The organism is Nitrospinota bacterium, assembly GCA_029881495.1.
Classification (GTDB): domain Bacteria; phylum Nitrospinota_A; class UBA7883; order JACRGQ01; family JACRGQ01; genus JAOUMJ01.
Genome location: JAOUMJ010000008.1, coordinates 1 through 114,360 on the forward strand (window position 1 = coordinate 1; position 114,360 = coordinate 114,360).

Consider the following 114,360-nt stretch of genomic DNA (forward strand, 5'->3'; position numbering starts at 1 on the left):
TATATCGGTTTGTCCTGTAGGCGCGCTGAGCAGCGGGATCTACTTCTCCGGCAGGTCGTGGGAGATGAAGAAAACTGAAACCGTCTGTTCCCACTGCGGTGTCGGCTGTTCGTTCTTCGCGAACACGAAGGGGGAAAATCTTGTCCGCATAACGTCAAACGATTTCATCGGCATCAATAACGGGAACCTCTGCGTAAGGGGGAGGTTCGGCTTCGAGTACGCTCAGGGTGAGGAGAGGATAACCGCTCCTCAAACAAAGTCGGGTGACGGCTTTTTGGAGACAGGCTGGGACGAAGCTCTGGCGGAGGTATCCTCAAGGCTTAAAGATTATGCCGAAAAATTCGGGAGCAAGTCCATTGTCGGCATCGGCTCAGAGCGATCGACCAATGAAGACAACTATGCGTTCCAGAAATTTTTCCGCGACTGTCTCGCCAGCGGTAATATCGACAACGTCTCCAACATGGAGAACGCCTCGGTCTGTTCTGGACTGTTCGAGACATACGGCGGGTTCCCGATGGCGGCAAATTTCGGCGACATAAATGAATCGAACCTCTTTGTCTACATCGGCGCAGACGGAAGCAACGAATCGCCTGTAATGGGGAACATGATCCGCAAAGCGTTGATCAATAACAGCGCGGAAGTCGCGATCGCCTATTCGAAGGCTGGGGCTTTTCTGCCGGAACCGAAGATACAGCTCCCTTACAGCTATGCGGGGATGAACGGTTTCCTCCTTGCTCTCCTTGATGCGACAATCAAGTCGGGAAATCCTTCTGCAAAGGCCGACGCGTCGTTCGCATCGTCCGTGGCCGATTCAGCGTCTAAAGTTAAGCTGGAGAGCGCTCTTTCCCAAAAAGTTGGCGAACTTGTTCAGCTGATCGGGCAGAAAGGGAAACCTGTTTACATCGTCGGCAAGGAGGCGCAGACCCATCCAGACGCGAAAGCTATCATCGGAAATATTTTGAACCTCGCGAAGCTGACAGCGGGCAAGGTTTTCATCCTGAGGGAATACAGCAATACGCAGGGTGCGAACGACATGGGGGTTGCTCCCAAGCTCCTGCCCGGATACGGAAAAGAGAGCCGCACAGGTCTTAACTCCGATGGCGGCATCATCAGCCTCCTTGAGAGCGGAGATGTGAAGGCGCTCGTGATAATGAATGAAGATGTTATAGGGAGGTATCACAACTCCGCGCGACTCAGGAACGCCGTCTCAAAAGCGAAATACGTTGTAGTGATAGATCAGTTGACCAGCGAAACTTCCGCGATGGCGGATATCATCCTGCCGTCCGCGACGACTTTTGAAAGCGGCGGTACCATGACAAGCCTTGAGGGGCGCTGTCAGAAAGTGAACGCTTCGGTAAAACCTGCAGGCAGCAGCCGCCCGGCATGGCGGATACTTTCCGATCTCTCGAACATGATAGGGAAGTCTATCGGGTGCGGAAGCGCAGAGGAGATAGGCAAGGAAATTTCAGAGAAAACATCCATATATAAAAATCGCGGCAAGGATGGGCTATTGGATTACTCATCCCTCGCAGGAGCCGACTGGAAGCCACAGCTGATCCAGCATGAAAATGTAAAAGTAGAGAAGGGAAGTTATGTACTTCTCCCAGACCTCTCGCTCTACTCGCTTGGGATATATTCCGATAAATGCCCATCGCTCAAACAGGTGCAGGGTGGGCACCATGAAAATTCTGATATAAAGGGCGCTCCTTTGGTAGACTTTAATCCAGCCGACGGCGCGGAGCTCGGTTTGAGCGAAGGGGATTCGCTCAATCTGAAGTTCGCAAAAGGCGTGTGGAAATGCAAGGCGAGGTTTAATAAAGGTGTAAAGGCGGGTTCCATCAGGGTTCCGTATGGTATGGATAATTCGCGCATCGAAGAGGTAAAGATCACCGCGTCCGGCAAGGCGATCCCTTGCGTAAATCTCGCGGTGTTGAAGGAGTAGGCATGATCAACCAGTATATACCTGTACTAATCATGGTAATTGCGGCGACAGGCACCGCCGTTGCCATGCTGATCCTTACTACCGTGATAGGTCCGAAAAAACATTTCGACGAAAAGATGGAACCTTTTGAGTGCGGCGTGTCCCCAGTATCCGACCCGAACTCCAGGTTTTCAGTCCGTTTCTATGTCGTGGCGATGCTCTTCATAGTGTTCGATATCGAGGCGGTATTCCTGTTTCCGTGGGCCGCCATTTTCCGCCAGCTCGGCATATTCGGTTTTATCGAGATGATGGTTTTCCTGGCGATACTTACCGTGGGACTCGTATATATATGGAAGAAAGGGGCTCTGGAATGGGAATAGAGATAGAAGAGAAGACGCTCCCTTCTGGCCTTGCGGACAATATCATCCTCACGCAGGTGGACAAGTTCATTGGCTGGAGCAGGAAGTATTCCCTTTTCAGCTATCCGTTCATCACTGCGTGCTGCGGAATGGAATTCATGTCGGTCGCCGGTCCACGATACGATATCGACAGGTTCGGCGCGGCGCTTCCAAGATTCTCACCCCGTCAGGCGGATCTTCTCATGGTAGTTGGAACGATAAGCCACAAGCAGGCTCCGATACTGAACAAGATTTACAACCAGATGGCTGAGCCGAAATGGGTATTCTCATACGGCGCGTGCGTCTGTTCTGGCGGTATGTATAACAACTATTCAACAGTGCAGGGGATAGACACTATCATCCCGGTCGATATCTACGTACCCGGCTGTCCGCCGAGGCCGGAGATGGTATTCGACGGGCTGATGAAACTGCAGAAGATGATACAGGAAGAGCGATGGGCAAAGTGGCCTCGCGGAAGATCGCAGTATGAACCGCACGCAAAGGGAAAAGGGAAATAGATGGGCGCCATTACGCAGATCATCAAGGAAAAATTCCCCGACGTGGTGGTCGGCGCGCATGAACAGCATGGCGATGAGACCGTTACCATCAAAAAGGAGAGGGTGCTGGAAGTGATGCATTTCCTCCGCGATGACGAAAGGACCGCTTTCAATTTCCTTATGGACCTGACCGCCGTAGATTATTTCGGCAAAACGCCGAGGTTTGAGGTTGTTTACCATTTATACTCACTCGGCAAGAACCACCGCGTAAGGATAAAGGCGCAGGTTGCCGAGGACGACTGTTCGATAAACTCACTGGTGCCTATCTGGATAGGCGCTGACTGGTATGAGCGCGAGGTTTGGGATCTCTACGGGATCGCATTCAAGGGGCATCCGAACATGAAAAGGCTCCTTCTCTATGAAGAGTTCGTAGGACACCCGCTTAGAAAAGATTATCCGATCGATAAACGTCAACCATTAATAGGACCGGAGAACTGATGTCTGTAGAAAACGACGCCAGGATGGATCTGCACGCCAAGGAGATGATACTCAACATGGGTCCATCTCACCCGGCTACGCATGGAACAGTCCGGTTCCTCCTTAAGCTCGACGGCGAAAAGATAGTCCACATGGAAACGGAGATAGGGTACCTCCATCGCGGATTTGAAAAGCATTGCGAGAACGGAACATGGACCCAGGCCTTCCCGTATACCGACAGGCTCAACTACAACTCGGCGATGCAGAATAACGTCGCCTACGCGCTTGCGGTGGAAAAGCTTATGGGAGTAAGCGATAAACTTCCGGAACGTGCCCAGTACATAAGGGTAATGGTCTGCGAGCTGGCAAGGCTTGCCGACCACTACACGAATCTCGGCGCGGCGGCCCTGGAGCTTGGCGCGCTGACGGCGTTCATTTATCTTGTCGAATCGCGGGAGCTTGTCTGGGATCTGATCGAGTCTGTTTGCGGAGCGAGGCTCACCTCGAACTACATCCGCATCGGCGGTCTTTCCGCGGATCTTCCCGAAGGTTTCAAGGAGCATGTGAAGGAGGTCTTCGACAAGACCAAGGTTCTCTGCGATGAATTCGACAGACTCCTTACGCACAACAGGATATTCGTGGACAGAATGAGGGACGTGGCCCCTATTTCAAAAGAGGATGCCATTGCCTTCGGATTCACGGGGCCGTGTCTCAGGGCGGCAGGCGTCGAATACGACGTCCGCAAGGCTAATCCGTATCTCGTTTATGACAAACTCGATTTCGACGTCCCGGTAGGTACGACCGGCGACAATTTTGATATATACCTTGTAAGGCTTGAAGAGATCAATCAGTCGATCAGGATAGTGGAGCAGGTGCTGGAAAAAATGCCGGAAGGGCCGATAAATATCGATGATCCCGCTGTCCGACAGCCGTCGAAGGAAGATGTCTCAAGCAAGATGGAATCGATGATATTCCATTTTAAGAATCAGATCGAAGGGATAAAGGTCCCCAAGGGTGAAGCATACTTCGCTACGGAGGGGAGCAACGGCGAGGTAGGATTTTACGTTGTAAGCGATGGAAGCGGCAAGCCGTTCAAGTGCAGGGTACGCCCTCCGTGCATACCGCTTACACAGGCGATGGGCTTCCGCGTTCAGGGGGCGTTTCTCGCTGATATTATTCCGACATTCGATATGATCAACCTCATCGGCGGGGAGTGTGACAGGTAATGGACGGCTTGGCGATTTTTCAGACCCCCGGGATGTTTGGCAACATCATAGAAATGATGTTGAAGATCATTTTCATTTTTACGATGAATATGGGTTTCTTTGCGCCGGTTCTGACTTACGTTGAACGGAAGCAGTCGGCGTTCATGCAGGACAGGATCGGAGCGAACAGGGCCGACGTTTTCGGATTTACTTTTTTCGGCCTTCTCCATATCGTTACCGACGCGGTGAAGCTCATTGTCAAGGAAGATTTCATTCCGCGCGGCGCGGACAAGGTGCTCCACACCGTAGCTCCGCTCATTGCGGTTATTCCCGCGCTGATAGCCTTTTCAGTAATACCGTTCGGTGGTAAGTACAATCTCTGGGGGCACGAGGCAAACCTCGTCATCGCCGATCTCGACATTGGAATACTTTTTATTTTCGCTGTCGCCAGCATCGGCACCTACGGCGCGATAATCGCCGGATGGGCGTCCAACAACAACTGGTCGCTCCTTGGCGGTATCCGCGTCGGCGCGCAGATGCTTTCATATGAAGTCGCCATGGGGCTCACCATCGTCGGCATCTTCATGGTTTACGGCTCGCTTAAGATGACAGATATTGGCGCGGCGCAGGAAGACTTTTTCCATTGGGGGATATTCCTTCAGCCTTTGGGTTTCTTCCTTTTCTTCACATGCGCGCTGGCGGAGAACAAGAGGGTGCCGTTCGACGTTCCGGAAGCGGAGTCGGAACTTGTAGCCGGCTACTTCACCGAATATTCGGGCCTGAAGTTCGCCATGTTCTGGATGGCGGAGTTTCTCGAGATAGTCACCATATCGGCGGTGCTTACGGCGCTCTTCTTCGGAGGGTGGCATATACCGTTCGTATCTCACGCGATGCTTTCAGGTTTCCTTTCGGGGATAGTAGGGCCGGACTTCGCGGAGCTTATAACGATGTTTGTACATGTGGGGGTTTTCTGGCTGAAGGTAGCCATACTCATCTTCCTCCAGATGGTTATCAGGTGGACGCTTCCAAGGTTCAGATACGACCAGGTGATGATGCTTGGATGGAAAATAATACTCCCCCTTTCGCTTGCGAACATAGCGGTGACGGGGCTGATTTTACTTTTGGTGGGATGATGGCTGGGAATTATAAAAAGGTAAATCGCGATTTGACCATGTCCTTCTGGGACAGGCTCTATATCCCGGAGATAATCCGCGGACTCTGGATCACAAGCGCGCACTTTTTTCCGAACCTCTTCTCCACCATGTTCGCCTATGTAACAGGGGATCCGACAAAACGGAAGATAATGACCATCTACTATCCAGAAGAACTGCCGAATATCCCCGACGCGTACCGCGGAAGGCCTGTGCTGGTGCAGGGTAAGGATGGCAGGGAAAAATGCGTGGCGTGCGGACTATGCGAAGTCGCATGCCCGCCGAAGTGCATAAGTATTGTCGGCGAGTTGAGGGAGGATGGCACGCGCCATCCGAAGAGCTACATCCTCGACGGCTCGCGCTGTATCTTCTGCGGTCTATGCGAGGAGGCATGTCCAGTAGAGGCTATCGTGATGAGCCACGAGTATCAGAATCTCAGCGAGTACCACAGGGGTTTAATGATCTACGACAAGGAAGAGCTTCTGGTGCCGGAAGAAAAACTTGAGCGACGGTTGAAGTTCATAAGAGGAAGGGCTTTCGGCAAATGCAACTACTGATATTCTATATATTCGGTTTCATAGCGGTTTTCGCTGCGGTATCGGTTGTTCTTGCGCGCAAACCGGTCATGTCGGCCCTTTACCTGATCCTAAACATGCTCGCGCTCGCCGCGATATACGTTCAGTTAAACGCGCATCTCATCGCGGCGCTTCAGGTCATCGTTTACGCCGGCGCGATCGTCGTTCTCGCACTTTTTGTCATCATGCTACTTAATCTCCGCGAAAAACAGGGGATCGTCTCGTATCACAGGACGGCGGTCCAGGCTATCGGCATTATCATTGTTGCTTTCGTAATGACATCTCTGGCGTCAGCGGTAAACTCCGGAGGACTGCCTGCGGCAGGGCCGGAGTCGGCTGAGTTTGGAACGGTCGTCGGTGTTGCGAAAGTTTTATTTACAAATTATCTCCTCCCCTTCGAGATAGCATCGGTGCTGTTGCTGGCGGCTATCGTAGGGGCGGTTATTTTAAGCAAGTCGAAGGTGTAATGATGGAAGCTGTAGCAAGTTTAAACCATTACCTGATACTGAGCGCCGTGCTCTTTTCCATCGGCGTTATCGGGGTTGTCACGAGGCGAAACGCCATCGTCATATACATGAGCATTGAAGTGATGCTGAACGCGGTGAACCTCACGTTCATCGCCTTTTCAAATCACCTGAACGATATGGGTGGGCAGGTCTTCACGTTCATGGTTATGGCGGTTGCCGCGGCGGAAGCCGCTGTCGGCCTGGCGATCATCATCGCGCTGTTCAGAAATAAAAATACCGTCGATGTCGACGAAGTGAACCTTTTAAAAGGATAGGGCAGAGGTATGGGGAATTACTTGTGGGTTATCGTTCTGCTTCCTCTTTTGGGAGCGACGGTTAACGGCATACTTGGTCCGGTAGTAAAGAAGAACACCGTTACAGCGTTCGCGCTCGGCACCACCGGGCTGTCCTTTATCCTTGCCGTTGTAGCCTTCTTTCAGCTTGTCGGGCTTCCGGCGGATGAAAGGGCAATAACTAACACCGTCTACTCGTGGATAGAGGTCGGCGATATGAACGTAAACGTATCGTTCCTCCTCGATCCGCTTTCGGGATTGTGGCTTCTTGTCGTTACCGGCGTAGGGTTCCTCATTCATGTCTACTCGGTCGGTTACATGGATCACGACCATTCGTATTGGAGATTTTTCACATACCTAAATCTCTTCATGTTCTCCATGCTGATGCTCGTGATGGGTGACAACTACCTCCTGATGTTCATCGGGTGGGAAGGGGTGGGGCTCTGCTCATACCTCCTTATAGGATACGACTATCACCGTGATGCCGCCGCCGTTGCCGGAAAGAAGGCGTTCGTGATGAACAGGATCGGTGATTTCGGATTCATACTCGGCATATTCCTCATCTTCGTGACGTTCGGCTCAATCAACTATCACGACGTTTTCGGCTCGGCCCACAACGTGTTGACAGAAGGGGGCGTTATAGTCACGGCGATTGCGTTGCTTCTGTTTGTCGGCGCGGTCGGTAAATCGGCGCAGATACCGCTTTACACATGGCTTCCCGACGCGATGGAAGGCCCTACTCCCGTTTCTGCTCTCATTCACGCGGCGACGATGGTTACCGCTGGTGTATATATGGTCTGCCGCTCCGCCGTTCTCTTTAATATGGCGCCGACAGCGATGATGGTTGTCGCCGTTATCGGATGCGCGACCGCAGTGTTCGCGGCGACCATCGGTCTTTTTCAGAAAGATATTAAACGCGTCCTCGCATATTCGACAGTTTCACAGCTCGGCTACATGTTCATGGCGGCTGGAATAGGGGCATATGTTGCCGCGGCGTTCCACGTTATGACCCACGCGTTTTTCAAGGCGTGCCTCTTTCTTGGCTCCGGCTCGGTTATTCACGGACTTTCCGGCGAGCAGAATATGGACAAGATGGGGGATCTTAAAAAGCATATGCCGAGAACTTACTGGACGTTCCTTATCTCAACGCTCGCTATCTCCGGCATATTCCCTTTTGCCGGGTTCTTCAGCAAGGACGAAATTCTCTACTCTACATACAATTCAGGGAGCCTGGTGCTTTGGGGTATCGCATCGGTAGCCGCCGGAGTGACGGCGTTCTACATGTTCAGGGCGGTATTTATGACCTTCCACGGCGAGAGCAGGGTGGAGCCGGAGGCGATGAAGCATCTTCACGAATCTCCAAACGTGATGACAATGCCGCTGATAATCCTCGCCGGTCTCGCGACAGTCGGAGGTTTCCTCGGTATACCGATGATTGAGGGGGCGAACGTGCTTCATAATTTCCTCGGGCCGCTCTTTGAAGCGGGGCGCCACGAAGCGGCGCATGACACCGCGCATCACTCCGCCGCTCTTGAGCTCGGCCTGATGGGGCTTTCACTCGGCATCGCGATCATCGGCATTTCGCTGGCGTACTACTTCTATATAAAGAATACGGCTCTGAGGGACAGCCTGTACGGCACGTTCAAGGGAATACATAAAGTTATCTTTAACAAATACTATGTGGATGAGATCTACGACGCGATATTCACGAATCCGATAGTAAGCGTCTCAAGGGAATTCCTGCACAAGGTTATTGACGTAGTAATCATCGACGGCCTTGTGAACGGAGTCGGCTCTTTCTTCACGACGCTCAGCGAAATGGCTAAAAGGATGCAACCCGGCATGGTCCGCCACTACGCGCTTACGATGCTTGTCGTTTCGATCATGATGGTCAGCTACTTTCTCTGGGGAGCAAAATGAATTTACCGATACTTTCAATTCTGACCTTCGTGCCGCTGGTTGGCGCGCTCATCATACTCTTCCTCAAGAGCGAGAATAAAAAGCTGATAAACGGAGTGACATTCGCGACCGGCGTTATCGATTTCATTCTCTCCATTCCGCTCTTCTTCATGTTCAAGGACGGGACTTCGGAGATGCAGTTCGTTGAGAGGCACGAGTGGATAAAGAGCTTCGGCATTGAATACTACATGGGGGTAGACGGAATTTCTCTCTTCATGGTGCTTCTCACCACGTTCACCTGCATGATCTGCTACCTCTCCACATGGACGGCAATAGAAAAGAACGTGAAAGAGTTCAATATCATGATGCTGGTGCTTCAAACGTCGATGATAGGCGTTTTCTGCGCGCTTGATTTTGTGCTCTTCTACTTCTTCTGGGAGCTGATGCTCATACCGATGTATATCATCATCGGCGTGTGGGGCGGTCAGCGAAGGATCTACGCCACTGTAAAGTTCTTCATTTTTACTATGGCAGGCTCGGTGCTGATGCTTTTGGCCATTCTAGTTCTTTATGTTGAAAAGCACGCGCAGACGGGGGTCTACACTTTCGATATTCTTTCATATCACGGAATCTCGCTTAACCCTGTTGCGCAGATGTGGCTCTTTCTTTTCTTCTTCATCGCGTTTGCCATAAAGGTTCCGCTCTGGCCGGTGCATACATGGTTGCCGGACGCGCACGTGGAAGCGCCTACCGCCGGGTCGGTGATTCTTGCCGGCATTCTCCTGAAGATGGGGACGTACGGATACCTGAGATTCGCGGTACCGATCTTCCCCGAAGCGGCCTACTCATCGATCTGGTGGGTGTCGTGGATAGCGATAATCGGAATCATTTACGGCGCGCTCGTCGCGATGGTACAGGATGACATCAAGAAACTTGTCGCTTACTCATCCGTGAGCCATCTCGGTTTTGTGGTGCTTGGAACATTCGCATTCAACGTGAGGGGGATCGAAGGGGCGCTGATGCAGATGATAAATCATGGTATATCCACAGGCGGGCTCTTCCTCCTTGTAGGCGTTCTATATGAAAGACGGCACACAAGGCTCATCAAGGAATACGGCGGGATCACGAAAGTGATGCCGAAGTTCGCCGTGGTATTCATGATAGTCACGCTGTCGTCCATCGCGCTTCCCGGCACGAACGGCTTTATCGGCGAGTTCCTTATACTGCTCGGCGTGTTCGAGGCGAACAAACTTTACGCCGTCTTCGCATCAACGGGTGTGATCTTCGGAGCGGTATACATGCTCTGGATGTATCAGCGCGTGATGTTCGGCGAAGTGACGAACGAAAAGAATAAAAATCTGCCCGACCTTACAAAGAGGGAGATGGCCTATTTCGCTCCGCTCATATTCGTGATCTTCTGGCTCGGCGTCTATCCGAATCCGATATTGAAAAAGATGGAACCGTCGGTAAAGGCGCTTATCTCAGATGTGGACAAGGCGCGCAATGCCTCCGCGGAAAAGCGCGAATTTCTTCTCGCGAAGGCCGACAATATCAGCACGGATGAGGTGAAATAGAGATGCCTATACAGATACCATCGGTAAATCTTCTGGCGATCGCGCCGGAGCTTCTCCTCACGGCTGTTGCGTGTTGCGTGCTGATAATGGACGTCTTCTCCACAAAGAAGGGTGGAGCATATCTTGCCTATTTCACCTTTGCCGGTCTCGCGACCGCAATGGCGATAGCGCTTGCGCCGCAGGCGGAGACGTTCTCCACGTTTTCGGGGATGTACTCGGTTGACAGGTTCAGTCAGTTTTTCAAAGTGATCTTTCTGATGGGGACGATGCTCACGGTTCTGATATCGGTGAGATACGCTCATGACAACCGGATAAATCACGGAGAGTATTACGCGCTCCTTCTTTTCGCTACGACCGGCATGATGTTCATGGGCGCCGGCAAAGATATGATGACCATCTTCCTCGGGCTGGAGCTTCTCTCCATTTCGCTTTACGTCCTTGTAGGATATACAAGGACAAGGCTGGAATCGAACGAGGCGTCGCTGAAATACTTCCTGCTTGGCGCGTTCGCTACCGGTTTCCTTCTGTACGGCATGGCGCTGATCTACGGGATAACGGGTGAGACCAATCTTCCGAAGATCGCCGCAAAGCTCGCGGAGAATACTGAGAACAGGGTCATCCTCACCATCGCGATGGGTATGCTTCTGGTTGGTTTCGGCTTCAAGATAGGCGCGGTGCCTTTCCATCAGTGGACGCCAGATGTCTATCAGGGCGCGCCGATCCCGATCACCGCATTTATGTCGGCAGGGCCGAAGGCGGCTGGGCTCGCCGCGCTCCTCAGGGTTTTCGTTGAGGCTTTCAATTACTCCCAGGTGAGCTGGACCATCTGGATAGCCCTCCTCGCGGTCCTTACCATGACGGTCGGAAACGTGGCGGCGCTGGTTCAGAAGGATCTAAAGAGAATGCTCGCATTTTCATCGATCGCCCACGCGGGGTACGCTCTTGTCGGTGTTTCCGCGGCGAACAGCGACGGCCTGTCGTCGGTCATGTACTACCTCCTTGTATACACCTTCATGAATATCGGCGCGTTCGGGATCTTCACCCTTGTGGCAAGACAGAACGAGCAGGATACGAGCGTGGAGTCGTTCAGGGGATTCGCATATACAAATCCGCTCCTTGCGGCGGCAATGACGATATTCATTTTTTCACTTGCGGGAATACCGCCAATGGCCGGGTTCCTGGCGAAGTTCTATGTATTCATGTCGGCGGTCGCCGCAGGTAAGGTAGGTCTCGTTCTTGTTGCCGTGCTGAATTCGGCGATAGGGGTGTACTACTATTTGAGGGTCGTTGTCGTCATGTACATGAAGGATGCCGAATCGGGGGTCGAGATTCCCAAAGCGTCACCTTCTCTCGTGGCCGCGACTATCCTTGCGGTCTTCGCCATAATGAAGCTAGGCATTTCACCGGGGTATTATCTCGAGATGGCCAGCAAGGCGTTCTTGACCTTCTAGCCCCCTCTCTTTTCGCATCCGCCGGGCAGTGCGGGCAAAATACCATTTGCGCCGTCTGCTGTTTTGAAAAGAGAAAAAACCGTGTAGAATCTTGGCTAACAAACTCCAATGTGCCGGAGTGGTGAAATTGGTAGACGCAGGGGACTCAAAATCCCCCGGGGGCAACCTCGTGTCGGTTCGATTCCGACCTCCGGCACCATTTCCATAATCAATCTCAATCAGTTCAGCCGCTTCCTCATATAAGGGTATCAAATTCAAACGAGGTTGCTGCTTTGGCCATTCTTTTTGTCTATAGAAGATTCTGGGAGTTTCCAGCTTACAGTACCCGGAGTAACCCCCGTAGCCGCAAGGATATATAGATAGATTCAGGTTCATCAAGATGAAATTCTAGTATGTGATGTTTTGATGAGAAAAAGGAGGTTGCCGGGTCGGTGGTTATAGTACCGACCCGGCAGAGAACAGGGCGATTAGGGCATTAAAGGGAGCCGGGCGAGTGTTTTATTTACTCACCCCGGTCTTCCCTGATGGTCACTAACGTTTCAGGTTAACTGCTTCTGTAAGCATATCGTCTGTCGTCGTGATGATTCGCGACGCGGCCTGGTAGGCGCGCTGGTGCTGTATCATCTTTACGAACTCAGACGCCAGATCGACGTTTGAAAGTTCAAGCGCGGAACCGAGGATGGTGCCAAGACCGCCGATACCCGCGGAGCCGAATATCGGCTGACCCGAATCGGCTGTTTCCGCGTAGAGCGATCCGCCCATCCTTTCTAGTCCCCACGGACTTGTGAATTTCGTCACGACAAGCTGGTAGAGAGGATCGGTCTGTCCGTTTGAGAATAGCCCGGTCACGACCCCGTCGGTACCTACCGAAAGGCCTTTCAATACTCCGTTCGAGTATCCGTCCTGTTCGATAAATGTTGTTGTCGAAGGGGCGACATAGCTTGTTATGTCGGCATACGATGTTCCGTTCGGCTGAAGCGTCAGCCAGTTCATGCTGATCGCACCCGCGCCGGTAGTCGTAAAGTTGTTTATGGCGACCGGAGGGGGAGTAACGCCGCCTGAAGCGGACGAGAGGAGGTTGCCAGTTGTGTTGAATACAAGGGTTCCGGTCGCGCCCGAAGTAATAGTGCCTGACGATGATGTGATCGCGTAATCCCAGTTAAGCGCCGACGCTTTTGTGAGAGCGAAGTTCAGAGTGATCCTTTCACCAAGATTATTGTATGTATCGAAGCTTGTATTGAATGTGGTGCCAGCGCTTGCCGATGCGTTCAGGTTCAGCCCGATTTTGAAATTCGACGTCGCGCGCGGCATCGACTGCACGCCCGCCAGATCGATATTGGACTGGAGGCCGGAAACAGTGGAGCTACCGGCTATGGTTGTAGTGATCTTGCGCCCCTGAACAACGAAATTGTTCGGATTCACAAGTCTTCCTCTGTCATCTATCGTAAACTGTCCCGCTCTTGTGTAATAGAAGGACTGGTTGGGCTCATCGTATACACGGAAAAACCCGTCACCCTGAATGGCGACGTCCGTGGCGTTTCCGGTTGTTTCAAACGAGCCTTGTGCCCAGCTCGGTGAGATATCGTGGGTATAGACGCCGCGTCCCATCTGCATGATGGTGCTTCCATTCGCCAGCGAGTTGGCAAGTATGTCGGAAAATATAGACCGGTTGGCCTTGTATCCGATCGTGTTCACGTTGGCGATGTTATCGCCTATTACGTTCATAGAGTTTCCCATTGTCAGTATGCCACTGACTCCGGTTCCCATTGCGCTTTGTAGACTCATTGTATCCTCCTTTTATAACCTTTGTTCCCTGTTCTGTTTATATTTTTGGCTTGGCCTGGGTTGCGCCAGGCTCAGTTATTTGATTTACATCACCCATCATTACCCTGTTGCCTCCAACGTGGAGCTGGGTGATACCGTTCACCATGCTGATACCGGTCACTAATCCACGGGTGTATGTGCTTGCATCGATGGATGTGCCGTTGCCGTCAACGGCATTCACGCTGTAAGCGTATATTCCGGCCGGTACCGGATTTCCTTTGTGATCTTTCGCATCCCACTTGATGGTCTGTTTGCCGGCGCGGGTGTGGCCCTGATCCAGGCTTCTTATCACGTTGCCGTCCTTGTCCAAAATGTTGACTGTAACTGCGGACGCTTCAAATGGAAGTTCATATGAGATATCAGAAGCGATGCCGCTTCCGACGTGTATCGAATTTCCGTTTGCTTCAATCTCTTTGCCGATGATGTTCAATGCCTGTGTGTTGTTAAGCGAGCTTGAAAGCGTCTGCAGTCCTACAAGGTTGTCGTTCACGCTGAACAGCTGTTCAAGCGAGCTGAACTGCGCCATCTGTGCGGTGAATTCAGTATTGTCCATCGGGGAAAGAGGGTCCTGATTTTTCAACTGCGCGAGAAGAAGAGTCAGAAACTGATCCTTCCCCATCATCGCCTCTTTTCTAGCTTTGCTTGCCGCCGTTGTTGCGCTTGCGCCAGCTGTTTGAGTACCTGTTGTTGCCGCCGTATTCATCTAAATAACCTCCTTGATTACGCGGTGACGTACACCGTGGAATTCCTTACCGCTCTTCGCGCTTCCGCTTTTTCGGAAACGATAGTCTCTTCGCTCTTTACAGCTTCAGAATCTTTAAATCCATCCAGATATGCTGCTTTTTCCCTGTAATCATCATTCGCGTTCCCGGACTGTGAAAATTTGGTCTGCTTGTCATTTATATCGACAGTTATCTCTTCCACGTTCACGCCCTGGTCTGCAAGGATCGCCTTAAGCGAGTTGATGTTTTCCTCTACGATCTTCTTTACCTGGCTGTTTTCAACTACTATCGAGCCCTTCACTATCGCGTCCTGAACAACTATTTTGATATCAACAGAGCCGAGATTCGCGGGGGTAAGGGATATTCTCGCTTCAGTTTTGTTCGGAAGAGAAAGGATCTTCGCCTTTTCAACTATCTGGTTGAATACCTTGTCGGCTGTTGTCTGCCTTGGAACGTCCCTAAGCTCTTTGGTTTGGCCCGCGGATTCAACGGTGTTTGTTAAGCCTGTCTGCGCGGCTGAACCGAGCGCGTTGCCTTTATTATCAGTGACTGTTCCCTTTGCCGCGGAGTTTTGCACCGCTCCATGGAGAGCGGTCTTGACATCTTCGACCATATTTCCGGTAGAAGAAGTATTTTGCTTGCTGTTTTCATTTACGCTGTTTTTAAATTCATCCTGCGTAACCTTGCTCTCAGCCGCCTTTCCGGAAAGGAATGGACTGTTGTTGCGTTCTTTTGTGTCGTTGCCGCTTGCCGATTTGTTTTCGATTTGGATCGACTCTATTTTCAGTTCGCTTGCAAGCGCGTCAGCCTGTTCGGTCGATAGATCGAGGAGCTTTGCAAGCTTTTCCGTTGCGTCGGCGCCTGCGACCAACTCTGCGTCAGTTTGTATGTCCATCTGTGAGGCGATCAATTCATTGAGATCTATCGTCTCGCCGTTTTGAAGGACGGCCATGAGTGAATTATTCGAATTTTTATCTATCTGAATTTCAACTTCGGCAAGTTCCTGAACGGAAATCCCCAGGAGTGCTGAGAGTTTTGATAGCTGTTCGTCGCTCAGATTGAGCTTTTCTGCAAGTTCTGCCATTGTGATCGTTTTTTTGTCAACACTCTTTACCGCTTCGGTGGCGGTATTTTCTGTATTGGATGTTTCCGACACAGTCTTTACATCCTCTCCCTGCGGGTTCACGGTTTCGGTTTGAGCATTATTTTCAGTTGCTGGGCTGTTTTCGGATTTTTCGATTACGCTTTTTGCTCTCTCCATGACCGATCTTTTAGGATCAATGTTTCTGCTCTTGTGTGTGTTTTCAGAAGAGGTCTTGGGTTTTACCGATTCCCTGGCTTCTAACCTGTGGTTTGCGGAGCTTTCCAGCGAGTTTTCGAAAACTGCCTGGAAGCTTTCGTTTGCATTGCTCTTCCCCATGCTGTTGCTGAATAAACCGGCCTGCTGGGCAACACCCATGAACATGTTTAAATCAACTTTCATATCCTGTTTCATAAATTCCTCTTTAGTTTTTCGTTTCGTTAGCCGAATATATAAACAACGTCTGTGCCAATTCCATAACAGGCAAAAAAACAATAAGATATCTGCTCACGTCTCTTAATACAGGCAGATGAAATGAGGAAAAAGTTGCCTCCGGGGGCAAAAAATACCGTTTCTGGCCTCCTTTCCCACTATGCCAGGGAGTTTTTGCCTACCCCACCACCTGGTCGATATTCATGCTTCTTTGGCATGAGAATTTCACTTGCTGATGTATACAGTTGTAAAGCTGGCTTTTTGACGAATTTGGCATTTTTTCGGGTGAAGGACAAGTGTGATTAGAACATGGTATCTAACGCATTGAAATATAAAGATATATATAAAAACACAAATTAGGCACGTTGATTGCTTATTAATAAGGAAGAAATGGTTTTTTATAGGAATTTTGACGGTAATGAATATATTTGGACTTGAATCAAGGGCGCTTAAGGTTGCGGAGCGGTCGCTAGACCTGGTCTCGAAGTCGACCATGGCGGTAACCTCCAATATTGCCAATAGCGAAACGCCCGGATATACGGCGATGAAAGTGGAATTTGAAAAGAATTTCGACCGGGCTTTGAGTTCAGGGAGCAACCCGGATATTGGAAGGGGCGGGATGTTATTAACGGATCCAAAACATATCCCGCTTTCAGGAATTGAAGATGTTCAGGGAATGGTAGATTCGGTAAAGACGGGCGAAAGGATAGACGGAAACACGGTAAACCTCGACGAAGAGATCACCGCGCTAAAGGAGCTCAACCTGAAGTACTCGCTTTACAGCAATATTTCGGGCATGGAGCTAGGCAGGCTGAAAGAAGCCATTAAATAACGAAATTGATTTATTAAGAATAAGGAGAAACCGCAATGGATCTATTAACCGCAATGAAAATAAGTTCTTCAGGTTTAAGCGCACAGCGGACGAGGATGAATGTGGTTTCAAGCAACCTCGCAAACGTGAACACCACACGGACGCCTGAAGGGGGTCCATACCGCAGGAAACAGGTGATGATGGGCGCCGTCCCGGTGGAGCAGAACGGTTTTCAAAAGGTCTTGTCGAGCGAGATAAGCGAGCCGAAGGTTCTTGGGATCGAAGAGGACCAGAGTGAATTCCAAAGGGTATACGACCCTTCGCATCCCGACGCGGATGACAAGGGCTACGTCTATCTTCCAAATGTAAATGTAATGAAAGAGATGGTGGATATGCTTTCTGCCACCAGGGCGTATGAGGCAAACGCGGCCGTTATTGGAAGCGTGAAGGATATGGCACAAAAGGCCATTGATATTGGAAACAGGTAAACGGGTAGAGCAGGGCGAATTAAGGAGGGAAAATGATTGACCAGTTGAGAGAAGCGCTTTTGGCTTTCATCAGAGTATTCAATGGTTTGCCTATCGGCAAACGGATAGCGCTTTCGGCCGTCGGCGTATTTATGATAGTAGGCATTCTGCTGACGGCTTATCTTTCGGGGGGGGATAATTACACTCTCCTTTACAGCAATCTTTCCCAGGAAGACACGCTTGCCGTTACCGAAAAATTGAAGGAGAGACTGGTTCCATTCAGGCTTGATAATGGCGGTAAGGTCATAATGGTATCCACAAAGAATATTTACCAGCTAAGGCTGGAGCTTGCTGGCGAAGGCATCCCTTCCGGTGGCGGCATCGGGTTTGAGCTTTTCGATCAGTCCACTTTCGGAATGACGGAGTTCATACAAAACCTGAATTTCAGAAGGGCGTTGCAAGGGGAACTTCAACGCACAATAAATTCAATCGGCATTGTAAAGTCGTCAAGGGTGCATATAGTAATTCCAAAGGATTCCTTCTTTGAAGAAGACAGGAAAAAAACTACCGCTTCTGTAGTCCTTGAACTCCGCGGAAACAGAAGACCGTCGGATGAACAGATACAGAGCATACTGAATCTGGTGGCCTCTTCTGTCGAAGGTCTTGATCCGAACAGCATCACGGTGGTCGACCACAAGGGTAACCTTTTGAGCTTCCCCGAAGAGGACAACGATGTTCACCGGCTTACCGTAAAACAGATGGAGTACAAAAGCGCGATAGAGAACAACCTCGAAAGCCGAATCCGCACAATGATAGAGCGGATATCGGGCAAAGGAAAAGTTGTGGTGCGCGTAAGCGCTAAAGTGAATTTTAGGCAGACACAGCAGACCGAAGAGATATACGATCCAAACAGCCAGGTGGCGCGGAGCGAACAGAGGCTGGAAGAGAAATCGACCGGCGCGTCGATGCCGTCTGGTATTGCGGGCGTGCAGAGCAATCTTCCTGCAGAGGCGCAGGCAGAGGCGGCTTTATCAAGGCCTGCAACAGCCAGCAAGGTAAATGAAACCGTAAATTACGAGATCAACAAGACGGTGAAGACCATAATGGAGCCGACATCGGAACTCGAAAAACTCTCCGTTGCGGTTTTGGTTGACGGAAAATATACAGAGACGCAAAATAGTGATGGAGCGATGGTGCGCACTTTCCAGCCACTTGGCGACGAGGAGAGGGCGCGAATAGACAGTTTGGTACGGTCAGCTATCGGCTTTGATCCTGCAAGGCAGGACAAGGTGACGATTGAGAGCATGCAGTTTGATACATCCGATATCATGGGTGAAATAGGAACGATGGGAACTATGGCTGAAGGCGACTTTATAATTTCGATGGTTAAATATGCCGGCGTGGGCATATTGGGAATTGTCATATTCCTCATGGTTGTCCGCCCGATAATGGGGTGGGTATCCGGTTCTACCGCGGAAGTTGAAGAGCTTAAGACCTTCCCGAAGACATTGGCAAAGATGGAAGAGGAGCTTGAAAACCTCATCATCAAGGAGGAGTCGGCTGTTCCGTTCAAGGAGAGGGTTTCCCAGCTTGTTGCTGAGAATCCCGAAGCCGCGGCAAATCTTGTAAGGGCATGGCTGAAAACCAGAGGGTGATAAAGGAATAAAAGATGGCGAAAAAACAGGACAGGATAGCGCAGCTCTCCGGCCCGGCAAAAGTGGCCGTATTGATGGTCGCTCTCGGTGACGAGCTGGCAGCGAAGGTTCTAAACGGTTTGGATGAAAAAGAGGTCAGTCAGGTCGGTAATCAGATGTCCTTCATGGAAAGCGTTACCCCTCCGATGATAGAAGGAGTTTCAAAGGAGTTTTTCGAATCTCTTGAAGGTGGGGAAGGGGGCGTTCTTCGCGGAGGCTCCGATTTCCTTCGGAAGATGCTTTTGCGGAACATGGATCCTGACAAGGTGAACGAGCTTCTCGGAAGAATTACCGCCAGCGGCGGAACGGAAGAGTTGTCGGGCGGCCTTGAAGCGGTGCGCCATCTTGAGCCGAAGATACTTGCCGGCTTTTTGAAGAGCGAACATCCGCAGACAATAGCGATAATTCTCGCCCATCTTGATGGGAGCATGGCGGCAGAAACGCTAAAACTGCTTCCTGAACGTTTCCAACCGGAGGTAATTTTACGGCTTGCCACTCTCGACAGGGTAGGGCCGGGCGTTCTAAAGGATCTTGATACTGCGCTTGCGGTGGAGTTTCAAACTACTGGTGCCGCTGAAGGGAGCCAGCTTGGCGGTGTTGAGAAGTGCGCTGAAGTAGTCAACGCTCTCGACCATAATCTTGAAGTCACCATCCTTTCGGAGATTGAATCGACGCACCCCGAGCTTGCGGAAAATATCAGACAGCTCATGTTCGTCTTCGAAGATCTTAGTTCGGTGGATGATCGGGGCATGCAGACCATTCTCAAGGAAGTTAATAACGAGGATCTTATTCTTGCTTTGAAAACTGCATCCGATTCGTTAAAGGAGAAGATATTCAACAACATGTCCAAGCGCGCAGCAATGATGATGCAGGAAGACCTTTCAGCTATGGGGCCTGTGAAACTGGCCGATGTTGAAAAGGCTCAGCAGTCGATTATAAGAACCGTAAAGGGCCTTGAAGAGGAAGGAAAGATAGTCCTCGCGGCGGGAGGAGAAGAGCTTGTCTAGCAGAAACAAAAGGGTATCTTCGGATTCCACATATTACGCAAGGGTTTATCCCACTCCCGAAGAGGGTATATTCAAACCGTTCGGTCTTGGCCGTTTCGAGGAAGTCGAAGTTGAACGCCTGGAAAAGAAGGTCATTGCCCAAAGGGAGTTCAAGCCGGAGTTTGAAGGGAGAAAGGAAAAGGAGTTCATTCTCGGTGGATTCGAGTTTGAATACCACGGCGGTTATCAGATAGACCAGCTCCTTAAAAAGGTTGAAGACGAGGCAGAGGCGATGATGAATGAGGCCAAGGCGAGGGTCGAAAGCATCGAATCGGAAGCAAGGGAAAGGGGCTATAACGAAGGTTTTGAAAAAGGGAGAGCGGACGGCTACAAGGAGGTCGAGTCTCTCATGGAATCGATAAGCAACTCGATAAAACTCCTTGAAGGCGAAAGGGAGGCTTTTTTCAATAAATCGGAAAAGGAAATGGTGGATCTGGTCGCCCTCACCGCTTCGGAGGTTATCGCTGGAGAGATAAAGACCGGCCCCGAAGTCATAAAGAACATAATCCGTGATACGGTGAAAGACGTCCATTCAAGACAGCAAATCACAATAAAGATGAATCCCGCCGATCTCGGTTTGGCAAAGGACCTTTCCGGAGAGCTGATACAAAGTTTTGAGGCTATAGAAGGGGTGAGCCTTGTAGGCGATCCTTCCATAACAGCGGGCGGCTGTGTTGTGGAAACAAACATTGGAGTGCTTGATTCAACACTCGAAAACAGGCTGATGTCCATTTACAAGGACCTTCGCCAGAAAGTATATCTGTGAGCAAGGAAATAGATTTTTCAAAATTCAAAGAGGCTGTTCGCGGCGCAAAAGAAGCCACGCATGTCGGCAAAGTTACAAGAATAGTAGGTCTTGTTATAGAAGGTGAAGGCCCGGATGTACCCCTGGGGTCGGTTTGCAGGATATTTCCGCGTGACGGTAGCAAACCGATCGAGGCGGAAGTTGTAGGTTTCCGTGAGGACAGGGTTTTGATGATGCCTCTTTCGGCACCGGGCGGGCTAAGTCCAAATTGCAGAATTGAGGCAAAGCAGTCCAGGGCCTCGATAAAAGTTGACGATTCAATTCTTGGAAGAGTTCTTGACGGGCTTGGAAATCCTATCGACAACAAGGGGCGCCTCACATGCGAGAATGAAATGCCTCTCTATGCAGAGCCTATAAATCCGCTGCAAAGAAAAAGAATTAAAGAGCCTATTGATCTTGGAGTTAAGGCCGTCAACGGGCTTTTAACGGCAGGCCGCGGACAGAGGATCGGTATTATCGCCGGCACAGGCGTAGGCAAGTCGGTACTTCTGGGGCAGATGGCGCATTTTACCGACGCGGATGTAACCGTGATAGGTTTCGTCGGAGAGCGTGGAAGAGAAGTAAGGGAATTCATTGAGAAAAATCTCGGTGAAGAGGGGATGAAGAAGACTGTAATAGTTACAGCAACGTCTGACAATACGCCGCTCGTAAGACTTCGCGCGGCGTACACTGCCACTGCGATAGCGGAATATTTTCGCGAAGAGGGGAAGGATGTCCTTCTCATGCTTGATTCACTTACGCGATTTTCAATGGCGCAAAGGGAGATAGGGCTTTCGATCGGCGAGCCCCCTGCAACAAAGGGTTATCCGCCGTCTGTGTTCGCTTTGTTGCCGAGACTTCTCGAACGAGCGGGCACAAAAGGTGATGAACAAGGTAGCATCACCGGGATCTACACGGTTCTAGTGGAGGGAGATGACCTTGCGGAGCCGATAAGCGACGCCTCTCGCGCCATTCTGGACGGGCACATTGTTTTATCAAGAAGCCTTGCTTCTCGCGGGCATTTCCCGGCGGTGGACGTTCTCGGTTCCATCAGCAGGGTCATGGTTGACGTCGTTCAGCCGGAGCATATGGGAGCGGCCATGAAACTTAGAAAACTTGTCGCGGTTTACAAGGACGCGGAGGAACTTATTAATATCGGAGCCTATGTTAAAGGTTCCAATCCTGAAATAGACAACGCCATAAACAAAATGGGAAAGATAAACTTGTTTTTACAGCAGGGGATGCACGAAAAATCTACTTTACAGGAATCGATCACCGGCCTGATGGGGATAGTGTAAATGTATAAATTCAAACTGGCTCCACTACTCAGGCACAGGAAAAGGCAGGAAGACGAGAAGATGCGCGAGATGTCGGTGATAAACAGGAAAATGGTGATCAACACCGAGCTGTTGCATAAACTCACCGAGGGAAGGGAGAGCGAGCTGGACAAGTTCACGCAAGCGAGCGGAACGGCTCACAACGTGGCGCTACTTAGGGTTTACCAGGATTTTCTAGCGGGGAGGGACTCCGATATCCTGCACAAAAAGATGGAGTTACGCCAAGTTGGCGAACTGCTTGAAAAGAAGCGGAGCGAGCTGGCTGAATATGTAAAAAGACGACGAGTGTTGGAGATCCTGCGCGACAGGCAGGAGGAAGAGTACAACCTTGAAGCGGAGAGGCGCGAGCAGAAGGAGCTCGACGATATTTCAAACCAGCTATTTCTGCGGGAGGCATGGTGATAAAAAGATTTTTTCTGATCATACTTCTGGTGAAGGCATCTCTTGTGCTGTTTCTTCTTTTTGGAGGGGAAGATCTGCTTCCGGAAGCATCCGCACAGAATGAAGGAGCCTCTGCCCAAACTCCCCAGGAGAAACTCAAGCTGGAACTTTTCGAGGAGATGAAAAAGAAACAGGAAGAACTCGACAAGAGAGAAGAGATGTTAAACCGCAGAGAGGACAGGACCCGCGCCCTCGAGCTTGATATGAGCAAAAAAATAGACGAATTGAAAAGATTGCAGGTAAGGATAGACGACCTGATAAGGATGAGGGACGATTTGGAGAAAACCAATGTTGCGAATCTTTCAAAAACATACTCAATGATGGCCCCAGATGAGGCCGCGGCGAGATTGAAAACTATGGATAGAGCAATTGCCCTTCAGATAGTCGGACAGATGAAGAGTAAAAATTCAGCGAGAATACTAAGCAGCCTTGACCAGGCGACCGCGACCGAATTTTCCGAACAGCTTGCGAAAAGAAGATTTGAATAGACGCCTGAAGAAAAATCTTTTCAGCGCTGGTAGAAATTTGATATTCGCGTGAAAAGTTGATAAAACATATCCCATGGCAACAAGCGAGGATAGTTTGGAAAAAAAGGTTGAGAGAGTGTTTTCCGACGAGGAAAACAGGAGAGTTGACGGGATTCTTTACCGGGAGCTGGATTTTGGCGGAATGACCACCCAGTTTCTGTTGCATATCGTCTCATCAGGGGTGATTATCAGCGACAAGAATATTGAGCCCCTCATGGAGTACATGGAAAAGCACGGCCCGAAAGGAAACGCCTGACATAGTTCGGCGGCTCCTTTGGCCCTGTAATCCCTGTTCCCCCTTTCTTTATCGCAATCTCGGCAGGAGAATAATGTGCGTAGCGCAGGGGTAACCTGTTGTATATATAGGTGATATCCTGATCTATGAGTGCTGATGGTTAAACATATTCAGAACTTTTCCGGATATTCACTAATATTGGTCTCCGCTCTTCAACCTTTGCCCCTAAGTAGGATATCCCATTCTTTTTGGATGAAAAAAAAGTATAATACCCACTTTAATTTTCGGGAGAGTGATGACATATAAAAAACGGACGCACAGTTGCGGAGTTCTTGGAGCGGGCAACGTAGGCGACAAGGTTACTTTAAAGGGTTGGGTTGCCACCAGGCGCGATCACGGGGGGCTTATCTTTATTGACCTTCGCGACAGGGAGGGTATCACCCAGGTGGTGCTGAATCCCGAGATCGATCAGATAGCACACCAGAAAGCGCATGAGATACGCTCGGAATATGTTCTGGAGATAACCGGAAATGTTTCAAAGCGACCCGAAGGGACGATAAATAAAAATCTGAAGACCGGAGAGATAGAGATCTACGCTGAAGAGCTGGTTATCCTGAACAGCTCGAAGACCCCTCCGTTTCCGCTTGAAGAGGCTGAAGAGATTGGCGAGATGATGCGCCTTAAATACAGGTATCTCGATCTCAGGCGAAAGAAGATGCAGGAAAACATCGAGTCCCGATCAAGGCTCGTGCGAATAATAAGGAATTTTCTCGATTCAATGGGATTTCTCGACATCGAAACGCCGATGCTTACGAAAAGCACTCCAGAAGGTGCGAGGGACTATCTTGTCCCGAGCAGACTCTACGCCGGGAAGTTTTTCGCGCTTCCGCAGTCCCCTCAGCTTTTCAAACAGCTTTTGATGGTTTCCGGTTTCGAGCGTTACTACCAGGTCGCGAAATGTTTTCGCGACGAGGATTTGCGCGCCGACCGCCAGCCAGAGTTTACCCAGATAGACATGGAGGTTTCATTCCTTTCGAGCGGAGAGATCCTCGATCTGATCGAAGAGATGTTTGTTTTGATATTCAAGGAGATGAAGAACGTAGAGATAAAGAGGCCGTTCCCCAGGATATCCTGGCACGATGCGATGCTGAAATACGGCAAGGACGCGCCCGATACAAGGTTTGAAATGTTTATCAGCGATATCTCCGGGCTTGCCGATGAATCGGAGTTCAATGTTTTTAAAGGGGCGCTGAAAAGCGGCGGAGTGGTTCGCGGTCTTGCCGCACCCGGCATCACGGAATACAGCCGGAAGGATATGGACGACCTCACCGAAGAGGCAAAGACGTATGGCGCGAAGGGTCTGGCGTGGGTGAAGATAATGCCGGACGGCGCATATAATTCCCCGATAACGAAATTCTTTCCCGGTGACCTGCTCGATCGTATTAAGGAAAAGCTCGGCGCGAAAAATGGCGATACAATGCTCTTCCTTGCCGATAGCGAGGAGGTTGTCTGCGCGGGGCTTGCCCATATACGCCTGCTGATGGGGAAGCGCAACGGCCTGATGGATGATTCCGTTTTCGCCATGACATGGGTTGTAGATTTTCCGATGTTCCAATGGGACGAGACCGAAAAGAGGTTCAACGCCATTCATCATCCTTTCACCACGGTCAAGCCGGAGCATAGGGAACTGCTGAAAACAGATCCGAAAAAGGCGCTTACAGACGCATATGACATAGTTCTCAACGGGAGCGAGGTCGGTGGAGGCTCGATACGTATACATGATATGGAATTACAGAAAGAGGTCTTTTCGATACTCGGCATTGGTGATGAAGAGGCAAAAGAGAAGTTCGGCTTCCTGCTCGACGCTCTTGAATACGGCGCCCCGCCGCACGGAGGTTTGGCTCTCGGTCTCGACAGGCTCGCCATGATCATCACAGGTTCCCAGTCCATTCGCGACGTGATCGCCTTCCCGAAAACGCAACGCGCTCTTGATCTGATGGTAGACGCACCTTCGCCTGTCTCGGACAGGCAGTTAAAGGAGCTCTCGTTAAAGACCACTATCAAACAGGCATAGCGGTATCGACATGGATCACCTGAATCCGGCAGGAGAGGTAAAGACAAGGTTCGCGCCAAGCCCTACAGGGACGCTACATCTCGGCGGAGCGCGCACCGCCCTTTTCAACTGGCTCTATGCCCGAAACAGAAAAGGGAAGTTCGTCCTCAGAATAGAGGATACCGACACCGAGCGTTCCACCCGTGAATCTGTGGATGAGATACTCGAATCGATGAAGTGGCTCGGCCTTGACCACGATGAAGGCCCCTATTTTCAGAGCGAGCGCACCGGCCTATATTCTGAAAAGGTTGATACGCTCTTGAAAGAAGGTAAAGCGTATCGCTGTTATTGCACAAAGGAGGAGCTGGACGCCAAGCGCGAAGCGATCCAGAAGGCGGGGGGCAAACCGCTGTATGACAGGAAATGCAGGGAGCTGGGCGAAGGGGATGTCTCAAAGCCTCATGTGATACGTTTCAAAATGCCGCTTAAAGGGAGCACCGTTTTTATCGATTCCCTGCGGGGCGCGGTTGAAGTCGAGAATTCGGAGATGGACGATTTCGTAATAAGACGCACGGACGGCGGTGTGATCTACAATCTTGTTGTCGTTATCGACGACGCCGAAATGGGAATAACAAACGTCATACGGGGGGACGACCATATTGCGAATACGCCAAAGCAGGTGAATCTGTATAAGGCGTTCGGATATCCGGTGCCGGAGTTCACTCACGTTTCGATGATCCTCGGTAAGGACAAGAAGAGGCTGAGCAAGAGGCATGGAGCCGATTCGGTTCTGGCCTTGCGCGACTCCGGGTACGTGAGCGACGCGCTTGTAAACATGCTAGCAAGGCTTGGCTGGAGCAGTGGCGATCAGGAGGTATTCTCCCGCGAAGAGATAGTGGATAAATTTTCTCTGGCGAACATCACCATGTCGTCCGCGGTTTTCGATATGGAAAAGCTTCTGTGGCTGAACGGTCAGCACATCATGCGCATGGATGATGGCCGGCTGGCGGACGAGGCGTTGCCGTTTGTGAAAAAAAATCATCCGAACGCCGACCGGGAATCGCTGATAAAGATCCTCCCGCTCCTAAAGGAGCGCGCGAAAACGCTTGTCGATCTTGCGGATGGAGCGGAATTTTATTTTGCCAACGAAGTCGTTGTAGACAAGGGCGCAAGGGAAAAGTTCCTGACAGCCGCGCACCTCCAGTATCTGAAGGATGTTGCGGAGCTGATTGAGAAGCATGGCGTTTCGGACGCCGAGGTGTTGAATGGCGAGTTCAAGAATCTTGCCGAACGAAATTCCACAAAGATGAAGGATATCGCGCAGCCGGTACGCGTCGCCCTCACGGGGAAGACGGTCTCTCCGGGGATATTCGAAATGATGTCGATCATCGGCAAGGATGAATCGTTGAAGCGAATACGTGCTTTGCTGTAATATCTGATTGCGATAGTTCATTTCGCATATGGTTTTTTCGGAGCGATTTGTATGCCGGATTGGCGCGGAAAAGAATCCGTACGAGCTCTCCAGAGCGAGGGGTGGAGATGGTAGTATCAGAGATCGAATATCAAATTGTTCTTCTCTTCTGCATCGAGGAATATTTCGAACCTGAAATGGAAGATGAGCTTTCCATCATTGTGCCGGATGTAATCTCTGAATATAACGGGAGTGTTCTGGAGATGAAAGTTAACCGGGATTACCTGTATGTACACTTCAGGTCATCCCCGGATCACTCCCCTTCGGAGGTAGCGCGGGGTCTTGCCTTGCTCACTTCAGCCAGGCTTATAAACCTGCATAATGGATTGAAAGGGTACGAGACCGTTTTTAGGCCGGATTTTTGCGTTAAAACCGGGGAAAAAATGGGAGAGTATGAAATAGAAGATTTTATGGCAATTGCGAAATCGAGACTTTGATTAAACCCGAAAATAGGTATATAATGTTACGAAAGAATAAACTATTGTTACGTTAACTTTAACCTGCAAACATGGGGCAACTAAATGGCAAGTAAAAAATTCGCCGACTTGGGAAACATAAAGGCGTTTCTCGGTCACGGCACAGAATTCGAGGGTCTTCTCAGTTTTGAAGGTACGGTTCGTCTTGACGGAGTTTTTAAAGGTGAGATCCAGTCAGCCGACTGTCTGATTATCGGCGATACCGCGAGGGTTGAGGCTGAGGTTAACATAGGCCGTCTTGTTGTAATGGGGAGACTGCAGGGCAACGTGAGGGCCAGCGACAAGGTGGAGATTTCTTCCACGGGCAATATCGAAGGTGATATCGTCACACCGATAATCATGATTGAGGAAGGGGCAAATCTTGAGGGTAGCATCCACATGCACAGTCAACAGCCTGCCACATCGAAACCTCAAAAGGAGACGCTTATAAAAACTCAGTCTTCTCAGGCGGAAGAGAGTATCAACTGACCCGGATAGATATCCTGGCGGAGTAAAGATTCCCGCCCTGTCCGCTACTTTGTATTCTGTTTGCCGTGCGGCAGTTTCTTTTTATCCCAGCTGAAAAACCACTTTGTAAGAGGTGGTAAAGCCATTAGTATGGTCATGAATTTGATTTTGCGCCCGTAGCTCAGCTGGATAGAGCATCTGACTTCGGATCAGAGGGTCGGGAGTTCGAATCTCTCCGGGCGCGCCATTTTTCAATTTGCGTATTTTCCCCGCCATAGATATGCCGGATAGGGAATTCGAACTTTTCATAACTTGAAATTTGGCGCGGTCGGTTCCGCATCGCCAAATTTTTCATGGTTTTAAATCCGGTTAAATAGTTATAAACTCACTCCTAAGGGTCTCTTTCGTGGATTGTAGGAGTGGAAATGATTAAAAAGATTCCGGTGGAACAGTTGAAGCCTGGGATGTTCGTCCATGATTTCAACTGCGGGTGGCTTGACCATCCGTTCCTTAAAAATGCGGTTCTCATCAAAAACGACTCCATGATCAAAAAAGTCATTGAGGTAGGCATAAGGGAAGTCTATATCGACGCATCAAAAGGCCTTGATTCGGGAGAAGCGCCTCTCAAGGAGGAAGAAGACAAAAAAACAGCGGCGTCCGTAAAAAGAATAGTCGATGAATATCCGCAGGTGGAGAACCTCGTTCCTATGATGCAGGAGATAGAAAAGGCGGCGGAGATAAAGGAAGAGGCCAAAAAGGCGATCACCGGCGTGATGGAAGACTTGCAGGCGGGCAAGGAGCTTGAAAAAGAGAAGATAGACCTTGTAGTCGAGGAGATGGTCGAATCCGTCATAAGGAACAAGCATGCGCTGACCAGCCTCAGCCGGGTGAAAAAGAAAGACGAATATACATATATGCACTCTGTGAACGTATCGATACTGATGATATCGTTTTGCAGAACCATGAAGATGAGCAAGTCTGATATCGCGGTTTTCGGAACCGGAGCCTTGCTGCATGACATAGGGAAGATGAAGGTCTCTCAGGCACTCCTTAACAAGCCTTCCAAGCTGACGGATGATGAGTTTGCGCAGATGAAAATGCATGCGGTATACAGCGGGGAGATACTGACGGAGACGGGCGATTTTTCTCAGAAGGCTATTGACGTCGCTTCACAGCATCACGAAAGGTTCGATGGTACCGGATACCCAAAAGGGTTGAAGGGGGACAAGATAAGTCAGGGGGGGCAGATGTCCTCGATAGTAGATGTTTACGATGCCATCACCTCGGACCGATGCTACCATACCGGAATGGACCCTTCGGAGGCATTAAAGAAGATATTTGAGTGGAGCAAATACCACTTTGATCCGAAACTTGTGCAGTACTACATACGGAGCGTGGGGATATATCCTGTTGGTACGCTTGTCAGGCTCGAAAGTGATTACCTGGCAGTTGTTATGCAACCGGGAGAAGAGGATTTAACGAAGCCAAAAGTGAAGATCATTTATGATGTTGACCGGGATTGGCCGGTAGAGCCGAGGGTCCTTGACCTGGCAAAACCTGCCGTTGGCGTTTCGACCCAGGACAGGATCGTTTCAACTGAATCACCGCTGAAATGGAAAATCAATCCGCTGAAATATATCGATTTTCTGAATCAATAGCCTAATCAGTTCATGCAGGTCGCATGGTAATGACTGTTTTATTACAAACTAAACTGCACTGCCGGCAAGATACCGCTCAAAAGCTCTTTTGCCACGCCTTGCTCTTGCGGGATTTCCAGGGTGCTGAAACGCATAGACAACGCTGTAAATATACTTCAGCACAAAGTTCAGTATTTTGTAATACGGTATTTCCCGTAATGTTTGTCGTATATCAAGCACTATCTTCAGCGCTGGTGAGATAAAGCTAGACAAAGTCATAAGCAACACATAGTTGATAACACCCAAACTATGGGTTATTTCCATCTCATTTGATCCCTTATCAGTTCTAACGCTCTCTTTTCCCTGAGGCCCGATTTTACTACAAATTTCTTCTGTGACAACCGGCAAATTGTCATCATGGTAGCGAGGCCCCTTTTTTGCCTCAATTCCAGAAAGATCTATTATTTCAACTTTTAACATTTCGGTTGTTTTCATAAACACCCCTATTGGTTTTAAGTATTTATATCTTCTTTGTTCCTATGATCTCTTTTCGGTATTTTCGATAATAACTAAAGGGTTGCAAAGTACGTGCCACAGTTGAAGACATTGTATGTCATTGATAATATAGGGCAATTATTTTCAGATTCAAAAGAATGACGGTATATTCTATTTTTTCTGACTATTTTCAAATGTTTACGAAATCATTAATTAAAGGATCATGTTTATATATTGATGCCAGTAGCCAAATATGTTGCTAGTGGTTTGAATATTAAATAAAAACCACTTTTTTCAGCTCGGGAGCGCTAGTTTGCTGCGAGGTCGAACCTGTCTACTTCATGCGAAAAAGGATTGTTGATTCTGTGAATATGGTTTGCCAAAGCCGGATATTTTGCCGCTACATGCGCGATTACAACCTGTTGGCGCATGGCTTTTGCCTCCAATTCGATCTTCCTTTTGATCTCCTTTGAAGTTCCGTTCCCGCTAAGTTCGACTAGCTGAGTCAGTTTTACAAGTTCGAGAAATTCATTTTCGTTTAGCATTTTATCACCTCATCCTTTTTATCGGTTATTGGCAACCGACGCATAAATTATTCTAGTTACTTCTTCTCATGCCCGTTGTAATTGCATACACCGTACCAAATTTACCCAGGTAAATGCCTATAAAAAACAATATCTTACGATAGTGATTCTGAGTATCTGTTTATTTTCTTGCGGGGTATCTACAAATGTTGATGGTTTGATGCGGTCATACAAATAATCTCGTCCGCATGGCAGATTATGATTGTCCGGCTTTATTTTTAGCGGATACCGGTATTTACCCGATCTGGGTTACGCATCCTTCCCACCATCGGCAACCGATTTTTTGGCATCCTCTGTTCTGTTTGTAGCAGTCGTTATGGCCATTTAAGAGTTGGAGTTTTCTGATTTTGTCAGGATTTTTCTGGGCCCATTCAATTGTATGTCTCCAGCTATCTTGACCTTTTTCGGTAGTATTTAGCATAGCCACCTCTTTCCTATTGTGTATATCGGTTAATTTTGCTTCCACCTTTATTTTGCAGACTTTATGCCAAAGATAAGCGGTTTATCATATTGATATATAAAGAGATAAATCGGCATATTTCCGGTTTAAAGGTGATTTTGCACAAAATCATAACAAATGCAAAAGTAGGATAAAAAACCAATTTTCATTGGCAATACAGGCGGGAACTGCGCGTTATCCGCCGATCGAGGCCATCCCTTTTCCGGTAGTAGTCATGGAGTCCGTTTCCAGTCCATGTCCGCGCGGTTTGCAGAGTATTGCTTCGCTGAATTTTTCAAGGAACCAGCTGTCCTCCATTTGTTCCCTCAGACCGTATGCCAGGTCAATCTCGCTATCTGAAAAGAGGCATGATCGAAGGCTCCCTTCCGCTGTCAGCCGCAAGCGGTTACAGCCATCACAGAATTTCTCGGTCATCGGGGAGACGAAGCCGATCTTCCCGGTTCCACCCCCTAACTTGAAAACTTTTGCAGGGCCATTATGCTTGCCATAATTCCCATCCGGCATAAGCTCGTATTTCTCACGGATCAATCTTTCAATATCACGATTCGGCAGCTTCTCCTTCCCGTTCCAGAGGCGGTTGTGAGCTGTCGGCATCATTTCAATAAACCTTATTTCCACCGGCAGTCTCCTTGCCAGTTCAGCGAATGCGGGGATCTCGTCATCGTTGAATCCTTTTATGCCGACGACATTGATCTTTACCGGAAAGATATCTTCTTCGCAGATCTTTTCTATTGAGTCGAGCACCTTTCCTAGAACATCCGAGCCCGAAAGCTCCTTCATCCGGTCTGTTTTCAGGGTATCAAGTGAAATATTAATCCTGTCGAGACCGGCTCTTTTAAGTTCGCCGGCCATTTTCCCCAGGAGTACGCCGTTCGTAGTAAGCGTTACCTCCTCAATACCGCTTATATTTTTGATATCCCTTACCAAAGTGACGATCCCCTTGCGGATAAGGGGTTCACCGCCGGTAAGGCGGATTTTCCTTACACCGGCGCCACTGAAAATTCTTATAAGCCGGGTGATTTCCCTTATCGTAAGGATGTCCCCCTGAGGGTAGATGTTCTGCCCGGACGGCATGCAATAGGCACATTTCAGGTTGCACCGGGGGGTCACCGATACGCGCAGATATGACACGCTTCTCCCGTATTGATCCTTCTGCTCATTCATGAAATATATCCATTGCCTTCTTTAATCTGTAAAATGTTTCGCATGAAGATATTGTACTTTGCATCGCTCCGCGAGCATCTTGGCCGCTCAGAAGAGTATTTCACCATAGATACAAAAACAACCGTTAAGGTTTTTTTCATGGAGAATATTTCGGGCAGGGTAAAGGGGCTAAACCCGGAAAAATTTCTCTACGCGATCAATGAGGAGATGGCAGATGCCGACGCGGAGCTTTCAGACGACGATACGCTCGCTATCATGCCCCCTCTGTCGGGCGGTTCCCGCGAATGACAAGGATTCAGCAGGACGATTTTTCTATGGACAGGGAGATCGCCCTCTGTCTCGGCGACAGGAGGGACGCCGGTGGTGTGGCAACCTTTGTCGGAATAGTTCGCGACATATCGAAGGACAAAAAGATCTTGAAAATTGAATTTTCTCATTATGGCGCGATGGCCGACAAGGAGCTTGCAGGGGTGCGCCGAACCGCGATGGAAAGATTCGACATAATCAATCTGTCGATAGTTCACCGCGTTGGCACTCTTTTCCCAGGCGACAGAATTGTCGGCATCGCCGCCGTCGCGCGCCACAGGGGACCTGCCTTTGAGGCTTGCGAGTTTGCCATTACGGAGCTGAAAAAAAAAGTTCCTATCTGGAAAAAGGAATTTACAGAAGAGGGCGAAGAGTGGGTCGAAGAGACGCCGTAAAGCAAGTTCAAATTTAATAGGATTGGATAAATGAAAAAGGAAAGATTGATGGCCCATGCCCGCGCAGTCTCGCTGATGCTCGGTAGAGTTCCTCTTATCGCAACGGAAAATATCTCATTGAACTGCGCGGAGGGGAGAGTTCTTCGCGAAGATATCAGGTCCGACAGGCCGCTCCCCCCCTTCAACCGCTCCGCCATGGACGGCTACGCTGTCAAGTATTCGGATCTTTCCGCAGGAAGAAAGATATTCAAACCGGTGGGGATGATCGAAGCAGGTTCAAACTTTTTAGGGAAACTGCAAAAGGGTGAGGCAATAAAAATAATGACAGGCGCGCCGGTACCCGATGGGGCCGATATGGTGGTCAAGGTAGAACATTCAAAACTCTCGGGCAAGCATGTCGAGCTGATCGAGACAAAGCCGGAAAGATGGCTGAATGTACACCGCCACGGCTCGGATACGAAAAAAGGGGCCGTTGTCATGAAGTCGGGGACGGAGTTGTCGCCGTTGAACCTAAGCGTCGCCGCATCCGTAGGCGCGGTGAAGCTAAAGGTGTCGAAAAAAATAAAAATCCTGGTTGTCACTACCGGTAATGAGATAATCTCCCCGTCGGCATCGCCAAAACCATCACAGGTGCGGGATAGCAATGCGAGTTTTCTCCACGCCCGATTTTCATCTCTCAATCTTGTCGAGGCCGATTTCAAGGGGCCTATCAGAGATGAACCCGGTTTGCTGGAGAAAACTTTCAGAAATGGAATTGAGAAATACGACATGCTCATCGTCACCGGCGGAGTTTCGATGGGGGATTCGGATTTTACTCACGGCCTGATGGAGAGAATAGGTGTAAGCAAGGTTTTTCATCGCCTTGCGATAAGACCGGGGAAGCCTGTCTGGTTTGGCGCCAGGGGGAAGAAGGTTGTATTCGGCCTTCCGGGAAACCCCGTTTCCGTTTCGGCGACATTCCATGAGTTCGTACTGCCGGCGATCCGCAGGATGTCGGGGATGGAAAGAATTCTCCCCTTCTCGGTGCGCCTCCCACTGGCTGTGGATGTAAATAAGAAAAACGGTCTAAAGGAGTTCCGCGTGGGGAATATTTCTGCGGACAGTACGTCCGTTGCGCCCGTGAAAAGCTACAAGGGGTCGGGTGATTTTTATTCGGCTTCTTTCAGCGACGGCCTTATAGTTTTTCCAGAAGAATCCCGCCTGTTCAAGAGCGGGGAAGTGTTGGAATTTCATCCATGGCGATTTTGAAAGATCGCTTTCCCCCCAGACTGGGATTCTGCGGATACAGCGATTCTGGCAAAACCACTCTTATTGAAAAGCTGATCCCCGCGCTTGCGTCGGCAGGGTTGACTGCGGGCTATCTGAAGCACGACGCGCACAGGCTCGATGTCGACAGGGAGGGGAAGGATACATGGAGAATATATAAGGCCGGAGCCTCGGTCGTCGCCGCCAATTCTGAAGAGGAGACATTTGCGCGCACGTCATCAGTTATGGATGGTTCGATCTTCGCTGGTTGCGACCTGGTGATAGTTGAAGGCTTCAAGAATGCGGAGTGGGACAAGTTCTGGGTTCACCCGTATGACGGCGATTCGGGAAATATGCCGAACCTTGTTAATGTGATAGGGGAGATAGGGGGAGGCGGATTTCGTCACGACGATGTTACGGCGATTGCCGGTAGAGTTGAAGAGTGGTTGCGTGGCAAGGTGTCGGACAGGGAGATCTACGGCGGACTCCTTATCGGGGGGAAGAGCGAGCGGATGGGGAGCCCCAAGTCGCTGATGGTTGCGGATGGAGTGACACTGGCGGAAAGGAATTTTGCCCTGCTGAAGGGGCATTGCGATGCTGCCTATCTACTGGGTACCGGGCCGGTTCCTGAAAATATGAAAGATGAAAAAAGGATTGCGGATCTGCCGGGTGTGGAAGGACCGCTTGGCGGGATACTCTCGGCTTCGCGTCTCGCGTCATCCGTCGACTGGCTCATCCTCGCGGTCGATATGCCGAATGTAACGGCAGAATATTTAAAAGTGATCATTGATAGCAGGGGGCCTGGCTACCGTTTCATCGGCGCAGGCAAGCGCGGCGGCGGTTTACTGGAGCCGCTCTGCTCGCTCTACTCCCCCCAGATACTGCATTGGATGGATTCCAACCGGGGTGAAGAGCTCTCTCTCAACCGGCTTTTGAAAAGCTATGGTGTGGAGGGGGATGAATCGCTCTTCGATGGCGAGATCCTTAAAAACCTAAATTCACCGGCAGACCTCTAGTATAATTTTTACATGAGCAAGGAATTCACACACCTGAGCGAAAAGGGGGAGGCAAGGATGGTAGACATCTCCGGCAAGACTGAAACCTCACGCCGGGCAGTTGCTTCGTCCTTCGTAAAGATGAGCGCCGATACTCTGAACGCCATAAGGGATGAGAAGTTGCCGAAAGGGGATGTATTTGCCGCCGCACGGATAGCCGGGATAATGGGGGCGAAGCGCGTGGCGGAGCTAATTCCCCTTTGCCATCCGCTGAACATCGATCATTGCGAAATAGTGTTTGAGATGAAGGAGGGCGGAATAGCTGTGCGCTCGGAGGTGAAGGTGAGGGGGACCACCGGCGCGGAGATGGAAGCAATAACGGCTGTATCAATCGCCGCCCTTACAATTTACGATATGTGCAAGTCGATGGAGAAGGGGATAGTGATAACCGATACGATGCTCCTTGAAAAGGATGGCGGGAAGTCCGGCAGTTTCAGGCGCAAATAGCGGATGATAAGGACAGCCATCCTTGTGGTCTCTGATACGAGAGGCGATAAGGCTTCCAATAAACCTGATCTCTGCATCCCGGCGATTGCCGGGTTTCTGAATGGGAAAGATTTCGAGGTAGTCGCCTCGAAGATCGTGAAGGACGAGATAGGCGAGATCCAGCAGGCGATAAGGGATTGGGTCGATGATAGATCGATCGACCTTGTTCTCACCTCCGGCGGTACCGGTGTTTCGCCGCGCGATGTTACCCCCGAAGCGACCAGGCCGCTCCTCACAAAGGAACTCCCTGGAGTTGCGGAGGCGATGCGCGCATATTCATTGAAGAAGACCGTCAGGGCGGTGCTCTCAAGGGCCGTTGCGGGACTTGCAGGGGATACGCTTGTAGTGAACCTCCCCGGCTCTCCGAAAGGGGCGGTGGAAAATCTCGAAGCGGTCTTTGAATCATTCGCGCACATCATTGAGAAAGGGCGGGGGGACAACAGCGACTGCGCATGAAACTCCGTCATCCCACGGGAGGAGATGAAAAAATCTTGGTCTTACGGCCGATTTCATGGTAATTTATCGCTCTTTAGAGGGGGATTAGAGGGTTGTCTTTTGTAAACAGGTTCAGACTGCGGATGAAGGAACGCCGCGCCGTAATGCCGGGTGCGAGTGAATTCAAGCAGGCGGCCATTGTTTACGTCGCCCTTAAGAGCGTCATCATCTTTCTCACCGCGAATTACATCCACTGCGCGACATGCGGGGATACCACTTTTCTAAGACAGGCTATCCACCTTATACTCTTCAGCCATTTTCTCTGGGCGGGGATGCGGTTGACGTCGCTCACCATCGGCCTTGCGTGCGTTGCCAGGGGGATAGCCTATATGGTGAACTATTTTTTCAAAACGACTTTCCTGCTATATCTTCCGATTACCGGTACGAAGCTTTCCGTGCTGAATGAAGGGGCCGCCGGGAATTCCATCTTTCTTGTAAATTCCCTTCTCCTTTTCGCGATAGCGGGGATGATATTCCGCGCAGTGAAGGCAAGGAGTTCAACTAGCGTTGAAGAGGAGCCGGAGTCGGCCCCCGTTGAGCTTCCCGCCAGATCCTTCTGACGCCTCGGCGATCAGGTTTCGTGCTCCGTAAGTTTCAGGAAGATAGCCTCCAGCTGATTTGAATCTGAATCTGCTTTCTTTTGCAGTTCGTCGACCGTACCGCTGGCGATTACCTCACCCTTTTCGATTATCGAAATCCTGTGGCAAAGCTCCTGCGCCACCGCAAGGGTGTGAGTCGACATGAAGATGGTTTTCCCTTCCTCGCAAAAGCTTCTGAAGAGGTCCTTTACAATCTTATGTCCGTGCGGATCGAGGCCGACCATCGGCTCGTCGATAATCAGATATTTCGGATGGTGTATCAGTGCGCCGGTGATAACCAGTTTCTGTTTCATCCCGTGTGAGTAGTTTTCAATAAGCTCATCGATCCGGTCGGCAAGGGAGAATATCTTCAGCAGTTCGCTCCTTTTCTGTTTCACGCTCTCCCTCGGTATTTCGTAGATGTCTAGCATGAAGTCGAGAAATTCCCTCCCAGTCAGTTTTTCATATACGAAAGGCTTGTCGGGGATAAAGCCTATCAGCTTCTTGGCTCTCTTCGGTTCTTCCTGAATGTCGAATCCGCCGATTGTGATCCTCCCCGAAGTGGGGATGAGGAGCCCAACCATCATGTTTATGGTCGTAGTCTTTCCTGCGCCGTTCGGGCCGAGGAATCCAAAACAGACCCCTTCTTCGATCGCGAAGGAGAGGTTCTTTACAGCCTTTACGCTGCCGTAATCCTTGCTGACGTTCTCGAAACGAATCATATCTAGATTATATATGACGACAGCCGCCTCTGCCGGTGCCGGTGAATCTCCCCTGCGGGCCGACAGATAGCGACGTTAGTCCAGAAGCTATCTCTCTTACGGGGAGGCGATCTCGCTGTATAATGCGGAGATGATCCGCGATCTGATATTGAAAAGCCGTTCCTATCGCCGGTTCCATCAGGAGGTGGCGGTTGGAGAGTCGACGCTTAGAGAGCTTGTCGATCTTGCGCGTCTGTCGCCTTCCGCCGCGAATAAACAGCCGCTCAAGTATGTTCTATCGCATGAGGGGGAGAAGAACGCGAAAATATTTCCGCATCTCGCATGGGCGGGGTATTTGAAGGATTGGCCCGGCCCTGAGGAGGGGGAGAGGCCGTCCGCGTATATCATTATCCTGCTCGATACGAGGATAAGTAAAAAGGTCGATTGCGATCATGGTATTGCGGCGCAGTCGATCATGCTGGGGGCCGTTGAAAAAGGATTTGGCGGGACGATAATTTCGTCCGTGAAGAGAGAGGAACTTTCCAAATTGTTGGGGCTGCCGGATTATCTGGAGATCCTTCTTGTCCTCGCGATCGGCAAGCCGAAGGAGGAGGTAGTTATAGAGGAGAGCGGCGAGCTTGGCCCCGACGGCGACATAAAATATTGGCGCGACGAAAACCAAACCCACCATATCCCCAAACGCCCTCTGGATGAGGTTTTATTTAACGATCAACTAAAAAGTTCGAGTTATTAAATTAATCCTCTGCTGTCCATAGATGAATAGTTTGCTCCATCCTTGCCATTGCTTTCGGTTTACAAAAATCAGGTACCCGTTGCGGGTGGTTCAATGCTTTCGGTTTTCTTGTGCAATTTTTCGTTTAAAGTAAATTCGGCAATTTGTTTTTTTAGATTCTCAATTGTCTCTTGTTTAAGTTTTAATTCATCCTCCGCTTTCTCCGCTTTCTTTTCAATATCATAAAGCTGGTCTTTTACTTTTTTAAGCTCGGTGTTGGCTTCTGAAAGTTGGTTTTTAAATATTTCCGCGGCATCAGTAGCTTCTTTGATTTTTAAGTCTTTTTCCGATAATGCCGCTTTCAAGTCGTTGGCTAGATTCTTGCTATTAGAAATGTTTTTGGCAAGTTCATCAATGTCTTTTTGTTTTGCTTTGTTCTTTTCAAATAACTCTTCAACCTGTTTGTTTTTAGCTTCGATTAGTTTATTGTTTTCTCTTTTATCTTTTTCGAGTTCGGCCACCTGTTGTGCGTATTGGTCTTTTGTTTGTTCAGCTATTCTAATTTTCTCTTCAATCAGCTTTCTGGCATTAGCATCTTTTTTTGAATTGGTATCCAGTTGTTCAAGTTCTCTTTTTAGGGCATGAATATTCTCATCGGACTTTTGTTTGTTTTTTTCTAGCTCAGAGATTGTTTTGGTTTTTTGGGCGTTTTCTTCCTCAAGGTTGATAATGCCCAAATGTTTATAATTTTTCTCGATTTCATCGAATTTCAAAGAAGCTTCCCTGAAATTCAGATGAAAAAGCGGCTCATTTTCATTTACCATTTTTGCGAATAGGCCGGCCTTTAAAACGCCGCTGGTAGTTTTGAAATCCGAACTGTTTGTTAGTGTCAAAACGTCAGTCATGACTTTTGCTTGCAACTTTTTTAGTTCAATGTCGTTAATAGCATTTTGGACCGTGCATGGGCCGAAAAGCGCAGTTATGGCAACAGCCATGAATGAAGGTTTTAATATTGAATCAATTATTCTGTCTCTTAGCCGAATATCTTGAGCATCGTATGTCTTGTTCAGAATTTCATCATGTTCTGATGTTTCACCAATATTTTTATTCTTGTTTTTCATCTTACCTCCCTTGTGAAAACGAATAAAAGGTTATTAGGCATAAATTTATAACATTTCAGAAGCAAGAGATATTAGTTATATTTATACAGTTGTGCATAGAATAATTACATAAAGGTATTAGCATGATAATTTCCGCTTTCAAAAACAAAGAAGTAGAATGGAGTTGGTGGTCAATCCAGCGTAATAAATATTCTTGCAATACATAAGGGAATATTCAGATGCATTACAAGCCGGTTCGCGACAAAAAAGGGAGATACGTAATAAAAACCCGAAGGGGTGGGCAGGTTCTTATACATAATCCGCTGTTGAACAAGGGGACGGCGTTCTCCGAGGAGGAGCGGAGGGTTTTCGGGCTTGAGGGATTGCTTCCTCCGTATATAACATCCATCGAGGAGCAGTCCGAACGGCTGAGGGAGAGTTTTAATCACAAGCCCGACAACATCGAGAAATACATATTCCTTCGCGCATTGCAGGACAGGAATGAAACGCTTTTTTACCACTTCCTCAGGAGCGACATCAAGGTGATGCTCCCTATAATCTACACGCCGACCGTCGGAGACGCAGTCGAAAAATACGGCCACATATACAGAAATGCTCGAGGACTTTTTATTACGCCGGAAAATGTCGACCGTATGGGTGAGATGGCCGACTCGTTGCCATCGAATGAAATTGAAGTAATTGTCGTCACCGACAGCCAGGGGATACTCGGAATAGGGGATCAGGGGGTCGGCGGGATGGCGATATCCATCGGCAAGCTTTCCATCTACACCGCGGCGGCGGGGATACATCCGTCTGCGTGCCTTCCGATCTGTCTCGACGTCGGGACGGACAACAAGAAACTTCTCGAAGACAAATACTATCTCGGATACAGGAGAAAGCGCCTTGCCGGGGATGAGTACCACCAGTTCATTGAAAAATTCGTAAAAGGGGTCAAGAAGAATTTTCCCGACGCGATATTGCAGTGGGAAGATTTTTCGAAACAGAACGCGTTTACGAATATGGATAGATACGCATCGAAGGTTCGTTCCTTTAACGACGACGTGCAGGGAACCGGCGCGGTAACGCTCGGCGGTATCATCTGCGCGCTGAAGATAAAGAACGAAAAACTCCGCGAGCAGAAATTCGCTATATACGGCGCTGGAGCGGCAGGGATAGGGATCGCGAGGCAGATAAAGGATTCGCTCCTCCATGAAGGGCTTTCTGCGAATGAAGCATCAAGGCGGATCTACGTCGTGGATTCCCAAGGCCTCCTTTGCGACAGCAGGGAGGAGGTTGACGATTACAAAAAAGAGTTCGCCTATCCCGAAAAGGAGCTCACGGCTTGGAAGAGGGATAATCTCTATTCGTTCACCCTTGCCGATGTGGTGAGAAACGGCAAGGTGACCGCGCTGATAGGCGTTTCGGCGCAGAAAGGATCTTTCGACGCGGGGCTAGTCGACCTTATGCTGGAGAATACGCCGGAGCCGATCATTTTCCCGCTCTCCAATCCGACGTCCAAGGCGGAAGCAGATCCGCGGTGGATACTTGAATATACCAACGGAAAGGCGATAGTCGCCTCCGGCTCCCCTTTCCCGCCGGTTAAGGTAGGGGGAACCGAGTATCAGATAGGGCAGGGGAACAACGCATTTATTTTCCCCGGCATAGGCTTGGGCGTTCTGGCATCCAGATCGAAGGTAGTGCTCCCTTCGTTTTTCACCGCGGCAGCGCACGCACTGGCGGATACTGTCTCGGCTGAAAGGCTGAACAGCAGGACTATATACCCCCCGATCGAGAATATTTTTGAGGTATCGCTGAAAGTAGCGGTTGCGGTGTACCAAAAAGCCATGGACGAAGGTGTTGGGAAGAAGATCAAGGGCGACCCGGAACATGCCATAAGGGAGCGGATGTGGCTTCCTGAGTATCCAGTGATTATAAGGTAATATCCGTTTCACAATTTGCTAATGCCGAAAGTTGACTTGACACAAATACAGGATTAATATCAGACGCTTAGGGAGAGGTTTTCGATTTTTTCGGCAGTGCGATCCGAGGTTCTTTACTTTAGGCGGGGAATCAATAATGACCATTTTCGGGGGAACCGGTAAAGAGCGGTCAGGCAGTTCAATTCCTTCGGTTTATTCCGGCGGCCTGTTGTCCGATTTTTCAATTGCGCTGCATACTAGATTTGGGAAATTCATCATGGTGCTCCTGTTCCTTGGTCTTGCTGGGGTCTGGAGCGGATACAAGTATTATGAATCCGACCTGAAGATAATCAATGATACTGATATAAGCCGAAAGGATAAAAGCGACGAATTTATAATGCTCGCCGAGTATCTTGAGAAAATACTCCTTTTCGTCATGCCTGCCAACGACGCATTGAGCCACGCGGCAGGGATTTCAACCGGGAAATACACCAGTGAGCTGTCAATAAAGCTTATAGCAAATGAAGTATTGGAAAATCAGAAGAGGAAAAACGAGCTCAAGCAATTCTACGCGCTGTACTCGGCCTACTTTGAGATAGATTTTTACGCCAATGTCAGACGCTCCGTCGATAGTCAGACTCAAAAGGCGGATGAAATATTCCTGATAGTCGAAAAGATTCTCGATCAAAAAATGGAGGTTAGGAGGGATGCGGAGAGTCTCAAGCTTTATCACAAAGGGCTTGAGCTTATGGAGGAGATGGATAACGGCATCGATGATGTTGTGGATCTGCTGGGGGAGCGTCTCAGTTCCCTTAAGGGGATGTACGATATCGAGCATATTTCAGACAATGTTATGCAGGAGAAGATGCTTTCAAAGGTACAGGCCTCAATGCTGTTGGCCACCATTTTTGTAATTGTTATCGGACTAATGACCCTTTATGCGCATGGACTTATAGAGTGGGAAAACCGTCTGGTGCGCCAGAACGAGGAGAAATATAAAAAACTTGTAGAATCCGCCGAGGACGCCATCTTTGTCGCGAACGCCGATACGGGGATAATCATCGACGTAAACAGAAAGGCGGAAGAGCTGATGGCGATGCCGCGTGAAAAGCTGATAGGGATGCATCAAAGTGCGTTGCATCCCCTCAATGAGGCACAGGAATATTCCGAACGTTTTAAAAGGAACACGGATGGCGAGTATGGACAGTTGCTGGACATGAAGGTATGCCGGAGTGATGGAAAGACTATTCCTGTGGATATCCGGTCAAGCGTTACCGAAATCGGCGGCGTAAAAATTATCCAGGGGATATTTCGCGATATGACCTTCCAGCGGGAGGCGGAAAAGAAAATGGAAGAGCACACCCGCTTTCTGCAAACAATGATAGACACGATCCCAAATCCGGTTTACTACAAGGATGCGCAGGGGAAATACCTTGGGAGCAATGCCGCTTTTATGGAGTGGCACGGCATAAAGCAATCGGAGCTGAAAGGGAAAACAGCATTTGATCTCAACGAATCCGGGGTCGCCAAAAGAAATTCTGAAAAGGACAAGGAGTTGTTTTCCAACCCTGATGAAGTGCAGGTTTTTGAAGGGGAAATGTATCATAAAGGTTTGAAAAAATACAGAAGCGTTGTTTTTTACAAATCGGTCTTTTATGACGAGAACAAAAAGGTGGCCGGGCTGGTCGGAATAATGCTTGATATCACCGCGAGGAAAGAGGCCGAAGAGCAGACGATGATATTCAGGAAATTTGCCGAGGCGTCCGGCCAGGGATTCGGCATGTGCGGTCTTGACGGGAATATCACCTATCTCAACCCGACCTTATGCAGGATGATCGGCATAAAAAGCATGGAGGATATCCACGCGAAACCATTGGTTACTCTCTATCCCGAGATGTACAGGGAGAGGATAGAGAACATCATCAACACAGGGATCAACAGAAAGGAGCAGTTCATTGATGAAATGAATCTGATCACGGAGGATGGGAAGAAGATTCCGGTAATTGTGAATTTCTTCCTTGTCCGGGATGATAAGAATAATCCGATGTATATCGCCAATGTGATTACGGATATAACGGAACGCAAACTGTCAGAGGAGGAACAGAAGAGGCTTGTGACGCAGAGCATTGAAGCGATGCTGGATTCGCAGACAGCCATGGAAAAGGCGGAGAAGGCGAATAGATTGAAATCCGAATTCCTCGCGAATATGTCCCATGAATTGAGGACGCCTCTCTCCTCAGTGCTGGGTTATTCAAAACTGATGCAAGATGATCTGGCCAAGGCTCGCGACGGTCTTGAAAAGGCAGCTACGTTTGTCGACATCCTTGGCAAGCTGGAGGAGAAAAGTGAAAGCGGAAAAGCGACGGCCAAATCAATAATTTCTGAAGTCAGGGAGATTTCAGGAAAAACGCACGGCTCCTTTGCGCCAATTTTTTCACAGGCGGCGCAGGTCTCCAAGTTTAACGATATTGTTATCCAGCAAGGGGAGAAGCTTCTAGCCCTTATAAATGATCTCCTCGACCTGAGCCAGATAGAGGCCGGCGTTATGAAGTTGCACAAGGAGGTTGTCTCCACCCGACTGTTGATCTTTTCTGTAATAACAACGCTCACGGCCATGGCTAATGAAAAGGGATTAAGCATTGAAACCAATATCAATTCCTATAAAGAGAATGATCTATTTTTCGTTTCCGACAAGAAGAGACTGGAGCAGGTTATTCAGAACATCGTGGAAAATTCCATCAAGTACAGCGAGAAAGGTACTGTGCGCTTGAATATAATCCAGGAGGATAACATTATCTCGATCATTGTGAGTGACGAAGGAATAGGGATCCCAGAAGAGGAGAGAGAGGTTATTTTCGAGCCGTTCATGCAGATTGACGGCTCTGCGACGCGAAAGGCAGGGGGAGTGGGGCTCGGCCTGGCGCTGGTGAAGAAAATTGTCGATTTTCTCGGAGGCGAAGTCTCCGTTGAAAGCAAGGTAGATGTAGGGACCTCATTTGTCATCAGGCTCCCCTATGAAAAGCCGGGGTTTATCATGAAAAAATCCGACCAGGATGATGTCGGATGGACTTTGGCTAAGGGGAAAAACATCCTTGTAGTCGAGGATGATAAAAATATGCAATTTCTAATCAAGGAAATTCTGAAGGGGAACAAAATATCCCAGGCTTTGAACGGCCGTGAGGGGCTTGAATACCTACTCTCAGATCAGGCCTTTGATGTCGTCTTTCTGGATCTCCATATGCCGGAGATGGGTGGCGAGGAGCTGGTGAAAAATTTGCCTGACGGTTTTACCGTTCCCATAATAGTTCTTTCAGCAGATGCCATCAGAGAGCAGGAGCGGAATGTAAGGGGGCTCGCGGCAAGGAAAAGGCTTACGCTTGAATATCTTTTCAAGCCTGTTTCGATAAAGGAACTCTCCGCGACATTTGAGAAGGTCGGTGTGGTCTGAAACCCGCATCTTGATTTCCGTTCTTTCAAACTCCTGGAAAAATGTTATAAATGGCGGTGCAACCATGTGTGCTGCTCATAGTAATGATTATGGAGAGTTTTATACGTGTTGATACAGGAGCTATCCCGCAAGAAGCGGCAGATGCCGATGGCTGAGATTTAAGAAATGGCTGGCAAGGAGAGCCGCGTTTTCGGCGCCCACATGTCGATCAGCGGAGGTGTGCAAAAATCGGTAGAGAGGGGAGTTTCCATAGATCTCTCCGCAATGCAGATATTCACAAAGAACTCGAACCAGTGGAATGCCAAACCGCTTTCGGAAGAGGATGTAAAAACCTACCGGGAAAATATCTCAAGATCAGGAATAAAGTACGTCGCTTCTCATGACTCGTATTTGATCAATCTTGCCTCGCCGGACAAAGTCATGTACGAAAAATCGTTGAACGCCTTTCTGGACGAGATAGAGCGTGCGGGAAAGCTTGGAATAAGGAACCTGGTATTTCATCCCGGCTCGCATATGGGTTCGGGTGAAGATGCCGGCTTGGGTAAGGTCGCCGACGCGATGAATGAAGCGATTGAAAGGACCGCAGAGTTCGGCGATGTGGTTCTCACGATTGAAACTACCGCTGGGCAGGGGACCAATCTGGGCTACGATTTCGAGCATATAGCCACGCTCATAAAAAAGGTGAAAAACAAAAAAAGAATCGGAGTATGCGTCGATACATGCCATATCTTTGCCGCGGGGTATGAACTGAGGAATGCCGAGGGATATAAAAAAACTTTCGGGGAGTTCGACAGGATCATAGGTGTTGACAAGATCGCGCTTTTCCATGTGAATGATTCCAAAAAGGATTTCGGGACGCGCGTGGACCGGCATGAGCATATCGGGAAAGGGTATATTGGCATTGAGGCGTTTCGTCTACTCCTGGGGGATAAAAGGTTTTTCAAAACGCCGATGATAATAGAGACGCCGAAAGGGAAGGAGATGGAGGAAGACGTCGAAAATCTGAAAGTGCTGAAAAGCCTTTTATAGCTTCTCTCTATTTCAAAACGCGGAACAGCGCTTCGTAGATAAGTTCGTATTCCTTCCTGCTCAGATCGCGCTCCATATCTTTGGTAAATTCATCCGTTTGGGTCATGCGGTTCACGAACCATGTCGGAAGGGCTTTTGTGTCGTCGATCTCCTCATTCTCGTTCATATCGTCAATCGTCTTCTTCGCCTGGGTAAGTATTCCCCTTAATATCTCGAGCACTACGTTGTTTCCGAAAAACCGGTCCCAGTTTACCAGTCCGTTTTCCACCGGGAACTTGCGGACGATGCCTTCAAGTTTCTTTTGAGTGGTTTCAATATATTCGTCACCGAACATCGCCTTGACTGCGTCTATGAAGCCGGGGATGATCTGTCTTGGTACCTTATTATCAACGTAGCCTACCGCTATTTTTTTTGCGGTTTCAGTATCGTCGTACTCGGGGAAAAGATGGCTTATCTGGTGCACCAGCAACCGCCCGAAATGGTCCTTCCTCTGTTCATTGATCTTCGCTTCTATAACCTCGGTCTTCACCTTATCTTTTAATTTATCGGCGATCTCTCCGCCGCATTCCCGGTTTATTTTTTCATTTATCTTTTCTATACTCCCCCAGACATTCGATAGCGCACTGTTCAGAACGGATTCGGAAACCCCCTTCTTTAAAAGCTCAGCGATGTATATTTTGATGATTTCCCGGCTTATCTGCCGGCAAAACTGGAGTGTTGTAGCGGAGTTTCCGGTCGGTCTCCCATGTTTTTCCTGCAAATTATCAGCCATAGATATCTGTCTCGAATAGTTTAAAAATCAGAACCCTCTTCACGATTATATTATTTATCGGCAGTTTTTTAAAATCATGAATATAAAAGGGTTATTTTTACGAAAACGGTTCGAAAGGTTTGCCGGCAGATATTTGATGATAAATCCGGGGCGGCGGATACCGCAGTTTTCAGATGGTTCGCCGCCCCGATGGTTGAATGACTCTTGGCTATATTTTGATAGTGCAGGAACAGCTGTCGGCCCCTTTCACGATGGCGCTTGTTCTTTCAAGCGATACGCCGCTGTTCAGCACGCTTGCGCTCCCAGAGACCCATTCGTCCAGAAGTTCGCACATCACGTCAACAGGCGCGCCTACACTTTCCCATTTGGCCAGATGGAGGCACTCGCTGTGGTTTACCTGCATGGAGTTTTCGCCGTTCCTGTTGTAGGAACTCACCTGATCGCAAGGCATCCCTTCGAGGTAGGTCTGTCCGATGAAGTTCCCGATGCCGTTGAGGTCGAGGTTCGCGTCGGTGTTGCCGCCAATTTTTTCCCTTGCGGTCTTCTGTCCGTGTGAACGGAACGCTTCCTTTAGAACTTCTCTCCCCTCATCCGGGAAGCGGTAGAGGAGCGCGGTTACCAGGTTGGCTTCGGCGGTTTCAAGCTCGTTTATCAGCCCCTGCAGGAATTGGTGAATCGGATTGTTTCCTATCAGCTCGTCCAGCGGAGTATCGCCGAAGTCCATCGGCCCTTCCGGCAAAACGGCTTTTATAGTCTCTTCGGCATCGTTACCGAACTTGTTTTTAAATACATCGATAACTTCCCGCGACCTTTCAGCCGCGATCCTTATCTTGTTGAACATCATGTAGTGTATTGGTCCCAGAAATGCGCTCATTTTCCTACTCCTTAATTATTTCGCGGCCGAAAGTGCCGCTTCGATTTTTCCGTTAATTTCACTAAGTATATCCTCGACCTTCATGTTGTGCATCATCGCCGTCTGTCCTACGGTTTCGCTTGCCTGGCCGGGACATGAGAAACACCCTGCTCCATAATTCTTTTCAAAAACAGGTTTGGTCTCGGGGTAAATTTCCAGAAGAGGACCGATGAGCGTATCCTTTTCAGCTTTTTCGCCTCTCTTGATGGACTTCCCTTTCCCGCCGGCAGGGGGCACAGGAACCGGGGCCGATACGCCGGGCGCGGAGGCTGCTACCGGTTTCGATGCGCCGGCTTTTGGCCCGGCTTTTACGGCAGAGTTGAGCGCTGAAAGGAAACGCGCTTCGTCTACCTTGTGGAGTTTGCACGCCTGTTTTATCGAAATGTTTTTTGCGAAGGTCGCCCTTGCCGCAGGATTTGTAAGCGCCTTGAATCCATTGTCGGCGAAAATATCAACCAAATGGGGCCACTTGTCGAGAGCAACGGACACCTGTGATTCGCCGGTTATTGCGTCCGCTTCCTTCTTTACGGTCTTCTCCGGCATCAATACCGGAATTATGTTGTAGGCAAATATGAAAATACCCGCCGCTTCCATTACAGAAAAAATGATGAACGCGGTATGCGCTGGGCCATCATCCCAGATTCCCCCGGCAAAAGCGGTAGCGGCCATGCCGATAAGCCCGATATTCACTAAATAGAAATGCGCAGGTATGAGGGAGGATGCCGTAACAGGCTTCGCGTTAAAGCGGGGGAGGATGTGGTACGCCACGCCGTAAATGAACATTGCCATGAATCCGAGCAGGTTGAGGTGCACATGCACGAATCTCGTAACCGCAGGATCCTGAGAGGCGGTTCCGAGGTGAAGTCCCATCAGGACCCCGCCCAACAGATACCCGACCGCCGCGAGTATGAATAGTTTTGGATATCTTTCCATTATGTTTCTCCCTTTAGTTGTTTAGTTAAAGATGTTTTTAACATCAGGTTCTCTTTTATGGTACTTTTATTCGTAGGAGCAGTATTGCATCAAGGGGACTTTCCGCGTTATGACTTTTATCAAAACTGCGTTTATATGGCGGTATTTTATTTATGGAAATAGAAAAGTTTGAATTCTTTTCCGGCCTGACTTCAGCCGAGCTGGGGGAGATGAAGAAACTCCTGTCTGAATTGGAGTTCAAAAAGGGGGATATCCTGTTCCACGAGGGGGAGCCTCCCGCGCACCTCTGGTTCGTCGTCGAGGGGGAGGTAAAGGTTTTCAAGGAGTACGCCTCCGGGAAATCGGCCATCATGGGGATTTTCGGAGTAGGGGGAACGGTCGCCGAAGCGGCGATAATCGACGGAAAGGCGTATCCGGCATCATGCCAGGCGGTCACGAACGTCAAGGTCGCCCGTATGAAGCGGGACGACGCCTTGAGAATAATGACCTCCAATTCCAAGATCGCGCTCCGCATCATGATGGGGTTGAGCTCCAAGCTCCGCACCATCACGAGCGACCTCGGAAGCATGTCGGTGCTCTCCGTCATCAGGCGCCTGTCGCGCTTCCTTTTGAAGCTCTCGGACAAGATGGGGGTGAAGGAGAAGGACGGGATAAGGTTCGAGCTTTTCCTTACAAGGAAGGACATGGCAGAGTGCATAGGCACATCCTTCGAGGTGGCCGTCCGCGCACTCGGCAAACTCCAGAGCGACAATGTACTTGAGATAGATGGAAAGAAGGTTCTTATAAAGGAGATAGAAGAGCTCGAAAGGCTTGCTGGGGAGATGGACCGCTCCGAAGACGGCGAGGATTGATCACCCCACGTCTATTTTTTTTAAATTTTCGCCGTTCTGCCGCCGCGTTCTATTTAAAAGCCGGGAAGTTGACGTCGAACTTTATTTTCTTTCCCATTTTGTCCGAGTAGAAAAGGTGTCCCATCTCCACGCCGTGCAGGTATACGTCGCGCGTCACCTTCACATCCTGCTTGCAGTACTCGGAGATAAGGTCAAGTTTCCCTTCCCGAAACCATTTCAGTGATTGGAGACCGTCGGCGCTCTTTGAAACGCCTAGCGTATTCATCGCTATGTTGTCGAGACTCAACCGGAAGTTCAGCCGGTTCTTCACCTCTTCAAGGATGTCGAAAGTGGGGAGCGTTTTTCCAAGCGGTTCGTCTGTATACCCTTTCAATACGCCGTAGTCGAAGTTTCTGGAATTGAATCCCACTACGAGGTCGGAGGCTTTTAGAAGCTTTAGAAGTTCTGGCACATCTTCATCGTGGTAGACGTGATAGGTGTCGTCGGTGAAATCGTATACTACCCCTATGGCGACCCTCATAAGGTGAGTGTTGTTCCACCCACCTACTTCGTCGGCCCCTTTCTGTGTCTCAAGGTCGAAAACTACTATCCGCTTTTGGGGGACAATCTTCTCTTCGCTCTTTTTTGCGTCTCCGCTGAATTCAAATCCAAGCTGGCTCATTTATCGAACGCCCCAGGCATAAGCGACATCATGCGGAACGCAAGGCGCGAGGCGATAAAGTCAGGAGAGTGAAATCCTTTTATCGGAGCGAGTTCCACCAGGTCGCCTCCGATGATCATTTTTGTTTTCAAGATGGTCTTGAAAATTTCCATAACCTCGTTCCATGAAAATCCTCCCGGCTCCGGTGTTCCTGTCGCAGGTATAAGCGACGGGTCGAGGCCGTCGATATCGACCGTCAGGTAGATCTTTTCAGGTAGTGTCGCGAGCGCCTCATCCAGCTTCCCCTTGCTGAATGTTTCCGCCGGCTGAAGCACGCGTAGATTTTTCTCCTTGATGAGCTTCCACTCTTCAATGGAACAGCTCCTTATGCCGAGCTGAACGGCAGGGGCCACCTCGATGATCCTCCGCATAACGGCGGCGTGACTGTGGATGGTCCCTGAATATTCGTCCCTCAGGTCGGCGTGGGCGTCTATCTGCACTACGCCTATCTTTTCACCGCTCTTTTCATAGTGTTTCGCTACGGCCCTTACGGCCGGGCCGGTGATGGAATGTTCCCCTCCAAGCAGGAACGGCATCTTGCCGTCATCCAGAATGCGGGAAACGCTCTTCTCTATCCGCTCCATCACCTCTTCCGTTATTCCTGTCACGTCGAGTTGAGGTGCAAGTGTCTGCTTCAGCTTCGTATAGTCCCTCTCCGTTGCCATGTCGAACATCTCGGCGTTCGGGGATGCGCTTATTATCGCCTCCGGGCCGTTTGCCGTTCCCCCCTTGTAGGAGACAGTTCCTTCAAACGGAATAGGGACGATTACAATGGACGCATTTTCATACGTATAGCCTGTTTCGCCGAACATCGGGGTATTTTCCATAAGCTGTTTGTAGCAGAAAAATGCTAGCATTAGAAGATGAAACGTCTTCTGCTCTCAATAATCTTAATCTCACTGTTTTCACCGTACCTCCCTGCCCAGACGACGGAAGAAGAGATCAAGGTAGGCGAAAACGGCGACAAGTATATTCGAGAGAATTTCGGGGAGTATGACGATAAGAAGATCCAGGATTATGTGACGCGGATTGGGAACAAGCTTCTTGAATCGATTGATGACGCTGAATTTAAATATCATTTTCTCGTAATCGAGGATCCGGCGCTTAACGCGTTCGCCCTTCCCGGTGGCTACATTTACATTACTACAGGAATGCTCGCGTATCTGAACAGCGAGGCCGGACTTGCGGGGATACTTGGTCACGAGATTGGGCATGTGATAGGCCATCACTCGATAAAACAGATGAAGAAAAGCATGGGGGATACGCTCCTTGTCTTTGCCGGGCTTGCCGGCTCCATCGCTACCGGGCAGGCGGCGGACACGACGCTCGCGTGGGTGGTCGCCACATCGCAGATATCCGAGATGAACAGGCTCGGATACGGCCGCGATCTGGAACTCCAGGCAGATGAATTCGGGATGATCTACACATACGATGCCGGATACGATCCGAGAGAGGTATCGACTTTTTTTCAAACCCTCAAATTCAAGGAGAGGGTAAGCGGCGTGGGGTATCACGGATTTTCCGCCACTCACCCCGATACTGTCGAGAGGGTTATCAAAAGCGACGAAAAGGCGGGGATACTGATAAAACGCGGCAAGAAGGTAAAGTCATCCCGCGAGGAGTACATAAGGGCGATCGAAGGGCTTACATACGGCAGGTTCGACAGGAGAAAAAAGGAAAAACCAAGCTTCAAGATCGCGATATACGAAGCAAAGGAAGGGGATACTTTCCGCACTATCGCGGCTGAACAGTCGATGGACGAGAGTATGGCCTTTGAAATCGCTGTAATGAACGCGATGAGGCCGGACGATCCGCTTGAGCCGGGATTTCTGATGAAGGTCCCGGTGCCCTATAAACCGCCTGTGTCTGATCACTCCCCGGTAGACGGTAAAAAGCACAGGGGCAAAGGGGGCGGTCAGGGGAAAGGGCCCGGTTAACGTCATCGCCATCAATGTTTCCCTTTGACTTTTCATGTTGATATAATCACCTGAATAATGGCAGACAAACGATTGCGCGCGGGTGTTATAGGGGTTGGCAGAATGGGACAGTTCCATGCCAATATCTACAGCGAATTGAACGATGTGGAATTCATCGGGATCTCCGATCTGAACTCCGAGAGGGGGGAGATGGTCAAGGAGAGATTCGGCGTAGAATATTTCCCCGATTTCAACGACCTCCTTGAAAAGGTCGACGTAGTTTCGATCGCCGTTCCCACGAAACTTCATTATGAAGTGACAAAGCAGACCCTCCTTAAAGGGAAACATGTCCTCGTTGAAAAACCGATCTCAAATAACTACGAGCATGCCAAGGAACTTTTCGATATTGCAGGGAAGATGGGGATGGTTCTGCATGTCGGCCATGTAGAGCGGTTCAACGGCGCGGTGCAGGAGCTCAGCAAGCTGATCGAGGATCCGATACTTATCCAGAGCCGGAGGCTTGGACCGTATGATCCGAGGGTCGCCGAAGACGGTGTGGTGCTTGATCTCATGATCCACGACATCGACATCATTCTTAACCTGGTCAAATCCGAAGTAACGATGCTCAACGTAATAGGTACAAAGGTTTTTTCCGACAGGGACGACGTCGTCGACGTTCAGATGATGTTCAAGTCCGGCTGTATGGCGACTATCACCGCGAGCAGGGCGACGCAAAACAAGGTCAGGAACATGGCTATCACCTGCAAGTCGAAATACATGAAGCTTGATTTTGCCGACCAGGAGATCCTCGTTCACAGGATGGCCTCCTCGCAACATGAAATGCGCTCAAAGGAGTTGAAGTACAAGGAAGAGGACAGGCGCGAGCGGATCTTCGTGCACCGTGAAAACCCGTTGAAGCACGAGATACAGCATATGCTCGACTGTGTGCTGAACAGAACGGACAGAAGGGTCTCGGTCGACAACGAACTTCAGTCGCTTCGCGTTGCGTTGCAGATTCTAGACAAGTACAAGGCCCTAAAAACCTCCTAGAGTTGATGGAGCCAATCCCCAACAACATTCTTGGCCTTATCGCAGGCAAGGGGGAACTGCCGCAACTTGTGGCCGAGACCGCCTCGCGCAAGGGGTTGAAGGTCGCCGTCGCCTGTTTCGATGACGCCGTTTACAAATCCCTTCAATCAATGGTCTACAAGATAGCCCTCCTCGGGATAGGCCAGGCCGGAAAGACGATAAAATATTTGCGGGATTCCGGCGTCGTTCGCGTAGTCCTCATCGGCAAATTCGAAAAGAAACTTGTTTTCAGAGACCTTCTTTTCGATGCGGCAGGACTCAGGATCATGTCGCGGGCTGTAAGGAAGAGCGATACATCTGTAATACTCTCCATATTCGAGGAGCTTGAGAGCGGAGGACTGGTGATAGAAAAGCAGACAGACTGGCTGCCCGACCTTCTTCCGGGGAAAGGGACGATCGGCACAGTACAGCCTTCGGAAAGGGTGCTTAACGACATAAGCTATGGAGCGGAGATATGCCGTGATCTTGCGGGAAAGGATATAGGCCAGACGATAATCGTGAAGGAAGGGGTCGTCGTCGCAGTGGAAGGGGTCGAAGGGACCGATGAAACCATCGAGCGCGGATGCAGGCTCGCGGGCAACGGAGTAGTGATGGTCAAGATGAGCAGGCCGAAACAGGACATGCGGTACGATATTCCAACGATCGGACTGGAAACAATAAACAGGCTCGCCGATATGAAAGCCGCTGGTTTGGCGTTCGAGGCGGGCCGGGTGGTAATAGTGAACAAGGACGAAGTTGTTAAGCGCGCAAATGCCGCCGGCATCTCGCTCGTGGCGGTCTGATATTTACGAAAGCCCTCTCTGACCGTGGATATCTATTTCCTGGTCAGTAGGGCGTAGGTTCCCTTAAAGGTTGCGGCTAAAAACCCGCCGGAGTAAATCTCTGACGTGAGGCCGATTTTTGCCTTTCCGTTCCGCTTGAATTTTTCAAAGAGCTGGTCTGTTTTTTCAGGGTCGATTTTGCAAATGGCGTTTAGCTCTCCGTCAACAGGTTTTGGAAAAGCGGTCTCACTTTTTGTGATGACGACAGAACAGTGCAAGTTGTTTTCCCTGATTTTTATCCATAAAAGACCCCAGCCGGATAAAACCAAAATTGAATAAATACTCCCGCCGAAAGCAGTCTTCTTGTGATTGATGTTCGGCTCAAGCGGGGCGCAAAGTGTTAGCGTCGAGCCGTCATAACTCTCCACGCTTATGCGCATCGCTTTTGCCAGAGGTATTTCGGCATGCATCACCTCCTCGAGTTCTCTTGAAATATTTTCGTATTCACTGCTCATAAAAAGAGTTTATCGGATTCTTGTGGTAAATGACCAAATGATGAAAAAGGCCGGCAATCGCTTGCCGGCCGTCATTGTCTGAAAGCGTAGCCGAAGGGGGACTAGATATTCCCTTTTTTGGAGTCGCCCGGTTTGCTGGTTGGCTGTTCGGGGTTTTTCTGTTTTTCTTTTGACGATGTATCCCCCTCTTCGCTCATATCCATCGGGCAGTTCTCACCCATGTCGATTTTGCACTGCTCCTTGGTTTTCCCGCCACAGCAAGTTTTTCCCGCTTTTTCCTTGGCGTGAACTGTAAGAGCCGGGCTCGTAAAAAGGGAGAGCGCAATAGCAAGCGTTGCAACAGTAATTATCTTTCGCATCTTTCCTCCTGATTAACTTCTGCCAGTTATTGGCGATTATCGGAGGATTATAGCAGATTTGTGAATCTGGCGGTTATCAGGGATGGAGTATCGCTTCAGCGAAGAGCTTTGGGTCGAACGGCTGGAGGTCGTCTATCTTTTCACCTATCCCGATGAATTTTACCGGGAGCTTCGTTTCGGTGATGATCCCGATGACAGCGCCCCCCTTTGATGTCCCGTCGAGCTTTGTGAGCACTAGCCCGGTGAGATTGATCTTCGAGTGGAACTCCTTCGCCTGATTGAGTGCGTTCTGTCCCGTCGTGCCGTCGAGGACGAGAAGGGTCTCATGCGGCGCCCCCTCCACTTCCCGGCCAATTATCCTGCGTACCTTCGCCAGTTCCTCCATCAGGTTGGAGCGGGTGTGAAGTCGCCCCGCCGTATCTACTATCACGATATCCTTTTTCCTGGCGACAGCCGCCTTCATCGCGTCGAACGCAACCGCGCTCGGGTCGGAGTTCGGCTGGTGCTTTACGATGTCGCACCCAACCCTCCGGCTCCATTCGTCGAGCTGTTCTATCGCCGCGGCGCGAAATGTGTCCCCGGCGGAGAGCAAAACGCTTTTTCCGGACGACTGGTAAAAATTCGCCAGTTTCCCGATAGTTGTTGTTTTTCCGGCGCCGTTCACCCCTACGACAAGTATTACGTGCGGAGCGGTGTGGTTTCCGGCGGGAGTTTCGAGAACCGGTTTCACGCTTCCAGCAAGTTCGGCGATCTTTTCGCTAAGGAACGGTCTTATTCCGTCGACAGTGGTTATCTCCTTGTTTTTTACCGCTTTTTTAAGGCTGTCGATAAGGGAGATTGTCGTCGGCATTCCGATATCGGCGGTAATCAGGGCGTCTTCGAGCTCCTGGATGACCTCGTTGTCTATCGAGATTCTCCCGGTAGTGGCGTATGTGATGCCGCTTATGAGGGTTTTATTGGTTTTCTTCAGCCCTTCCTTCAGCCTGGCCAAAAGCCCCTTTTTTTCTATTTCCATCGGTTTGCAGTCTAGTCTGTTTTAATCCCGAATAAAACGGGTTAATATTATGCAAACAAAATGGGGCAGGTAATAGTCGATTTGCGGAAGTACAGGGCAATAGCTTCGCGCTGGGAGATCAGGTGCAACTATCAGGATTTTTTATTAAAGAGATGAGAAGTACAACACGCCCTGCCGCGTTGCTCCTTTTCATATTTTTGCTGTCGCTCCCCGGCGCTCGTTCGCTTTCATATGCCGATGAGAATCCTTTATGGGTAGCGGAAAACATCTCCGTCTCCGGCGCGAAAACTGAACCGGTCGACCTGAGGAAAAGCGATACTCCTCTGCCGGGGCCGAAAATTTCGGTGAACTCCTCCGCCGCTTCGGACGCGCCGTTAAATGAATCGAGGAAAAGCGGCCTTGATGTAAACGGTGAGAAGGCGAGCAGAAGGGGCACGGATAACGGACCGAAGATGTCGCTCAATTTCGAATCGGCCCCCATCCGGGAGGTTATCAAGAATATTTGCGAGTTCCTCGGGATGAATTACATCATCGAGGACGACGTCAAAGGATTCGTAACCATCAGGACGCTTGACCGCATACCGTCCGCAGGGGCGGCGGACCTCCTCGATCAGCTCCTGGTGATAAACAATCTCACGCGGGTGAAGGTGGGTGACTACTGGCGTTTCCTCCCTCTGGCGAAAGCTATGCAGGAACCTCTGCCGGTCTACCAGGATCCGCCAGCTTCGGAATTCGCCGCCGCCGACAGATTCCAGATACAGATCCTTACGTTCAATTATGTCTCCGCCGCGCAGGTGCTGGAGATCATGAAACCTTTTCTTTCAAAAACAGCTTCCGCCTCCCTCCTGGCGCGGTCAAACATGCTCATTCTTGTCGAACGCGGCATCAAGCTCGTCGAGATCATGGATCTTGTAAAGGCGCTTGATGTTGATTCGCTCGATACGATGCAGGTGAAACTCTTCCCCGTGCAGAACGCCTATTCAGCCGACGTGACAGCGGAACTGGTTTCTATCTATACGGCAATGGGATACATAAATAAAACGGCAGGCACCGGGATAACTTTCCTCTCTCTCGACCGCATGAATGCCATACTGATGATCAACCCGTTCCCGAAGCTCTACCCGACCATTCAGGAGTGGGTGGCGAAACTCGATTCGGGTCCCGTTGAAACGGAAGAGCTCTCTACATTCATCTATGACGTGCAAAACGGGAACGCGGAAAATCTGACCTCGATTCTCAATCAGATATATTCCATGGATGAAAACGGCTCCGCGTCGGCCCCCGCCGATCCAAAAGGGGCAACAGCCGTGAAGGAAGACACCGGCAGGAGGTTCAAGGCGGAAATAGCCAACTCTTCGCTCAGCGGCTCACTTCAGATAATTTCGCACAAGGATACCAATACGATAATAATAAGAACCGCGCGGAAGAATTATCCGATGATCCTTGAAACGCTAAAGAGGCTAGATTCGAAGGCGCAACAGGTGCTGATAGAAGTGCTCATCACGGAGCTGACTCTTTCCGACGATCTTCAGTTCGGGCTTGAGTGGGCGATAAGGAGCGCCAACGGCAAGGACTTCATGGCATTGAACGCGGGGGGGCTTGGCGAAAGAGGTTCTGTCGGATCAAACCTGAACACTACATTTAATCCTGCCGGCGGCAGCGGGCTCAGTTTTTTCACAAGGCCGTCCGCGAACGCGATGGGGCTACTCCACGCGCTCGCCTCGCAGTCGAAGCTGGAGGTGCGCGCCTCGCCGATGCTCATGACAAGCGATAACAAACCGGCTTCAATAGACATCACGAGCGAGGTTCCGATATCGACGACTTCTTTCTCCTCCACCGGCGCGGAGGTGCAGAACATCCAGTACAGGAGCGTCGGCATCAGGCTTTCACTTACGCCGAAGATAAACGAGGACAAGTATGTCGCGCTGGAGATAGACCAGGAGATAAGCCAAATAGACGACACAAGGAAAGGGCCGAACAACGAATCGTATTTTTTCAGGAGACAGGCGAAAACCTCCGTGATGGTGAAGGACGCGCAGTCGGTGATGATAGGGGGGATGATCAACAACACGAAAGGTGGGGGGCGATCCGGCATTCCTATCCTTTCGAAGATCCCGATAATCGGATGGCTTTTCGGCGCGACTGATAAAAAGGAGGAGAAGACGGAACTCCTCATCCTCCTTACGCCGCATGTGGTGGAGAACGACGAGCAGGCGGAGGTGCTCACTGAGGATTACAAGAAGAAGATAATGAGCCTCCAGAGCAACGCGAGAAAAACCAGAAAAAGCACAGAGGAAAACGACAATGGGAAAAATGCCCCGAAGGATGGCGTAACCGGGGAAGGCCCAGAAAAGAACGCGATGTGATCCGTTCCGATCTCTGGAGTTGAGCCGCTTTCAGGTATCTGGCGAAAAATAAACCTGAAAAGCGAAATGAAAATTAATTAAATTGACTTATTTGTTACAAAGTGGAAAAATAATCTACTTAGAAAAGGTATCAACTGGAGGTTAACTAAGCCCAAGGATTTGTTCCGGCAACCTTCTGATTACCCGACCCGGGCTGGAAATTCCACCTAATCAATAAATATGGGAGTTTAATATTTACCGTGTCCATGAATATAACCGAGCTAAAGAAAAAAACGGTATCGGAACTTAATGTCATCGCGAAAAGCCTGGACATCCAAGATATAAGCGGCATCCGCAAACAGGATCTTATCTTCAAGATAATCGATTCGCAAACGAGGAAAGAATCTGGCGTTTACGGAGAGGGCGTCCTCGAAATATTGCCGGACGGATTCGGGTTCCTCAGGGCGCCTTCGTGCAGTTACCTGCCGGGACCCGACGACATGTATGTTTCGCCTTCGCAGATTCGGAAGTTCGATCTCCGCACGGGGGATACCATCTCGGGCGAGATACGGCCTCCGAAGGATGGCGAGCGTTACTTCGCCCTTTTGAAAGTTGAGAAAATAAACGGCGAAGAGCCTAACCTTGAAGAAGCAAGATACATGTTCGACGACCTTACGCCTCTCTACCCGGACGAGCGCCTGACACTGGAGACAGAGGACGGCAACATGTCGATGAGGGCGATGGATCTGATCACGCCGATAGGGAAGGGACAGCGCGGTCTGATCGTTGCGTCTCCCCGAACAGGTAAAACGATGTTCCTGCAGGGGCTTGCGAATTCGATTGCGAAAAACCACCCCGAGGTGATGCTGATAGTCCTTCTCATAGACGAGAGGCCGGAAGAGGTTACGGACATGGCCCGCTCGGTAAAGGGGGAGGTAATAGCCTCCACATTCGACGAACCGGCCCAGCGACATGTTCAGGTGGCTGAAATGGTCATCGAAAAGGCGAAGCGCCTTGTTGAGCACGGCAGGGATGTAGTTATCCTTCTTGATTCGATAACCCGCCTTAGCAGGGCATACAATACGATCGTCCCGCCGAGCGGAAAGGTTCTCTCCGGCGGTATCGACGCGAACGCGCTTCAAAGGCCGAAAAGGTTTTTCGGCGCGGCAAGGAATGTCGAAGAAGGTGGAAGCCTTACCATCATGGCAACCGCTCTGATAGAGACAGGAAGCAGGATGGACGACGTTATTTTCGAAGAGTTCAAGGGAACGGGAAACATGGAGATACATCTTGAGCGCAGGCTGGCCGACAGAAGGGTCTACCCTGCGATAGATATCACGAGATCGGGAACGAGAAAAGAAGAGCTGTTGCTTCCCGAGGAGGAGCTGGGCCGCATCTGGCTTTTAAGAAAGGTTCTACAGCCTATGGATCCTATAGAAGCGATGGAGCTTCTTCTTGATAAGATGAGACAGACCAAGAACAATAAACAGTTCCTGAAAGCATTGGGAACGTCCTGATTTTTTTTTAAACGGAGAGGTTATGCGTAAAGATATTCACCCTGACTATGTGGCTTCAAAGATAATTTGCGGTTGTGGCGCTATTACGGATACAAGGGCGACCGTCGCGGAGATCAAAGTTGATATTTGTTCATCCTGTCACCCCTTTTACACGGGCAACCAGAAACTTATAGATACTGCCGGGCGCGTGGAGAAATTCCGAAAGAGGGCGGCGCAGGCCAGCAAGTAGCCTCTTGCCGGGAGAAATAGTTTTTAAAACAAGGATGTTTAAGAGTATACCGATACTTCATTTTCATTTCGGCGCATGCGGCCATAAGAGCCCCTGCGCCTTCCCGTTCGCTTAGCCCCCCAATCCCATGTTCAAAAAATTAACTTCTATCGAAAAACGTTTCGACGAACTAAGCGATCTCCTCAGTAAGCCTGAGAATATTTCCAATCAGGAAAAATACAGGAAATACAGCAAGGAGCAGTCCGACATTTCCGACATTGTCGAGGCGTACCGGGAGTATAAAAAGGTGGTCAAAACCATCGAGGATAACGAAGAGATCATAAATAGCGGAGGCGACAGGGAGCTTTCGGATATGGCGCGCGAAGAGAACGAGGCAAACACCGAACTGCTGGAGAAGCTGGAAGGAAAACTGAAACTTCTGATGGTCCCCCGCGACCCCGATGACGAGAAGGACATCATCCTCGAGATAAGGGCCGGTACGGGCGGGGACGAGGCGGGGATTTTCGCGATGGATGTATTCACCATGTACCAGAGGTACGCTCAACTGAAGGGTTTTAAGGTGGAGATCCTGAGCGCAAGTCAGACACAGGTCGGCGGATTCAAGGAGGTGATAGCCTCTATCACCGGGAAGAATGTATATAAGCAATTCAGGTATGAAAGCGGCGTGCATCGCGTCCAGCGCGTCCCCAAAACCGAAACCCAGGGGAGGATACATACATCGGCGATCACCGTCGCGGTTCTACCACAGGTAGAGGAGAAGGATGTAAAGCTGAATGCCGGCGAGCTGAAAATAGACATATACCGGTCAAGCGGACCCGGCGGACAGTCGGTGAATACAACGGACTCTGCAGTAAGGATAACCCACCTCCCGACAGGGATAATGGTGGCGATGCAGGATGAAAAGTCGCAGCATAAGAACAGGGAGAAGGGGATGAGGGTTCTCCTCTCCCGCGTCCAGGATTTCTATATGCAACAGGAAAAGGATAAGCAGGACGCCAGCAGGAAAAAAATGGTCGGTTCCGGCGACAGAAGCGAAAGAATACGCACATACAACTTCCCGCAGGGGAGATGCACCGACCACCGGATAAATCTCACCTTGTACTCGCTGGAATCGATAATGCTTGGCGAGATAGACGATCTGATAGAGAACCTCCAGCGCCACGCGCACGCGGAAGCCTTGACGGCGCCTGCGCCCACCGCGCCGGAAGGGAAATGATGATCGGCAACATGCCGGATATTTCCGCCGCCTTTCTTGTATCGAACGCCGCAGAGTTGCTGACAAACAGCCAGACTCCCAGGCTTGACGCCGAGATCATCCTTTCACACATCCTCGGGATCGAGCGAAGCGAACTTCTATTGAGAGAGGTTTGTCCTGGAGAAGCGGAGACATCGGCTTTTGAAAAGCTGATTGAGAGACGTCGGAGAGGGGAACCGGTGGCTTATCTCACCGGGAAGAAGGATTTTTACAAGCATACCTTCGCTGTGAACAGTTCCGTACTGATACCGAGGCCGGAAACCGAAGGGGTGATTGAAGCTGTATTGGCGCGCTACCGGAACGTTGAAGCGCTGTCACTTCTCGATATCGGCACAGGTTCTGGCTGTATAGCTGTTTCAATCGCGGTAGAAAGGCCGAAATGGAGGGTCGTTGGCTCCGATATATCTTCTGCCGCACTTGAAACGGCTCGCGGGAACGCATCCTTGCTCTCCGCTTCGAACGTGGAGTTTGTCGAATCCGATCTCTTCTCCGCGATAAACGGAAAATTTGACGTAATTGTTTCCAATCCTCCATATGTTCCCTCTTCCGACGAGAAAAACATCATGGCAGATGTGAGGGAGTATGAACCTCATGGCGCCCTCTTTGCGGGTGATGACGGGCTATCTGTCATAAGGAGGCTCCTTGCTGTAGCATCGGGGCACCTGCATCGCGATGGAATGCTCTTTTGCGAGATCGGATTCGGGCAGAGGGACGACGTGGAGACTCTTATTGCAAACGCTCAGGGTGATGATTGGAGCGGTTATTCATTTATCCAGGATCTCTCCGGTACGGATCGCATTCTAGCAGTGCAAAGATCGGGAAAAAATGGGAGGGATTAGCCGCTTGGCGTCCCGTCGACGTTTGCTATCGGAAATAAACTTTCCTGCCGCATCTTTCACCATTTTCAGTTTCTTCGGTAGAATGAATGTTGGAGAAATATGGAGCTAATAATTATCGAGGGCGGACAGAGACTGGAAGGTGATATTAACGTTTCTGGAGCGAAGAATGCCGCTCTCCCCGCCTTTGCCGCGTCGCTTCTCTGTCCGGGAGAATTCAGATTTTCAAACGTGCCGGAGCTGAGGGATATCAATACCATCTCATCGCTTATGCGGGAGCTGGGGGCGTCCATATCGAAGCAGGAAAATAATGCCATATCCATCAATACCGAGAATCTGAATGGATCGGTTGCGCCTTATGATCTTGTGCGGACAATGCGGGCGTCTTGCCTTGTGCTTGGCCCGCTCCTTGCCAGGCTCGGTCAGGCGCGCATCTCGCTTCCTGGGGGTTGCGCTATCGGCGAGAGACCTATCAATCTTCATTTAAAGGGTTTCGAGGCGCTTGGCGCCAGGATATCGCTTGAGCATGGCTATGTGAATGCGGATGCGCCGGAAGGCCTCCATGGGGCGAAAATAGTTTTCGATCTGGTAACGGTCACCGGAACGGAAAACCTAATGATGGCCGCGACAGCGGCAAAAGGGGAGACTATCCTCGAAAATGCCGCGCGTGAACCGGAGGTCGTTTTCCTGGGTGAGCTTCTGAAAAAAATGGGGGCGGATATTGAAGGGGCTGGAACCGATAAAATCGTAATCAGGGGGGGGCGCGAGCTGAGGGCCGTGGAAATGGGAATTATCCCGGACAGGGTTGAAGCCGGAACCTTTATGGCCGCGGCGGCCATAACGGGGGGACATTTGAAAATAACGAACTGTCTGCCGAAGCACCTTGACGCTGTGACACAGAAATTCGTTGAAGCAGGGTGCAGGATAACCGCCGGAGACGATTGGATAGATATCCTCGGCCCGAAAAGACCGGGTGCCGTGGACATAGAGACCGCGCCATACCCCGCTTTCCCTACCGACATGCAGGCGCAGTTGATGGCAGTGATGTCGGTTGCCGATGGCGCAAGCGTCATTACGGAGACGATTTTTGAAAACCGTTATATGCATGTGGCGGAGATGCGGAGAATGGGGGCGAACATAACCGTAAGGGACAAGACGGCATTCGTCAAGGGTGTGGCAAACCTTTCAGGCGCAAACCTGATGGCTACCGATTTGAGGGCAAGCGCTTCGCTGATCGTCGCCGGTCTTGCCGCGCAGGGGCTTACTGAAATAAGACGTATCTACCACCTCGACCGCGGCTACCAGAGGATAGAGGAAAAGCTGAAAAAAGTGGGCGCGGTCATCCGCAGAGAAAAAGAGTAGTAATTCATGATTATTTTTTTTAGATTAGGCGAATGAAACTTACTGAATTGCCTTTCGGACTCTCCGGGAAAGTTTTCAGGAGTCCGATGCCTTTCAGCATCTACGATCCCGCCGAAGAGATGTACGATGAATATTCAAAGAATTCTGTTTCAGTGGTGGTAATGCTCACAGGCGACCATGAAGCGAGGCAGAATACAGGCCGGAACCTGAAGGAGATTTACACAAGCGATGGTCTGGAAGTCCTTCATCTCCCAATAATCGATTTTTCCATCCCCGGAAGAGCGGAAATGGATATCCTTGTTGAGACGGCCCTTGAGCGCGCCACAGGGGGGAAGAATATAGTCGTCCACTGCCACGCCGGAGTTGGGCGTGCCGGTCTCTTCCTTGCCAGCATGGCAAAAAAGTCGCTCGGCATGAGTGGAAAGCAGGCGATCGAATTCGTTAGGAAATATATCCCGTTCGCCCTGGAGACAGCCGAGCAGAGGGCCTTTGTCACGGGTGGCGAATAAAACATCCCGGCTTTTCTAAAGAAATCTCTTCCTTTCGCTATCTGCTATGATATGCGGATGAATTCAAGTGGAACCGCAGTCATCATCCTTGCCGCAGGGAAGGGGAAAAGGATGAAATCCGACCTTCCGAAAGTTCTTCACCTTTTAAGGGGTAAGCCGCTAATTAACTGGGTGATCTCTGCCGTTGAAAGCATGATGCCTGCCAGGATCATCGCCGTTGTCGGCCATAAGGCGGAAGAGGTGGAAAGATCCCTTTCCGGCGGGAATATCCTTTTTGCCCGTCAGGAGGAACAGCTCGGCACAGGGCATGCCGTAGCGCAGGCTACCGGACTGCTAAGCGATTTTTCCGGGGATGTCTTTGTGCTTTGCGGGGACGTCCCTTTGATAAAAGCAGAAACCCTCCGCGAAATGCTGGATATCCACCGAAGGGATAAAAGCGCCGTCACTCTCCTCTCTGTGATCATGCAAAACCCTGCGGGATACGGCAGGATCTTGCGCGACAGCCGGGGGAACGTAATCGCGAATGTCGAGGAGAAATGCGCTACCGAATCGGAGAAGGGGATACGGGAAATAAACGGCGGCATCTATGTATTTGATTCGTCATTTCTGTTTGATTCCATTGGAAAGATTTCTTCCGATAATGCGCAGGGAGAATACTTTCTCCCCGATCTCATAAAGATCGCGGTTGACATGGGGCTCAGCGTCTCTTCGCTTACGCTTGATAATTATCTGCAGTTGGTAGGCGTAAACAGGAACGAGGACCTGAAGCTTCTTGAAGATATGCTTGCTGAAAGGGTAGAGGTTTAATTTGTCAGGTATCGTAGGCTACATAGGTCACAGGGAGGCGAAGCCAAACATTCTGGACGCTCTTGAACGTCTGGAATACAGGGGGTACGATTCCGCTGGGCTGGGGGTAATTTCGGAAGGGAAACTGAAAGTTTTCCGGACACTAGGGCGCACCTCCGTTTTGTCGGAAAAGCTGTCGAACATACAGCTCTCCGGGAGTATAGGGATAGGCCATACAAGATGGGCGACACACGGTATGCCGGCTGTAAGGAACGCCCACCCGCTCAAGACCGGAGGGACTGCGGTTGTCCATAACGGGATACTTCAGAACGCCGTCGATCTGAGGGTGGAGATAAAGGCCTACGGCGGGAAGCTGAGTTCCGAGACCGATTCAGAGGTTATACCCCATCTGGTAAACAGGCATTGGAAAGGGAATCTTCTCGCTTCAGTGCTTGAAGCGCTGAAAAAAATCGAAGGTTCCGTTACCTGCTGTGTTATTTCCGAGAGGGATCCCGACAGCCTCGTTGCGGTACGGAAGGGAAATCCGCTCGTTGTAGGCCTTGGCGAAGGGGAGCAGTTTGTCGCCTCCGATGCGCCAGCTATCGCTCCTTATACAAACCGGATGGTCTATCTGAAGGATGGGGAAGTGGCGCTGTTATCCCACGAAGGGGCGCAGTTTTTCGATTTTTCAGGCAGGCCGATCATGCAGGATCCGCAGATCATTTCATGGAACCCTGTTCAGGCGGAGAAGAGGGGATATCGCCATTTCCTGCTTAAGGAGATAGTTGAATCGCCCCGGGCGGTCCGGGAAACGATTTCGCAGTTCCTTCCGATATCAAGCGAGAAGGTATCTATAGATTATTTTAATTTTCCACACATGGATATTGGTGATATCAGCCGGATAGTTTTTTTTGGCAGCGGTTCCTCCTATTATGCGGCCATGCTGGGACAGCTGTTTTGCGAGTCGATGTCCGGCATTTCCACGTCGAGGATATTCTCTTCCGAGTTTCGTTACGGCGCGAGAAAGATAGAAGATGGTGCTCTCTATGTGGCGATATCGCAGTCGGGAGAATCGCTTGATACGCTCGAATCGGCAAGATATGTTTTGGCAAACGGCGGTAGGCTGATGGTGATTACGAATAATCCGTCCAGTTCACTCGGCATGATGGCGCACTATCCTCTTATAACCCAGGCCGGTCCGGAAGTGTCGGTTGCGTCGAGCAAGACCTTCAGCGCGACTCTTGCCGCGCTTATCATTCTCTCTTTCCATCTTGGCAAGGAGAATAAATTCCTTTCGAGGGAGGCACAGCAGAAGTTTGTAGACGAACTTGAGCGCGTATCCGAAAAAATGGAGATGATGATCACCTATGAGGCCCTTATACGGAGGCTTGCCGACCGTTTTACCACGCACAGATCCTTCTTTTTCGTGGGGCGCGGATTTCTTTATCCCATGTCTCTTTATTCCGCCTTGATGATGAAAGAGGTTGCAAATATGCATGGTGAAGGGTTGCTGGCGGGAGAAATCAAGCATGGCTCCATTAGCCTGATAGAAAAGGGGACGCCGATAATGTTTTTCGGGAACCAGTCCTTTCTCAAGAACAGGCTGGCCGACGACCTGGATGAGCTGAAGGCCAGGGGCGCGACGGTGATCGCCACCGGATTCAGTACCGATTCAGCGATCAGCAGGCATTGCGATGAATTTATTGCCGTTCCAAATATCGATGACAGGCTATCGCCGTTATTGGCGATTGTACCTGCGCAACTTTTTATTTATTATTTAGGGCTGTATAACAGAAAAGATATTGACCGGCCCAGAAATATCGCGAAGAGCGTGACAGTCTAGAAGGGAATTACCAGTATGAAAGCGTTGATCCTTGCCGCTGGCGGTGGAACGAACATGAGTCCGTTCTCTGAAACGAGGCCGAAATCTATGTTGCATGTCGCCGGGCGTCCCCTCCTTTACCGCACGATAAACATGCTTAGGGATTCGGGTTTCAGCGAAGTTTTCCTCGTAATCGGCCCCAAAGGCGACAAGGTGAAGGAATATTTCGGTAATGGCGAAAATCTGGACATATCACTCAGTTATGTTTTCCAGAAAAAACAGGACGGTATTGGCGATGCGCTTCTTCAGGCGGAGAAATGGATTAATCCGGGGGAGCATTTTCTCCTGGTCTATTCGGATGTCGTTACGGACGAAAATATCTTTGCCAGTGTTTTACAGTCTTTTGGAGTTTCAAACGTACCGGTAGCGGGCATAGTGTTACCCACGCAGTCTTCCGCTTTCGGGAACGTTTATATGGATAAGAATATGGGGATAACGAAAATAGTGGAAAATCCCGCTGGCAAGGGTACAGGCAATTATGTGCTTGGAGGGGTGTTCGTGCTCCCATATGCTTTTTTCAGCTACCTGAAAAAAGTAAACGGCAATATGACGAAGGCGCTTGCGTCACTTATTTCGAACGAAGGATTGAAAGCCTCCATCTGGGAGAAGGGGTGGATAGACATCGGTTATCCATGGGACATTCTTTCAGCGAATCGGATGATCATGGATACATGGAAGACCTCCTCCGTCCATCAAAACATCGTGGTCAAGGATGCGAAACTGAAGGGCCCAGTATTTATAGAGGAGGGTGTGGAGATACGCTCGGGCGCGATCATCCAGGGGCCGTCGTTTATTGGAAGGGGTTCCTATATAGGGAACAATGTTCTTATAAGGAAATACTCCTCGCTGGGGCCAGAGTCTACCGTAGGTTTCGGCGTCGAACTAAAAAACTGCGTCCTCTTCGGGAAATCCAGGATCGGCCGTCTCTCTTTCATAGGGGATAGCGTCATCGGCATGAATGTAGATATTGGTTCCGGCACAATGACGATAAACTGCAATATCGACAAGGCCGTAGTTAAGACGAAGATAAACAGGACGGAATTGAACACAGGGATGTCAAAGCTCGGCGCGTTCGTCGGGGATAACTCCGTATTGGGTTGCGGGCACAATCTGAAGCCTGGTTCGATTATAAAGAACGGAGTGGTGGTACCGCATCATCTTACTTTCCCGAAAGAGGTGAGATAGCCATGTGCGGAATCAGCGGCGTCGTTTCATCGCAGAATGTGGTTTCCAGGCTACAGTCCGGCATTCAGAATCTTGAATACAGAGGTTACGATTCATGCGGCATGGCCGTTCTGAACGGCAGTGGCACGGTCGTCAGGAAAAATATCGGTTATGTGGCGGAAGTTGCAGAAAGGGAGAAGTTCTCGTCGCTTACCGGTTCTGTCGGTATCGCTCACACAAGATGGGCCACCCACGGCGGCGTAACACAGCAGAACGCGCATCCGCATCTGAGTTGCGACGGCAGGATAGCGATAGTGCACAACGGAATAATAAGCAACTATCTGAAACTGAAAAAATACCTTGAAGGGCAGAAACATGTTTTCACTTCCGAGACCGATTCGGAAGTAGTCGCCCACCTGATAGAGGAGTATGTAAACAACGGAAGAACCATAGAAGCCGCGTTCGTGGAGGCGTTAAGGGAGCTGGAAGGTTCATTCGCCATCGCCCTCGTCTCGGTGAATGATCCGAACAGAATATATTGCGCCAAACATGAAAGTCCGCTCATCATCGGCCTCGGCGAGAACGAGAACTACGTCGGTTCCGATTTTAACGCCTTCATCGAACACACCAAGAGTTCGGTCATTCTGGATGACGGGGAATTCGCGATTGTATCAAACGAAGGGTATTCGGTAAAAAAGATCAAGAATGGGGAGCCTGTCCTGAAAAAGGTAACCATCATTGAATGGGACGCCGAAATGGCCAAAAAAGGGGGCTTCCCGCATTTCATGCTCAAGGAGATTCACGAACAGCCAGATTCGGTAGCCAATGTTCTCGCCATTGAAGAAAAGAAAATCGTGGAGCTCGCCCGGATGATTGTTGAAGCTAAACATTCATACCTTGTAGGCGTTGGCACCACATATTACGCCGCGCTGTTCGGGCAGTATCAGTTCGCGGAGCTCGCCGGGATCATGGCTCCGGCCGTTAGCTCGGACGAGGCGCTTGAATCCGCCCCGATGTCCGAGGGAGATTTTATCCTTGCCGTTTCACAGTCGGGCGAAACCTACGATACTCTCCGGGTGCTTCGTACAGCGAAAAAGAACCGGGTGAAAACCGCCGCCATCGTCAATGTAATAGGTTCCACAATGTCGCGCATGGTCGACATTGCGGTGATGCAGGGGTCAGGGCCGGAGATATGCGTGATTTCCACCAAGGTGGCGATTGCGCAGATGGTCTCTCTCATGCGTGTCGCAATCGAGGCGGGAGTGATAACGAAAAAGATATCTCAGGCGAAAAAGAGGGAATACATGAAACAGCTGGGGAGCCTGCCGGAACTTATTGGCACCTTCCTCAACGAGAACTCCGCTTTCATACACAATCTTGCCACAAGGCAGGCGCATCAGAACAACTGGCTCTTCCTAGGCAGGGGGAAATATTATCCCATGGCTCTTGAGGCCGCGTTGAAGGTCAAGGAAGTCGCGTACCACCACGCCGAAGGTATGCCTGCCGGATTTCTAAAGCATGGCACCATCGCGCTGATAGATGAAAAGATACGCACCATGGTTTTCCTCCCGCCCGAAAGCGACAAGGGACTTTATGGAATGATCATGAGTTCCATCGAAGAGGTGAACGCAAGAGGCGGGAGCATCGTCGGGATACATTTTTCAAAGTCGTTGAAAAACTCGAAGCTCTTTTCAGACCAGCTCTGTCTCCCCAAAACTCACCCCTTCATAGCGCCTATAATCACGCTGGTTGCGGCGCAACTATATTCCTATTTTGTGGCAACCGCCCTGGGACGCAATGTCGATAAGCCGAGGGCCCTGGCGAAGTCCGTTACCGTAGCGTGACAAAAAACAGCTACGACAAAACCCCTCCTGCCGTAGCGCGTATTCAGGGGACGGACGGCGTTCGCGCGCAGGTCGCCATAGCGACAGGTTTTGAGGAGGGGCCTCTTGAAGTTTTTCAGAAGTATGGGGTGATGACGGAAGAGTTTTTCGAGCTCTACTGCTACTCCCATGTCACCGCCCTTATCGAGCGCGGAGAGCTGGAAAAAGGGGGAGAGGTGTTGATCGGCTGGGACTCCCGCGATGTTGAAGGATTCTACACATCCAAGGCGCTCTCCGGCATAGCAAAGGGTGGGGCAAAGCCGTGCGTACTTGGAACTATCCCGACGCCCGGTGTTTCGCTCGCACTTTTCGCGCGCGGTACCTCTACCGCCTTCATGATCACCGCCTCACACAATCCGAGCGATCAGAATGGAATAAAGATATTTCTCTCTCCTCACGGAGGGAAAACCCTTCCCGCCGACGACGAGATATTGACGGCGAAATTGTTTAAAACCGATTATGAAAAGGTGAGGCTGGCAAAAATTCTTTTTGAATCGGAAGATATCTCGTCCTGGGCGCGCTCACTGTTCATAGATTTTCATGCCGACCCGCGCAACAGCTGGGGAGGAAAACAGGATCTTTTTGCCGACACGGTTGTTGTGCTGGATACGGCGCACGGGGCGACGGCAGGCGTCGTTAAAGATATCTTCAACAGGTGCGGGATAAACGACATAATCCATGTGGCATCGGAGCAGAACGGGAACATAAACGAGAATTCGGGAGTCGCCATGCTGGAGGGGATCAAGTCGATCAGCTACGCTGATTATGAGGCCGGCTCAAGCATTTCGTCTCACCAGGGTGTGAACGCGATATTTGCGGAGATCGCCTGTCGCCGTGAAGCATACGCCAGGGGGGAGAAAAAACTATTTGGTGTAGTTTTCGATGGCGACGGCGACAGATTTTTCCTCCTCTACTACCAATCCGATAGCGATTCCGTGCATGTTCTTTCTGGGGATGAATGCGCGGCACTGCAGGGGGAATACCTGATAAAGAGAGATCCCGAAAAATACAGAGGGACGCTTTTCGTCCATTCGGTTGAAAGTGATATCAATCTGGCTCGGCACGCTGACGCTCTTGGATTTGTTCCGAGGCTCACCGCGGTAGGGGACAAATGGGTGCTTCAGGAGGCGATACTCTCGGGCGACAAATTCGGTATCGGATGCGAGGAGACAGGCCACTCCATACATGGCGGATACGCAGTCGATGCAAGCGGGTCGGAAAGGCTTTTCTATGCCGGAAACGGGATAAAGGGGGCCATAAACACTCTTTGCGCGATAATGGAACTTTCGAAAAGTGAGCGGGGATTTTCCGAAAAATTCCTCGAGCCTTTCGAGCCGGGTTATAAAAAGACCTCCTACTCCTACTACGTCAACAAGAAATCGTTCCACCGTGGGAGCCGTATATGGAACGGGGTAAAGGAGATCGTGGAGAAATTTTTCTCCGCCGCTTCCGGCGAGTTTGTCATCAGGGAGGAGCCGATGGACTCCGAGCCAGATATGCTCTATTTCCTTATTCGGGACAAGGGGGATAAAATCATGGGGTCGGTTTTCGTAAGGAATTCCGGCACCGAGGACAAAATAGGGGTAAACCTTCGGGGCGATGCGCCTCTCAGCAAGATGCTTGGGGATGTTGCCGATGAAGCTGTGTTCTACCTGATGCGCGAAATGAAAAATATGGAAAATCCGCTGGCAAAGGCTGAAAGTGAGATACTGAAAAAGATATCAGAACGGGAATCGATTAACGAAGATGAGTTCACCCATATCGGATTTAAAAGGCTGATTACGGAGATGGAGATAAAACAGAAGCTGATAAGGAGGTACGGGAGCGGTTATGAGCTTACCGGGCTGGGGAGGAGATTGATTGGTTAAAATACCAGGTTACCAGGGGTTGTTCCCTTCCGTGAAAGATTTTGACCATGCGGCGATTTTCACCGGATGCGAAAGGGCCTGGGACGCGCTTGCGAAAATAGAAGGGTATATCAGCGGATATATTTCCGCCCTGGAGGATACCCCTATTCCCGAAGGACTTGAAATACAGTCGGGGCACGAGTCTTACCTTTTCTGTTCCAGCCCTCTTCGGCTGGAGAGGGATTTTTATTCGAGCAGTTTGAAAATACTGATAAGGAGCGGAACAAGAATAGAGACAACGGCTATCATAAAGGGACCGGCGATAATCGGCAAAAACTGCGATATACGGCAGGGGGCATACTTGAGGGGATACTTGATAGCAGGCGATACATGCACACTCGGGCATACGACGGAGATAAAAGGCTCCATCATCATGAACCATTCCGAGATGGGGCATTTCAATTACATCGGTGATTCGGTCATCGGCAGTTTCGTAAATATCGGCGCGGGAACGAAACTCGCCAACCTGAAATTCCGCTCCCCTTCCGAAAAGGAGAACGTGAATTTCCCCGAGATAAGTTTTGTGGCGAAAGATCCGGAAAACGGCAAATCGGAAATAGTGATGACAGGGTTGTCGAAATTCGGCGCCGTGCTTGGCGATTACTGCGAGCTGGGGTGCAACTCCGTTCTTTCGCCCGCTGTCATCCTCGGCACCGAGTGCTGGGTCTATCCGAATTTCACCGTGCCATCGGGATATTACGATGCGAAAAGTTTTATCGCCCCAGCGACGCTGAAGGCGAAAACACGCCCCCTTCCGCATAGTTCCCGTTAAACTGCGCTACTTTTACCGATTCCTGACGAAAGTCATAGTCGTATTTTTCATTTGCAGTTAAAATCAGGTTTAACAAAATATAACGGAGAAAAAGGAAAAATGCCGACTATTACTGAAGATATGACTATCAACGAAGTTGTGAACAAGTACCCCGCAACGATGAAGGTATTTAACGACCATAAGGTCGATTCGTGCTGTGGAGGAGCAGAGAGCATCAAAACAACCGCGAACGTTGCGAATGCCGATATACCGAAATTGATGGAAGACCTTAACAACGCCGTGAACAAAAAGGGATGAAAATGAAGCATACAAAATGGAAGCAGGATTTCTTTGCCAATGTAGAACCTATCGCCATGCGCGATCCCCTCGCGTCGGTGCTTGGCGCTACGGACGATGACGAACCTATCTACTACTCCTATCAGGATTGCGTAAAGGTATCGGGCCACGCGTGCGCGTCGGTTTCATCGGCGTATCAGATGACGAAACTGGCGCTCAAGGCGCTTTATGGTGATGAGATACCTGTGCGCGGGAATATCAACGTTCGCTACGCAGGGGGACGTGAAGACGGCGCCAACGGCCCCATCGGCCAGGTGATACAGTTCATCACCGGCGCGGCGATTGAGACCGGATTCCACGGCCTCGGCGGCAGGTATGTCCGCTCGGATAGGTTTGTTTATGACGATGAGATGGACGCAGTCGGACCCGGCATCGTCGCAATTTTCAAACGCGCCGATACCGGGAAGGAAGTCCTTGCGCGCGCTGTCCCGTCGCTTGTGAAGATGACGGACGAGGAGATGGAGAATTCCAACTACATGCCAAAGGTTATCCAGGGCGCGGCAACGCCCGAGGAGCGGGAGAAGTTCTACATGTACTGGCAGGGAAAGAACAAGAAGATACTCCTCGAAGATAATCCCCAGGCCTTCACGGTAGAGGAAGTCTGACGGCCTCTAGTTTTTTCCGCTAAGGGATATCCTCGGACGCCTGGCTGCCGGATATCCTTCAAGTTGATTTCGGACAGCGAGTGCCCCTCTTTGCGCCTCCATCCCGGAAGCACACCGCCGGGGTGGATTATCACGTCCGATGTATAGGTAATTCCGTCGATGACCATCTTTCCGAAAACGTATTTGTCAATCATCGCGCACCTCATGCGGAGTCGGTTGGTTTATTCCCCTCGTTGCTGTACGGTTCAATGATAAGGATCGGCCCCTCTTTTTTGACGACTTTTACCGCGCCACCTTTTTCGATGTTCCCCGCGGTACTGCGGACTTCCCATAGCTCGCCGTCTATCTCCGCGGAGCCGACAGGGGTAAGGGGGGTCATGGCGATTCCGATCTCACCTATCAGCCCTTCGGATCCGATGCTCATTTTCCTCGGTTTCATGAATATGGCCCAGCTCACCATGAAGAAAAATAGTCCACCCATGAAGAGCGCCACTGGGATGATCACCGCGAGATTGACCTTCATGTATTCGTCGGGGTGGTCGATGAGCATGATTCCCCCAAGAATCATCGAGACTACCCCGCCGATAGTGAGGGCGCCGAAAGAAGGGACGAACAGCTCCGCCAGAAAAAGGATCATCGCCAATATCAGGAGGAGGAGCCCAGCGTAATTGACCGGGAGTGACTGCAGTGCGAAAAATCCGAGGATGAGGCAGATACCCCCTATTATGCCGGGGAGCACCACGCCGGGGTTCGACATTTCAAAAAATATTCCGTAGAAACCTATCATCAGAAGGATGTAGGCGACGGTCGGGTTTGAGATGATATCGAGAAACTTCTGCCGTTCGGTCATTTCGATGGTGACCCGTCCCGCGCTTTTTATGTCGATAGTCTTCATTCCGGTAGCGGTTTTCACCTCTTTCCCGTCGATCTGCTTTAGAAGCTCATCCAGATTTTCCGCCACATAATCGATGATGTTCTTTTTTAAAGCCTCTTTTTCATCGACGCTCACAGCCTTTCTGACAGCCTCCTCGGCCCAGTCTCCGTTCCTACCCCTCTCTTGGGCAAGTGAGCGTATGTATGAGGCGGCGTCATTTTGCACCTTCTTCTCCATTGTCCTGCTCATCTCCTGTCCCCCACCGGAAACCGGGCTTGCCGCCCCCTGTGAAGTTCCAGGCGCCATTGCGGATATGTGCGAAGCCATCGCGATAAAAGTTCCAGCCGAGGCCGCACGCGAGCCTGGAGGTGAGACGTAAACAGCCACCGGGATGGAGGAGTTCATTATCTCCTTCACGATGATCCTCATTGACGTATCGAGGCCGCCGGGTGTGTCCATGGTGATGACTATCAGGGATGCGGAGTTCTCGTCGTTTATTTTCGTTATATTCCCCGCGAGGAATTCCGCCGCTATCGGGTTGATAATCCCCGCAAATTCGAGCACTTTTACGGGTTTTACGGCGCTGGTCGCATTTTCGGCCCCTCTGTCTGCGCTCTCTTTTCCCCCCGCGGTTGTAAGCGGCAAGGCGGAAAACGCGAGAAACAGCGCGATAGCCCAAAAATATTTAAGCGTTACCATATCAATATTATTCCATATTTGAGGAAAGGGTTCCGAATATAGTTGAAAAGCGAAAACTGCGGTGTATTTCCCTGAAGAAGTTTTTGTTTATTAAAAACGGCTATCTGTTATAATTCCTTCTTCGTGGGCGAATAGCTCAGCTGGGAGAGCACCTGCCTTACAAGCAGGGGGTCACAGGTTCGATCCCTGTTTCGCCCACCATATTTCGATAGCACACTAAAATTCCATCACGGCAGGAAACATACGGGGAGAGGCGTATTAAAAGGTTCAATCTCCTTAACGAGGGGCCAGGGATCCGGTTCACGATAAAACCGTCGGACAAACGAGCATCCATCGCTTCACTCCTGAATGTTTTCTTCATCCTTTTAATTCTTTCGTTGACGGTCTGGTTTTTTATCTCGGCCATGCTGACCGGTTCAGAGGAGGGGGCTGAAGTCTCGGCCTCTGTCACTCAAATGCCGGAAGAAGAACCGCCGGGGGAGGTTTTCAAGCCGCAGACTGAACCGGCGGAATATCGGAATTTCCACGATGAAAAGATAAAGGAGGAGCCTTTGCCTTTAGCGAAAGAGGGAGCCGCAGAGATTGGAGAAGCCAAATTTGTAGTAATTTCAAAAGAGGAAGTGGAGAGGAGATTCCCCTCCGCTGAAGCTCCGAAATCCCGGGAACATGGCTATTTTGTAAGGTATGCCATATTTCTGGACAGGAAAAATGCCGCGGCTTTCAGTAAAAATCTTGAGGAAAAAGGGATAAAAGGGTCGGTATTCGAGACGAAATATCCTCTCCCTTCATTCAGTGTGAAGGCCGGGCCGTTTGTGAATCCTGATTCTCGCAAAAGGGCTCAAAAGGAGTTGAAAAAATTAGGGGTTGCACCGATACCCTTTCTTGAACAAAAATACATAGTATCGGGGTCTGTCTGGAACAGAAGCATCGCCACAGGGGTACAGGAGAAGCTTGGCAGTATCGGGATACCCGCGGAACTGGTGATTGAGAAAAAACCGAAGAGAGTTTACAAGGTGATCTCGGAAATTTTTAGGGATATGGGATCGGCCAAGCTGTGTGCCGAAAGGGCCGATGCGGCGGGATTTAAAACAATAATTGAATTGAGGGACGATGAACGGGAATAACGACGGAAAGATCACGGCCATTCCGGACAAGATGTTCTTCAAGATAAGCGATGTCTCGGAAATAGCAACGATCGAGCCTCATGTGCTCAGGTATTGGGAGAGCGAGTTCTCCGAACTGAAACCGAGAAAGACCAACAGCGGGCGGAGGCAATATACAAGAAAGGATATCGAGCTTATTCTCGAGATAAAATCTCTTCTGTACGAGGACGGATTTTCCATCGCCGGAGCCAAAAAAAGACTTCAGAAACGCAAAAAAACAAGCTCAAAGGAAGACGCGATAATTGATGCCGTACGGCAGACAAGGAAGGGATTAAAGGAAATTCTCGGAATTCTCAATAGCTGACCCGCACCCTCGACCCCTTACCGGCAGATTTCATGAATTGAATAGGCCCCCCCTAATAAAGTCAATTCTCCACTTTTTACGCAATGTTATTTTGACGGTTGGGCATGGATAATTCTGCCTACCTGCCAAATATCCCTCACGATCATGGAATGATGGGCATTCAATCCTGTGACGTATCGCGGAAAACAGCCAACATATAAAGCTTTTAAAAACAATAAGATAGTAATAATAATCTTTTAATATCATTAATTCTCTTCCGTTTTCCCAATAGTGGCACACCTTTTGCCCCTTACTTGGTCAGACAATATTTTTGACGGGAGATAGCAATGGACAAAGGATCGTATGTAGCCGCGAGCGGCAGTATCGCTCAGGAGAGGGCGATGGAGTATATCAGCAACAACATGGCGAATATGAACACGCCCGGATTCAAGGCGGACAGGGCTATCTTCGAGTCGTATCTGAAGGACAATCTCAAACCGGGCGCGGGGATCGGCACACGCGCGGAGATCGCTTCTGGTTATCTTCCACAGAGTAAAAACGATTCTACATATCTGGTAGCATCTGGAAAATTTACCGACTTTTCACAGGGCGCCCTAAGGCAGACAGACAGTCCTCTTGATATCGCCCTTGAGGGTGATGGATTTATTGCGCTACTTACACCGGACGGCGAAAAATATACCCGCGGCGGTAGCTTTACCGTAGGGCGCGAGGGGTATCTGGAAACACTCGACGGCAATGTAGTTATCGACAGGCAGAACAGCCCTATCAGACTGGACGAAGGGGCGTTTCACATCAGGGAAGACGGCACCATTGCAGGGTCAAATGGTGAGGATATAGCTCAGCTGAAGGTCGTGAAGTTTGCCGACAACGAGGTCTTGAAGAAGGAGGGTAACTCTCTTTACCTGGCTGAAAACATGGAAAACACTTCATGGTCGGATGCGATTGTGAAACAGGGCTTCCAGGAAGGGTCGAACATAAATCCGGTATCTGAAATGGCAAAGATGATTACTGCCTTGAGGCAGTATTCCACGTTCCAAAAGGCGATACAGTCGGAAGACGAAATGAATTCAAAACTTATCAATCAGGTTGCCCGGTAGTTAATACATGAAACATGAAACAGTAAAAATATTAGGAGATAGCCAATGTTAAGATCACTTTACACAGCCGCCACAGGCATGGGAGCTATGCAGAAAAACATCAGCGTAATTTCCAACAACCTCGCAAACGTCAATACCCTCGGGTTTAAAAGGAGCCGCGCGGAGTTTCAGGATCTTCTGTACCAGACGGAGAGGATGCCCGGCACAAAGGCTCCCGGAGGGACGCAGGTTCCGACAGGTATACAGATAGGTATGGGTACAAAGCTGGCGGCTGTTTCGAAGCTGCACACGCAGGGTGATTTCGAACAGACCGGTAACGAGCTCGATCTTTCAATTGAAGGAAAAGGATTTTTCCAGGTTTTGCAGGCTGATGGAAGCATCGGCTATACAAGGGTAGGCTCCTTCAGGCTCGATAGCAGCGGTCAGCTGGTCAGCTCGGACGGCGAGCCGCTTGATCCTTCGATCATCATCCCGCAGGACGCAATGGTGATCTCGATAGCCAAGAACGGCGAGATTTCCGTAACACAGCCCGGCTCTCCGCTCCCAAATGTTGTGGGGCAGATAGAGCTTGTCAATTTTGTAAACCCCGCAGGCCTCAATTCCGAGGGGGGGGGGATTTACAAGGAGACCGAAGCAAGCGGCACACCGATGGTCGGCATTCCGGGTGAATCGGAGCTTGGAACCATCATGCAGGGATTTGTTGAGAGCTCAAACGTAAACGTCGTTGAAGAACTTACCAACATGATCCTTGCGCAGAGGGCTTACGAGCTCAACTCGAAAGGGATAACCACTTCGGATGAAATGCTTCAGACGGCGACAAACCTAAAGAGGTAATAGGTAATGAATAAAAGAAGGGTAGTGAAGGCGGTGCTTTTAACAATGCTGATCCTCCCCCTTACCATCATCGCGGAGGTTTTCGCAAAGCGATCAGTCCGCAGGGTTTTTACAGGAGGGAGTGCCACATGAAAAAGCTGTTTATATTAGCCGCGTTCCTATCGGTTTTCGCTATCCCAGTGCATCTTTCAGCGGCAACGCAGACGGAAAAAATTGCCGGTTCATGGGAAGATTTTTCCGAGTCTGTGAAGGAAGAGATCGAAATTGAATTCTCGAAGATCATAGATCCCCAGGTAAAGAGGTGGGAAATAAGCAGGATTAATCTCCCCGGAGAAGCAAATATTCCTGCGGATTTCGACAATTTCAGGATTGTCCCCATCGGCTCGCCAAGGGGCAAAAGAATATCGTTTGCCATAGAATTTCTGAATAAAGACAGCTTAATCAAAAGGTTGAATGGAACCGCCACCTTGAAGGCATATGCCGACATTGTGGTCGCCCAGTCGCACATCAGCGCGGGAACATTGATCTCGCCCGACATGCTGAGCCTTGAGGAGAAGGCGGTATCTCTCCCGATAGGGGATTTGTGCACGGAACTTGCAGAAGTAGAAGGTCAGGTAGCCGATAGACGGATTGCCGCCGGGTATGCGGTAAAAAAATCGTCAATAAAAAGCTCCCCCGATGTAAAGGCGGGCGAAATGGTTTTACTGATAGCTGAAAGTCAGAAGGTAAAGATAACGATGCAGGGAATAGCAAGGGAAGACGGTGCGATAGGTGAAACGATCTCGGTGTTGAACACCAGGTCGAACAAAAAAATATTTGGCCGTGTAATCGGGCAATCCGTTATTCAGGTCGTTTTTTAAGGAAAGTTGGGAATAGTGATGGGAACAAGGAAATTTTGGTTGAAGCTGACGGTGGCAATGCTCATCAGTCTCACGGTCGGCGCGTGCGCAAAGGAAATACCGGTGCCTGTAGTTGTGGAGCCGGAGCCTGAACGTCCAGCCCCAAGAACCGAGGGTTCCCTATGGCCGGGTGAAACAAGCAGAAGCACTCTGTTCTCCGACAAGAAAGCGGCAAGGATAGGGGACATTATTACCGTGCACCTTGTTGAAAGGAGTCAGGCAAGCAACAGCGCCGTCAGCAGGGATATCCGGGATAGCAAAAGCAGTTTAGATTTCAATCTCCCGCTTTTCGGCGCTAGCGCCGTTGCAGGCGGCATAGGCGGCGGCACTTCCTTCCGCGGCGTCGGCAACACCAGCCGTAGCGAGGATTTCACCGCGACAATATCAGCCATGGTGACAGAGGTTCTCCCAAACGGTTTGTTGAAGGTAGACGGACAAAGGGAGCTTAAGTTGAACGACGCGAACCAGTACATAAAAGTAACCGGGCTTGTAAGGCAGGAAGACATCAATTTTGACAACTCGATAATTTCATCAAAGATCGCAAGCGCGAAGATCACATACGAGGGGATCGGTAGCCTCGATCGGTCGACGACAGGCGGATGGGGCAAGAAACTTTTAAACATAATCTGGCCGTTCTAGGAGGCATCAATGAAAAGAAAATTGTTTAGGTTCATCGCGGTATTGCTGACGCTCGCAGTAGCATTGCCGTCAGGCGTTGATGCCGCAAGAATAAAGGACATCTCCTCGGTGGCCGGCATGCGTGAAAACCAGCTGATAGGATACGGGCTGATGGTCGGGCTGAAAAACAGCGGCGACCGTTCATATAAAACACCGTTCACCATTCAGACACTTCTCAGCATGTTGAAGAGGCTCGGTACTACAGTTGACATAAGACAGCTGTCGACTAGCGGCATGGGAGTGTCGCAGACAAGGCAGCTTAGGGATGTGCGCGTTGAAAACGTGGCCGCCGTGATGGTTACGGCCTCGCTCCCCTCATTCGCAAGGCCGGGCTCGAAAATAGATGTTCAGGTCTCCTCGCTTGGAGACGCAAGGTCGCTAGAAGGGGGAACGCTCCTCCTCACCCCGCTTAAGGCGGCTGACGGGATGGTTTATGCCGTGGCACAGGGGGAATTCAACCCCGCGACTGATAGCGGAAGCAAAAAAGGGAGAGGGCAGACTCTATACACGGGTGGTCTTATCCATGGCGGCGCGATAGTGGAAAAATCGGTTGATACCGACTTTGCGGTTAAATCGACTTTTAATATTCTTCTTAACAGCCCCGATTTTACCACTGCGAGCGCGATGGTATTCGCCATTAACGACAGAATGGGCGAAGGCGTCGCAAAAGGGATAGACGGGGGAACCGTTCAGGTGGTATTGCCGGAATCCTTTAAAGGCGATCCGTTTGGTTTTCTTTCTGAGATCGAAGTGCTGAACGTCGAGCGGGATGTAATCGCAAAGGTAGTTATCGATGAAAAGTCAGGCACGATTATCATCGGCGAAAGCGTAGAGATTAATAACGTCGCCATCTCGTTTGGCGGAATGACCCTGGAGGTGAAAAACCCGTTTATTCAACAGACTGTGAACGAGAAAAAAGAAAGTCTAAATATGCTAAGAAGAAATACCGATATTCAGGAATTGGTAAGGGCTTTAAACGCGCTTGGGGTCTCGCCGCGCGATCTGGTGGCAATATTCAGGTCACTACGTTCCGCAGGGGCGCTCAGCGCAGAATTGGAGATAATATCATGAGAACAGAAAACGTAAAGAGTGCAGTTATTCCGGAAAACCTCACCCCACGACAGAAAAAGGACCTTCAGAAACTGCAAAAGCTCAGCATGGAATTTGAGGCCTTTTTCATGAAAGAGACCGTAAAGGCGATGCGGGATACCGTACCTCAGAACGAACTGATAAACGGCGGACAGGCAGAGGAGATATACCGCTCCATGTATGACGATCAGCTCGCCACATCTCTCGCGGAAAAAGGGAATTCGGGAATAGCAAAGGCCATCTTTAAACAAATGTCTAGGGCCTATTTGGATACAGGCTCGATGGCGACCGCTGGAATAAGATAATGAAAGAGCTGAAGGAGCTTGCGATGGTTCTTGAGAACAACGTGGAGCTTTACGAAGACCTTGCCTCAAAAACCCTTGAGGAGCGTGAGGCTATCGAAAAATGCGAATTCGTCAAGATCGCGCGAATTACAGAGGAAAAGGAAAATATCGTATTCCGCATAAAACAGCTGGAAAAGAAAAGATCGGATCTTGTCCTTGAGATATCCAGGGAGATGGAAAAACCCGGAGAGATAACACTAAAGGAAATAGCCAGTCATTCAAAAGCGGCGACGATGAGCAAGGCCCTACTTTCGCTCTCGGATAAATTAAAGGAGATATTTTCGAGGGTTCAGGAAATGAACGACTTCAATAAAAAAATATTGTCGAGCGCTGTTCGCACATTGCGAAACGCGATCATGTTTTCTGACAATACGTCAAAACCGCTTCTTACCTATTCCGGTACCAGGCTGAACCAACAGCGTGTTACACCCGGAAGCATGCTAAAAAAGGCGATGTAAAAATGAACGTATATAACGCAATGAATACCGCAAAGTGGGCTCTTCTCACGAATCAGGCCGCCATTGAGGTGACTGGCCAGAACATAGCAAACGTTTCAAATCCCGATTACAACAAGCAGGACGTGATGCTTACAACGTCGACTCCGATAAATTACGGTAACGTAACGATCGGAACCGGCATAAGGCTCGATTCCGTAGTACGGCGGTTTGACAATCTGGTGTTCGAGCAGTCGCTTGAAGCAAATTATACCCTTGAAAACTGGAAGTCCCGCGTGAATGTCATGGATAGGCTTGATATTGTTTTCAATGAAGCGGACGTAGGGCTTGGTGGGATGTTGTCGGATGTTTTTCAGGGATTCTATAATCTCGCGATTAATCCCGAAGGGGCCGTGGAAAGAAGGGATGTAATAGAGCGGGCTTCAACGCTCAGTCAGAATGTGAGCAGAGTGGGGACCGAGCTTCTCCGCCTGCGGATGGATATTGACAGAAAACTGAAAACATCCATGCCGGAGGTGAACAGGATAACCGGCGAGATAGCGCGGTTGAATTCGCTTGTCCATGAAACAGAAATAGGAACGAACAAGGCAAACGATTACAGGGATTCCAGGGACGCGCTCCTGAAACAGCTTTCGGGATATATGGACGTCCACTATTTTGAACAGAACAACAACGAAATAGTGGTAATGCTCAACGACGGAAGGCCATTGGTCGTAGGCCAGAACAACTATCAGCTCTCGGCAAAAGCAAGCGCAAACGACGCCTCCGTAAGCGATATCATGTGGGAGGACGCATCGGGCAACCAGATAAATATTTCATCCGAATTCAACGCGGGGCAGTTCGGCGCCTGGCTCGGTATGCGCGATGGCGATATCCCGAATTTCCTCGAAAAACTTGATACGCTTGCCGCGACGGTTGTGAAGGAAGTCAACCGGTTGCACGAAGGGGGTTTCGGCCTCGACGGCTCTACCGGTAATACGTTTTTCAACAACCTCACGCCTGGGGGAAGAGCGGATGTCGCCAACCTGGGCGGGGCGATACTTACTTCCGGATCTGTAACAAACCCTGAAATAGTAAACCTTGACCATTTTGTGCTGACGTTTGATGGGGCGGGAAACTACTCCGTCTACAACTCTGACAAAGGTAGTTCTTCCGGCACATATTCCTTCAATTCCGGCGCCTCGCTTTCGTTTTTCCAGGAACGCGGAATATCGATAGCGATAAACGGTGGCCCGGCAGCCGGCGACAAGTTCTATATCAGCGGGGCGGACAGGGCGGCTTTCAACATGAGGATGAATCAGCAGATAGTGGATAATCCAAGCAAGATTGCGGCAGGTTCGTCGACAAATGTCGGTGACGGCATTCAGGCGCGGCGCATAGCCGATCTGCAGTACAAGAAAACAATTGGCGGGGCATGGTCTGCCGTCGGCGCTGCCAGCGGGACCTATTCGGCATCGGGCCTCTTTACTTTCGATGATTTTCTCGGTTCCGTTGTAGGCGAGGTAGGGGCGTTGGCGAAGAACGCGCACAGCAACCGCCAGGTTTCAGAATCAATATCCAATCAGGTCATGAATTTCCGGGAACAGATATCCGGGGTGTCCATCGATGAGGAAATGGTCAATCTTGTCAAATACCAGCACGCCTATGGAGCGGCGGCGAAGATGATAACGACAGTCGATGAACTGTTACAGACATTATTAAATATTGTGTAAAGGTAATTTTCAATTTGACCGATACAGACATACAGGGAATATGACATGTTTAGAATAACCAACCGAATGATGTACAACAACTCGCTATCGAACATGTTCCTGCACACGCAGGGGATGATGAAAGCAAGCGAGCAGCTGTCGAGCGGAAAGAGGGTGAACAGACCTTCAGACGACCCGACAGGGATAGGCGATATTCTGATGTATAAAACACGTCTCGCGAGGAACGAGAGATATGTGGATATGAGCCAGAAAGCCGAAAATTATCTCATCGTAAGCGAAGGGAAGGTGGCAACCGCCACGGATCTCGCGAACAGGGCAAAAGAGCTGGCAATGTCACAGCTAGGCGCCGCAACAAATGCCGATACCGGGAGAATTACCGCGCTGGAAATAGCCCAGCTTGCGGAAACCGCCCTTGGCCTGGGCAACAGTAAAGTCGGCGGCGATTACATATTCGGAGGGCGCAGGACAAACTTCCCGCCAATAGACGCCAACGGCGAGTACGCAGGGGACAGTAAAAATCTGGTCGCGGAAGTGAATGAAGACTACCGGATCGACATGTCGATCCTCGCTTCGGAATTCCTTACAACCGACATGAACCCGAAACTGGATGTGGCAACGCCGCTGTCGATACTTCGCGGCGGAATGGGAATCTCCACGGGGAATTTCACGATAACCGACAGAAGCGGTGTTTCTGGGAATGTACAGATAAATCCCGGAATGAACATCAGCAACCTTATCGCGGCGATAAACTCCAGCGGAGCGAATGTGACGGCATCCCTGGCTCCTGACGGTATGAGCCTGAGAATAATGGATAATACCCCCACCGCGTCGGTGTCCGGCCCGATGACGATATCGGATAACGCAGGGGGAGCTTCGGCAAGGGAGCTCGGTCTAGCAGGGAGCAGGAACCTTCAGTATGTTTTCAGCACCGACCTTAATCCCACGATTACAGCGGCGACCCGGCTGTCGGACCTGTTCGGCGGTAAGGGAATGATTCTTGCCGATATTGAGCTTCATAACGGCTCGGCTTCAGCAACGGTGTCGTTTGCCAGTGCGGTGACAATAGGGGATGTTCTTAATACGATAAACACGGCACCCATCAACGCGACCGCCTCCATAAATGCTTCAGGCACGAGCCTTTCGCTGGTTTCAGCCACATCCGCAACAGTGGCATTCGCGAAGGATATCGGAGGAAATACGGCGGAGTTGCTCGGTATCGGCGGGGGAAGAAACCTCATATCGACACTTAAAAATCTTGAACAGGCAATGTTGGCCAATGACAAAGCCGGCATTATGAATCTCATTGATAATCTTTCCAGCGCGGTTCTGAACACGTCTATGGTGAGAGGCGTGGTCGGTGCGAGGACAAACAGGCTTCAGCACAACGCTGATACGCTTCAGTCGAACGATGCCGATACCAAGACAATGCTCTCTTATTCGCAGGATGCGGATATGGCGGCGGCGGCGACGGAGTTCGCTCTGATGCAAACCGCTTATCAGGCCACTATCAAATCGTCTGCTTCAATAATCCAGCCGACGCTTCTGGATTTTATAAGATAACAGGGACGGTATATTTATACCTTGAAATAGGGAGAGTGAATGAATAGTCTTAAGTCAGAAACCGTAATTGAAGAAGTTGAAAGCTTAAATTGGGAGAAACCGAATGCTGGTACTCACCAGGAAAATGGGAGAGTCGATAAACATCGGCGACAATATAGTAATCCAGATAATGGAAGTAAACGGGCGAACAGTACGGATCGGAATAGAGGCGCCGAAATCAATGTCGATCCACAGGGAAGAGGTCTACAGGAAAATTCAGGAGGAAAACAGGCTGGCGTCGGCATGGCAGGCAACAAACCTGGAAACGCTGGGAAGCTTGATGAAAAATCTTCCGGGGAAGAAAAAATGAAAATATTAACGGCACGATTCGGAGAAATAGATATTGATCCGGCCAAAATAATCACTTTCAACGACGGTGTGATAGGTTTTCCGGAAATTAAAAGATACATAATCCTTCCGTTCATGGAGGGTACCGAATTCGAACTCCTTCAGGCTGTCGATTTCCCAAATCTAGGATTTGTCATGATCAACCCGTTCCTCTTCTGCGAGGACTACGCGTTCGATATCACCGACGGAGAACAGGAGATGCTCAAGGCGAAATCGATCGAAGATGTGACGGTGAAGGTGATCGTTACCATTCCGCCGGATCCGAAGGATATGACGGCGAATATGCAGGCTCCGGTCGTTATCAACGAATCAAGGCTTCTGGCAAAGCAGGTTATCCTTCAGGACAGCCAATGGGATACCAAGATGCTTGTCTTTAAAAATATCATCTCCTGAAAAGAAGGGGCCTTCGCCCGCTCAGTCTGGCGGAGGTTGTTGTGCCAAGAGGATTTGAAGGGTCTTAGATTACCCTTTTGGGATCGATGAAATAATATCCTGCGTGACTTACCCCTTCCAGCTCCTTGCAGGTTATCTCGCTTGATGCAGGTTCGTCTGTCGCGCAGGGGGCGGCTGAATCTGATGGGATTATGATCAAATCCATTTCGGACCAGTAGCTGGTCATCGCTACACCCCCTTGTTTGAGTAATTCTTCCGTATTTGCTATCTCCGGCATCCCCGGTCGGAGTTTTCGTCCATAACTGGTAACAGCGAAAGAGGCCATTTTGGAGCCTGCGAAAGGGCTTCCAAGGGATATAACTCTAATGGTTTTGCTACCAAATCCATTTTTCAATTTTGCGGCGGCCCAAAAGGATATCAGCCCGCCAAGGCTTTGACCGAGCAGGATTACGTTTTTGCAATTCAAGCGGTTAACTTTTTCAGCGAGCTTGTTCGACCAGTCATCCAGGGAGCCGCCAAAGATCCTGTAGCTGAATGTTGCCACTCTCCCTTTCCCTAAAATCCGCTCAAGACGCCATTTGAACAGGAACCAGTGGCAGGATGTGGCAAGGTATCCATTTACAAGTATGACAACGGTACCGTCATTTACGCCAGACTCAGGCTCCGTTTTGCCTATACCGAGAAGCCTCCACACCATACAGGGAGGGATTATGAAGATAAAAGCAAGGTAGTAGGCGATGTAGGAGAGTGCGCCAGTGAAATACCAGTAGAGGTTTATCAACCTGAATCTTTTTCCCGTTCCATCCAACAAGTTGAATATCGTGGATATAGCCAAGGTCAACATATAGAAGATAGCCGGAGGGAGGATAAAAAAAAGTGAGAGCAAAAAAAACACTACCATGGGAGGAAAAATATCATATCTGAAGCATTATGGTAAGAGGTATTTTTCGGAGAGAGATCGTATCGTAGACGCTGATAGCTCGATGAAATCCATTTGATGTATAAAAGTGAGTCGCTTTCTGTGGCGGGGTAGCCAGAATAAACCCGTTTATTATGCTGGAATAAAAAGATAAAGAAGTATAAGCCCGGCGACCATTAACCCCAATCCGGCAACTCTCAATGTTGAAGGCTCCAGATCGACAATAAAGCGCGCCATATTTTTCATCCCATCAGGATTGAGGAAATAAGGTAGCCCCTCAAATATCAATACCAGGCCGATTGCGGCAAAAAAAAGTTTCATATGCCTCGTAACAAAAAATGTGATATAAAAGTAACATAAACGGAAACAGCCGGAAACAGCATGTAACGCATATAATATACCAAAATCATAATGTTAATAGTTGTTTGATGAGGCGTTGAAATGAAGCATAAGTTTTCGATTTTGATACTTGATGATGAAGCGGAAATAGTAAGGATCCTTGAGAAGGCGCTTGAAACCGAATATAACGTAATTGGGGAGACGGAAGTTGAGCCTGCAAGGAAATATCTTGCTGCGAACAGAGTGGACGTTCTGGTGCTTGATTACCGCTTGAAGAATGAGAATGGGCTGGATCTGCTGGCCGAGTTCAAGCAATCCTATCCGGAGATGGAAGTTATTATGATTACCGGGTATGGCGATATCGAGATGGCCGTCCTGGCGGTAAAGTCCGGCGCTTTCCATTTCCTTTCAAAACCGTTTAAAAATGACGTTCTGAAAAATCTTATAAAAAAGGCTCTTACAAAAAAAGAGTTTGAGATGATGATGCAGAACATCAAGGGGGAAGCCGAAGCGAAATACAAGATAAGCAATATCCCCGGTTCAGGACTGCGCATAAAGAGCGTAAGAGAGCTGGTGAAGAAGGCTCAGGAAGTGGAAAGCAACGTTCTGATACTCGGCGAGAACGGTACCGGAAAGGAGTTTTTCGCGCGCGTAATTCACACCGGCAGCAGGAGGATGGAGTACCCGTTCCTTGCTTTTAATTGTAGCACCTTGGGCGCGGACGATATCAAGGTGGAGCTTTTTGGATTGGTTGGGAGCGAAACCGCGGGGACGAAGACTCGAAGGACCGGGATTTTCGAAGCGGTTGGCGACGGGACCATTTTTCTTTCGGACATTTTTGCACTGCCGTATGAAATAAAAGAGATGGTTGAGGACGTGATAAAAACCGGCGAGTTCCTTCCGGTTGGTGGAGTAGCGCCACAGGACAATATCGTTTTTTCAGGCCGAATCATCGGTGGGGCATCCGGTTTGGATGATTCCCATGCCGATGACGTGAACGGTTCCGGAAGTCTGTACAGGCAATTATCGGAATTTCCGATAATAGTTCCGCCTCTCAGAGAGAGGGGTGGGGATATAAAGGAGATTGCCGAATATTTCCTCCGCAGGAACGGCGAAAGGCTTGGGAAAAATTTTTCCGGTTTTTCAACAGACGCGATGAATATGATCTGCGCCTACTCATGGCCCGGCAACCTCCGGCATCTTGAAAATATCATTGAAAGGGTTTCAATTCTTGAAGATGGAAATGAGATTACCACCAAGTATCTCCCTTCCGAGATAGTCGAAAGCTACACTGCATCGGGAGTCCCCGACAAGATCTCAAACTACAGGCAGTTCATGAAGGTCAGCAACGATATCTCCTCAATGAAATACATGAAAAATGTATTGAAGGAAACAGGCGGCAACGTCACAAAGGCCGCTTCCATTGCCGGCATGAAAAGGGAATCGTTTCATAGGCTCCTTAAAAAGCACAAGATAAGTTCAAAAACACTTCAATAGGCGGTTGAACAGCCGTATCCGGGTGTATAATCCATTACCTGCAAATTATTTAAGGTAGAAAATTGGATTTAAAGGAAACCGGCCAATCTGTTCACAGACACCCTTGGGAGTTGTCAAGGGCCGAGGTTTCTCTTGAAATCCTTTCGCGATATCTCCCGGCTTCGGCAGACTTTCTTGATATAGGCGCGGGAGACCTCTATTTTTCCAGACTTCTCGCCAGTCGTTTTTCCGGGAAGGTTCTTGCGGTAGACACGGGATATACCGGCGAGGAGCAGGCGGCTGAGCGTATCGCACTGGCGGCCGGTTTTAATGATGTGGAAAAAGGGAGCGTTGACTGTCTTATCCTCATGGACGTGCTGGAGCATGTAGAGGATACCACCCCTTTCCTGGAGGGTGCGTTTTCAAAAGTAAGAGAAGGGGGCATTGTTTTCATTACCGTCCCTGCATTCCAGTTTCTCTTTTCGGAGCACGACAGGTTTCTGAACCATTTTCGGCGGTACACTCTTCATTCCCTGAGAGAGGAAATTAAAAGGGTGACCGCCAGTGTTGAGACAGCGGAGAGCTGCTATTTCTACTTTTCCCTGTTCGTTTTCAGGTCTCTTGGAGTTATGCTACACAGGATGTTAAAGTTGAACAAACAGGAGAACAGGGGTGCAGGGGATTGGCGATACAGTGAAAAGCATCCCGTTACGATGATCATCAGATTTATCCTTAATATCGATTTTCGTCTTGCGAGGATCATGGGCAGGCTCGGCGTAAAAATTCCGGGACTCTCCTTGTGTATGGTATGCAGGAAAAAGTCTGTTTAATAATCCCGTGCTATAACGAGGCCGAGAGGCTCGATATCTCACTCTTCAACACGTTTTCTGAAAACCTTTACTGCCTTTTCGTAAATGACGGTTCAACCGACGATACCGAAGAGCTCATAAGGAACAATTTATCAAACAATATTTTCCTGCTGAGTCTTGAGGAAAATTTTGGCAAGGCAGAAGCCGTCAGGCGGGGGATGATGCACGCCATGAGCCTCCCCTTTGCTGAGGATATAGACTGGATAGGGTACTGGGATGCCGACCTCGCAACGCCGCTCTCGGAAGTGCCGATGTTTATCCGGTACGCTAAAAATTATGAAACGAAGATAGATGCCATTTGGGGGAGCAGGATATACAGGCTCGGAAGCGATATAAAGCGCTCATTTCGCCGCCATATTCTAGGAAGACTGTTTACCACCGCGATAGCCATCCTCTTGAAGGTAAAGAGCTACGATTCACAGTGCGGCGCGAAACTCTTCAGGCCGGATATCGTAGATATTGCTTTCAGGGAGCCGTTTATCTCCAGATGGATATTTGACGTTGAACTGCTTAAAAGATTGCCCGGTCACGCGGTGATCGAATATCCGCTTGGTGCATGGAGCGATGTAGGCGGGAGCAAGATGAATTTGGTCAGGGAGATACCAAGTATTGCGATTGATATTCTCCGAATCAGATTGAAATACTGAAAAGCCTTCGCAATTCCCTTTTCAGGAAAGAAGCCTGGTGATATCGCTGTAAAAGGCGTACAGGAAAAGTAGCGCCATCATGGCGAGGCCGGTTCTATGAAACATTTCCATTGCGCTCTCGTTCACCGGGCTACCCTTGATGCTTTCTATGAACAGAAGAAGGAGTTCCCCGCCATCAAGCACCGGTATCGGTAAGAGATTGAATACGGCGAGGTTCAGGGAGAGCATCGCCGCAAAGGCAAATAGCGGCACCAGGCCGGCATCGGCCTGATCTCCAGCGGCCATAAGAATGAAAATAGGGCCGGCTATACTTTCGGAAGAGACCTGGTTCGAAAACATCTTAAACAGCATATGGATTATGAGACGGCAGTTGTTAAGCGTCTTTTCCGTTCCATAGTAGAGAGATTCGAAAAGACCCATTTTTTCACCCGACATACGGAATGTAATCCCTATTCTCCCGACGATCTTTTCCTCGCCAGTTTGATCTACTATCTTTACGGCATCGGGTATGACGGTCGTTGAAAATACTTTTCCACCATCTTTTTCTATATCCAGGCGAAGCGGGGCCCCAGGTGAGTCAGCGAGAAGCGCGGCAAGCTCGTTCTGGCTCTCAATTTTCTTTCCTGATGTTCCGACAATTTTATCGCCCGCAATCAATCCACCTCTCTCTGCAGGGGAGCCGGAAGTTACAGCTTGCACGATGTTCGTAGGGATTTGTCCCCCGATGGAAAAGAGCGTGGAGAATATGATGACTGCCAGCACAAAATTTGCCAGCGGCCCTGCAAAAGCTACGAGGGCTCTCTTCCAGACAGGTTTGCGGTTCAAAGACATTTCGCTTCCGTCATTTAGTATTGCTACATATCCGCCAAGCGGTATGAGCGACAGCCTGTATTCAGTGCCGAAAAATTTCCTTTTCCACAATGCCCGCCCGAAACCAATGGAAAATATTTCCACCCGTGCTCCGGTCGCTACCGCCATAAGGAAGTGCCCCACCTCATGTACAAATACAAGCAGGCTCAGGGTAAGCAGAGCAAGGATTATATTAGTTGCCAAGATATATTTCCTCTAATTAATTTGTTCTTGGATTACTCACTTGCCATAAAACGTGTGATGTCGTTATAGAACGCGAATGCCATCAAGGTTATCAAAAGGAATATCCCTACCTGCTGGGCGATCTCTCTCCCCTTCAGGCTCACCGGCCCCCCTTTTATCGCCTCAATAGCAAAAAACATTATGTGTCCGCCGTCAAGGATCGGTACAGGGAGAAGGTTAAGGAAACCGAGGTTCACCGAAAGGACACCCATGAACATCAACAGTGGGATCAATCCTGCCTGAGCTTGGTCGCCTGCGATCTTGAAGATCATCAGCGGCCCGCCGATTGTATTCGCGGGGACGATCTGTTGCACCATTTTTACAATTACCATACCGGTCAGGTAAATTATCTCTATCATCTTCTTAGTGCCAAGATATGCGGCGGTGAAGGGGTCGTATCTTTTGAATACAGTGTCGGGGCTTATCCCTATGCGCCCAACGCGAATATCCTCACCAAAAATGGTCTTGGACGACTGCGCTTCGGGCGTGATGGAAACGTATCTAATAGAGCCGGTTTCCGGCTGAATAGTCAGTTCAAGCTGTTTGTCCGGCGCTTGACCGATGACCTCCGAGAGTTCGGACCATGAGGATATTTCCTTGCCGTCGATTTCGACAATCCTGTCGCCGGAGATGATCCCGACGCCATGTGCAGGCGATCCTGCCACGACAGTCTTGATCTTAGTATCAGGCACATCTATGCCGATCATGTAAACAAGCATGAATACCAGCGCCGCGAAAATAAGATTCGCAAGAGGCCCGGCAAAAACAATAAGGAACCTTCGCCACACAGCCTTGCTATTGAAGGAAATTTCCGGATTTTCCGGAACGGGGGCGTCTTCCCCTTCCTCGTCGCCGACCATCTTTACGTATCCGCCGAACGGTATCCATGCAACGATGAACTCTGTTTCGCCGATTTTCTTCTGCCACATCGGTCGTCCAAAGCCGATTGAAAATTTCTCGACGCCGACCCCCATTTTTCTGGCCATCCAGAAGTGTCCCCATTCGTGGACTATTATCAGTATTCCAAGGACAAAAATTGCGGACACGACGTATAGCAGCATTTGAATATTACTCCAGTTTTAGGTTCGGCAGTCTTACAGCTTCGACACCCTTTGGTGTTTTAAAGTTAAAGCTGTCATCGTTCATATCTCCATTTATGGCGATATCGAAAAACTCGATATCGGTTCTGTTATCGGCCCAATCAATAATTGAAATAGAGCGGATTCTCCAGTTTTTTGAATCTACGCCAATGAGTATCCGCGTAACGGAAATGGATTCCTTTTTCGGTATTAACTCAAGCCTTATTTCCTTTGATATTCTATCTTTATTTTCCCCGGTAGCCAACCTTATCGTGAAAATTTCTTTCAACGCGTATTCCCCAGCCAGAAACAGAGCGGGGGAGCTGGTGTTGATCACGTTCCCGATCTTCTCGACCAGCACCTGATTCTCCTCCGGGATATAAAGATAAATGTTTTTCCCGTTTGACACGATTATCTGCTCATCCGGTGGATCGTATGTCCACCGCATCATGAGACGCTTTTTCATCTTGACCTTGCCGGTTGATTTCTCGGAATCTTCCATACCTGCGTCATGGAAAGTTTGCCTGAATTTCGCGCTCATGGTTCGCATGGAGGCGAATTCTTTTTCGACGTTTTCAATTATCTCCTTCTCCGAAAATGCGTGGGTCAGGGAAGGGGTTAAGATCATTAAAAAGATCATTGCCGTTCTCATGCGGGCAGCTCCTTCCCAAGCCTGAAAAAGGGGTAGAGGATGATCCCGGCCAGAAAACCCCCCACATGGCTTCCCCAGGCTATCTGGTCGGCGTTTCCTATCGACATGATCTGTACCAAAAACCAGGTGGTGATCAGGAGCCAGGCCGGTAAGGGAAATATTTTTACAATGATAAAAAACCAAAAGAGTGTATGAACCTTTGCGCGCGGAAACGCTATCAGGTATGCGGCTAGAATGCCGGATACCGCACCGCTCGCGCCGACCAACGGCAGATCTGAATTTGTAAACTGGTAAATGTGGGCAAATACCGCCGCTATTCCGCAAAGGATATAAAAAAGCATGAATTGGAAATGGCCAAAAATGTCTTCAATATTGTTTCCGAATATCCAGAGGAACAGCATGTTGCCCGCGATATGCATCAGCCCCCCATGCAGGAACATGGAGGTTATTATGGTTATCCCGATCGGGTATGGAATAGTTGGCTCAACGTCCCGCATATTGAGGATCTCCAGCGGGGTAACGCCGTACTGGAACAAATAGAGATTGAAATGTCCTGAGGTGGCCTGAGCAAAAAAGATCCCGGCATTCGCTACTATCAACGCCATGGTAATGTAGGATATGTTTTTAGTGGGATTTGTATCGTAAAGAGGTATCATTCCCCGACCTCTCTAAGATTGAATCCGTTTCTCAACAGCATGGCGGCGGTTACACCGATTTTGGGAGAAAGGCCGCATGACGGACTTTTCGATTTAAGGAATATAATTTCCGGAGAAACAATATTTCCAAGCGCGGCAGTTTTTTCAGCCCCTTTTATCATCTGTTCCGTTCTGTCTGTCCCGTCCGAGTCCATAATGCGAGCGCGATTATCAATTACATCATTGCCGTCGCCATCGATTATCTGCACACGCTTGCGGGGAATTCCCATCTCGCCGAATATTTCGGGACAAAAAGGGATAACCAGACCCTTCGTAAACAGGGTAGAGAGATCGGCATCCTCTCTTGATGTGCCGTCATACCGGCAATTGACTCCGGCAAGGCAGGCGGAGGCCATATATTTAATCTTTCCTTCCATCGCTGTTATGTACCGTCACCACTCCATTTTTTATGGTTATTCTTTTTTCAAGAAGCGCGGAGATTACTTTGGGATAAATGAGATGCTCCTGTTCGAGGATCCTTTCCGAAAGTGCCTGCACGGAATCGTTCTGGTTCACCTTTACCTTTGCCTGCATGATAATCGGCCCGGTATCCACGCCGCTGTCGACAAAGTGAACTGTGCATCCCGATTCTTCCACCCCCGCGTCAAGCGCCTGCCTTTGGGCCTCCAGCCCCGGAAATGAAGGGAGTAACGAGGGGTGGATGTTGATGATCCTGTTTGGAAATGCCGCTACGACATTTTCACCCAGTATTCTCATGAATCCGGCGAGGCATATATATTCTACCCCCCTGCTTGCCAGTTCGCTCTTTATCCCCTCTCCGTAGGCTATGCGGCCCTTATGTTTTTTGGGGTCAAGGAAAACCGTTTCGATCCCATGTTCAGCGGCGATGGTCAGTGCTTTGGCGTCCAGGTTATCGCTAAGCACTACTCTTGGAAAGTAAGGGACGATATTTTTTGTAACAGCTTCCAGGAGAGCTTGGAGGTTGCTTCCTCGGCCCGAGGCCAGAACAGCGTACTCCGGGATCAATTTCGGGGGCATAGTGGATTTAAAGAGTTTCCCGTATTTTTTTAAGCATTGCGATGTTTTCGGTATGACCAGTCAGCCTGGCTGATATCTTGCCGATAAGCGGTCTACCCAGAAGGTACATATCGCCAAGTATGTCGAGTATCTTGTGCCGCGCGAACTCATCCTCAAAGCGCAGGGTGGTATTCACTATTTTTTCATCATCTACCAGGATGACGTTCGTGAGCTTCCCCCCTTCCGCGAGTCCGGCCTCTTCGAAATTTTTAATGTCGGAAACAAATCCGAATGTTCTCGCGGGCGCGATCTCTGTCTTGAAAAATTCAAGGCCATTCATTTTAAAAACCGCGTCCATCTTGCCTACCGGTTGCGGGTAGTCCATGTGATAGTGGATCTCGAGCTTGTCGGACGGTTCTATCGTGAGGGATTTTGTACGGTTATCGCCTTCACCTATCGTGATTGGAGCGGTTATGATTATCGGCTCGATCTCGTCGTCCTGTTCCACAACGCCCGCATGCTCGATCAGCTTGCAAAACGCCGCCGCGGAACCATCCATGATCGGCACCTCATCGTTTACTTTTAACAGTGCGTTGGTGATGCCGTAAATATGGAGCGTTGCCATTATGTGCTCGATTGTTTTCACGCTAGTGCCACCGAACTTTATTGATGTCGCATATCCTGTAGTATCCACATGGTCGACAAGCGCGGCAACCTGCCTGCCGGATGATATATCCCCGAATATGATACCGCTCCTGGGAGGGAGTGGAGAGATTATCAGTCCGGTTTTTGTTCCCGAATGGAGGCCCAGGCCGGTAAGGACGACACTCTGGCCGATGGTCTTCTGCAGGTATGTTCTCCCTTTCTTCTTCATTCTCTTTTTTGTGGTATTTTCTCTCTTGGTGAGGAACCTTTCCGTGGACGAATTGCTCTTCTTCTTGAGCGAATAGTCAAATGCGATGTCGGATTGTTCGATAAGGTGGGCAGGGCAAGACATCAGCGTGTTCTCAATGACGCTTTGCAGCTCTTTTACGTTACCGGGCCATGGGTAAGAGATCATCCTGTCCATTGCCTTTTCGGAAACGTCGACGTCGGGTTTACCGAAATCCTCAGAAGCGTGGCCGACAAAATAAATTATCAATTCGGATATGTCCTCTTCACGTTCCCTTAGCGCGGGGAGGCGCAGCTCGTGTTTTTTAAAAAAAACCTTAAGGCTGGCATCCATATTCTTGATTTTCCTGTTCGCCGAGGTTTGGAGAGACGCGATAAAACGAACCGTCTTTTTCCTTTTTCCGTTTTGAAGTTTAATAAGCGCCGCGATTCTCTTCTGGATTTTTGTGTCAAACAGGTTCGGGTTTGCCATGAATACCGTTCCGGTAATTTTGCTGAACTTCGAGTTCTTCGCTGAAAGGTCCTCATTTAGCGGTCCGAATAGTTTTTCAAAGGCTGAAGTTGTCAGGTCTATTGAATCCACGGTGATGAACGGTTCGTCCTGGAGCTTTGAGTTTTGGTGGATATAGGAAGCGGTGTATTGCTTCCCTGTGCCGTCTTCGCCGATTATTAAAACAGGGTCGAAGGTTTTTGAAGCCTTGGTAGCCTGTTTTAATACTTCTCTCATCGCGGCAGATTTGGCCACATAACGGTACTCCCCCTTTTTTCCTATTACTGCATTTTTACTCTTTTTTCCGCTCCTCTTCTGTTTCAGCACCGAGTGGATAGTCTCAAGAACCGTATCGAGTGAAAGCGGTTTTTCAATGAAGTTGTGTGCCCCAAGCTTCGTCGCCCTTACCGCTGTGTCTATCGAACCATGTCCCGAGATCATTATCACGTCGACATCCATTTTCCGTTTGCGTATTTCGCGAAGTGTCTGCAATCCGTCTTTACGTCCGGGGAGCCAAATGTCCAGAAGCACGAGGTCGAAGGCTTTTTCCTTGAGTATTTCGAGAGCCTTGTCGCCGCTTTGGGTGATATCTACTTCGTAACCTTCGTCGGTAAGGATGCCGTTGAGGGATTCTGTTATATTTTCCTCGTCATCAACTACCAGGATGCTGCCTTTTTTGTTCATTTACCTAATAATACATCTTTTTTTTCTTGTACGACAGACGGTGATTCTCCCGGTATTTTACCGGGGAAAATTCTCCGGCGGCTTTATCCCCTGCCACCCGATCCCTTCCAGCGTCGACATGAAGGCGGTCAGATCAGCTATTTCGTTTTTGCTGAGATTAAGAGGGAATATTTTTTCGCTCAGGTACGGATTCCCTTCCCCCCCCTTATTGTAGAATTCCATAACCTCTTGTAGGGTCTCTACGCTTCCATCGTGCATGTACGGCGCGGTTTTGGTTATTTCGCGCAGGGTAGGGGTCTTGAATGCACCCTTGTCTTTCTCCACTCCGGTTACAAGGTATCTCCCCAGGTCGGGATTGGAATCCGCCATCCCGACCCCGATGTTATGAAACTTTTCATCTGTAAAATTCGGCCCCGAATGGCAGATGGCGCACATGCCCTTTCCCGTAAAAAGGCGCATCCCCCGCTCTTCGCTATCAGAAAGAACTTTTTCATTTCCCGGCGCATACTGGTCGTACCTTGAGTTGCCGGAGAGGACCGTCCTTTCAAACGCGGCGATCGCTCGCGCAAGATCGTCCATATTTACGTCGCGATCGAATACTTTTCGGAACATCTCACGGTAACCTTCGATTGAGGCGATTCTCGCTACTGCTTCGTCGGCATTTTTCAGCCCATGTTCTATTGGGTTCGTAAGCGGCCCTTTCGCCTGCTCTTCAAGTGATCCGGCACGTCCGTCCCAGAATTGAAGGGTGCTGAAAACACGGTTGATAACAGTGGGCGCGCTCCTGTTCCCCTGTTCACCACCTATCCCGGTGGAAACAGCGGCGCCATCCGTAAAGGCGTTATCGGGATTATGGCATGTCGCGCAAGCAACAGTGCCATCCCCGGAAAGTCTTTCATCGAAAAAAAGGAGATATCCGAGCTTTACCTTTTCAAGGGTCATCGGGTTATCTGGCGGGACGATGTATTTTTCAATTTCAAGGCCAAGAGGCAGCTGAAGCTCCGGCTCCTTTGCAGATTTGATGAACGCTACGATGCCAAGGATTAAAAAAATCAGAAATGCAGAAATTACAGGCAATTTTGATTCCCTGCTGTCGTTCTCTGTTTTGTTGGTCATGGTTTCTTTTTCGCTCGAAGTTGGAAATGTTGTTAAAAAATAGTTGCGGTATCGGCCTGTTTATTGGGTACGATTCAATTGTGACGTAGAGTCCATCCGCTTTCAAGCTGGAACTGGTAAAAAAGGTTTTGCGTTTTGGGCGATGAAGATATATCATGGAATACCTTAGGAAAATAGTAGAGATTAGATTTTATTTGAAAGGCGCTCGGCATGGCATCAGAGGAAAAACCGAAAGTTTCAGAACTCGTTGAAAATCGTGAGTATAAATACGGTTTTGTCACCGACGTCGAATCGAATGCTCTCCCGAAAGGGCTTGAAGAGTGGACTGTAAACGAGATATCCAAACTCAAGGAAGAGCCGGAATTCATGCGCGAGTTCCGGCTTCAGGCGCTGAAGAAATGGAAGGAGATGTCCCCTCCCGACTGGGCGAACCTCAAATTTCCCCCGCTCGATTTCCAGGACATGTCTTACTACTCCGCGCCAAAGGTAAAGAAAAAATATGAATCGATCGACGACGTTCCAAAGGAGATACTCGCAACCTATGAAAAGCTAGGCATCCCGCTGACGGAGCAGAAGAGGCTGGCAGGGGTGGCGGTTGACGCGGTTTTCGACTCCGTAAGCGTAGCGACGACACATCAGAAAAAACTGGCAGAGCAGGGGATAATATTCTGTTCCATCTCGGAGGCGGTCGAGAAGCATCCGGAGCTTATAAAGAAATATCTGGGAACAGTGGTTCCCGTGAGCGACAATTTTTACGCCGCGCTCAACAGCGCGGTCTTTTCGGACGGCTCGTTCGTATATATTCCCCCAAACACAAGGTGCCCGATGGAGCTTTCGACCTACTTCAGAATAAACACGGAAGGGACGGGGCAGTTTGAAAGGACTCTGATAATCGCCGACAAGGGGAGTTACGTTTCATATATAGAAGGTTGCACGGCTCCCCAGTACGACACCAATCAGCTTCACGCGGCGATAGTAGAGCTGGTAGCTCTTGACGATGCCGAGATAAAATATTCAACAGTGCAGAACTGGTACGCAGGCGATCCGGTGACCGGCAAGGGGGGGATTTTCAATTTCGTCGTGAAGCGCGGGAAATGCCAGGGGAAGAACTCAAAGATATCCTGGACGCAGATAGAGACAGGTTCCGCGATAACATGGAAATATCCAAGCACTATCCTTCTCGGCGACAACTCGACCGGCGAATTTTACTCCGTTGCCCTCACTACAGGCCATCAGCAGGCCGATACAGGGACGAAGATGATACATGTGGGGAAGAACACCCGCTCCGTCATAATTTCGAAAGGTATCTCCGCCGACAAGGCGTCGAATACATACAGAGGTCTTGTACGCGTATCCCCCACGGCGAAGGGGGCGAGGAATTACACGCAGTGCGATTCGATGCTGGTCGGCCACGAATGCAGCGCGCATACCTTCCCCTATATAGACGCGGCGGAGAGTTCGGCGCAGCTGGAACATGAGGCCTCCACTTCAAAGATAAGCGAGGAACAGCTTTTCTATTTCCAGCAGCGGGGTATCAAGAAGGAAGACGCGATCAATTCGATAATAAACGGTTTTTGTAAAGATGTTTTTAAACAGTTGCCGATGGAGTTCGCCGTGGAAGCGACAAAACTTCTTGGCATGAAACTGGAAAATTCGGTAGGCTGACGCCGCCAAAAAAAAGAGTGAAAGGGCAGGATGCTTGAGATAAAGGATTTAAAGGCTGGATTCAAAGGGGGGGAGATTCTGAAAGGTGTCTCCCTGAAAGTGAACAAAGGTGAAGTGCACTCCATAATGGGGCCGAACGGTTCCGGTAAAAGCACATTGTCGAAGGTGCTTGTGGGGCACCCCTCATATTCGGTCAGTTCCGGGAGTGTAACGCTGGACGGAAAAGATCTCCTCGATATGGACCCGGAGGATCGCGCCACTGCTGGACTCTTTCTTGCCTACCAGTATCCCGTGGAAGTGCCGGGGGTAAACAATGTCGAATTCCTTAGAATGGCATACAACGCGAAGCTGAAAAGCGCGGGGAAAGAGGAGATCGATCCGCTTGATTTCGAGGAGATCATAGATTCGAAAATGAAAATGCTCGGGATGGACTCGCGGTTCAAGGAGCGCGCGGTAAACGAGGGCTTTTCAGGCGGCGAGAAAAAGAAGAACGAAATACTGCAGATGGCGGTGCTCGATCCCGTCGTCTCCGTGCTTGACGAGATAGATTCCGGCCTCGACATAGACGCGCTTAAAACCGTGGCGGAGGGTGTGAACAGGCTGAGGAGCGGGAACAACGCGATAATCGTCATTACCCACTTTCCGAGGATACTTGAGTATATAAAGCCGGACCACGTTCATGTTTTCAGTGCGGGTAGGATCGTGAAATCGGGCGATTCTAAGCTGGCGCATGAGCTGGAGGTCAGCGGATACGACGGATACATAAACGGCGGGGCCGGGAAATAGAAATGTCAACAACGCTAGCCGACAAGGCCGGGAAAGTATTCAAATCTGTTGAAGGTGATTTCGAAGCCTTCGCGAAAAGCGGAGCGCGCTCCCCTGTATTTTCCGGTCTGAACGCAAAGGCGATGGAGAGGCTCAGACTTCTTGGCATGTACAAAAAAAGCGACGAGCTCTTTACATATGTAAGCGAACACAAACTTTTAAAGGAAGAGTTCGGCTCTTTCGAGCCTGCTGTAAAACCGCTCGAAAAGGGGAGCGAAAAAGCGGATATATATAAAGGATGCGAGGAGAGCGTCGTTGTCTTCGTGAACGGCCGTTTTGAAAGATCGCTTTCAAATCTTTCCGGATTGCAGGGCGCGGTGGTGGCGGAGCTTGAATATGCCGCCGATGAAGAGGAGTCCGGGATCGCGGAAGAGATGGCCGTTTCGCTTGACGCGGAGCCGGACAGGTATGCCGCGCTGAACGGCGCGTTTGTCGCCAGCGGTGTTTCGATAGATGTAACCGCAGGTGCCGTGATCGAGAATTACATTCAGGTGCTCCATATCACCACATCCGCCAAGTCGCCGGTGATGGTGACTCCGCGTATCTTTATACGCCTCCGCCCCGGTGCGTCCGCCCGCGTGGTGCAGAAATATATCGGAAGCGGAGAGAATATTTTTGTAAATTCCGTTGTCGATGCAGTTCTGGAGAACGGCGCTACCCTTGGGTTATGCGTTCTCCAGTCGGACGGTGTTTCCGGCGCCTCACGCCGGTTTTTCAACTTTGCAAAGTACAGGCTTCGCCTTGAAGGGCTGGCAAACTTCAGCGGGATATTCGCGCAGTCCGGCTCCGATATTTCCAGGAACCACATTGAAGCGCATCTCACAGGCGAAGGGGCCGAGCTCGATATTTCCGGGGTTGCCGTAACGGAAGGGGACGACGAGGCCCACAGCTACGTGCGCGTCCATCATGAAGCCCCGAAATGCCGTTCGAACCAGGTATTTAAAAACATAATGAAGGACAGGAGCAAGACATCCGTCGATACAACAGTCGTAGTGCACAAGAGGGCGCAGTTGACAGAGTCCCACCAGATAGTGAACAACCTTCTCCTTTCCGAGAGCGCGAGGATGGGGGGGAAGCCGACGCTGATGATCTACGCCGATGATGTAAAGTGCGATCATGGCTCAACCGTCGGGCAGATAGACGAGGACCAGGTGTTCTATCTCAAAACGCGGGGGATAAGAGAGGATGAGGCGAGGACCCTGCTCACCTCAGGTTTTGCGAACGCCGTTCTGGAAAAGATAAAATTTGCTCCGATGAAGGATGACGCTACGCGCGTACTCCTTTCAAAACTGAAGGGGTAGCCGTGGCGAATTACGATATTGAAAGGATAAGGGGGGATTTTCCCGTACTCTCTACCAAGGTAAGGGGGAAACCTCTTGTCTATCTTGATAACGGCGCGACGACACAGAAGCCGAAAGCGGTTATCGACGCGATATACAAATTTGAAAGCGAGGAGTACGCCACCGTACGCAGGGGGTCATACACACTCGGAGAAGCGGCCACGACCCGGTACGAAGAGGCCAGGGGGAAGGTGGCAAAATTCCTTAACGCCGAAAGTCATAAGGAGATAATCTTTACATCCGGCGCAACGCAGGGGATAAATCTTGTCGCTCATTCGTTCGGCAAAAGATTCGTAAACAAGGGTGACGAGATAATCATCTCCCATATGGAGCATCACGCCAACATAGTTCCGTGGCAGATGCTCTGCGAAGAGCGCGGAGCAGTACTCAAGGTCATTCCGATGAATGATGAAGGGGAGCTCCTGATGGAAGAGTACAGGAAACTCCTTACCGAAAGAACGAAGATGGTAGCGGTAACTCACATCTCAAATGTCCTCGGCACGGTTAATCCGGTAAAGGAGATAACGGAGCTCGCTCATTCAGCGGGGGCGAAAGTCCTCATTGACGGCGCGCAGTCAGCGCCGCATATGAAGGTTGATGTAAGAGATATAGGTTGTGATTTTTATGTCATCGCCGGACACAAAATGTACGCCCCTTCGGGAGTAGGCGCGCTTTACGGAAAATACAGCCTGCTTGAAGAGATGCCTCCGTATGTTACCGGTGGTGACATGATAGTTACTGTCGGCCTTGGAAAGTCGACCTTCGCCAAACCGCCGTCACGCTTCGAGGCGGGGACTCCGCCGATATCGCAGGTGATAGGCCTCGGGGCGGCAATCGATTATCTTGAAGCTATAGGATTTGAAAATATAGAGAGGCACGAGCATGAACTGCTCGAGCACGGAATGAAACTCTTCGACGGCATTGAAGGGCTTCGGGTGACTGGAACCAGCAAACATAAGGCGGCGATAATCTCGTTCCATCTTGAAAGTGCGCATCCGCACGATGTGGTTACGATGCTCGATCAGGACGGCCTCTGTCTCCGCGGCGGGCACCACTGCGCCCAGCCGACCATGGAGAGGTTCGGCGTGCCGGCGACCACCAGGGCTTCAATGGGCGTCTACAACAGAAAGGAAGAGCTTGATCTCCTTGCAGAGAGCATACGCAAAGTCATCAAGATGTTCTCGTAACCGGCATATCTTGCGCTGTCAGGAGATAAGGCTGTCCACCTGGGCCAACCTCTTTGCTTCATAGTCTATAACGACCTTCTCGTACTCTTCATTCATTAAGGGGCTGGAGATGACGAAATCGGCGGTCGACCTGTCGCAGGCGAGTATGACGTTGTGAACTGTGGCGATCCTCTGGAGAGCGTAGATGTCCGGCTCGTGGGGATGCGACATCAGCGGGTCCCACAGAAAGATGACGACATCTATCTCATGCTCAGAGACTTTTGCCCCTATCTGCTGATCCCCCCCCAGCGGACCGCTTTTAAACAGCTTGATCTTCAGGCCGAGTTCCCTGGAAAGTATTGTGCCGGTAGTTCCGGTGGCGAAAAGCTCATGTTTTTCAAGAGAGCCTTTGTTGTAGGTGGCCCACTCAAGCATATCTTTTTTTCTCGTGTCATGGGCAACCAGCGCGATACGTTTCCTCGGCGGCAGTTTGAATTTTCTATAAAGAACTTCACTCATTGGATTTGATCCCTTTCCTAGAATATGTTTTTCTTGTTTCGTATGTTATCACCGGAAAAGGTATTCCGGAAATATTACATTACCATGGCAATCTTATGTTGTTGAACCATTTGCGAAGGCATCTCTCCTCTTAATAAAGGATATAAAGCCCAGCCGTGCAGACGAATGCCGTTTATTTGCGGGCGTTCTTTTCGAGGTATAGATATATCAGGTTCGCGTCGGTATCGTTGATAGGTTCCATCCCCTTGTGCGCCATACGCTTTTGCATTTTATTGATAACCAGTTTCCACTGTTTCGCGTTCAGCATTTCGGGGTCCGGTATCTGGTGGCAGTTGTCGGCGCAGATGAATTTATAGAGTTTTTTTCCTTCTTCGATCTCATCCGCGGCCGCGGGGAACGGCAAGGCAAATAAAAGGGAGAGCGCGAGTAGAACAACTTTCATTGCAATCCTCCGAGAATTTCCAGAAGTTTTGTTTTCTTGTACTCCTCGTTCATCAGCACCGTCCCGCCGGAATCAATGACAATGGTCGTTCCCATCGTGGCCTTGAAGGAAGTGAGTATTTTCTGCTGGGTGTCGGCAAGCACGGTAAACGGCGCGTTGCCGTATCCGTTTGATACCTGTGAGGCGCGGCAGTTTTCAACCGAGTCGTTTACGTAATCGACAAGATAGAATTTGATGTCTGGGGAAAAATCGGGAATAACATAGCTCTGCATATTCTCCTGGTGGCTGTCACAGTAGGGGCACCACATAGTGAAATAGAAAACGATCCCTTTCGAGCCGGTAAGGGCGGAGGATAGAGTAACTTCGTTTCCGAGCGAATCGGATACGGTGAAATCGGGGGCCAGTTGCCCCACACCGAAACCTTCTGTCCCTATCTCGATGCTTGCGCGTTTGTCCTCGCCCGAAGGGGAGAGGTCATCGATGATATTTCCGCAACTTGCAATGGAGAGTAGAAAAATATACGAAATCGATCTAGCGAAAGACATACGAAGCCCCTAGCGTAATGATACCTGTCGTAGGGAAGTTTTCTCCCCATCCGTCACTGTTGATGGATTTGTTCCAGGCGATCTTGTAGATCTTGTCCTTGTCCATAGTTGCGTATGCCAGCGTGACAGAGGCCGACCTCTTTTTAAAACCGGTGGCGGGGTCTTCACTGCCATCTATCGTGCCGCTCGCTTCATCAAGATATGAGTAGGCAGCGGTTGCCGTAATGGTATTCATCATCGGAAGGTTATAGGTGTATCCAGCCGATATGGTGGCGAGCCTTCTGTCCCCAAGCGTCTTGTGATACGGTTTTATATAGTTTCCGTATTCGCGGTTTACAGCCCGTTCAAAATGCGTTCCATAGGATAAGAGCAATCCCGCCGTCCAGGGGTAGATGGTCTTTTCCATGTTTACCGTTCCGTCAAGCCGGTAGAAGCCCCTCCCTGTCACGTCGAAGCTGTTGCCGATATCATCATAAGGGGAGAGGCCGGTCGGAACCGTGAGCGTCAATCCGAAGTATGCCGCAGGTTTCAGGTCTTCGAGGCTCCTCACTTTCCATATGCACATAACATTGTCGAAAGCTTCGTACCAGAAACTGAATGCCGCGTCGCCAAGACCGTCCGTGCTTGATCTTATGCCGGTGTAGTTGTTCCTGTTCCAGACGTAAGGGAGGATAGCGCTCCCCTGCCATCGGGAACCGAAGCGGCGGGCGTAGCCTGAGTTGAGCCGGTACTGCATAAGATCGGAGCCTTCGGGGTTCGGAATATACTCTCCCCCCTGATCCCAGAAGCCGTCGTACGTTTCGATGTCGAACGAGATATCGATCATCGAGTCTGAAAACTTCGGCAGTACAAGCGAGGATGCAGAACCCCCTCCGCAACATGACGCGCCTATCGCATCCGTCGCCGGAAAAAGGAGGACGGCCCCCATAAGGAGGGCCGTCCAGAAATTATGCAAAGTTTTTTTATGCACTTAATGAGTCTTTCTTGCATTTAATGTGCATGAGCCATAGCCGGTGTTGCAGCAAAGGAGCAGGAATCGTTGATACCTGCGATAACTGCCATGCCATCGGTGGTGTATGCATTTCCATTGATAGTGAGTTTCAACTTGATGTTTCCGGTTGTGCCATCGACAAGATCGGCTATCTCTGTTTTGGAGAAGTATCCATCGCCGTCTTCTGTCATTGCGGACCAAGTTGTTTCGTTGTCCGTTGAAATTTCAATGACAATGGGATCAACTGTCCATTCTGTCCCAGTTTCGTTTTTCAGTTTGCTACCAGTAGCGACCGCGGGGTGCATCATCATGCTCTCTCTGGTTGCAAGGAAGAGCTTGAATGTATGATTGCCAGTCGTCCCCATGAGAGATTCCTTGAAGAGAAATAATTTGCGTGTCTCAGGGTCGCCTGTCATTCCTGCGATTTTATCCTCGTTGTTTTTCAGTATGGCCTTTGCCGTATCACCCGTTGCCATCATGACGTCAGGATTAAATGTCGCTTCCTGGTTGCCGACGGTTACTTTTAACGCCCATGTTCCTGTCGATGAGCCATTAGCCATTTTTGAAGCCATGACGTAATAAATGGTGCATGTCGAGTCACCCGAGGAATTGGTAGCGGAACATCCCTTAACAGGGGTTGAATGTGAACCGCTGGTCATGGTCATTGTCGCGGTGAAGGTTGGGGTGATGTCTGCTACGGCTGTGCCGGTTGCCTTGTCCTTTACGTTTATCGTAAACATTGATTTGCCTTCCAGTTCCATTGCAGCACTGTATGTGATTGAGTATGGCTCTGTGGCGGCAGAAGTGTCAGTCTCTGTGTTAGTAGAATTGTCGGTATTCGTGGGCGTTGGAGTATCGGTGGTGGAATCAGCAGTATCAGTGAGAGAGCCGCATGCTGCCAACGAAAAAACAAATATTGGAGCCAATAAAAGTTTCAAAAATCTCATTTTCTTCCTCATAAAATTTAAAACATCCTGTTTGCCAGTCGTGATCGCCAAGCATATAAGTCGATAGTCGTTTATAGGGTTCAAGTCTTTTTCCGTTTATCCATGGATGGAGAAAGAAACGAGATTATGGAAATAATCAATGTTAAATATTTCTCATCCTGACAAAAACAGTAAAAAGTAAAAGTATCTAAATTGAAGGGGGGCGCTCCGGTGGTGCGTAGTAGATGGAGGAAGGTTTTACCGGATATGTGCGGATAAACTCCATATCCCGTTCAGTTCCGGCGTTTGTCGATACGGATGTCAGAAAATATTGCTGTTCATATCCTGCCCCTTTTAGGTTCGGAGCCGTAAATGGATCGTCGTTGGTCACAGTTTTTTATCATCGTGCACCGCTTCATGGAGTGGCATTTCGTTGTAGCTGCCATATGGGGACAGACCCCTTTTTTATGGTCGCACTTCATGCCAGAAACGCCGTGCCCGGAGCCTTGCATACCGACTCTTGCTTCAGGCATCTTATGATGTCTGTTATCAGGGTGTGCATTGGAGGATTGCGGTATTTCGGGGATCTTCTGGATGTTTTCAGTGCCGAGGTGCGGAATTTTGGCGAAAGAGTCAGTAGGAAATGATGGCGCGGCTATGCTGAATGCAAGTGCTATGCTAAAAATCGTTTTTCTCAATTCCTGGTTTCCTCAACTTGTTTAGACGCTGTATCTTACACTAAAAATAAAGGCGCATGCACTGATGCGATATTCAAGAGAGCTAAGCAGGGCAAAAAGAGGGTAAAATGAAGGAAATGCAATAATTACAGATTGAAATGCGAAAGGTTGATTGAAGGATGTCATATCAGAACGAACTTTACCAGCAGGTGATCCTGGATCACAACAAGAACCCGAGGAATTTCCGCGAGATCGAAGGTTCCGCGCACCACTGCCTGGGGCACAATCCCCTCTGCGGCGACAAGATAGCGGTTTTTCTCGATCTGGACGACGTTGGAGTAATACAGGATATAAGTTTCAACGGATCGGGGTGCGCCATCTCGAAGGCGAGCGCGTCGCTGATGACCAGTTTCCTGAAAGGGAAGAGTGTCGACGAAGCGCGGGTGATCTTTACCCAGTTCCACAAGATGATACTTGGAGAGCTCGATCCGGAAAAGGACGAGAACCTCCTGGGTAAACTGAAAATCTTCGTTGGAGTGCGCGATTTTCCATCCCGCACGAAATGCGCCACGATCGCTTGGCATACCCTCAAGTGCGCACTCGACAAGGAGGGTGAAGTCGTTACCGATTGAGGCTTCGCTTCCAAAACGGCGCCAGCCCTGCAGGCGGAGCAGGAATGCCCCTTTCCGTATTTCCTGGGAAAGTCGATGAGTACGATTTTCTTCTTGCAGATGCTTTTCCTCCTATCAGCGATAATTCCGGCTGGGTGACCGATGCATGGTTCGGCGATATTGTGTCGTATGCGGAAAAATAATCAGCCATATTGAGAATGCCTCTTACAGGGTAGAATGGGAAAAGCCATGGAAAAGAAAGAATCACCCGGGAGAAAGATAGTCATAGTCGGCCCTGCCAACGCCGGGAAGAGCATTCTGTTCAATAAATTTTCCAGGTCATATTCGATAGTCTCGAACTATTCGCAGACAACCTTCACCGCAGTAAGGAAAGAGGCGGACTTTGCCGGCGGGAGGTATGAGATCATCGATACCCCCGGAATCTTTTCCCTAAACGTACTGTCCGACGACGAGAGGGTAACGCGCGACATACTTCTCGAAGAGAATCCGGAACTGCTTATCTTCTGCGGCGACGCTGTAAACTTGAAGCAGAGTCTTGTGCTTCTTTCGCAGGTGCTTGAGCTTTCAATACCTACTGCGTTTTGTCTGAACAAGATAGACGAGGCGGAGAAGAAAGGGATAGAGATAAACACGGAACTCCTTTCATCGAAAATAGGGATGCCGGTAGTGAAGACCGCCGCTATCTACGGCCTTGGCCTTAGGGAGCTTGAAAATGTATGCAGGACGGCGAAACCGGTTGCTCCTTCAATTGCTTATCCGGCATTTGTGGGGGAGACCATCAAGGAGCTTGAGGCGGTTATCTCCGGCAGGATGGATATGGCTAAGGGGATACTGTTTCTCCTTCTGTCGGACCCTGAGAGCGGAAGGGATATTGTCGAATCGCGCTATTCAAGTCTGGAGAACCGCCCTACCGCAAGGTCGCTTCTGGACTCGGTAGAAAAAAAGTTCCGGGTCATATCAAGGATCACACTGAGAAAGGCGATATTGAATTCCCGGGAAGGGTGGGCAAATCAGACCGTCTCACTTGTCGTGAAAAGAGATACCGTTAAATCCCCTACTGTTTTCGATTTTTTCGCTGAGATATCCCGCCACCCGGTCTGGGGGTGGCCTATTCTTTTCGGCATTCTCTGGATCATCTTTGAAGGTGTTGGAAAGATCGCCGGGTGGATGGCGGGATTTCTTGACAGCATACTTTTTATTCCAGCTGCCGAATGGGTTGCATCACTAATAGCTAATCCTCTTCTAAAGGATTTTCTGGTGGGGGATTTCGGTATCCTTACAATGGGGATTGCGAATGCAATCGGGACGGTCGTTCCGATACTGCTGGTCTTTTTCCTTCTTCTGAATCTCCTTGAGGATATCGGATACCTTCCGAATCTGAGCATCCTTCTAAATAGATTGTTGATGCCGCTCGGCCTAAGCGGGAAGGCTGTCCTCCCGATGGTGCTCGGGTTCGGATGCAACACGATGGCGACGCTGACCACCCGGATGCTGGAGTCGAGAAGGGAGCGGATCCTTGCAACCTTTCTTATCGCGCTTGGTTTCCCATGCGCGGTACAGCTCGGTATCATGCTTGCGATAATGGCGACCGCGCCTTATTCGGTGCTGTTGATAGTAATTTCGGCAGTCATGGTTACCCAAATCATTTCCGGGCTTATATTGAATTCGTTTGTCCCGGTCGACAAGAAAGCCGACTTCATAATAGAGCTCCCACGCTTCCGCCTCCCAAACATGCGAAACGTTGCCAGGAAAACATATTTCCGTCTGGAATGGTTTTTAAGCGAAGCAGTTCCGATGTTTATGGTGGCCGCCGTAGCTATGTTTACGCTGAAGGTCACGGGCCTTTTGCGGATGATCGAAAACGCGCTCAGCCCGGTTGTAACCGGGTTCCTTTCGCTTCCTGAGAAGATGACGGAAGTATTTATTCTTGTCCTTTCCCGGCGCGAGGTGGGCGCTGTGTTTTTCAAGGACATGGTGGACGGCGCGGAAGTGGACTACTACCAGACAGTGGTGGGACTTGTCGTTATCACTTTGTTTATCCCATGCGCTTCAAATACAATTGTAATGTTCAAGGAGCTGGGTGCGCGCTGGGCCATTGCCATGAATGTTGGGATTATCGTTATCGCCGTGCTGGTCGGCGGTTTTGTCGATTTTATTATCAGGATGTTTTAGGGTTTTATGGATCACAGAAAAAAGCATAGCAAGGACGAGCTTATAGAGCTGGTATATCACCTTGGCGAGATCCACAGCCAAACTATCGAGGCGTTGAAGGAGCATAAGCCCCCCGCGGGATATGAGAAAGATCTCGATGAGCTTCAAAAAGAAGGGGTACTGATCCTGGGCGGCGGGAAGGTCGAACTCACCGAAAAGGGGACCGGCCTTGCCGAGAACATTATGAGGAGGCACAGGCTTGCCGAGGTGCTCCTTACCGACGTGCTGGGGAAGGCGCCCGACGAGATTGAGTCCGCCGCCTGCGAGTTTGAGCATATTCTCGCCCCGGAGATAGTCGATTCCATCTGTATCCTCCTCGGCCATCCGAAAAGGTGTCCTCATGGCCTCCCTATACCGGAGGGCGATTGTTGTAAAAAGGAGAGCGACAAACTTCAAAGCGCGGTACTGCCGCTATCAGCGGTAAAGACTGGGATCAAGGTGAAAGTCGCTTCGATAAACAGCACCGATGAAACAAGGATGCTAAAACTTATGGCGATGGGAATGACGCCGGGGACAGAGGTGATGCTGAATCAGAAGATCCCGGCGCTTGTTGTAGATATTGACGGAAATCTCCTTGCTCTTGACAAGTCGATAGGTGAAGAGATAAATGTCTGGCGTCCAAAGGGGATGTAGTAGACGAAGTTTTTGCGTGAGGTAGCCAGTGAACTTGGAAAACCAGAGTCCTGTACTGCTCGCTTTTCTTGCAGGGATGTTTACATGGTCGATGACCGCTCTTGGAGCCGCCGCTTCGTTCATCGGGAGGGAGCTGGAGAGAAAGACCCTCGATACGATGTTCGGTTTTGCCGGTGGTGTGATGATAGCGGCGAGCTACTGGTCGCTCCTCGCCCCGGCGATAGAAATTTCCGAAAAGGTTGAAGGCATCCCTTCATGGTTTCCGGCGGCTGTCGGTTTTCTCGGCGGAGGTATTGTGTTGAGACTTGTCGATATGCTGTTGCCGCATCTGCATGTGAGCCAGCCGATCGAGAACGCGGAAGGGGTAAAGACTTCGCTCCCGAAAAGCACGCTCCTTGTTCTTGCGATAACATTGCATAACGTACCCGAAGGTCTGGCTGTTGGCGTAGCCTTCGGTGCGGCGGCGGCGGGGTATCCCGAAGCGACCCTTGCCGCGGCTGTCACCCTCGCACTTGGCATCGGCGTTCAGAATATACCGGAAGGGCTCGCGGTAGCGGCGCCGTTACGGAGAGAAGGATTCTCCCCTTCAAAAAGTTTCTGGTATGGACAGCTTTCTGGAGCGGTGGAACCGATAGCGGCCATGATAGGCGCGGCGGTCGTATTTCTTGCCCAACCGGTATTACCTTACGCTCTCTCCTTCGCGGCAGGTGCGATGATATTCGTGGTCGTGGAAGAGCTGATACCCGAAGCGCAATCGAGCGGAAATTCCGATTACGCAACAGGGGGATTGATGGTCGGTTTTACGGTGATGATGATCCTCGACGTCGCCCTGGGGTAGTTGGGCGCGCAGACCCCTGTATGGGACTTGCAGGAGTTTTAAAATGGTCGGGACGGCGGGATTTGAACTCGCGGCCTCTCCCACCCCAAGGGAGTGCGCTACCAGGCTGCGCTACGTCCCGACACAAGAAATACATAGTACATAACAGACGGGTGAAAAGCTAAAAAAAATTGCCCTGCCGAATTGGTTGCGGTTAGAATAGTCGCTTGAGAGGAAAAGCTCCTGTGTATCGCACTAATGCCCGAATTTGAGGAGGGGAAATGTCCGAGACAAAAAAAGAGATAGAATCCTTGATGAGCGAAGGGCGGGTTTTTACCCCTTCTGCAGAAATTTCCAAACGCGCATACATATCTTCCATGGCGGAATATAAAAAGGAATATCAGCGCTCGATCTCCGATCCGGAAGGTTTCTGGGCCGAAAAGGCGAACGAACTTGACTGGGTAAAAAAATGGGACAAGGTGCGAAGCTGGGATTTCGTAAGCGCGAAAATAGAGTGGTTCACAGGCGGAAAGCTGAACGTCTCCGCTAACTGTCTCGACCGTCATGTGAAGAACGGCAAGGGGGAGAAGGTCGCTATCATCTGGGAAGGTGACGACGAGAACAAATCGAGAAAGATCACATACAAGGAGCTTTTGGCGGAAGTAAACCGTTTTGCCCTGGTGCTGAAGGCCAACGGAGTGAAGAAGGGGGACAGGGTAACGATCTACCTGCCGATGATCCCTGAGCTTGCGTCGGCGATGCTTGCATGCACCCGCATCGGAGCTGTCCATTCGATAGTGTTTGGAGGTTTTTCCGCAGATTCCCTGAAGAACAGGATAGAGGATTGCGAATCCGAGGTTTTGATAACCGCCGACGGCGGATACCGCGGCGGAAAGGTAGTGCCCCTTAAAGCGACATCGGATTCGGCATGCCAGGACGGCTCTCCGATCAAAAAGATGATAGTGGTAAGACATACCGGCGGGAAAGTGGAGATGAAGCCGGGGCGCGACGTATGGCTTCATGAGGAGATGGCGAAGCATCCTGCTGGATCGGTGTGCGAACCGGTGGCGATGGACGCTGAAGACCCGCTTTTCATTCTTTATACTTCCGGCTCTACCGGAAAGCCGAAAGGGGTGCTTCACACAACCGGCGGCTATATTCTTTTTGCGATGCAGACATTCAAATACATTTTCGATTATCACGACGAGGACATATATTGGTGCACGGCGGATATCGGCTGGGTGACCGGGCACAGCTACATAGTTTACGGGCCGATGGCAAACGCGGCGACGACTCTCATGTTCGAAGGGGTGCCGACATATCCCGACGCGGGGAGGTTCTGGAAAGTTGTAGACAAGTACAAGGTGAACACCTTTTATACCGCGCCGACCGCAATCAGGGCTCTTTCGGTCTACGGCGAGGAGTGGCCGAAGAAGTATGATCTTTCGTCGCTTCGGATACTCGGTTCGGTAGGCGAGCCGATCAACCCGGAAGCGTGGATGTGGTATCACCAGAACGTAGGTAGAGGGCGTTGCCCGATTGTCGATACATGGTGGCAGACGGAGACCGGCGGAATCCTGATAACTCCACTACCCGGTTCTACCCCTCTCAAGCCCGGCTCTGCGACATTCCCGTTCTTCGGCGTGGAGCCGGAAGTAATAAAACAGGATGGAACAAGGGCAGAACCGAACGAAGGTGGATACCTGGTGATAAAGAAACCGTGGCCTGGAATGATGCGAACCGTTTATGGTCATCATGAAAGATTCAGGGAGACATATTTTTCACAATACCCCGGCTCCTACTTTACGGGTGACGGCGCGCGCGTGGACAAGGACGGTTATTACTGGCTAATGGGGAGAGTGGACGACGTTATCAACGTGTCGGGCCACAGGATAGGAACGGCTGAAGTGGAGAGCGCGCTAGTGGCTCACAGCGACGTAGGCGAGGCCGCCGTCGTAGGATTTCCGCACGACATCAAGGGGCAGGGGCTTTACGCGTATGTAACTCTCAATAACGGAGTAAATCCTTCGCCTGAGCTTGAAAAAGTATTGCGCGATCATGTCGCCAGGGAGATAGGTCCTATCGCCAAACCGGATATTGTCCATTTCACGAACGGCTTGCCGAAGACGCGAAGCGGAAAAATAATGAGACGCATACTGCGGAAGATCGCCGAAGGCGATTATGGTTCTCTCGGTGACACATCCACGCTTGCCGATCCTTCGGTAGTGGAATCGCTGATATCTGTAAGAAAAGAAAAAGGGTAGGGGGCGAGGTACTGGAATTCCGGAAAAAGCACGGGGGCAGGCTCATCCTGCCTCCGTGTATCCGGCACTACGGGAATTCGCCCAAGCCTGTTAGCTCAGGCTCTGTACCGCATCCCACTCCTTGTGGAAGCTGAAAAAGCTCTGTAGCTTCATTCTGTTTTCTTCCTGCAGGTTATCGAATCTGCCGGCATAGATATAGTTGTCGGCAGTTTTTTCGGTACGCATGATCTCTACATGGACGACCTTCATCTCTCCCCCCTTTGGAAGAGGGAAGTTGACAAATACCATGTTGTCGTGGGTCGGGGGAAACGGCTTTACCGAGACCATCTTCGCGCCGTTTATGCTTATGTCGAGCACCATCCCTTTACCAAGTGAGGAGGTTCCCGTTTCGTCGGTTACAGTCAAAGGCATCATGCAGTTGTATCTCTCGTCGTGACGTACCGTTTCTGAAAATATGTTTTCTTCAAACTCGATTTCCCAGAGAGATGTTTCCTTCAGGTATGCTCGAACATGACCATTCACGACGAATATTGAGCCGCGGGTTTTATACTGCATGAGAACTTTAGCGCCTGTCGTCATTTCCGGACCTATTTCCCCATCTTCGGGAATTTCTAGCAGAAGGAGGTTTCTCTTCCCCTTGAGCCATCCCATTGCGCGGCCGTCTGCGCTTGTTCCTTCAATCTCGACAGTAACCTTGTGGCCGATGGAAAGGACAGGCTCTCTCTTGTATTGATAAGTCACGAACTGGCTGTAGAATTTTTCCAGCGCACGCATCAAACCTTTTTCGAGCGCGTCGAAGCTTATCCCCACCAGCGTCTTATGTCCCATCCTGCGGCATTTCTTTACATCAACATTTATTATTACGACCGAATCGAGAGTGGGTAACATGAATGAGATCCTGATCTTTTCTCCAACCCGAAATTTTTCAATTCCGATACCGTCGATGAGGTCAACGCCGAGAAGCGCACCGCTGAGAGAAAGATCAAGAATCGTCCCCTGGAAGTGAGATTTTCCTCTGTCAGTGATGACGGTTGTCGGGAGCAGGATCTTAACTCTTTCGTTTTTTCTGAGATTCACCCTCTGGCATTTGTGCGGGTATTCGATCAGGAACAGACCTTCTTTTTCAAAACGCTTTTCTACCTTTGATGTGAATGAGTGAATTTTACCTGAATGGAGAAAGCGAAACGATAAGGGGTATTTTTCCTCAAAGACAACCGGGACATCCTGCTCGACCGGATTTTCGATGACAACGTATTTCTTGAACTTGACCCCTCGAATTGTTGAGAAATAGTTATTTTCACCATCCAGTATCTGTATTGGTTCGCCTACGGGGAAATCGGATTCCTTTAGGAAAACATCGGCCGTTTTGGGTTTTTGTTCTATTGCCGTATTTTGCATAATGGACTTTATTTTACCAAATAATACCGGCTCACATGACGGCTCATTGGTCATGGT

117 protein-coding genes, 4 tRNA genes and 2 pseudogenes are annotated in these 114,360 nt (G+C 49.9%); 88 read left to right on the top strand and 35 right to left on the bottom strand.

From position 1 onward, the window contains the following. The 13 genes from OEY64_04930 to OEY64_04990 form a co-directional block, all read left to right on the top strand. On the top strand, window positions 1-1,942 hold a 1,942-nt coding region (locus OEY64_04930), incomplete at its 5' end, for a molybdopterin-dependent oxidoreductase (GenBank protein MDH5542292.1). 2 nt (window positions 1,943-1,944) lie between these two features. After that, a complete protein-coding gene (gene ndhC, locus OEY64_04935; protein MDH5542293.1) occupies window positions 1,945-2,301 on the top strand; it encodes an NADH-quinone oxidoreductase subunit A in 357 nt (118 codons plus the stop codon). After that, window positions 2,292-2,837 (top strand): NADH-quinone oxidoreductase subunit NuoB, encoded by a 546-nt coding sequence (gene nuoB, locus OEY64_04940; protein MDH5542294.1) that lies wholly within the window; start codon window positions 2,292-2,294, stop codon window positions 2,835-2,837. The genes ndhC and nuoB overlap by 10 nt, the downstream gene beginning before the upstream one ends. Further along, window positions 2,838-3,314, top strand: a complete 477-nt coding sequence (locus tag OEY64_04945; GenBank protein MDH5542295.1) for an NADH-quinone oxidoreductase subunit C — start codon at window positions 2,838-2,840, stop codon at window positions 3,312-3,314. It begins immediately after the preceding gene. After that, window positions 3,314-4,519, top strand: a complete 1,206-nt coding sequence (locus OEY64_04950) for an NADH-quinone oxidoreductase subunit D (GenBank protein MDH5542296.1) — start codon at window positions 3,314-3,316, stop codon at window positions 4,517-4,519. The genes OEY64_04945 and OEY64_04950 overlap by 1 nt, the downstream gene beginning before the upstream one ends. Further along, on the top strand, window positions 4,519-5,631 hold the full coding sequence (gene nuoH, locus OEY64_04955) for an NADH-quinone oxidoreductase subunit NuoH (GenBank protein ID MDH5542297.1): 1,113 nt from the start codon (window positions 4,519-4,521) through the stop codon (window positions 5,629-5,631). The genes OEY64_04950 and nuoH overlap by 1 nt, the downstream gene beginning before the upstream one ends. After that, on the top strand, window positions 5,628-6,206 hold the full coding sequence (locus OEY64_04960; protein ID MDH5542298.1) for an NADH-quinone oxidoreductase subunit I: 579 nt from the start codon (window positions 5,628-5,630) through the stop codon (window positions 6,204-6,206). The genes nuoH and OEY64_04960 overlap by 4 nt, the downstream gene beginning before the upstream one ends. Further along, window positions 6,194-6,691, top strand: a complete 498-nt coding sequence (locus OEY64_04965; GenBank protein MDH5542299.1) for an NADH-quinone oxidoreductase subunit J — start codon at window positions 6,194-6,196, stop codon at window positions 6,689-6,691. The genes OEY64_04960 and OEY64_04965 overlap by 13 nt, the downstream gene beginning before the upstream one ends. Before the next feature lie 2 nt (window positions 6,692-6,693). Next, window positions 6,694-7,005 (top strand): NADH-quinone oxidoreductase subunit NuoK, encoded by a 312-nt coding sequence (gene nuoK, locus OEY64_04970; protein ID MDH5542300.1) that lies wholly within the window; start codon window positions 6,694-6,696, stop codon window positions 7,003-7,005. 9 nt (window positions 7,006-7,014) lie between these two features. Beyond that, window positions 7,015-8,943, top strand: a complete 1,929-nt coding sequence (gene nuoL / locus OEY64_04975) for an NADH-quinone oxidoreductase subunit L (GenBank protein ID MDH5542301.1) — start codon at window positions 7,015-7,017, stop codon at window positions 8,941-8,943. After that, complete coding sequence (locus OEY64_04980) at window positions 8,940-10,496, top strand: NADH-quinone oxidoreductase subunit M (protein MDH5542302.1); 1,557 nt, start codon at window positions 8,940-8,942, stop codon at window positions 10,494-10,496. Before nuoL ends, OEY64_04980 begins: the two co-directional genes overlap by 4 nt. Window positions 10,497-10,498: 2 nt before the next feature. After that, window positions 10,499-11,947, top strand: a complete 1,449-nt coding sequence (locus OEY64_04985; GenBank protein MDH5542303.1) for an NADH-quinone oxidoreductase subunit N — start codon at window positions 10,499-10,501, stop codon at window positions 11,945-11,947. Between the two features lie 112 nt (window positions 11,948-12,059). After that, window positions 12,060-12,146 (top strand) — tRNA-Leu (locus OEY64_04990). 332 nt (window positions 12,147-12,478) lie between these two features. Here OEY64_04990 and OEY64_04995 read toward each other — a convergent pair. From OEY64_04995 to OEY64_05005, 3 genes are read right to left on the bottom strand one after another with little or no spacing between them, the layout of a single operon-like run. Beyond that, window positions 12,479-13,732, bottom strand: coding sequence for a flagellar hook protein FlgE (locus OEY64_04995; protein MDH5542304.1), 1,254 nt, complete (start codon window positions 13,730-13,732; stop codon window positions 12,479-12,481). Window positions 13,733-13,769: 37 nt separating this feature from the next. Further along, entirely contained in the window at window positions 13,770-14,474 is a 705-nt protein-coding gene (locus OEY64_05000) for a flagellar hook assembly protein FlgD (protein ID MDH5542305.1), read from the bottom strand. A 17-nt stretch (window positions 14,475-14,491) separates the two neighbouring features. Then, window positions 14,492-15,988 (bottom strand): flagellar hook-length control protein FliK, encoded by a 1,497-nt coding sequence (locus tag OEY64_05005; GenBank protein MDH5542306.1) that lies wholly within the window; start codon window positions 15,986-15,988, stop codon window positions 14,492-14,494. Between the two features lie 436 nt (window positions 15,989-16,424). Between OEY64_05005 and flgB the strand changes: the two genes are divergently transcribed. The 15 genes from flgB to OEY64_05080 all read left to right on the top strand — a co-directional run bounded on the left by flgB (window position 16,425) and on the right by OEY64_05080 (window position 29,453). Next, window positions 16,425-16,838, top strand: coding sequence for a flagellar basal body rod protein FlgB (gene flgB, locus OEY64_05010; GenBank protein MDH5542307.1), 414 nt, complete (start codon window positions 16,425-16,427; stop codon window positions 16,836-16,838). Window positions 16,839-16,873: 35 nt separating this feature from the next. Next, window positions 16,874-17,305, top strand: a complete 432-nt coding sequence (gene flgC / locus OEY64_05015; protein MDH5542308.1) for a flagellar basal body rod protein FlgC — start codon at window positions 16,874-16,876, stop codon at window positions 17,303-17,305. Window positions 17,306-17,337: 32 nt separating this feature from the next. After that, complete coding sequence (gene fliF / locus OEY64_05020; GenBank protein ID MDH5542309.1) at window positions 17,338-18,939, top strand: flagellar basal-body MS-ring/collar protein FliF; 1,602 nt, start codon at window positions 17,338-17,340, stop codon at window positions 18,937-18,939. Window positions 18,940-18,953: 14 nt separating this feature from the next. Then, the gene (gene fliG / locus OEY64_05025; GenBank protein MDH5542310.1) at window positions 18,954-19,985 is read left to right on the top strand and encodes a flagellar motor switch protein FliG; all 1,032 of its coding nucleotides are present in this window, start codon (window positions 18,954-18,956) and stop codon (window positions 19,983-19,985) included. After that, window positions 19,978-20,790 carry a FliH/SctL family protein gene (locus OEY64_05030; GenBank protein MDH5542311.1) on the top strand — a complete coding sequence of 271 codons (813 nt, stop codon included), beginning with the start codon at window positions 19,978-19,980 and terminating at the stop codon, window positions 20,788-20,790. The genes fliG and OEY64_05030 overlap by 8 nt, the downstream gene beginning before the upstream one ends. Next, window positions 20,787-22,106: a FliI/YscN family ATPase gene (locus OEY64_05035; GenBank protein MDH5542312.1), complete on the top strand. Its 1,320-nt coding sequence runs from the start codon at window positions 20,787-20,789 to the stop codon at window positions 22,104-22,106. Before OEY64_05030 ends, OEY64_05035 begins: the two co-directional genes overlap by 4 nt. Continuing rightward, window positions 22,107-22,547, top strand: a complete 441-nt coding sequence (gene fliJ / locus OEY64_05040) for a flagellar export protein FliJ (GenBank protein ID MDH5542313.1) — start codon at window positions 22,107-22,109, stop codon at window positions 22,545-22,547. After that, on the top strand, window positions 22,541-23,074 hold the full coding sequence (locus OEY64_05045) for a hypothetical protein (protein MDH5542314.1): 534 nt from the start codon (window positions 22,541-22,543) through the stop codon (window positions 23,072-23,074). Before fliJ ends, OEY64_05045 begins: the two co-directional genes overlap by 7 nt. Before the next feature lie 94 nt (window positions 23,075-23,168). Then, a complete protein-coding gene (locus tag OEY64_05050; protein ID MDH5542315.1) occupies window positions 23,169-23,369 on the top strand; it encodes a hypothetical protein in 201 nt (66 codons plus the stop codon). Between the two features lie 274 nt (window positions 23,370-23,643). Further along, a complete protein-coding gene (aspS, locus tag OEY64_05055) occupies window positions 23,644-25,422 on the top strand; it encodes an aspartate--tRNA ligase (GenBank protein ID MDH5542316.1) in 1,779 nt (592 codons plus the stop codon). A 10-nt stretch (window positions 25,423-25,432) separates the two neighbouring features. Further along, window positions 25,433-26,833: a glutamate--tRNA ligase gene (gltX, locus tag OEY64_05060; GenBank protein ID MDH5542317.1), complete on the top strand. Its 1,401-nt coding sequence runs from the start codon at window positions 25,433-25,435 to the stop codon at window positions 26,831-26,833. A gap of 107 nt (window positions 26,834-26,940) precedes the next feature. Beyond that, on the top strand, window positions 26,941-27,309 hold the full coding sequence (locus OEY64_05065; GenBank protein ID MDH5542318.1) for a transposase: 369 nt from the start codon (window positions 26,941-26,943) through the stop codon (window positions 27,307-27,309). Between the two features lie 84 nt (window positions 27,310-27,393). Further along, entirely contained in the window at window positions 27,394-27,816 is a 423-nt protein-coding gene (locus tag OEY64_05070) for a polymer-forming cytoskeletal protein (GenBank protein ID MDH5542319.1), read from the top strand. A gap of 149 nt (window positions 27,817-27,965) precedes the next feature. After that, window positions 27,966-28,042 (top strand) — tRNA-Arg (locus tag OEY64_05075). A gap of 178 nt (window positions 28,043-28,220) precedes the next feature. Beyond that, window positions 28,221-29,453, top strand: a complete 1,233-nt coding sequence (locus OEY64_05080; GenBank protein MDH5542320.1) for an HD-GYP domain-containing protein — start codon at window positions 28,221-28,223, stop codon at window positions 29,451-29,453. A 48-nt stretch (window positions 29,454-29,501) separates the two neighbouring features. On the opposite strand, the gene OEY64_05085 is transcribed toward OEY64_05080, so the two are convergent. The 3 genes from OEY64_05085 to moaA form a co-directional block, all read right to left on the bottom strand. Beyond that, entirely contained in the window at window positions 29,502-29,927 is a 426-nt protein-coding gene (locus OEY64_05085) for a hypothetical protein (protein MDH5542321.1), read from the bottom strand. A 308-nt stretch (window positions 29,928-30,235) separates the two neighbouring features. Beyond that, the gene (locus OEY64_05090) at window positions 30,236-30,472 is read right to left on the bottom strand and encodes a hypothetical protein (protein ID MDH5542322.1); all 237 of its coding nucleotides are present in this window, start codon (window positions 30,470-30,472) and stop codon (window positions 30,236-30,238) included. A 673-nt stretch (window positions 30,473-31,145) separates the two neighbouring features. Beyond that, window positions 31,146-32,135, bottom strand: coding sequence for a GTP 3',8-cyclase MoaA (moaA, locus tag OEY64_05095; protein MDH5542323.1), 990 nt, complete (start codon window positions 32,133-32,135; stop codon window positions 31,146-31,148). A 42-nt stretch (window positions 32,136-32,177) separates the two neighbouring features. Between moaA and OEY64_05100 the strand changes: the two genes are divergently transcribed. From OEY64_05100 to OEY64_05130, 7 genes are all read left to right on the top strand, one after another. Beyond that, on the top strand, window positions 32,178-32,423 hold the full coding sequence (locus tag OEY64_05100) for a MoaD/ThiS family protein (GenBank protein MDH5542324.1): 246 nt from the start codon (window positions 32,178-32,180) through the stop codon (window positions 32,421-32,423). Continuing rightward, a complete protein-coding gene (locus tag OEY64_05105) occupies window positions 32,420-32,836 on the top strand; it encodes a molybdenum cofactor biosynthesis protein MoaE (GenBank protein ID MDH5542325.1) in 417 nt (138 codons plus the stop codon). Before OEY64_05100 ends, OEY64_05105 begins: the two co-directional genes overlap by 4 nt. Before the next feature lie 30 nt (window positions 32,837-32,866). Continuing rightward, on the top strand, window positions 32,867-34,084 hold the full coding sequence (locus OEY64_05110) for a molybdopterin molybdotransferase MoeA (GenBank protein MDH5542326.1): 1,218 nt from the start codon (window positions 32,867-32,869) through the stop codon (window positions 34,082-34,084). After that, a complete protein-coding gene (gene mobB / locus OEY64_05115; GenBank protein ID MDH5542327.1) occupies window positions 34,072-35,097 on the top strand; it encodes a molybdopterin-guanine dinucleotide biosynthesis protein B in 1,026 nt (341 codons plus the stop codon). Before OEY64_05110 ends, mobB begins: the two co-directional genes overlap by 13 nt. A 12-nt stretch (window positions 35,098-35,109) precedes the next feature. After that, window positions 35,110-35,583 carry a cyclic pyranopterin monophosphate synthase MoaC gene (moaC, locus tag OEY64_05120; GenBank protein MDH5542328.1) on the top strand — a complete coding sequence of 158 codons (474 nt, stop codon included), beginning with the start codon at window positions 35,110-35,112 and terminating at the stop codon, window positions 35,581-35,583. Between the two features lie 3 nt (window positions 35,584-35,586). Continuing rightward, window positions 35,587-36,078: a MogA/MoaB family molybdenum cofactor biosynthesis protein gene (locus tag OEY64_05125; GenBank protein ID MDH5542329.1), complete on the top strand. Its 492-nt coding sequence runs from the start codon at window positions 35,587-35,589 to the stop codon at window positions 36,076-36,078. Between the two features lie 92 nt (window positions 36,079-36,170). Beyond that, a complete protein-coding gene (locus OEY64_05130) occupies window positions 36,171-36,677 on the top strand; it encodes a hypothetical protein (protein ID MDH5542330.1) in 507 nt (168 codons plus the stop codon). A gap of 11 nt (window positions 36,678-36,688) precedes the next feature. Here the strand turns inward: OEY64_05130 and OEY64_05135 are convergent, their stop codons facing one another. Next, on the bottom strand, window positions 36,689-37,417 hold the full coding sequence (locus tag OEY64_05135) for an ABC transporter ATP-binding protein (protein MDH5542331.1): 729 nt from the start codon (window positions 37,415-37,417) through the stop codon (window positions 36,689-36,691). A 130-nt stretch (window positions 37,418-37,547) separates the two neighbouring features. Here OEY64_05135 and OEY64_05140 point away from each other — a divergent pair, with 130 nt between their 5' ends. Then, window positions 37,548-38,150, top strand: coding sequence for a nitroreductase family protein (locus OEY64_05140; protein ID MDH5542332.1), 603 nt, complete (start codon window positions 37,548-37,550; stop codon window positions 38,148-38,150). A gap of 68 nt (window positions 38,151-38,218) precedes the next feature. Here OEY64_05140 and OEY64_05145 read toward each other — a convergent pair whose 3' ends face one another. Continuing rightward, window positions 38,219-39,250: a hypothetical protein gene (locus OEY64_05145; protein ID MDH5542333.1), complete on the bottom strand. Its 1,032-nt coding sequence runs from the start codon at window positions 39,248-39,250 to the stop codon at window positions 38,219-38,221. Window positions 39,251-39,468: 218 nt separating this feature from the next. Between OEY64_05145 and OEY64_05150 the strand changes: the two genes are divergently transcribed. The 5 genes and pseudogenes from OEY64_05150 to nfo all read left to right on the top strand — a co-directional run bounded on the left by OEY64_05150 (window position 39,469) and on the right by nfo (window position 45,625). Beyond that, entirely contained in the window at window positions 39,469-41,169 is a 1,701-nt protein-coding gene (locus tag OEY64_05150) for an NAD-dependent malic enzyme (protein MDH5542334.1), read from the top strand. A 907-nt stretch (window positions 41,170-42,076) separates the two neighbouring features. Continuing rightward, window positions 42,077-43,237: pseudogene (locus OEY64_05155) on the top strand (PAS domain S-box protein). Between the two features lie 63 nt (window positions 43,238-43,300). Further along, window positions 43,301-43,678 (top strand): annotated as a pseudogene (locus OEY64_05160) (hypothetical protein). 84 nt (window positions 43,679-43,762) lie between these two features. Continuing rightward, entirely contained in the window at window positions 43,763-44,596 is an 834-nt protein-coding gene (locus OEY64_05165; GenBank protein MDH5542335.1) for an ATP-binding protein, read from the top strand. A 165-nt stretch (window positions 44,597-44,761) separates the two neighbouring features. Next, window positions 44,762-45,625: a deoxyribonuclease IV gene (gene nfo / locus OEY64_05170; protein ID MDH5542336.1), complete on the top strand. Its 864-nt coding sequence runs from the start codon at window positions 44,762-44,764 to the stop codon at window positions 45,623-45,625. A 7-nt stretch (window positions 45,626-45,632) separates the two neighbouring features. Here the strand turns inward: nfo and OEY64_05175 are convergent, their stop codons facing one another. The 3 genes from OEY64_05175 to OEY64_05185 all read right to left on the bottom strand — a co-directional run bounded on the left by OEY64_05175 (window position 45,633) and on the right by OEY64_05185 (window position 48,243). Continuing rightward, complete coding sequence (locus OEY64_05175; protein ID MDH5542337.1) at window positions 45,633-46,397, bottom strand: hypothetical protein; 765 nt, start codon at window positions 46,395-46,397, stop codon at window positions 45,633-45,635. Window positions 46,398-46,605: 208 nt separating this feature from the next. Beyond that, on the bottom strand, window positions 46,606-47,271 hold the full coding sequence (locus tag OEY64_05180) for an L-2-amino-thiazoline-4-carboxylic acid hydrolase (protein MDH5542338.1): 666 nt from the start codon (window positions 47,269-47,271) through the stop codon (window positions 46,606-46,608). A gap of 15 nt (window positions 47,272-47,286) precedes the next feature. Continuing rightward, window positions 47,287-48,243, bottom strand: a complete 957-nt coding sequence (locus tag OEY64_05185) for a DUF1858 domain-containing protein (protein ID MDH5542339.1) — start codon at window positions 48,241-48,243, stop codon at window positions 47,287-47,289. Window positions 48,244-48,395: 152 nt separating this feature from the next. Between OEY64_05185 and OEY64_05190 the strand changes: the two genes are divergently transcribed. Then, complete coding sequence (locus OEY64_05190; GenBank protein ID MDH5542340.1) at window positions 48,396-49,094, top strand: Crp/Fnr family transcriptional regulator; 699 nt, start codon at window positions 48,396-48,398, stop codon at window positions 49,092-49,094. Between the two features lie 49 nt (window positions 49,095-49,143). Here OEY64_05190 and OEY64_05195 read toward each other — a convergent pair whose 3' ends face one another. After that, window positions 49,144-49,755, bottom strand: coding sequence for a ribonuclease H-like domain-containing protein (locus OEY64_05195; GenBank protein MDH5542341.1), 612 nt, complete (start codon window positions 49,753-49,755; stop codon window positions 49,144-49,146). Continuing rightward, entirely contained in the window at window positions 49,752-50,651 is a 900-nt protein-coding gene (gene speB, locus OEY64_05200; protein MDH5542342.1) for an agmatinase, read from the bottom strand. Before speB ends, OEY64_05195 begins: the two co-directional genes overlap by 4 nt. 6 nt (window positions 50,652-50,657) lie before the next feature. Here speB and OEY64_05205 point away from each other — a divergent pair, with 6 nt between their 5' ends. From OEY64_05205 to lpxI, 3 genes are read left to right on the top strand one after another with little or no spacing between them, the layout of a single operon-like run. Then, window positions 50,658-51,731, top strand: a complete 1,074-nt coding sequence (locus OEY64_05205; GenBank protein ID MDH5542343.1) for a M48 family metallopeptidase — start codon at window positions 50,658-50,660, stop codon at window positions 51,729-51,731. Between the two features lie 57 nt (window positions 51,732-51,788). Continuing rightward, the gene (locus OEY64_05210; GenBank protein MDH5542344.1) at window positions 51,789-52,760 is read left to right on the top strand and encodes a Gfo/Idh/MocA family oxidoreductase; all 972 of its coding nucleotides are present in this window, start codon (window positions 51,789-51,791) and stop codon (window positions 52,758-52,760) included. Between the two features lie 5 nt (window positions 52,761-52,765). Further along, window positions 52,766-53,581, top strand: coding sequence for a UDP-2,3-diacylglucosamine diphosphatase LpxI (lpxI, locus tag OEY64_05215; GenBank protein ID MDH5542345.1), 816 nt, complete (start codon window positions 52,766-52,768; stop codon window positions 53,579-53,581). Window positions 53,582-53,613: 32 nt separating this feature from the next. Here the strand turns inward: lpxI and OEY64_05220 are convergent, their stop codons facing one another. The 3 genes from OEY64_05220 to ftsY all read right to left on the bottom strand — a co-directional run bounded on the left by OEY64_05220 (window position 53,614) and on the right by ftsY (window position 55,449). Further along, window positions 53,614-54,075: a thioesterase domain-containing protein gene (locus tag OEY64_05220; GenBank protein MDH5542346.1), complete on the bottom strand. Its 462-nt coding sequence runs from the start codon at window positions 54,073-54,075 to the stop codon at window positions 53,614-53,616. A gap of 101 nt (window positions 54,076-54,176) precedes the next feature. Then, entirely contained in the window at window positions 54,177-54,434 is a 258-nt protein-coding gene (locus OEY64_05225; protein ID MDH5542347.1) for a hypothetical protein, read from the bottom strand. A gap of 76 nt (window positions 54,435-54,510) precedes the next feature. Then, entirely contained in the window at window positions 54,511-55,449 is a 939-nt protein-coding gene (ftsY, locus tag OEY64_05230) for a signal recognition particle-docking protein FtsY (protein MDH5542348.1), read from the bottom strand. A 152-nt stretch (window positions 55,450-55,601) separates the two neighbouring features. Here ftsY and gspD point away from each other — a divergent pair, with 152 nt between their 5' ends. The 15 genes from gspD (at window position 55,602) to OEY64_05305 (ending at window position 72,837) form a co-directional block, all read left to right on the top strand. Then, window positions 55,602-57,815, top strand: a complete 2,214-nt coding sequence (gspD, locus tag OEY64_05235) for a type II secretion system secretin GspD (GenBank protein ID MDH5542349.1) — start codon at window positions 55,602-55,604, stop codon at window positions 57,813-57,815. Between the two features lie 245 nt (window positions 57,816-58,060). Then, a complete protein-coding gene (gene rho / locus OEY64_05240) occupies window positions 58,061-59,311 on the top strand; it encodes a transcription termination factor Rho (GenBank protein ID MDH5542350.1) in 1,251 nt (416 codons plus the stop codon). A gap of 22 nt (window positions 59,312-59,333) precedes the next feature. Further along, the gene (gene rpmE / locus OEY64_05245) at window positions 59,334-59,540 is read left to right on the top strand and encodes a 50S ribosomal protein L31 (protein MDH5542351.1); all 207 of its coding nucleotides are present in this window, start codon (window positions 59,334-59,336) and stop codon (window positions 59,538-59,540) included. Window positions 59,541-59,667: 127 nt separating this feature from the next. Further along, window positions 59,668-60,756 (top strand): peptide chain release factor 1, encoded by a 1,089-nt coding sequence (prfA, locus tag OEY64_05250; protein ID MDH5542352.1) that lies wholly within the window; start codon window positions 59,668-59,670, stop codon window positions 60,754-60,756. Continuing rightward, on the top strand, window positions 60,753-61,634 hold the full coding sequence (gene prmC / locus OEY64_05255) for a peptide chain release factor N(5)-glutamine methyltransferase (protein MDH5542353.1): 882 nt from the start codon (window positions 60,753-60,755) through the stop codon (window positions 61,632-61,634). Before prfA ends, prmC begins: the two co-directional genes overlap by 4 nt. Before the next feature lie 99 nt (window positions 61,635-61,733). Beyond that, window positions 61,734-62,993, top strand: a complete 1,260-nt coding sequence (gene murA, locus OEY64_05260) for a UDP-N-acetylglucosamine 1-carboxyvinyltransferase (protein ID MDH5542354.1) — start codon at window positions 61,734-61,736, stop codon at window positions 62,991-62,993. Between the two features lie 32 nt (window positions 62,994-63,025). Continuing rightward, window positions 63,026-63,502, top strand: a complete 477-nt coding sequence (locus OEY64_05265; GenBank protein MDH5542355.1) for a hypothetical protein — start codon at window positions 63,026-63,028, stop codon at window positions 63,500-63,502. 57 nt (window positions 63,503-63,559) lie between these two features. Continuing rightward, window positions 63,560-64,309: a sugar phosphate nucleotidyltransferase gene (locus tag OEY64_05270; GenBank protein ID MDH5542356.1), complete on the top strand. Its 750-nt coding sequence runs from the start codon at window positions 63,560-63,562 to the stop codon at window positions 64,307-64,309. 1 nt (window position 64,310) lies between these two features. Continuing rightward, window positions 64,311-66,131 (top strand): glutamine--fructose-6-phosphate transaminase (isomerizing), encoded by a 1,821-nt coding sequence (gene glmS / locus OEY64_05275; protein ID MDH5542357.1) that lies wholly within the window; start codon window positions 64,311-64,313, stop codon window positions 66,129-66,131. Between the two features lie 15 nt (window positions 66,132-66,146). Beyond that, a complete protein-coding gene (locus OEY64_05280) occupies window positions 66,147-67,355 on the top strand; it encodes a sugar phosphate nucleotidyltransferase (GenBank protein MDH5542358.1) in 1,209 nt (402 codons plus the stop codon). Between the two features lie 2 nt (window positions 67,356-67,357). Next, window positions 67,358-69,178 carry a glutamine--fructose-6-phosphate transaminase (isomerizing) gene (gene glmS, locus OEY64_05285; GenBank protein ID MDH5542359.1) on the top strand — a complete coding sequence of 607 codons (1,821 nt, stop codon included), beginning with the start codon at window positions 67,358-67,360 and terminating at the stop codon, window positions 69,176-69,178. After that, entirely contained in the window at window positions 69,175-71,085 is a 1,911-nt protein-coding gene (locus OEY64_05290; protein MDH5542360.1) for a hypothetical protein, read from the top strand. Before glmS (OEY64_05285) ends, OEY64_05290 begins: the two co-directional genes overlap by 4 nt. Beyond that, on the top strand, window positions 71,078-71,896 hold the full coding sequence (locus tag OEY64_05295; GenBank protein ID MDH5542361.1) for a hypothetical protein: 819 nt from the start codon (window positions 71,078-71,080) through the stop codon (window positions 71,894-71,896). Before OEY64_05290 ends, OEY64_05295 begins: the two co-directional genes overlap by 8 nt. 99 nt (window positions 71,897-71,995) lie before the next feature. Beyond that, the gene (locus OEY64_05300; GenBank protein MDH5542362.1) at window positions 71,996-72,193 is read left to right on the top strand and encodes a DUF542 domain-containing protein; all 198 of its coding nucleotides are present in this window, start codon (window positions 71,996-71,998) and stop codon (window positions 72,191-72,193) included. A 2-nt stretch (window positions 72,194-72,195) separates the two neighbouring features. Next, window positions 72,196-72,837 carry a hypothetical protein gene (locus tag OEY64_05305; GenBank protein ID MDH5542363.1) on the top strand — a complete coding sequence of 214 codons (642 nt, stop codon included), beginning with the start codon at window positions 72,196-72,198 and terminating at the stop codon, window positions 72,835-72,837. A 202-nt stretch (window positions 72,838-73,039) separates the two neighbouring features. Here OEY64_05305 and OEY64_05310 read toward each other — a convergent pair whose 3' ends face one another. Next, window positions 73,040-74,410 carry a nodulation protein NfeD gene (locus OEY64_05310; GenBank protein MDH5542364.1) on the bottom strand — a complete coding sequence of 457 codons (1,371 nt, stop codon included), beginning with the start codon at window positions 74,408-74,410 and terminating at the stop codon, window positions 73,040-73,042. A 125-nt stretch (window positions 74,411-74,535) separates the two neighbouring features. Between OEY64_05310 and OEY64_05315 the strand changes: the two genes are divergently transcribed. The 15 genes from OEY64_05315 (at window position 74,536) to fliW (ending at window position 85,325) form a co-directional block, all read left to right on the top strand. After that, a tRNA-Val gene (locus OEY64_05315) sits at window positions 74,536-74,611 on the top strand. 203 nt (window positions 74,612-74,814) lie between these two features. Continuing rightward, window positions 74,815-75,534: an SPOR domain-containing protein gene (locus tag OEY64_05320; GenBank protein ID MDH5542365.1), complete on the top strand. Its 720-nt coding sequence runs from the start codon at window positions 74,815-74,817 to the stop codon at window positions 75,532-75,534. After that, window positions 75,521-75,877, top strand: a complete 357-nt coding sequence (locus OEY64_05325; protein MDH5542366.1) for a MerR family transcriptional regulator — start codon at window positions 75,521-75,523, stop codon at window positions 75,875-75,877. The genes OEY64_05320 and OEY64_05325 overlap by 14 nt, the downstream gene beginning before the upstream one ends. A gap of 326 nt (window positions 75,878-76,203) precedes the next feature. Further along, on the top strand, window positions 76,204-76,974 hold the full coding sequence (flgF, locus tag OEY64_05330; protein ID MDH5542367.1) for a flagellar basal-body rod protein FlgF: 771 nt from the start codon (window positions 76,204-76,206) through the stop codon (window positions 76,972-76,974). Between the two features lie 45 nt (window positions 76,975-77,019). After that, window positions 77,020-77,808 carry a flagellar basal-body rod protein FlgG gene (flgG, locus tag OEY64_05335; protein ID MDH5542368.1) on the top strand — a complete coding sequence of 263 codons (789 nt, stop codon included), beginning with the start codon at window positions 77,020-77,022 and terminating at the stop codon, window positions 77,806-77,808. A gap of 6 nt (window positions 77,809-77,814) precedes the next feature. Next, window positions 77,815-77,940, top strand: a complete 126-nt coding sequence (locus tag OEY64_05340; GenBank protein MDH5542369.1) for a hypothetical protein — start codon at window positions 77,815-77,817, stop codon at window positions 77,938-77,940. After that, the gene (gene flgA / locus OEY64_05345) at window positions 77,937-78,668 is read left to right on the top strand and encodes a flagellar basal body P-ring formation chaperone FlgA (GenBank protein ID MDH5542370.1); all 732 of its coding nucleotides are present in this window, start codon (window positions 77,937-77,939) and stop codon (window positions 78,666-78,668) included. The genes OEY64_05340 and flgA overlap by 4 nt, the downstream gene beginning before the upstream one ends. 18 nt (window positions 78,669-78,686) lie before the next feature. After that, a complete protein-coding gene (locus OEY64_05350) occupies window positions 78,687-79,346 on the top strand; it encodes a flagellar basal body L-ring protein FlgH (GenBank protein MDH5542371.1) in 660 nt (219 codons plus the stop codon). Between the two features lie 9 nt (window positions 79,347-79,355). Beyond that, window positions 79,356-80,456, top strand: a complete 1,101-nt coding sequence (locus tag OEY64_05355; protein MDH5542372.1) for a flagellar basal body P-ring protein FlgI — start codon at window positions 79,356-79,358, stop codon at window positions 80,454-80,456. Continuing rightward, entirely contained in the window at window positions 80,453-80,779 is a 327-nt protein-coding gene (locus OEY64_05360) for a rod-binding protein (protein ID MDH5542373.1), read from the top strand. Before OEY64_05355 ends, OEY64_05360 begins: the two co-directional genes overlap by 4 nt. After that, a complete protein-coding gene (locus OEY64_05365) occupies window positions 80,779-81,276 on the top strand; it encodes a flagellar protein FlgN (GenBank protein ID MDH5542374.1) in 498 nt (165 codons plus the stop codon). The genes OEY64_05360 and OEY64_05365 overlap by 1 nt, the downstream gene beginning before the upstream one ends. A gap of 2 nt (window positions 81,277-81,278) precedes the next feature. Further along, window positions 81,279-82,985, top strand: a complete 1,707-nt coding sequence (gene flgK / locus OEY64_05370; GenBank protein MDH5542375.1) for a flagellar hook-associated protein FlgK — start codon at window positions 81,279-81,281, stop codon at window positions 82,983-82,985. A 45-nt stretch (window positions 82,986-83,030) separates the two neighbouring features. Then, entirely contained in the window at window positions 83,031-84,545 is a 1,515-nt protein-coding gene (gene flgL / locus OEY64_05375; protein ID MDH5542376.1) for a flagellar hook-associated protein FlgL, read from the top strand. Between the two features lie 103 nt (window positions 84,546-84,648). Next, window positions 84,649-84,894 carry a carbon storage regulator CsrA gene (csrA, locus tag OEY64_05380; protein ID MDH5542377.1) on the top strand — a complete coding sequence of 82 codons (246 nt, stop codon included), beginning with the start codon at window positions 84,649-84,651 and terminating at the stop codon, window positions 84,892-84,894. Continuing rightward, entirely contained in the window at window positions 84,891-85,325 is a 435-nt protein-coding gene (gene fliW / locus OEY64_05385) for a flagellar assembly protein FliW (GenBank protein ID MDH5542378.1), read from the top strand. Before csrA ends, fliW begins: the two co-directional genes overlap by 4 nt. A 64-nt stretch (window positions 85,326-85,389) precedes the next feature. Here fliW and OEY64_05390 read toward each other — a convergent pair whose 3' ends face one another. Together OEY64_05390 and OEY64_05395 are read right to left on the bottom strand one after the other, a co-directional pair. Then, entirely contained in the window at window positions 85,390-86,211 is an 822-nt protein-coding gene (locus OEY64_05390; protein ID MDH5542379.1) for an alpha/beta hydrolase, read from the bottom strand. Between the two features lie 165 nt (window positions 86,212-86,376). Then, window positions 86,377-86,565, bottom strand: a complete 189-nt coding sequence (locus OEY64_05395; protein ID MDH5542380.1) for a DUF2065 domain-containing protein — start codon at window positions 86,563-86,565, stop codon at window positions 86,377-86,379. A gap of 120 nt (window positions 86,566-86,685) precedes the next feature. Between OEY64_05395 and OEY64_05400 the strand changes: the two genes are divergently transcribed. The 3 genes from OEY64_05400 (at window position 86,686) to OEY64_05410 (ending at window position 89,575) form a co-directional block, all read left to right on the top strand. After that, window positions 86,686-88,080 (top strand): sigma-54 dependent transcriptional regulator, encoded by a 1,395-nt coding sequence (locus tag OEY64_05400; GenBank protein ID MDH5542381.1) that lies wholly within the window; start codon window positions 86,686-86,688, stop codon window positions 88,078-88,080. 62 nt (window positions 88,081-88,142) lie between these two features. Beyond that, window positions 88,143-88,889: a class I SAM-dependent methyltransferase gene (locus OEY64_05405; protein MDH5542382.1), complete on the top strand. Its 747-nt coding sequence runs from the start codon at window positions 88,143-88,145 to the stop codon at window positions 88,887-88,889. Next, window positions 88,868-89,575, top strand: coding sequence for a glycosyltransferase (locus tag OEY64_05410; protein ID MDH5542383.1), 708 nt, complete (start codon window positions 88,868-88,870; stop codon window positions 89,573-89,575). Before OEY64_05405 ends, OEY64_05410 begins: the two co-directional genes overlap by 22 nt. A 21-nt stretch (window positions 89,576-89,596) precedes the next feature. Here the strand turns inward: OEY64_05410 and rseP (OEY64_05415) are convergent, their stop codons facing one another. Genes rseP (OEY64_05415) through OEY64_05450 form a run of 8 tightly spaced genes read right to left on the bottom strand, consistent with a single transcriptional unit; the run spans window position 89,597 to window position 97,252 of the window. Continuing rightward, on the bottom strand, window positions 89,597-90,628 hold the full coding sequence (gene rseP, locus OEY64_05415; protein ID MDH5542384.1) for an RIP metalloprotease RseP: 1,032 nt from the start codon (window positions 90,626-90,628) through the stop codon (window positions 89,597-89,599). Between the two features lie 32 nt (window positions 90,629-90,660). After that, window positions 90,661-91,728 (bottom strand): RIP metalloprotease RseP, encoded by a 1,068-nt coding sequence (gene rseP, locus OEY64_05420; GenBank protein MDH5542385.1) that lies wholly within the window; start codon window positions 91,726-91,728, stop codon window positions 90,661-90,663. A gap of 7 nt (window positions 91,729-91,735) precedes the next feature. Beyond that, window positions 91,736-92,398, bottom strand: coding sequence for an outer membrane lipoprotein carrier protein LolA (locus tag OEY64_05425; protein ID MDH5542386.1), 663 nt, complete (start codon window positions 92,396-92,398; stop codon window positions 91,736-91,738). Then, window positions 92,395-93,054, bottom strand: coding sequence for a rhomboid family intramembrane serine protease (locus OEY64_05430; protein MDH5542387.1), 660 nt, complete (start codon window positions 93,052-93,054; stop codon window positions 92,395-92,397). The genes OEY64_05425 and OEY64_05430 overlap by 4 nt, the downstream gene beginning before the upstream one ends. Next, entirely contained in the window at window positions 93,051-93,470 is a 420-nt protein-coding gene (locus tag OEY64_05435; GenBank protein ID MDH5542388.1) for a DUF523 domain-containing protein, read from the bottom strand. Before OEY64_05435 ends, OEY64_05430 begins: the two co-directional genes overlap by 4 nt. Then, window positions 93,454-94,092 (bottom strand): phosphoribosylglycinamide formyltransferase, encoded by a 639-nt coding sequence (gene purN, locus OEY64_05440; GenBank protein ID MDH5542389.1) that lies wholly within the window; start codon window positions 94,090-94,092, stop codon window positions 93,454-93,456. The genes OEY64_05435 and purN overlap by 17 nt, the downstream gene beginning before the upstream one ends. Window positions 94,093-94,099: 7 nt before the next feature. Next, entirely contained in the window at window positions 94,100-96,136 is a 2,037-nt protein-coding gene (lpxC, locus tag OEY64_05445; GenBank protein MDH5542390.1) for a UDP-3-O-acyl-N-acetylglucosamine deacetylase, read from the bottom strand. Window positions 96,137-96,193: 57 nt separating this feature from the next. Then, a complete protein-coding gene (locus tag OEY64_05450; GenBank protein ID MDH5542391.1) occupies window positions 96,194-97,252 on the bottom strand; it encodes a c-type cytochrome in 1,059 nt (352 codons plus the stop codon). A 210-nt stretch (window positions 97,253-97,462) separates the two neighbouring features. On the opposite strand from OEY64_05450, the gene sufB reads away from it, so the two are divergent. The 4 genes from sufB to OEY64_05470 are packed head-to-tail and all read left to right on the top strand — an operon-like array spanning window position 97,463 to window position 102,269. Beyond that, on the top strand, window positions 97,463-98,917 hold the full coding sequence (gene sufB / locus OEY64_05455; protein MDH5542392.1) for a Fe-S cluster assembly protein SufB: 1,455 nt from the start codon (window positions 97,463-97,465) through the stop codon (window positions 98,915-98,917). A 30-nt stretch (window positions 98,918-98,947) separates the two neighbouring features. Then, on the top strand, window positions 98,948-99,703 hold the full coding sequence (gene sufC / locus OEY64_05460) for a Fe-S cluster assembly ATPase SufC (protein MDH5542393.1): 756 nt from the start codon (window positions 98,948-98,950) through the stop codon (window positions 99,701-99,703). A gap of 2 nt (window positions 99,704-99,705) precedes the next feature. Then, window positions 99,706-101,043 carry a Fe-S cluster assembly protein SufD gene (gene sufD, locus OEY64_05465; protein ID MDH5542394.1) on the top strand — a complete coding sequence of 446 codons (1,338 nt, stop codon included), beginning with the start codon at window positions 99,706-99,708 and terminating at the stop codon, window positions 101,041-101,043. Between the two features lie 2 nt (window positions 101,044-101,045). Continuing rightward, entirely contained in the window at window positions 101,046-102,269 is a 1,224-nt protein-coding gene (locus OEY64_05470) for a cysteine desulfurase (protein ID MDH5542395.1), read from the top strand. Between the two features lie 18 nt (window positions 102,270-102,287). Here OEY64_05470 and OEY64_05475 read toward each other — a convergent pair whose 3' ends face one another. From OEY64_05475 to OEY64_05500, 6 genes are all read right to left on the bottom strand, one after another. Then, window positions 102,288-102,767, bottom strand: a complete 480-nt coding sequence (locus OEY64_05475; GenBank protein MDH5542396.1) for a methylglyoxal synthase — start codon at window positions 102,765-102,767, stop codon at window positions 102,288-102,290. Window positions 102,768-102,939: 172 nt separating this feature from the next. Continuing rightward, window positions 102,940-103,209, bottom strand: coding sequence for a hypothetical protein (locus tag OEY64_05480; protein ID MDH5542397.1), 270 nt, complete (start codon window positions 103,207-103,209; stop codon window positions 102,940-102,942). Further along, a complete protein-coding gene (locus OEY64_05485) occupies window positions 103,206-103,754 on the bottom strand; it encodes a peroxiredoxin family protein (GenBank protein ID MDH5542398.1) in 549 nt (182 codons plus the stop codon). The genes OEY64_05480 and OEY64_05485 overlap by 4 nt, the downstream gene beginning before the upstream one ends. Then, complete coding sequence (locus OEY64_05490) at window positions 103,741-104,724, bottom strand: hypothetical protein (GenBank protein ID MDH5542399.1); 984 nt, start codon at window positions 104,722-104,724, stop codon at window positions 103,741-103,743. The genes OEY64_05485 and OEY64_05490 overlap by 14 nt, the downstream gene beginning before the upstream one ends. Before the next feature lie 20 nt (window positions 104,725-104,744). Further along, window positions 104,745-105,485 (bottom strand): hypothetical protein, encoded by a 741-nt coding sequence (locus OEY64_05495; GenBank protein MDH5542400.1) that lies wholly within the window; start codon window positions 105,483-105,485, stop codon window positions 104,745-104,747. Between the two features lie 394 nt (window positions 105,486-105,879). Next, window positions 105,880-106,062, bottom strand: a complete 183-nt coding sequence (locus OEY64_05500) for a hypothetical protein (protein MDH5542401.1) — start codon at window positions 106,060-106,062, stop codon at window positions 105,880-105,882. Window positions 106,063-106,527: 465 nt separating this feature from the next. On the opposite strand from OEY64_05500, the gene OEY64_05505 reads away from it, so the two are divergent. The 5 genes from OEY64_05505 to OEY64_05525 all read left to right on the top strand — a co-directional run bounded on the left by OEY64_05505 (window position 106,528) and on the right by OEY64_05525 (window position 110,662). Next, window positions 106,528-106,980, top strand: a complete 453-nt coding sequence (locus tag OEY64_05505; protein ID MDH5542402.1) for an SUF system NifU family Fe-S cluster assembly protein — start codon at window positions 106,528-106,530, stop codon at window positions 106,978-106,980. 44 nt (window positions 106,981-107,024) lie between these two features. Continuing rightward, window positions 107,025-107,162 (top strand): hypothetical protein, encoded by a 138-nt coding sequence (locus OEY64_05510; GenBank protein ID MDH5542403.1) that lies wholly within the window; start codon window positions 107,025-107,027, stop codon window positions 107,160-107,162. A 46-nt stretch (window positions 107,163-107,208) separates the two neighbouring features. Then, window positions 107,209-109,152: a ferrous iron transport protein B gene (feoB, locus tag OEY64_05515; protein MDH5542404.1), complete on the top strand. Its 1,944-nt coding sequence runs from the start codon at window positions 107,209-107,211 to the stop codon at window positions 109,150-109,152. Window positions 109,153-109,158: 6 nt separating this feature from the next. Further along, entirely contained in the window at window positions 109,159-109,824 is a 666-nt protein-coding gene (locus OEY64_05520) for a metal-dependent transcriptional regulator (GenBank protein ID MDH5542405.1), read from the top strand. Window positions 109,825-109,900: 76 nt separating this feature from the next. Continuing rightward, window positions 109,901-110,662 carry a ZIP family metal transporter gene (locus OEY64_05525; GenBank protein ID MDH5542406.1) on the top strand — a complete coding sequence of 254 codons (762 nt, stop codon included), beginning with the start codon at window positions 109,901-109,903 and terminating at the stop codon, window positions 110,660-110,662. Between the two features lie 44 nt (window positions 110,663-110,706). Here the strand turns inward: OEY64_05525 and OEY64_05530 are convergent. Next, window positions 110,707-110,783: transfer RNA gene (locus tag OEY64_05530), tRNA-Pro, on the bottom strand. A gap of 172 nt (window positions 110,784-110,955) precedes the next feature. Here OEY64_05530 and acs point away from each other — a divergent pair. Further along, window positions 110,956-112,905 carry an acetate--CoA ligase gene (gene acs / locus OEY64_05535; protein ID MDH5542407.1) on the top strand — a complete coding sequence of 650 codons (1,950 nt, stop codon included), beginning with the start codon at window positions 110,956-110,958 and terminating at the stop codon, window positions 112,903-112,905. A gap of 90 nt (window positions 112,906-112,995) precedes the next feature. Here acs and OEY64_05540 read toward each other — a convergent pair whose 3' ends face one another. Beyond that, window positions 112,996-114,303 carry a flagellar brake protein gene (locus OEY64_05540; protein ID MDH5542408.1) on the bottom strand — a complete coding sequence of 436 codons (1,308 nt, stop codon included), beginning with the start codon at window positions 114,301-114,303 and terminating at the stop codon, window positions 112,996-112,998. Between the last annotated feature and the right edge of the window lie 57 nt (window positions 114,304-114,360).

Excerpts from the sequence above, each read along its gene's own strand:
- OEY64_05310 (MDH5542364.1), bottom strand. The coding sequence starts at position 74,410 with ATGGTAACGCTTAAATATTTTTGGGCTATCGCGCTGTTTCTCGCGTTT.
- OEY64_05355 (MDH5542372.1), top strand. The coding sequence starts at position 79,356 with ATGAAAAGAAAATTGTTTAGGTTCATCGCGGTATTGCTGACGCTCGCA.
- OEY64_05195 (MDH5542341.1), bottom strand. The coding sequence starts at position 49,755 with ATGAGCCAGCTTGGATTTGAATTCAGCGGAGACGCAAAAAAGAGCGAA.
- flgF (MDH5542367.1), top strand. The coding sequence starts at position 76,204 with ATGGACAAAGGATCGTATGTAGCCGCGAGCGGCAGTATCGCTCAGGAG.
- OEY64_05485 (MDH5542398.1), bottom strand. The coding sequence starts at position 103,754 with ATGTCTTTCGCTAGATCGATTTCGTATATTTTTCTACTCTCCATTGCA.
- fliJ (MDH5542313.1), top strand. The coding sequence starts at position 22,107 with ATGTATAAATTCAAACTGGCTCCACTACTCAGGCACAGGAAAAGGCAG.
- purN (MDH5542389.1), bottom strand. The coding sequence starts at position 94,092 with ATGCCCCCGAAATTGATCCCGGAGTACGCTGTTCTGGCCTCGGGCCGA.
- OEY64_05180 (MDH5542338.1), bottom strand. The coding sequence starts at position 47,271 with ATGAGCGCATTTCTGGGACCAATACACTACATGATGTTCAACAAGATA.
- flgC (MDH5542308.1), top strand. The coding sequence starts at position 16,874 with ATGGATCTATTAACCGCAATGAAAATAAGTTCTTCAGGTTTAAGCGCA.
- OEY64_05430 (MDH5542387.1), bottom strand. The coding sequence starts at position 93,054 with ATGATACCTCTTTACGATACAAATCCCACTAAAAACATATCCTACATT.
- nuoK (MDH5542300.1), top strand. The coding sequence starts at position 6,694 with ATGGAAGCTGTAGCAAGTTTAAACCATTACCTGATACTGAGCGCCGTG.
- OEY64_05265 (MDH5542355.1), top strand. The coding sequence starts at position 63,026 with ATGAAACTTACTGAATTGCCTTTCGGACTCTCCGGGAAAGTTTTCAGG.
- OEY64_05520 (MDH5542405.1), top strand. The coding sequence starts at position 109,159 with ATGGATCACAGAAAAAAGCATAGCAAGGACGAGCTTATAGAGCTGGTA.
- OEY64_05475 (MDH5542396.1), bottom strand. The coding sequence starts at position 102,767 with ATGAGTGAAGTTCTTTATAGAAAATTCAAACTGCCGCCGAGGAAACGT.
- sufC (MDH5542393.1), top strand. The coding sequence starts at position 98,948 with ATGCTTGAGATAAAGGATTTAAAGGCTGGATTCAAAGGGGGGGAGATT.
- nuoL (MDH5542301.1), top strand. The coding sequence starts at position 7,015 with ATGGGGAATTACTTGTGGGTTATCGTTCTGCTTCCTCTTTTGGGAGCG.
- gltX (MDH5542317.1), top strand. The coding sequence starts at position 25,433 with ATGGATCACCTGAATCCGGCAGGAGAGGTAAAGACAAGGTTCGCGCCA.
- OEY64_05340 (MDH5542369.1), top strand. The coding sequence starts at position 77,815 with ATGAATAAAAGAAGGGTAGTGAAGGCGGTGCTTTTAACAATGCTGATC.
- OEY64_05360 (MDH5542373.1), top strand. The coding sequence starts at position 80,453 with ATGAGAACAGAAAACGTAAAGAGTGCAGTTATTCCGGAAAACCTCACC.
- OEY64_05125 (MDH5542329.1), top strand. The coding sequence starts at position 35,587 with ATGATAAGGACAGCCATCCTTGTGGTCTCTGATACGAGAGGCGATAAG.
- OEY64_05280 (MDH5542358.1), top strand. The coding sequence starts at position 66,147 with ATGAAAGCGTTGATCCTTGCCGCTGGCGGTGGAACGAACATGAGTCCG.
- OEY64_05495 (MDH5542400.1), bottom strand. The coding sequence starts at position 105,485 with ATGTTTACGATAAACGTAAAGGACAAGGCAACCGGCACAGCCGTAGCA.
- speB (MDH5542342.1), bottom strand. The coding sequence starts at position 50,651 with ATGCTAGCATTTTTCTGCTACAAACAGCTTATGGAAAATACCCCGATG.
- OEY64_05210 (MDH5542344.1), top strand. The coding sequence starts at position 51,789 with ATGGCAGACAAACGATTGCGCGCGGGTGTTATAGGGGTTGGCAGAATG.
- nuoB (MDH5542294.1), top strand. The coding sequence starts at position 2,292 with ATGGGAATAGAGATAGAAGAGAAGACGCTCCCTTCTGGCCTTGCGGAC.
- nfo (MDH5542336.1), top strand. The coding sequence starts at position 44,762 with ATGGCTGGCAAGGAGAGCCGCGTTTTCGGCGCCCACATGTCGATCAGC.
- csrA (MDH5542377.1), top strand. The coding sequence starts at position 84,649 with ATGCTGGTACTCACCAGGAAAATGGGAGAGTCGATAAACATCGGCGAC.
- OEY64_04985 (MDH5542303.1), top strand. The coding sequence starts at position 10,499 with ATGCCTATACAGATACCATCGGTAAATCTTCTGGCGATCGCGCCGGAG.
- flgB (MDH5542307.1), top strand. The coding sequence starts at position 16,425 with ATGAATATATTTGGACTTGAATCAAGGGCGCTTAAGGTTGCGGAGCGG.
- OEY64_05005 (MDH5542306.1), bottom strand. The coding sequence starts at position 15,988 with ATGAAACAGGATATGAAAGTTGATTTAAACATGTTCATGGGTGTTGCC.
- OEY64_05150 (MDH5542334.1), top strand. The coding sequence starts at position 39,469 with ATGCATTACAAGCCGGTTCGCGACAAAAAAGGGAGATACGTAATAAAA.
- OEY64_05220 (MDH5542346.1), bottom strand. The coding sequence starts at position 54,075 with ATGAGCAGTGAATACGAAAATATTTCAAGAGAACTCGAGGAGGTGATG.
- OEY64_05225 (MDH5542347.1), bottom strand. The coding sequence starts at position 54,434 with ATGCGAAAGATAATTACTGTTGCAACGCTTGCTATTGCGCTCTCCCTT.
- fliF (MDH5542309.1), top strand. The coding sequence starts at position 17,338 with ATGATTGACCAGTTGAGAGAAGCGCTTTTGGCTTTCATCAGAGTATTC.
- rho (MDH5542350.1), top strand. The coding sequence starts at position 58,061 with ATGAATATAACCGAGCTAAAGAAAAAAACGGTATCGGAACTTAATGTC.
- fliW (MDH5542378.1), top strand. The coding sequence starts at position 84,891 with ATGAAAATATTAACGGCACGATTCGGAGAAATAGATATTGATCCGGCC.
- OEY64_05045 (MDH5542314.1), top strand. The coding sequence starts at position 22,541 with ATGGTGATAAAAAGATTTTTTCTGATCATACTTCTGGTGAAGGCATCT.
- murA (MDH5542354.1), top strand. The coding sequence starts at position 61,734 with ATGGAGCTAATAATTATCGAGGGCGGACAGAGACTGGAAGGTGATATT.
- OEY64_05425 (MDH5542386.1), bottom strand. The coding sequence starts at position 92,398 with ATGAGAACGGCAATGATCTTTTTAATGATCTTAACCCCTTCCCTGACC.
- flgG (MDH5542368.1), top strand. The coding sequence starts at position 77,020 with ATGTTAAGATCACTTTACACAGCCGCCACAGGCATGGGAGCTATGCAG.
- OEY64_05525 (MDH5542406.1), top strand. The coding sequence starts at position 109,901 with ATGTTTACATGGTCGATGACCGCTCTTGGAGCCGCCGCTTCGTTCATC.
- OEY64_05395 (MDH5542380.1), bottom strand. The coding sequence starts at position 86,565 with ATGAAACTTTTTTTTGCCGCAATCGGCCTGGTATTGATATTTGAGGGG.
- ndhC (MDH5542293.1), top strand. The coding sequence starts at position 1,945 with ATGATCAACCAGTATATACCTGTACTAATCATGGTAATTGCGGCGACA.
- feoB (MDH5542404.1), top strand. The coding sequence starts at position 107,209 with ATGGAAAAGAAAGAATCACCCGGGAGAAAGATAGTCATAGTCGGCCCT.
- OEY64_05110 (MDH5542326.1), top strand. The coding sequence starts at position 32,867 with ATGAAAAAGGAAAGATTGATGGCCCATGCCCGCGCAGTCTCGCTGATG.
- flgL (MDH5542376.1), top strand. The coding sequence starts at position 83,031 with ATGTTTAGAATAACCAACCGAATGATGTACAACAACTCGCTATCGAAC.
- fliG (MDH5542310.1), top strand. The coding sequence starts at position 18,954 with ATGGCGAAAAAACAGGACAGGATAGCGCAGCTCTCCGGCCCGGCAAAA.
- OEY64_05365 (MDH5542374.1), top strand. The coding sequence starts at position 80,779 with ATGAAAGAGCTGAAGGAGCTTGCGATGGTTCTTGAGAACAACGTGGAG.
- OEY64_05480 (MDH5542397.1), bottom strand. The coding sequence starts at position 103,209 with ATGAAAGTTGTTCTACTCGCGCTCTCCCTTTTATTTGCCTTGCCGTTC.
- OEY64_05085 (MDH5542321.1), bottom strand. The coding sequence starts at position 29,927 with ATGAAAACAACCGAAATGTTAAAAGTTGAAATAATAGATCTTTCTGGA.
- sufD (MDH5542394.1), top strand. The coding sequence starts at position 99,706 with ATGTCAACAACGCTAGCCGACAAGGCCGGGAAAGTATTCAAATCTGTT.
- OEY64_05450 (MDH5542391.1), bottom strand. The coding sequence starts at position 97,252 with ATGACCAACAAAACAGAGAACGACAGCAGGGAATCAAAATTGCCTGTA.
- OEY64_05090 (MDH5542322.1), bottom strand. The coding sequence starts at position 30,472 with ATGCTAAACGAAAATGAATTTCTCGAACTTGTAAAACTGACTCAGCTA.
- OEY64_05540 (MDH5542408.1), bottom strand. The coding sequence starts at position 114,303 with ATGCAAAATACGGCAATAGAACAAAAACCCAAAACGGCCGATGTTTTC.
- gspD (MDH5542349.1), top strand. The coding sequence starts at position 55,602 with ATGAGAAGTACAACACGCCCTGCCGCGTTGCTCCTTTTCATATTTTTG.
- OEY64_05270 (MDH5542356.1), top strand. The coding sequence starts at position 63,560 with ATGAATTCAAGTGGAACCGCAGTCATCATCCTTGCCGCAGGGAAGGGG.
- OEY64_05080 (MDH5542320.1), top strand. The coding sequence starts at position 28,221 with ATGATTAAAAAGATTCCGGTGGAACAGTTGAAGCCTGGGATGTTCGTC.
- lpxI (MDH5542345.1), top strand. The coding sequence starts at position 52,766 with ATGGAGCCAATCCCCAACAACATTCTTGGCCTTATCGCAGGCAAGGGG.
- OEY64_05305 (MDH5542363.1), top strand. The coding sequence starts at position 72,196 with ATGAAGCATACAAAATGGAAGCAGGATTTCTTTGCCAATGTAGAACCT.
- OEY64_04960 (MDH5542298.1), top strand. The coding sequence starts at position 5,628 with ATGATGGCTGGGAATTATAAAAAGGTAAATCGCGATTTGACCATGTCC.
- OEY64_04995 (MDH5542304.1), bottom strand. The coding sequence starts at position 13,732 with ATGAGTCTACAAAGCGCAATGGGAACCGGAGTCAGTGGCATACTGACA.
- OEY64_05300 (MDH5542362.1), top strand. The coding sequence starts at position 71,996 with ATGCCGACTATTACTGAAGATATGACTATCAACGAAGTTGTGAACAAG.
- glmS (MDH5542359.1), top strand. The coding sequence starts at position 67,358 with ATGTGCGGAATCAGCGGCGTCGTTTCATCGCAGAATGTGGTTTCCAGG.
- OEY64_04945 (MDH5542295.1), top strand. The coding sequence starts at position 2,838 with ATGGGCGCCATTACGCAGATCATCAAGGAAAAATTCCCCGACGTGGTG.
- OEY64_05505 (MDH5542402.1), top strand. The coding sequence starts at position 106,528 with ATGTCATATCAGAACGAACTTTACCAGCAGGTGATCCTGGATCACAAC.
- prmC (MDH5542353.1), top strand. The coding sequence starts at position 60,753 with ATGATGATCGGCAACATGCCGGATATTTCCGCCGCCTTTCTTGTATCG.
- nuoH (MDH5542297.1), top strand. The coding sequence starts at position 4,519 with ATGGACGGCTTGGCGATTTTTCAGACCCCCGGGATGTTTGGCAACATC.
- ftsY (MDH5542348.1), bottom strand. The coding sequence starts at position 55,449 with ATGGAAATAGAAAAAAAGGGGCTTTTGGCCAGGCTGAAGGAAGGGCTG.
- moaA (MDH5542323.1), bottom strand. The coding sequence starts at position 32,135 with ATGAATGAGCAGAAGGATCAATACGGGAGAAGCGTGTCATATCTGCGC.
- rseP (MDH5542385.1), bottom strand. The coding sequence starts at position 91,728 with ATGCTGCTATACGTCGTGTCCGCAATTTTTGTCCTTGGAATACTGATA.
- OEY64_05135 (MDH5542331.1), bottom strand. The coding sequence starts at position 37,417 with ATGATTCGTTTCGAGAACGTCAGCAAGGATTACGGCAGCGTAAAGGCT.
- OEY64_05140 (MDH5542332.1), top strand. The coding sequence starts at position 37,548 with ATGATCCGCGATCTGATATTGAAAAGCCGTTCCTATCGCCGGTTCCAT.
- flgK (MDH5542375.1), top strand. The coding sequence starts at position 81,279 with ATGAACGTATATAACGCAATGAATACCGCAAAGTGGGCTCTTCTCACG.
- OEY64_05070 (MDH5542319.1), top strand. The coding sequence starts at position 27,394 with ATGGCAAGTAAAAAATTCGCCGACTTGGGAAACATAAAGGCGTTTCTC.
- mobB (MDH5542327.1), top strand. The coding sequence starts at position 34,072 with ATGGCGATTTTGAAAGATCGCTTTCCCCCCAGACTGGGATTCTGCGGA.
- OEY64_05410 (MDH5542383.1), top strand. The coding sequence starts at position 88,868 with ATGCAGGAAAAAGTCTGTTTAATAATCCCGTGCTATAACGAGGCCGAG.
- OEY64_05205 (MDH5542343.1), top strand. The coding sequence starts at position 50,658 with ATGAAACGTCTTCTGCTCTCAATAATCTTAATCTCACTGTTTTCACCG.
- OEY64_05065 (MDH5542318.1), top strand. The coding sequence starts at position 26,941 with ATGGTAGTATCAGAGATCGAATATCAAATTGTTCTTCTCTTCTGCATC.
- OEY64_05145 (MDH5542333.1), bottom strand. The coding sequence starts at position 39,250 with ATGAAAAACAAGAATAAAAATATTGGTGAAACATCAGAACATGATGAA.
- sufB (MDH5542392.1), top strand. The coding sequence starts at position 97,463 with ATGGCATCAGAGGAAAAACCGAAAGTTTCAGAACTCGTTGAAAATCGT.
- OEY64_04980 (MDH5542302.1), top strand. The coding sequence starts at position 8,940 with ATGAATTTACCGATACTTTCAATTCTGACCTTCGTGCCGCTGGTTGGC.
- flgA (MDH5542370.1), top strand. The coding sequence starts at position 77,937 with ATGAAAAAGCTGTTTATATTAGCCGCGTTCCTATCGGTTTTCGCTATC.
- OEY64_05165 (MDH5542335.1), top strand. The coding sequence starts at position 43,763 with ATGGCTAATGAAAAGGGATTAAGCATTGAAACCAATATCAATTCCTAT.
- OEY64_05325 (MDH5542366.1), top strand. The coding sequence starts at position 75,521 with ATGAACGGGAATAACGACGGAAAGATCACGGCCATTCCGGACAAGATG.
- moaC (MDH5542328.1), top strand. The coding sequence starts at position 35,110 with ATGAGCAAGGAATTCACACACCTGAGCGAAAAGGGGGAGGCAAGGATG.
- OEY64_05190 (MDH5542340.1), top strand. The coding sequence starts at position 48,396 with ATGGAAATAGAAAAGTTTGAATTCTTTTCCGGCCTGACTTCAGCCGAG.
- OEY64_05350 (MDH5542371.1), top strand. The coding sequence starts at position 78,687 with ATGGGAACAAGGAAATTTTGGTTGAAGCTGACGGTGGCAATGCTCATC.
- OEY64_04950 (MDH5542296.1), top strand. The coding sequence starts at position 3,314 with ATGTCTGTAGAAAACGACGCCAGGATGGATCTGCACGCCAAGGAGATG.
- rpmE (MDH5542351.1), top strand. The coding sequence starts at position 59,334 with ATGCGTAAAGATATTCACCCTGACTATGTGGCTTCAAAGATAATTTGC.
- lpxC (MDH5542390.1), bottom strand. The coding sequence starts at position 96,136 with ATGAACAAAAAAGGCAGCATCCTGGTAGTTGATGACGAGGAAAATATA.
- prfA (MDH5542352.1), top strand. The coding sequence starts at position 59,668 with ATGTTCAAAAAATTAACTTCTATCGAAAAACGTTTCGACGAACTAAGC.
- aspS (MDH5542316.1), top strand. The coding sequence starts at position 23,644 with ATGACATATAAAAAACGGACGCACAGTTGCGGAGTTCTTGGAGCGGGC.
- acs (MDH5542407.1), top strand. The coding sequence starts at position 110,956 with ATGAGCGAAGGGCGGGTTTTTACCCCTTCTGCAGAAATTTCCAAACGC.
- OEY64_05100 (MDH5542324.1), top strand. The coding sequence starts at position 32,178 with ATGAAGATATTGTACTTTGCATCGCTCCGCGAGCATCTTGGCCGCTCA.
- OEY64_04965 (MDH5542299.1), top strand. The coding sequence starts at position 6,194 with ATGCAACTACTGATATTCTATATATTCGGTTTCATAGCGGTTTTCGCT.
- OEY64_05000 (MDH5542305.1), bottom strand. The coding sequence starts at position 14,474 with ATGAATACGGCGGCAACAACAGGTACTCAAACAGCTGGCGCAAGCGCA.
- OEY64_05435 (MDH5542388.1), bottom strand. The coding sequence starts at position 93,470 with ATGGAAGGAAAGATTAAATATATGGCCTCCGCCTGCCTTGCCGGAGTC.
- OEY64_05320 (MDH5542365.1), top strand. The coding sequence starts at position 74,815 with ATGCTGACCGGTTCAGAGGAGGGGGCTGAAGTCTCGGCCTCTGTCACT.
- OEY64_05105 (MDH5542325.1), top strand. The coding sequence starts at position 32,420 with ATGACAAGGATTCAGCAGGACGATTTTTCTATGGACAGGGAGATCGCC.
- OEY64_05400 (MDH5542381.1), top strand. The coding sequence starts at position 86,686 with ATGAAGCATAAGTTTTCGATTTTGATACTTGATGATGAAGCGGAAATA.
- OEY64_05185 (MDH5542339.1), bottom strand. The coding sequence starts at position 48,243 with ATGGAAAGATATCCAAAACTATTCATACTCGCGGCGGTCGGGTATCTG.
- OEY64_05510 (MDH5542403.1), top strand. The coding sequence starts at position 107,025 with ATGCCCCTTTCCGTATTTCCTGGGAAAGTCGATGAGTACGATTTTCTT.
- OEY64_05175 (MDH5542337.1), bottom strand. The coding sequence starts at position 46,397 with ATGGCTGATAATTTGCAGGAAAAACATGGGAGACCGACCGGAAACTCC.